Raw genomic sequence first — 90,809 nt, forward strand, 5'->3', positions numbered from 1 at the left:
GAGCTGGATGAAACATCGGCGGCCTTCGGCAAGGTCGGGTTCGTGCCACATCCGCGCGGCCCGAACGGGCGCAACATCTCGCCCATAGGGGGGTTCGTTCTGGGCATACCGGCAAACCTGTCGGAACAGCACGTGAATCGCGCCTGGCGACTGATCAGCTATCTGGCCAGTCCCGAATTGATGAAATGGTATGTGCTGAACGGCAGTCTTGTCAGTCCGCGGTTTTCAACCAGCGCTGATCCAGAGGTGCGTGCAATCAGCCCGGTGATACGCACCGTCGACAAGATGGAAAGACGCGGGCAGCTACAGCTTTGGCCGCGTCCACCGGTGGCTGAATTTCACGCGCTTACCCGGATACTCGGCGAACATGTGTTCGAGATACTCTATGGCGATTGCAGCATCCGCGAGGGGCTTGCGCGCGCGCAGAACGAGATCGATGCAGTGATGCGGGCGGCGGGGCGGTATTGACGCGGCGCATGATCTGCTCAGGGCAGGTCGTATTGTGGACGGACGGCCACGCCTTCCTTGGCCGAGCGTGTGCAGGCCAACGCGATTGCAAGGGCTGCATGGCCGTCCGCCGCCCCAACCGAAGGCGCGCGCCCGGTCGTGACGGCGGCGTGAAACTCGTCCAGCGCATGGGTGAATGAACGGTCATAGCGTTCCAGGAAGAAGTGCTTCAGCGGCGCCTGCGCTTCGGTCGCAGTGCTATTCCAGCGCAGCAACAGATCGTCGCGCTGGTTGCGGGTCTGCAGCATTCCGGCCGTTCCGAAGGCTTCGAGCCGCTGGTCGAAGCCGTAATTGCAGGTCCGCGCATTGTTGATATGCACCAGGGCGCCCGAGGGCATCTTCAGGGTTGTCATGGTCAGGTCAAAATCCCCGTCTGCCCCGATTTCGGGATCAAACATGCAACTGCCAAACGCGACTACTTCGACAGGGCGTTCATTGGCGATCCAGCACAAAAGGTCGATGTCATGAATGGTGGCATCCACGAAATACCCGCCCGACGCGCGCACATACCCGATCGGGGGCGGCGCGGGTTCGCGGCTCCAGCTCATGAGCATGTTGAGCGCGCCGATATCGCCTGCCTGCACTGCGGTGCGCAGGCAGGCATTGTCTGGATCGAAGCGACGGTTGAACCCAAGCATGAAGGGGACCGGATGCTCCCGCAGCACTTGCAATGCGAGAGTAACCTGATCGAGCGTCGTATCGAGTGGCTTTTCGCAATAGATCGCTCTTCCTGCCGCCGCTGCGCGCGCGACATAATCGACATGGGTATCGGTCGGTGTGGCAATAACTACGGCATCGATGCCAGGATCCGCCAGCAAAGCGTCGAGATCGGTCGAAGGCCGGCCGCCATACCGTGCAGCCGCCGCTTCGGCAGCGGCAGGGCGCGGGTTATAGATCGCCTCAAGGCGCATTCCGGGATGTGCGGCAATCCTTGGGCCATAGACCTCGGCCATCCGGCCGGTGCCCATCAGTGCAATGCCGAGCGTGTCCATCATATTGCCCTCTTCAGGTCTTCAAGGATGATTGCCGCTGCCTTTTCCCCGATCATGATTGCAGCGGCATTGGTGTTGCCCGTAACGATACGTGGCATAATCGACGCATCGGCCACTCGCAAACCATCCAGACCATGCACACGCAGCCGCGGATCGACAACGGCATCTGGGCCGACACCCATCTTGCAGGTGCCCACAGGATGCAACAGTGACAGGCCGTTCTGGCGACAATGTTCCAGAAGCGCATCATCCGACTGGGCGTCCGGCCCGGGAGATAATTCTTCGGAGACACAATTTGACATGGGTACCGTCTGCGCGATTTTGCGCGCAAATTTCAGCCCCGCCAACGCTGCCTTACGGTCGGCGTCCGACGCAAGGAAATTGAACCGGATCTCGGGCGCGTCCTCTGGTTTCGGGCTTGTCAGGCGCACATGCCCACGCGAATTGGGGCGCATGTGCTCTGCAAGGATCGTGAAGCCTGGAAACGGTTTCGGCCGGAGCTGCTCATCCGTGCACCACGCCATGAATGTGACCATCATGTCTGGGCGTTCGATTTCGGGCGAGGAATGAATGAAGGTGTTGGAATAATTTCCGTTGTCGGCAAATGGTCCGGTGCGGAACAGCAACCATCGCAGAAGTTGTAACCCGCCCTTGAACTTGTTGTTGTAGAGATCGTTTACCGTCATTGCCACAGTTGAGCGGTATTCGGCCCCTATGCCGAAATGATCCTGAAGGTTTTCGCCCACACCCGGCAGATTGTGGCGTGGCGTCACCCCCATCGCATGCAGCATTTCGCTGTCTCCAATGCCAGATACCTGTAAGAGCTGCGGTGAATTGAATGCCCCTGCCGACAGAATGATTTCACAGCGCGCGCGGGCGGTGTGCGTCCCGGAACGGTCGCGCCATGTCACGCCGACACAGCGCTTCCCTTCCAGTTCGATGCGTTGCACCAGTGCTCTCAGACACAGCCGGATCTTGTCGCGGGCCTTGCCGCGCAGGTAGCCCGTGGCCGTACTCCAGCGCCGGCCGTTGCGGGTGGTGGTCTGGACATAGCCCGTGCCCTTTTGTTGCGCGCCGTTGAAATCGGGATTGCGCGGCACGCCCAGCGCCTCGGATGCGGCGTGAAACGCCTCGCCCAGCACATGTTCGGTTCGAATATCGGACACCGCGACAGGCCCACCTGTACCATGATAGGCGTCTGCGCCGCGCTCCTGATCTTCGCAGGATTTGAAATAGGGCAACACCCCATCCCAGCCCCAGCCCGTACAGCCGGCGGCTTCCCATGCGTCGAAATCCTCGCGTTGACCCCGCATGTAGATCATGCCGTTGATCGCACCCGTGCCGCCCAGAACCTTGCCACGTGGTTGAAACAGACGCCGGTTGTTCAGATGCGGCTCTGGTGCACTGGTATAGCACCAGTTCACCGACGGGTTGGAGTAAAGTAGAGAATATCCAAGCGGAATGTGAATGAAGGGGTTAAGGTCACGCCCGCCTGCTTCAAGCAGCAGCACGGAATGTCCTGCTTCGGCCAAGCGCCCCGCAACAGCACATCCGGCAGAGCCTGCGCCTATCACAATGAAATCATGGACCTCGCTGGTCATCAATCACCCCGGAATTTTCCGGCCCGACGGGCCTTTCGTGTCGCGTTGACAGTGCCATGGCACGCATGTTCGGGGAAACCGCCAAATGTCAGATTTGGATATCGTGCAAATGGCCGCTGGCTGTCAGGTGTGATCCGTTCACGGCAAGGCCGCAATACAGACGCGGCGTCTATGGCCCAAAGCACGAATATCCGATCTGGACGATACGCCGCAGCACGAAGCATAGCATAGCGGCTACAGCACCAGTTGACTGCCGGATTCCCGTATAGAAGAGCATAGCCCGGCGCGATGTGGATGAAGAGGTTGTGGTCGCGCCCATCCGCCTTGAGCACTAGGATCGAGTGACCCGCCTGCGTAAGCCATGCGGCTACGGCACAGCCCGTCGATCCTGCACCCAGGATGATGTCGTCGAATTCCCGCATCTGCGCCTTTCCCTCTTCAGTCTGGGGGCAGACTGCAACAGTCCTCGCGCAAGCCAAACTGCCAATATGTCAGAGATGGACAGAACTGCGGTTGAGCAATCTGTATCAGGGTTCCAAACTGGGCAAGACAAATGAGCCTGGAGGGGTGCAGACATTGGGAAAGCCGCAAATCGGGATAGGGCTGGTCGGATCAGGCTTCATGGGGCGATGTCATGCAAATGCGTTTCGCGCTGTTTCCGGGCTTTTCGATATACCGTTCGAGCCGAAACTGAGAATTCTTGCCGATGCAACGGATGATCTGGCGCGGGACGGGGCGCAGGCGCTTGGGTTCGAAAGGTTCACTGCCGATTGGCAGGAATTGGTGAACGACCCCGAAGTCGGCATCGTTGCCATAACGGCGCCCAATGTGCTGCATGCGCCAATCGCTCTGACTGCCATCGCGGCAGGCAAGACCGTCTATTGCGAAAAACCACTCTCGACGACTGCAGCCCTGGCGCTGGAGATGACAGAAGCTGCAGAGGCCACAGGCGTCACGACGATGGTGGGGTTCAATTTTCTGCGTAACCCGATGATCCGGCTTGCGCGAGAGATCATCACATCGGGCGAGATTGGCGAGATCACGGGGGTTCGCGGGCGACACGCGGAGAATTACATGGCCAGCCCCGAAGCACCGCATTCCTTTCGGACCGATCCGACCGGTGGTGGCGCGCTGGCAGATATCGGCAGCCACATCACATCGATGTTGCGCTACCTTGTCGGGCCAATTGCCGAGGTCCAGGCGGATTGCCGAACCATCTTTCCGACCCGACCCGTTGCGCCAGGCAGCACCGAGCGCGCGCCTGTCAAGGTTGATGACATGACCCACGCGTTGCTGCGATTCGAAAACGGCGCGGGAGGCAGTATCGAAGCCAATTGGGCGGCAACCGCGCGCACGATGGACCTGTCCTGGGAAATAACCGGGACCCTTGGCGCGCTGGCCTTCAGCCAGGAAGCGATGAACGAGCTTCGGCTTTGGTCCGGCATGCCGGGCCGAAACGGCTTCACAAGGGTCGAGGCAGGGCCTGCCCATCCGCCCTATGATGCGTTCTGCCCGGCACCCGGGCACCACCTTGGCTTCAATGATCTCAAGGTTATCGAGGTGGCAGAGTTGTTAACTGCCCATGCGGGTGTCAGAAATCCGGGCCCCGATTTCCGTGAAGCCTATGAGGTGCAGCGATGCATTGAGGCTATGCAGGAAAGCGCTCGCTCTGGATCATGGGTGGCCTTGTGACGACCTGTGCGGTCGCAATCGCCTTTGAGCTGCTGCCGGTTTCGTGGACTGGGGGTTAAGCTAGCATAGCGCGGGCCTCGAACTCTATGGGACTTAGATAGCCCAGTTTCGAATGCCGCCTACGCGGGTTGTAGAAGCGCTCGATGTAGTCGAACACATCCGCACGAGCGTGGTCGCGCGTCCGATAGACCTTGCGGTTGGTTCGCTCGATTTTCAGAGAAGAAAAGAAGCTCTCCATCGCGGAATTGTCCCAGACATTGCCTGCCCGGCTCATCGAGCAGGTAATGCCATTGTCGACCAGGAGGCGCTGGAACTGCTCGCTGGTGTATTGTGATCCTTGGTCCGAATGATGAAGCAGCGCATCTGCTTTTCCGCGGCGCAAGACGGCCATCATCAGCGCATCCATAACAAGTGTGGCGTCACGATCAGCCTTCATCGACCAACCAACAACCCTACGGGAAAACAGGTCTAGGACGACGGCAACATATAGCCAGCCCTGGGCAGTCCAGATATAAGTGAAGTCGGCCAGCCACTTCTGGTTCGGGCGCTCTGCTTCGAAATCCCGGTCCAGGATATTGTCAGCAATCACCGAGCGTTCGCCCTCGTCCTGCGGCTTCCCGCGTCGCTTTGGCCGTGCTCGCAGCGCATTCTGGCGCATCAGCCGCTCGATCCGGTGGAGGCCGCAGATCAGCCCCTCTTCGAGGAGGTCATGCCAGACGCGGCGGGCGCCATAGGTTCGGTCGCTGGCCTTGAAGCTGGCATCGATGGCGGAAACGAGCCTGGCGTCATAGATCGCCCGGTCGCTGAGGGGACGGTTGAGTCAGGCATGGAAGCCCGAACGCGAGACTTCCAACACCTCGCACAACCAGCTGACTGGCCAGATATGGCGGTGCTTCGCGATGAAGGCAAACCTCATGTCGCATCCCTCGCGAAATATGCTGCCGCTTCCTAAGAAACAGCCGCTGTGTCTGGAATGGGCGCCAGTGCAAATCCGAGGGTCCTGGCGCGGCGCTGGAGGTTTGCGAGCACGCGTTGTTGGTGTCGTTCATCATAGGCCGCCGCTCCCTGATCCTGATAGGTCATGCCATGCCGAACAGCGTTGTAAAACAGCACTGCGATCTTACGCGCCGTGGCCGTGACCGCCTTTTGCTTGCCGATACGCGATGAGAGTCGTCGGTAGAATGCGCCCAAGGCCGTGTCACCTCGGCCAGGCGCATTGGAACGGCGTGTCCGGGGTTTGCACAAAGTGTTTTTCCGGCGGTATTCGGCATTGATCGAAGGCCCACAGATCGCCGCCATCTCTCCGGAGACCGGTCACTTCGAGGCATGTGACGCGATACCGGCCTGATCCTCTCTTCCTTGTCAGATTCAGCGCGGGACAGGCTCCTTGCCCCGCTGCAAATTCTCATTTTGGGAGGCTATCATGCCCTGTCAGCTGTCTCTTCCCGGCTTGTCCGCGCCTGCAACCCCGGCCAGCGCATCGCATATGTCGGCCAGTTTGCTGCATTATCCGGATGTCAGTTCTGATGTCCTGTGCCAGAACGCAAAGACCTTGGGCCATGCCGCCGAGCTTTTTGTTGACAGCGTTTTCGCGCGTCTGGGCGTTCCTGCCGCAGACTTCGCGGAACACTCGCCCTTCGATCGCATGATCTGGATCGGGCCCACCTGTCTGCGCGTCCAAGTAAAGGGACGCCACCGGATGACCGATGGTGCCTATCATTTCGACATCAAGCGCGGCTATCAGCGCGGCCCCAATGGCACGCGGGCGGATGACCGGGGTGATTTCGACCTGCTCGCACTCGTCGCGCTGCCGCATGATATCGTGAAGTTCACTGCCGGCTGGTCGAAATCGCATGCGATCCGGGGCCATGAGATATCCGGCCTGCGCAACAGGCCCGGGGCTTCGCTCCAGCAGGCGCTCGATGATCTGGGTCTGTCAGGAACCACCCGCGCACCCTGCGCGATCTGACCGAGCCAACCTTCCTGTCCAAACCAATGACACCTGACCCCACCCTAGGGTCTGGACGCTCCCCTAGTGTTTTCCAGAAAGGCGACCACATGCCCAAGAAGCCCCCTTCGTCGGACTCTCCTCGCAAGCAGAAGATCATGGCGGACGCGACGCATGATCTTCATGCCTCCGCGACCGATACCGCGCCCTCGGCCGCTGACATCAACGAGGACTGGAAGAGTTTCGCCGCTGACATTCTGGATAAATTGCTTGCAGGCGGGCATGAGCGCTGGTCGCACAGGATTGTTCCGGGTGCCGCGCATCTTAAGTGCTCGAACTCAAAGCAACCCGCCCCCCGCAAAAAAATGGGCGGGACGGATCGCAGTGGCTGGCACGGTGCTGACGATATCGACTCGCTTCTTGACGAGATTGCGACCGAAGATTTCGACTCCCCGCTGTCACCAAGTACCAAACGAGAAGACCTCGCCCCGCGCGGGTATCTGCCGCAAGCGGCGGCGGCTATCGTCGCAGTCCAGCTTGCGCGTCAATTCGAGAGCGCGACACGGTTGAGCCGCGCGCTTTGCGCCCGCGGTGCGATTATCCATCTCGCGACAAGTGCGCCCGAACTCGAAGACATCACCCGCAAGACCCTCGATGCGCTGTTTGAACCGGAGGTCTCTTGCGCGGCACTCAGCGCGCCGCGGTTCTTCTGTCTGGGCGATGCCATGGCCTCGGCATCGACATCGAAATCCGAGGTCTTCGGCGCATTTGATGCCGGATTTCGGGACAGTCTGATCGAAAACCGGACGATTGTGGTGCTCGCGCCCAAGCATCAACCCTTGCCGCCTGCCTTGGCGGCGCTGATCACGCAGCGGATCGCGCTGACTGAACTTGATGCCGCGATGCTGTCAGAGGTGCTCGCGCAGCTTTTCCCGGATGCAGCGCCAACCGACATTGATGACGCTGATCCCGCGATTTCGAACGCGACGCCGGAGGCCCTGACGCTCTGCGCGCGGGACGACAGTCCTGAGGCGGCCCTGGCACAACTTCGGGCGCGCAGCGAACGTCCAGTCGCGAATGGTCCCGGGCTCAATGATTTCCCGCTCACCCCGGAGGTGCGCGCGCCCCTCGATCAGTTGATCGCGGATATGCAGGATTGGCGCGCCGGCAAGATCGGCTGGTGCGATGTGCAGCAGGGGATCCTGCTTGCAGGGCCGCCCGGTTGCGGCAAGACGCAAATCCCCCGCCTGATCGCGCAGTCGGTCGACATTCCGGTATTTTCCGGATCGCTCGCGAGTTGGCAGTCTGCGAGCAGCCGGTCCTCTGATATCATCCGGGAGATGCGTGCGGCATTCACCAAAGCGATGGCGTCATCTCCGAGCATTCTCTTTATTGATGAGCTGGATAGTTTCGGCGACCGTATGCGGGCGGAAGACCATAACTCGGCATGGACCGACATGATTGTTGCCGGTCTCCTCGAGGCTCTGGATGGGTATCACGGTCGCGAAGGTGTGGTCGTCATTGCCGCGACGAACCATTTGCACAAGATCGACGCCGCGCTGCGCCGCCCGGGCCGTTTTGACCGGGTTGTGTTCATCGATCACCCCAGCCTGGAGCTGATGCCACAGGCGTTCCGTTGGCACCTCCGGGACGATCTGCAGGGGGTCGATCTGAGCGATGCCGCGATGGCCGCAACTGGGATGACCGGTGCCGAGGTCGCGGCGACAGTCCGCGAGGCGCGCGCCATCGCGCGGCGGCGCAAGGAACCGATGACGTTGGACGATCTGATGGTCGCCATTCGCACCGCCGCCCGCGGGTTGACGATGCCCTCCATTGGCGCATCGCCGTCCAAGAATGCGGTCACGCCATCGCAGGTCATCTGGTCGGGCAGGCCATTCCGAAGCTTCTGACCATCAATGGATCCGGCGGCGATGCAGCGATGCTGCGGCGCCCGTGCGCGGGCACGAAGTCGGATTACGAGAATGACCTGATCCTGCTTCTCGCGGGCCGAGCCGCCGAGCGCCTTATCCTGCAAGAGCCCTCAGGCGGGTGCGGAGGGGATGAACGCTCTGATCTCGCGCAAGCCACCAACGTCGCGACAGCGATTGAAACGAGTTATGGTTTAGGGGCGAGTGGCACAGTCTGGCAGGCATCACCGGAGCACGCTGCCGAGCGGCTGCGGTTCGACCACCCCCACCGGGATCGGGTGCAGGCTCATCTCCTGAAGGCCGAGGCAGAGGCCACCCGCATCCTGCAGGCCAACCTGTCACATCTGGAGGCCATGGCGAAGAGCCTGGCCGCTAACGGTGTTCTGACCGGCCAGTGCCTCCGGGACCACCTCGACCAGCTACCTTCCGGGCCAGCCGTTACCGCCTCATCAGATGAGCCGCCCCAGACCGCTTCCTCCGCCAACGCTCTCGCAGACCACCGTAACATCAACCCCCCGGTTGATGGGATTTAAAGAATACCGCGCCGACGAGGCGCGGGGCGTCCCTCACTGAACCTTCACGCAGTCGGGGGACGCAAAACAGGGTCAGCTCTGAAAATCACTTGACCACCCTTGAAATGGTGTGACGGTGTATCACCGGACTGTATCACCACTGATCCCACCTGGGTAATTTCTGGTTTTACTTCAGTCGCTTACAGGATTCCGATTTCTAGCTCCGTTCCCTACCGCCGGAGCCATTCTACCCCTAACCGTCTGAAAAGACTGACGTCCAGAGCGCAACCCCGGTTGTCTCTCGCACTGATGCCGCCGCAAGGCGCCGCGCCGGAATCCGGCGCTGCACGCAGGGCCACCGGCAATGTCGTACCACCATGCCGGTTTACAAATCTCGCGCGAGACCCCATCTATCCGCCATCCTTGCGTAAGGCCCTCGCGACATGCGCCTCATTGCCCTGATTCTGGGTTTTCTGCTGGTCCTGTCCAGCCTTGATCCGGGGCAGCGCGCCTCCGGCGGGGCGGTCTTGTCGGATCTGCAGCCGGTCGGCGCCCTGTCCACCGGGGCAGAGATCCTCGCGCGCGGCGAATTCCGTTCCGAAGCCGATCCCGCAAGCGGCCCTTACGGCCTTCCGGATCAGGGTTCCGCCGTCGGGCTGGCCGTATTGCGCGCCTTTGCCCTTCACGGAGAAATTGCGCATGCGCTTGGGGACGTCCCGCGCCTCCTCGCCCAGCACCCCGCCCGCGCCCCGCCATTCCTGATCTGACCCCCGCGCATGCACCTGTTCGCAGGTTCACTCCTCATTCTCATTCAGGAGGTCGCAGATGGATACGCTGCGTCTATGGCTCGTGGTGGCATTCTTCGCCGGAACCCTGATCTACACGGTTCTTGTGATGATTCTCCACCCCGTCTGATCCCCGCATGCCGCGGTCGCGCCACAGGGCAGGGGCAGAACCTGTCCCGCAGCGGACCGTCTCAGATTCCGGCTACATGCACCGAAACCCCCCATGCCTTGCAGGCCGCGTCAAGCCCGCTCGGCAAGGGGGCATCCGTGTAGAAACTGTGCATATGCGCCAGCGAGCCGATCCGCGCCGGGGCGCGCCGACGGAATTTCAGATGATCGGCCACCAGAAAGCTGCGCCGCGCCTGTTTCAGGATCGTCTGGCTGACCCCCACTTCCTGAATGTCGAAATCCAGCAGATCGCCATCCTCATCCAGCGCCGAGCAGCTGATCACCGCCAGATCGAACTTGAATTGCTGGATCGCCTGCACTGCGACCGTGCCCACCAGCCCGCCATCCGCGCGGCGCAGCAGCCCGCCGACCACGATGATCTCGCAATTGGGATTATCCACCAGAATATTCGCCACATTCAGATTATTCGTCAGCACCATGATATCGCGATGCCCCAGCAGCGCGCGCGCCACGGCTTCGGTGGTGGTGCCGATATTCAGAAACAGCGAGCAGCCATTGGGAATGTCGCGCATCACCGCCTGCGCGATGGCGGCCTTGCCCGCCTCGTTCAGATCGCGCCGGTCCTGATAGCCGATATTGGCCACTGTCGAGGGCAGGATCGCACCGCCATGAATACGCTGCAATCTGCCCTGTTCGGCCAGTTCCGCCAGATCGCGCCGGATCGTCTGATGGGTCACGTCAAAATGCGCGGCCAGATCCTCGACCGAGACGCGCCCGTCCCGCCGCGCGATGATCTGGATGTCGCGAAGCCGCTCGGATTGTGACATGGCGCTTTCTCCTCGTACCGGCGGAATGATTCGACTCAGGTGGGCCCCCGGTCTCCTCCCGCCGGATCCGCGATGTTCGTTTTCAGCAGCATGGCATATGTGACGAAAAAAACCATAGGAACAAAACTAAAACAAAGCGCTTTGATTTGTTCGTTAAAAATAAATCGAACATAAATGGGCCAATATCGAAAAACCACTTGCGGAAAACGAACACGCTGGACTAGCCTCTTCCCACAGTTGCTGCTACGCTTCGGGAGGGCGTATGTCGCCATTCAATGCATCTTCGACACCGGGCGAGCCGGTCCATGATCTGCTGATCATCGGCGGCGGGATCAATGGCTGCGGCATTGCCCGCGATGCGGCCGGGCGCGGTCTGTCCGTGGTGCTCTGCGAAAAGGGCGATCTTGCAGGCGCGACATCCTCGGCCTCGACCAAGCTCTTTCACGGCGGCTTGCGCTATCTGGAATATTTCGAATTCCGTCTGGTGCGCGAGGCGCTGATCGAGCGCGAAACCCTGCTGCGCGCCATGCCGCATATTTCATGGCCCATGCGTTTCGTGCTGCCCTATCACAAGGATATGCGCTTCGAGAGCGACACGCCGACATCAAAATTGCTGGGGCTGTTCATGCCCTGGATGAAGGGGCGGCGCCCGGCCTGGCTGATCCGGCTTGGCCTGTTCCTTTACGACAATCTCGGTGGGCGCAAGATCCTGCCCGCCACCTCGACCCTGAACCTGAGCGGAACTGCCGAAGGCGCCCCCCTGCAGGAGCGCTTTGCCAAAGCCTATGAATATTCCGATTGCTGGGTCGAGGATTCGCGGCTGGTCGTACTGAATGCCCGTGATGCACAGGCGCGCGGCGCGCGTATCAAGACCCGCAGCGAAGTGGTTTCGGCCAGCGTGGAAAACGGGATCTGGCAGGTTGCTGTTCGATGCGACGGCAAAACGAAAACGATCCGCGCCCGAATGCTGGTCAATGCCGCCGGGCCTTGGGTCGGCGAGGTGATCCATGGCAAGCTGCGCCTCAACAGCCGCGAGAATGTGCGGCTGGTGCGCGGCAGCCATATCGTCACCCCGCGCCTCTATGATCATGACAAATGCTATTTCTTTCAGGGCACCGACGGGCGCATCATCTTCGCCATCCCCTATGAGCAGGATTTCACCCTGATCGGCACCACCGATGCCGAACATGACGACCCCTCCCGCGCCCCGGTCTGCACCGAGCAGGAGCGCGACTATCTGTGCAATTTCGCCAGCCAGTATTTCCAGCGCCCCGTCACGCCCGCCGATGTGGTCTGGACCTATTCCGGCGTGCGCCCGCTCTATGATGACGGGGCAAGTTCGGCCACTGCCGCGACGCGCGACTATACGCTGAAAATCGACCGTTCCAGCGGCGCGCCGGTGCTCAATATCTTTGGCGGCAAGATCACCACCTACCGGCGGCTGGCGGAATCGGCGCTGGAGAAGATCGGCACGGTGCTGCCGCTGACGCAGGGCAAATGGACAGCAGGTGTCGCGCTGCCGGGGGGGGATTTCCCGCATGACGGGGTGGCGGCGCTGATCGCGGATCTCAGGCGCGACTACCCGTTCCTCAGCGATTTCTGGGCCCGCCGTCTGGTGCGCGCCTATGGCACCGAAGCCCGGCGCATTCTGGGACAGGCGCGGGGCGTCGCTGATCTGGGGCAGGATTTCGGCGCCACCCTGACCGAGGCCGAGGTGACATGGCAGATGACCCGCGAATATGCCCGCACGCCCGAGGATGTGCTCTGGCGGCGCTCGAAACTCGGGCTGCGACTGGACAAGACACAGGTGGCCGCGCTGCAGGACTGGATGGCACGCCATCAGGAGCAGGTGCTGCGCGCCGCCGGATGAATCGATTGAGGGAGGAGAACAGATGTCGCTGATATTGGAAGGCGTCTCGAAAAACGTCGAGGGGCAGACCCATATCTACCCGACCGACCTGACGCTGGAGCGCGGCACGATGAATGTGCTGCTTGGCCCCACGCTCTCGGGCAAGACAACGCTCATGCGGATTATGGCGGGGCTCGATGTGCCCGCGAGCGGGCGCATCCTCTGGGAAGGGCGCGACGTCACCGGCATGCGCGTGCAGGATCGCAAAGTGGCGATGGTCTATCAGCAATTCATCAATTACCCCTCGATGAGTGTCTATGACAACATTGCCTCGCCGCTGCGGCTGATGGGCGTGTCCAAGGCCGAGCGCGACCGCAGGGTGCGCGAAGCCGCCGATCTGATGCAATTGACGCCGCTGCTGGATCGCAAGCCGCTGGAGCTGTCGGGCGGCCAGCAACAGCGCTGCGCGCTCGCCCGCGCGCTGGTCAAGGGCGCGGGACTGGTGCTGCTCGATGAACCGCTGGCCAATCTCGATTACAAGCTGCGCGAGGAATTGCGCGCCGAAATCCCCCGCATTTTCGAGGAATCCGGCGCGATCTTCGTTTATGCCACCACCGAACCCGAAGAGGCGCTTTTGCTGGGCGGCAATGTCGCGACCATGTGGCAGGGCGAGGTCACGCAATTCGGCCCCACCCCCGCTGTCTATCGTCAGCCCAAAGACGCGATCACCGCGCGGGTTTTCTCGGATCCGCCGATGAATTTCACCCGCATCATCAAGGCGGGCGACAAGGTGAGCTTCGGCGAAGGCCAGACTGCTGCAGCCAAGGGCGCGCTGGCCAATCTGCCCGATGGAAGCTACCGCGCGGGCTTTCGCCCCGATCACCTGCATCTGCACGGCCAGGACGGGGATGCGTTGCAGTTCAGATGCACCCTGAAAGTGACCGAGATCACCGGCTCGGAAACCTTCGTGCATCTCGACCATGCGGGCGATCCCTGGGTGGGGCTGGTGCATGGCGTGCATGATCTCGAATTCGGGCAACCGATCGATGTCTGGCTCGACGCCGCCCATGTCTATGTCTTTGCCGAATCCGGCGATCTGGTCGCACCTGCCACTTTCGCGACCGCGGCCTGAGGGGGAACAGCATGGCACAGATCACACTCGACAATCTGGCGCATTCCTATCTGCCCAACCCCAGGGGCGAAGAGGATTACGCGCTCAAGCAGCTTGATCACGTCTGGGGCGATGGTGAAGCCTATGCGCTTCTGGGCGCGTCGGGCTGCGGCAAATCCACTTTGCTGAACATCATCTCGGGGCTTTTGGTGCCCTCGCGCGGGCGCATCCTGTTCGGCGACCGCGACGTGACGCGCGAAGATACGGTCGCGCGCAATATCGCGCAGGTTTTCCAGTTCCCCGTCGTCTATGACACGATGAGCGTGGGCGACAATCTGGCCTTTCCGCTGCGCAACCGCGGCATGGATCCGGCCTATATCGCCGCGCGGGTCCAGAAAATCGCCTCCATGATCGGCATGGAGGAGATGCTCAAACGCAAGGCGCGCGGGCTGACGGCGGATGCAAAACAGAAGATCAGCCTCGGGCGCGGCATGGTGCGCGAGGATGTGAACGCGATCCTCTTTGACGAGCCGCTGACCGTGATCGACCCGCATATGAAATGGGAACTGCGCACCCAGCTCAAGGCGCTGCACAATGAATTCGGTCACACCATGATCTATGTGACCCATGACCAGACCGAGGCGCTGACCTTTGCCGATAAGGTCGTGGTCATGCATGACGGGCGCGTGGTCCAGCTTGGCACGCCCGAGGAACTCTTCGACACGCCCGAACATACATTCGTGGGCTATTTCATCGGCTCGCCCGGCATGAATCTGATCGAGGCCGAAGTGTCCGGCAATACCGCCCATTGCGCGGGCCATGCCATACCGCTGGGCGGGAGCTACAAGCCGCTCAAGGGCCGGGTGCAGATCGGCATCCGCCCCGAATTCGTGGCGCTGGCCAGCGGCGACGAGGGGCTGCCCGTCACGATCAGGCGCGTTGAGGATGTGGGCCGCCACCAGATCCTGCGCGCGGAATTCGCGGGCAAGCCCGTCAATGCGATCCTGCCCGAAGGCATGTCCGTGCCCGCCGATAGCAACCGGCTGAAATTCCGGCCCGAGCGGATCAGCGTCTATGTCGATGACTGGCGTGTGACGCCCTTGCACGCTGTCTCCAACCCGCAAAGAGAGGCCGTCTGATGGACAAGATTCAGAACAACAAGGCGTGGTTCCTCGTCCTGCCCGTGCTGGTGCTCGTGGCCTTCTCTGCCGTGATCCCGCTGATGACCGTCGTCAATTATTCGGTGCAGGACACATTCGGCAATAACGTGTTCTTCTGGGAAGGGCTGACCTGGTTTCAGGACGTGCTGACCTCGCGGCAGGTGCATTCCGCGCTGGGCCGCCAGCTCATGTTCTCGGGCATCATCCTTGCGATCCAGATCCCGCTCGGCATCCTGATCGCACTCTGCATGCCGAAAAGGGGCGTCTGGGCCTCGGTCTGTCTGGTGCTGATGGCGCTGCCGCTTCTCATCCCGTGGAATGTGGTCGGCACGATCTGGCAGATCCTCGGCCGCACCGATATCGGCGCTCTGGGCTACACGCTCAACAGCCTCGGCATCAACTGGAACTATTCCCGCAACCCGGTCCATGCCTGGATCATCGTCGTGACCATGGATGTCTGGCACTGGACCTCGCTGGTCGCGCTGCTGGCCTATGCTGGTCTGCAATCCATCCCGCAGGCCTATTATCAGGCCGCCAAGATCGACCAGGCCAGCCGCTGGAAAGTGTTCCGCTATATCGAACTGCCCAAAATGCAGGGCGTGCTGCTGATCGCGATCCTCTTGCGCTTCATGGACAGTTTCATGATCTATACCGAACCTTTCGTCGTCACCGGCGGCGGTCCCGGCACCGCGACCAGCTTCCTGTCCATCGACCTTGTGAAAATGGCGCTCGGACAGTTCGACCTTGGCCCGGCGGCGGCCTTCTCGATCATGTACTTCCTCGTGATCCTGCTGGTGAGTTGGGTGTTCTACACCGTGATGACCAATCTCGACAAAGCGGAGGGCCGGTAAGATGGCTGTAACCACCGACAGTTACGCGGCCTCCGCGCGCAGCTTTGCGCTGCCCAAGATCCGCACCCGCCATGTAATCATGGTGCTCTATCTCGCCTTCATGCTGATCCCGATCTACTGGCTCATCAAGATGAGCCTGCAGACCAATCGCGAGATCATGGGGGGGTTCACCCTCTGGCCGCAGAACCCGACGCTGGACAATTTCCGCACCATCCTGACCGATCGCAGCTGGTATATCGGCTATATCAACTCGATCACCTATGTGGTGATGAACACCGTCCTGTCGCTCGCGGTCGCACTACCCGCCGCCTATGCCTTCTCGCGCTACCGCTTCCTGGGCGACAAGCATCTGTTTTTCTGGCTGCTCACCAACCGCATGGCCCCGCCGGCTGTCTTTGCGCTGCCCTTCTTCCAGCTTTATTCCAGCGTGGGCCTGTTCGACACCCATATCGCCGTGGCGCTAGCACATACGCTCTTCAACGTGCCTCTGGCTGTGTGGATTCTGGAAGGCTTCATGCGCGGCGTGCCCAAGGAAATCGACGAGACCGCCTATATCGACGGCTATTCCTTCCCGCGCTTCTTCGTCAAAATCTTCATGCCGCTGATCGCATCAGGCATCGGCGTCGCCGCCTTCTTCTGCTTCATGTTCTCATGGGTGGAACTGCTGCTCTCGCGCACGCTCACGGCGGTGAACGCGCAGCCCATCGCCTCGATCATGACCCGCACAGTCGGCGCCTCGGGCATCGACTGGGGAGTGCTGGCCGCCGCCGGGGTGCTGACCATCGTTCCGGGTGCGCTGGTGATCTATTTCGTCCGCAACTACATCGCCAAGGGCTTTGCCCTGGGCCGCGTCTGAGGGAGAAAAGACCATGAACCTCAACTGGATGGCATGGACCGGGCCCACGGCAATCTTTTTCATCGTGATCGCCTGCCTGCTCTTGTTCTTCACCTTTCTGGCGATCCGCTACCCCGAAACCCCGCGCCGCGGCATCCTGATGATCGAGACAACACGCGGGGACCGGCTCTTCATCACGCTTCTGGGCTCAGCCTTCATCAATGCGGGCTGGCTGGCCGCAAGCGGTCTGCCGCAATGGTGGGCCTTGGGAATTTGCGCACTTTACGCCGCAGCGGTGTTTCGCTGGGTGTGAGGGCGCGCAAGTGAGCGCGTGCCCGGAGCAACTGGGGGTGAGGCCCGAAAATCGCCCGGACACGCAGGACTGAAAACGACAGGTTCAATCCATGGGAGGATATAGCATGAACCGACTACTAAGGACATCAACCGCGCTCGCCTTGGCGCTCACAGTGATGGGAAACCCGGCCTTCGCCGATATGGACGCCGCCCGCGCGTTTCTTGATCAGCATATCGGCGACCTGTCCGCCCTGACCCGCGAGGAACAGGAAGCCGAGATGGAATGGTTCATCCAGGCCGCCGAACCGCTGCGGGGCATGAGCATCAATGTGGTGTCGGAAACCATCACCACCCATGAATGGGAATCCCGCGTCCTGGCCCCGGCCTTCAGCGCGATCACCGGCATCAATGTCACCCATACGCTGATTTCCGAAGGCGATGTGGTCGAGCGTCTGCAAACCCAGTTGCAGACCGGCGAAAACGTTTTTGACATGTATATCAACGATGCCGACCTGATCGGCACGCATTGGCGCTACCAGCAGACGCGCAACCTGACCGACTGGATGGAAGGCGAGGGCGCGGCCTTCACCAACCCCAATCTGGATCTGGATGACTTCATCGGCATCTCGATGGGCATGGGCCCGGATGGCAAACTGTATCAGTTGCCGGTCCAGCAATTCGCCAATCTCTACTGGTTCCGCCATGACTGGTTCTCGGATCCCGAGATTCAGGCCGAATTCGAAGCGGAATACGGCTATCCGCTGGGCGTTCCGGTCAACTGGTCGGCCTATGAGGATATCGCCGCCTTCTTCACCGGCCGCGAAATCGACGGCGTGACGGTCTATGGCCATATGGATTACGGTCGCCGTGACCCCTCGCTTGGCTGGCGCTTCACCGATGCGTGGCTGTCGATGGCCGGTGCCTCTGATCTGGGCCTGCCCAATGGCGTTCCGGTCGATGAATGGGGCATCCGCGTGGACGAAAACTTCCGCCCGGTCGGCTCGTGCATGTCGCGCGGCGGGGCCACCAACAGCCCGGCAGCTGTCTATTCGATCGAGAAATATGTGGACTGGCTCAACAACTATGCCCCGCCCGCAGCCACCGGCATGAACTTCTCCGAAGCAGGGCCGATCCCGGCACAGGGCAATGTCGCCCAGCAGATCTTCTGGTACACCGCTTTCACCGCCGATATGGTGGCCGATGATCTGCCGGTGATGAACGAGGATGGCACGCCGAAATGGCGCATGGCCCCCAGCCCGCATGGCAGCTACTGGCAAGAGGGCATGAAGGTCGGCTATCAGGATGCGGGCTCGGTCACGCTCCTGGAATCGACCCCAGTGGACCGGTCGCAGGCCGCATGGCTCTATGGCCAGTTCATCGCTTCCAAGACCGTCGATGTCGCGAAGTCCCATTACGGTCTGACCTTCATCCGCGAATCCACCATCCAGCATGACAGCTTCACCGAACGCGCACCGCGGCTGGGTGGCCTCGTCGAATTCTACCGCTCGCCCGAGCGCGAACTCTGGACCGATACCGGCTTCAACGTGCCCGATTACCCGCGTCTGGCGCAGCTGTGGTGGCAGAATATCGGCGATGCCTCCTCAGGGCTGCGCAGCGCGCAGGAAGTGATGGATTCGCTCTGCGATCAGCAGGATGCCATCATGGCCCGGATCGAGCGCTCCGGCGTTCAGGGCGATGTGGGTCCGATGCTCAACGAGATGCGCGACGATGAATACTGGCTGTCGCAACCCGGTGCGCCCTGGCCGAAGCTCGACGATGAAAAAGGCGAGCCGATCACCATCGCCTATGAAGAGCTGATCCGGCGCTGGACCGAGTGACCCTCCGTGTCAGGGCCGCGCACCATTGCGGCCCTGACCGACTTCAGGCGAAGCAGGCTCAGGACTGCTTCGCCCTTTTTATGACTGGACGACGGCCCGACAGAGCCGCATGACTTGCCATAGCAGACCCCGGACAGGGGGCAGAGGACCGGGAGGAGAAAGATGGGCCATATTCTGGCGCTCGATCAGGGCACGACCTCAAGCCGCGGGATTGTCTTTGACGCGAAGATGACGATCAAATCCATCGCGCAAGAGGAATTTCCCCAAGCCTATCCCCAATCGGGCTGGGTCGAGCATGATCCCTCTGACCTCTGGGCCACCACTGCCGCCACCGCCCGCGCCGCGATCGAGAAAGCGGGGCTTTCGGCGCGCGAGATCGCGGCCATCGGCATCACCAACCAGCGCGAAACCACGCTGGTCTGGGACCGCAAGACCGGCAAGCCCATTCATAACGCGATTGTCTGGCAGGACCGCCGCACCGCCGATTTCTGCGCACAACTGCGCGCAGATGGCCAGGAGCCGATGATCACCGCCCGCACCGGGCTGCTGGCGGATCCGTATTTCTCGGCCACCAAGCTGAAATACATCCTCGACACGGTTGACGGTGCCCGCGACCGCGCCAAACGCGGCGAACTGGCCTTTGGAACGGTCGATACCTGGCTGATCTGGAACCTGACCGGCGGCCGGGTGCATGCCACCGACGCCACCAATGCCGCGCGGACCATGCTCTATGACATCCACAAGGGCCGCTGGAGCCAGACCATCTGCGACCTCTTTGATATCCCCCGCGAAATGCTGCCCGAAGTGCGCGATTGCGCTGCAGATTTCGGGCATACCCGCGCCGATCTCTTCGGCCATGAAATCCCCATTCTCGGCGTTGCGGGAGATCAGCAGGCCGCGACCATCGGCCAGGCCTGCTTCACCCCCGGCATGATGAAATCGACCTATGGCACCGGCTGTTTCGCGGTGCTGAACACCGGCGAAACCCCGGTCGCCTCGACCAATAAACTGCTCACGACCATCGCCTACCAGCTTGACGGCCAACCCACCTATGCGCTCGAAGGCTCGATCTTCATCGCCGGTGCCGTGGTGCAATGGCTGCGCGACGGGCTGAAAGTGATCCGCGCCGCCCCAGAGACGCAAGGCTTGGCCGAACAGGCCGACCCAAGCCAGGATCTGATCCTTGTGCCCGCTTTCGTGGGTCTCGGTGCACCCTATTGGAAGCCCGAAGCACGCGGCGCCATCTTCGGGATGACCCGCAATTCCGGCCCCGCCGAATTTGCCCGCGCCGCGCTGGAATCGGTCGGCTACCAGACCCGCGACCTGCTGGAAGCCATGCAGGCCGACTGGACCCGCGCGGGCGCGCAACCCAGCTTGCGCGTCGATGGTGGCATGGCCGCGAATGACTATGCGATGCAATTCCTGTCCGACATCATCGGCGCACCCGTGGACCGCCCGCAAGTGCTGGAAACCACGGCGCTGGGCGCGGCATGGCTTGCGGGCCAGCGCGCGGGCGTCTGGCCGGGAATGCAGGATTTCGCAAAGGGCTGGGCCGTCGAGCGCCAGTTCAACGCCCGGATGGACGATGCCAGCCGCGCCCAGCGCTACGCCCGCTGGAAACGCGCGGTGAATGCCGTGCTGGGCGTCTGAGCATGACCCCTTTCGCCTTCGCCACCGCCAGCACCATCCGCTTCGGGCGCGGCGCCTTCCGCGATCTGCCCGGCCACGCGGCAGGGCAGGGGCAGCGCGTCCTGCTGCTGCGCTCGGCCTCGGCCGCGCGGGCCGTGGATCTGGCGTGCGCGCTGCTGGGCCTGACCGCACGCGGCGACCCCGACCTGCCCGCCAGCCGCAATCAGCGCGACGCCCGCTGGAAACGCGCGGTGAATGCCGTGCCGGGCGTCTGAGCATGACCCCTTTCGCCTTCGCCACTGCCAGCACCATCCGTTTCGGGCGCGGCGCCTTCCGCGATCTGCCCGGCCATGCGGCGGGGCAGGGGAAGCGCGTCCTGCTGCTGCGCTCGGCCTCGGTCGGGCAGGCAGAGGATCTGGCGTGTGCGCTGCGCAAGACCGGCGCGGTTCTGGAGCTGACCGCACGCGGCGAACCCGACCTGCCCGCCATCGAGGCCAATCTGGCGCTGGCCCGCCCCTTCGCGCCCGATCTTGTCATCGCGCTGGGCGGCGGGGCCGTGATCGACCATGGCAAGGCGCTTGCCGCCCTCATCCCCGCCCCGCATGGGGCGCTGCGCTATCTCGAAGTGGTGGGCGAGGGCCAGCCGCTGGATGCACCCCCGCTGCCGCTGATCGCCATTCCCACCACCGCAGGCACCGGGGCCGAGGCCACCCGCAACGCCGTCATTCAGGTGCCGCAGGCGCGGCGCAAGGTCAGCCTGCGCGACCCGCGCCTCTATCCGACCCTCGCGCTGGTCGATCCGGAACTGTGCCTTTCCTGCCCGAAACCGGTCATTCTGGCCTCGGGGCTGGATGCGATCACGCAGGTGATCGAGCCCTTCATCTGCGCCTGCGCCAATCCGCTGACCGATGCGCTCTGCCGCGAGGCGATCCCGCGCGGCCTGTCGGCCCTGCGCAGGCTGATGGATCAGGGCGATACCGGCGCATGGGATGACATGGCCCTGACCAGCCTTTGCGGCGGGATCGCGCTGGCCAATGCGGGCCTCGGCGCAGTGCATGGTTTCGCGGGCGTGATCGGCGGGCAGACCGGCGCGGCGCATGGCGCCATATGCGGCGCCTTGCTCGCGCCCGTGCTCTTGGCCAATCAGCGCGCCACCGCCCCGGACAGTCCCGCACGCGCTCGCATCACCTGGGTTCTGGACCAGATCAGCGCCGAATATGGCAGCCTGACAGAGTTCCGCGACTGGAGCGCCGGTCACGGCCTGCCACGGCTCGCCGCGCTGGGCGTCGCGCCCGAAGATCATGCGGCGCTCGCGCAAGAGGCGCGTCTCTCCTCCTCCTACAAAGCCAATCCGGTCGATCTGCCGCTCTCCGACCTGATCGGCATCCTGCAATCTGCCTGAGCCTGCCGCCGTGCCACGCTCCTGCGACACAGCCCCCGACAGCCCCGCGCATGCGCATCACCTAGGTTCTGGACCAGATCAGCGCCGAATATGGCAGCCTGACAGAGTTCCGCGACTGGAGCACCGGTCACGGCCTGCCACGGCGCGCCGCGCTGGGCGTCGCGCCCGAAGATCATGCGGCGCTCGCGCAAGAAGCGCGTCTGTCCTCCTCCTACAAAGCCAATCCGGTCGATCTGGACCTGTCCGACCTGATCGGCATTCTGCAATCCGCCTGAGCCTGCCGCCGTGCCACGCCCCCGCGACACAGCCCCCGACAGCCCCGCGCATGCGCATCGCCTGGATTCTCGACCAGATTGCAGCCGAACTTGGCGACCTGCAGGCGTTCCGCGACTGGAGCGCCGGTCACGGCCTGCCACGGCGCGCCGCGCTGGGCGTCGCACCCGAAGATCATGCGGTGCTCGCGCAGGAAGCGCGTCTCTCCTCCTCCTGCTGCAAAGTCAATCCGGTCGATCTGCCGCTTTCCGACCTGACCCGCATTCTGCAATCCGCCTGAGCCTGCCGCCGCGCCATGCCGCCGCGGTACAGGCGGCGGTCACAGCACCTTGTCGATCATCGCCTGTGCATTGTCATCCGCGCCTGACCCAAGCCCGCCCAGCGTGGTGTAGACTGTCTGTGCCGCCATGTCCTCGGTTGCGACAGCTTCGTCCGCGTTTTGCGTGACCGCACCGGGTGCTGTCACGCCGTCACTGTCTGCGGGCGCGGGGGTTTCGGGCGCCCCGCGCGTTTCCCGCATATGCTGCAGGACATTCACCTCGAAAGCGGGCGGCGGACCGACCAGCCGCGCGCGTTTGTCCTGCGGGGGCGGAAGCACATGGCGCGCCAGCGCGGGCATGCTTTCTCCCTTACGCATCTGCTGCACGGCCACCGCCGTGACCGGCTTGGTCGCGGCCAGGTCATTCGATACCGGGGGCGGTGCCGTCGCAACCCCGGATTTCTGATAGACCGGGATGCTATGCGGTGATGACATGATCGGGAATCCAGACATGGCGGCCCCCACCTCCTGACAAGATAGCCTGCTCCGGGACCAAGAATGCCCGCGCTCTCCTAAGAAACCTTTAACCGCGCCCCGCGGCGGCCCGGTAGTTGCATTCAATTTGAATGAAAAACGGCCCGCATCCGGGGATGCGGGCCGCAAGAAATCCGAAATCAGCCGTTCAGCGCAGGATCGAGCGCCCGGCGAAAACCGCCGTCTCGCCCAAGCCTTCCTCGATGCGGATCAACTGGTTGTATTTCGCCAGCCGGTCAGACCGCGCCAGCGAGCCGGTCTTGATCTGCCCGCAATTCGTGGCCACCGCCAGATCGGCGATCGTCGCATCCTCGGTCTCGCCGGAGCGGTGCGACATCACGCAGCTCATCCGCGCGCGATGCGCCATATCCACAGCCGCCAGCGTCTCGGTCAGCGTGCCGATCTGGTTGACCTTGACCAGCAGGCTGTTGCCGCAGCCCTGCGCGATCCCGTCGGCCAGACGCGCCGGGTTGGTCACGAACAGATCGTCGCCCACCAACTGGCATTTGTCGCCCATCAGCGTGGTCAGCTTGGCCCAGCCGTCCCAGTCATCCTCGGCCATGCCATCCTCGATGCTGATAATCGGATAATCCTTGACCAGCCCCATCAGATAAGAGGCATTCTCGTCGCGCGTCATCACCGCGCCTTCGCCCGTCATGTGATATTTGCCATCGCGGTAATATTCGGTCGCGGCGCAATCCAGCGCCAGCGCGATATCCTCGCCGGGGCGGTAGCCTGCCTTTTCGATGGATTTCAGGATGAAATCCAGCGCGTCGCGGGTCGAAGACAGGTTCGGCGCAAAGCCGCCCTCATCGCCGATGCCCGTGGACAGCCCCGCCGCGGACAATTCCTTTTTCAGCGTGTGGAAGACCTCTGCGCCCATGCGCACCGCCTCACGGATACTCGTGGCGGCCACCGGCATGATCATGAATTCCTGAATATCAATCGGGTTATCGGCATGCTCGCCGCCGTTGATGATATTCATCATCGGCACCGGCAGGGTGCGCGCCGAAGTGCCGCCGACATAGCGATAAAGCGGCTGGCCGGTATATTCCGCAGCCGCCTTGGCCACAGCCAGCGACACGCCCAGAATCGCATTCGCGCCCAGACGACCCTTGTTCGTGGTGCCATCAAGCTCGATCATCGCGCCGTCAATCGCCACCTGCTCGGTGGCGTCAAAGCCCACCAGCGCCTCGGCCAATTCGCCATTCACGGCAGCGACGGCTTCCAGCACACCCTTGCCCATATAGCGCGCCTTGTCGCCATCGCGTTTTTCGACCGCCTCATGCGCCCCGGTCGAGGCCCCCGAGGGCACAGCCGCGCGCCCCATCGTGCCGTCTTCAAGGATGACATCCACCTCGACCGTCGGGTTGCCCCGGCTGTCCAGAATCTCGCGGCCGATAATATCGATGATGGTGCTCATACGCCTGTCCCTTCGCGTGGTGCAATTACAGGCTCTATAGCGCTCATCCGCCGCAGATTCTAGGCTACTTTGCGCTCGCGCCAGAGCGTGAACAGCCCCGCGCAGATAATTATGCCCGCGCCAGTCAGGGTCAGCCCGTCCGGGCGCTCGCCAAAGACCAGAACCGCGATGATCAGCGCAAACAGCATCCGCGTGTAGCGAAACGGCGTGACGAAGGACAATTCGCCGATCCGCATCGCCGCGACGATCCCGTAATAGGCGAAAACCCCGATGCCCAGCGCCGAACCCAGCTTGACGATCTGCGCCAGATCCAGCCCCACCGGGGCCTCGCCCATCGCCAGCATCAGAAAGACGCCTGCCGGGATCATCATGAAAAATGCCCATGTCGAGAGCTGATAGCTGGAAATGGCACGCGGCACGGCGCGCGTGGCCAGATCGCGCCCGGCCAGCCCCAGCACCCCGATCACCGCGAGGATGCTCGCAGGCTCAAACCCGGCCATGCCGGGGCGCACGATCAGCAGGACGCCGAGGAACCCCGCGAAAATCGCGCTCCAGCGCCGCCAGCCGACCTTCTCGCCGAAAAACACCACCGCGCCCAGTGTCACCATCAGCGGCGTGGCCTGCAGGATGGCAGAGGCCGTGGCAAGGCTTGCCAGCACGAAACCCAGCACGAATCCCACAGTGCCGATCATCTCGGCCAGATTGCGGATCAGGATGGTACGCGACAGCAGCGCAGGCGAGAGCACCGGCTGCCCCTTGCGATGCGCGATGAGGCCGAAGGCGACAGCCCCGCCCAGCCCCAGCAGAACGAGGATCTGCCCGACCGGCACGGTATCAGCCAGAAGCTTGATGAACATGTCTTCCAGCGCAAAACCGGCCATGGCCAGCGATATCAGAATGGCACCGCGCAGATTGTCGGACATGGGGCAGGGGTCTTTCACAGGTTAACTAGCCGCAGGGCTATCCTGAACACCCGACCTTGAAAAGCGAAAAGCGCGCCTTTGCGGGGCGCGCTTTCCAGTCGATCTGCAAGACGGGTCAGTCTTTCTTGGCCGCCGCCTTGACCGGGGCCCAAAGCTGCTTGTTGGTCAGGTACAACAGCGCCGCCAGCACCGACAGGAAGATCACACCGACAAAGCCCGCGCGCTTGCGCTCCATCAGCTTCGGCTCTGCTGTCCACATCAGGAAGGCCGCGACATCCACCGCCATCTGCTCTTTGGTGGCAGATGTCCCATCGGCATAGACCAGCATGTCTTCGAACAGGACCGGGTTCATCGATACCCAGCCATCATAGGCCTTGTTGTAATAGAAGGTCGATCCGGCCTGAATCTCTTCCTCGCCAGTATAGCCCAGCAGGAAAGAGGCGATATATTCCGCCCCGCCCAGACCCCGGAACAACTGGTTCAGACCCAGCCCATAGGGGCCTTCAAAACCGACACGGGCCTTGGCCATCAGGCTCAGATCCGGTGCGCCCTCGAATTGCGATTCGGGGAAATGGTCGGGGCCGGTCGCTGTGCGCCAGTCGCGCAGCTCATTGTCCCAGACCTCGTACATTTCCGCGAAAGCGCGCATCTGGTCTTCGGGCAGTTGCGGGCCGTTGCGATCCGACAGTGTGCGGAAGGGCACGAATTGCAGACCGTGGCAGGCCGCGCAGACCTCGTGATAGACCTGCAAGCCGCGCTGAAGCTGGTTGCGGTCATAGGTGCCGAACGGGCCCTCGAAGGTGAAGCTGAAATCGGTGATTTCGCCCAATCCCCCGGCCGACAGGGCCGGGGTAGCTGCGAGGGTTGCCGCCGTGAGTGCGGAAGCAGCGAGTTTTCTGAACATCATGTCTCTCCTGTTTTCCGTGTTCACTCAGCCGGGATCGGCTCTGCCGAGGGGCCATCATCGCCCGAGGTTTTCTTCTTCAGCCCAGCCTTGAAGTCTTCCTCGATCGTCGCAGGCTGCGGCAGCGGTTTCTCGATCACACCCAGAATGGGCAGGATGACCAGGAAATACGCGAACCAATAGGCCGTGCCGATCAGCGCGATGGTGGTGTAGATACCTTCCGCCGGCATGGCACCTGCCCACATCAGCACGAAGAAATCCACCACCAGCAGCCAGAACCACCATTTGAACATCGGGCGATAGCGGCCAGACCGTACCGAAGACGTGTCCAGCCAGGGCACCAGCGCCATGACGAAGATGGCGGCAAACATGGCCAGCACCCCGAAGAAGGCCGCGTCCACGATCCCGAAGGTCAGCCAGTTGGCCGCGATCACCACCCAGACATCGGCGGTAAAGGCGCGCAGGATCGCGTAGAAGGGCAGGAAGTACCATTCGGGCACGATATGCGAGGGCGTCACCAGCGGGTTGGCCTCGATATAGTTATCGGCATGGCCCAGATAGCCGGGCATGAAACCCACCAGCGCCCAGAACAGCGCAAGGATCACCGCCAGCGCGAACAGATCCTTGATCACGAAATAGGGCCAGAAAGGCAGCGTGTCCTTCTCGGCTTCCTCTTTCGAGCCACGGCGCACATCCACCCCGGTCGGGTTGTTATTGCCCGTGGTGTGGAAGGCCCAGACATGCAGGATCGTCAGACCCAGGATCACAAAGGGCAGCAGGTAATGCAGCGAGAAGAAGCGCGTCAGGGTTGCATTGCCCACCGCAGGCCCGCCCAGCAGCCAGGTCTGCAGCGCCTCACCGATACCGGGGATGGCCCCGAAGAGACCAGTGATCACGGTCGCACCCCAGAAGGACATCTGCCCCCAGGGCAGCACATAGCCCATGAAGGCGGTGGCCATCATCAGCAGATAGATCAGCATGCCGATGATCCAGGTGATCTCGCGCGGCGTCTTGTAGCTGCCGTAATAGAGGCCCCGGAAAATATGGATATAGACAGCGGCGAAGAACAGCATCGCGCCGTTCTGATGCAGATAGCGCAGCATATGCCCGCCATTCACATTGCGCATGATATGCTCGACACTTGCAAAGGCCATGCTGGCATCGGGCGTGTAATGCATCACCAGAACAATGCCGGTGACGATCTGCAGGATCAGACAGAACATCAGCACGATGCCCCAGATCCACATCCAGTTCAGGTTCTTGGGGGTCGGGATCATGATCGTGTCATAGATCAGACCGATAATCGGAAGCCGCCGATGGACCCACTTTTCAGCGTTGGTCTTGGGCTCGTAATGATCGTGAGGAATACCAGACATCTAACGCGCCTCCCTTAGCCGAGCTGAATCGTGGTGTCGTCGACAAAGGCCGCGACCGGAATATGCATGTTCTCGGGCGCGGGACCGCGACGGATACGCCCTGCCGTGTCATAATGCGACCCGTGGCAGGGGCAGAACCAGGCGTTGAAATCGCCCGCGCCATTGCCCAGCGGCACACAGCCCAGATGGGTGCAGACCCCGATCATGACCAGCCACTCACCCTCGTCATCCAGCGTGCGGTTCTCGTCGGATGCGTCCGTCCCCGGCTTGTTGGGATTGCGCGAGTCGCGGTCAATGCTCAACTCCCCCAGGCTGACCGAACGGGCATCCTCGATCTCTTCGGCCGTGCGGCGACGGATGAAGACCGGCTTGCCAAGGAAGTTCACAGTCAACTGGCCGCCCGGTTCCAGCCCGCCGACATCGACAAAGATCGATGACAGCGCCTGAACATCGGCCGAAGGGTTCATCTGATTGACCAGCGGCCAGACAGCGGCGCCAGCCGTGACCACACCGGCGCCGGCTGTGGCATAATAGATGAAATCCCTGCGGGTGGCGTCGTGGTCTTCAGAGTGGGACACGAGCATTCTCCCTTTTCAGTGGGTACGAGGCTGCAATTGGTGATCCGGCCACGGTAAACCGCAGCCTCTCAAAGCGGGTATTTAGCGGGGAAAGCCAAGCCCGTCTAGCCGCGAATCCGGGATATGGTGTCGCAGTTTGCCATAATTTCAGTGGTTTTCCGGCGGCTGCGCCGCATTGCAGCAGCGTCAGCGCAAACAGCGCTTACGCTGCTGGTGGCCGTGTCTGGCGCAGGCTCTCGCGCGCATCCATCTTCGCAAACCATGCCGCAAGGGCCGGGCGCGTGGCCCGCCAGTCGCGTGCCCCATGGCGCAGATCCAGATAGCCCAGCGCACAGGCCAGCGCGATCTGCCCGAGGCACAGCGGCCCGGCCAGATAAGCCATCCAGCGCTCCTCGACCACATCCAGCGCCCGCGCGATCTTGGCCCATTGCCCCTCGACAAAGGGCGCGAAACGCAGCTCTTCAGGGCGCAGCCGCGCCTCATAGACCATCAGCAGCGCAGCATCGAGCATCCCGTCCGCGGTGGCTTCCAGCACCAGCGCATCCCATCTGCGCGCGCCCTCGGGCAGGAAGCCCGACCCGGCCCGCGCATCCAGATACTGACAGATCACCCGGCTGTCATAGAGCGCCGCACCATCGCCGCGTGTCAGCGTGGGCACCTTGCCCAGCGGATTGGCCGCGACCGGCGCGTTTCCTGCATCCAGCGGCGTGCCAGAGGCATTCTCGACAATCGTGATCTGATCCAGAATCCCGGCCTCATGCGCCAGCACCATCACCTTGCGCACATAGGGCGAGCTATGGCTGTGATAGAGCGTCAGCCCGCTCATACGCGGCGCATCCGCAGCCGCCCCAGGGCGCTGGCGTCAATCTCGAAGCCCGGCCCGTTCACGCCCAGACGCACCACCCGACGGAAGCGCAGCGCGCCGTTTACCTGCTCGCGGTCGCGCGGACGATGCGCGCTGATCCCCTCGGCCATCTCGTCAAACGCGTCCTCAATCTTCTGATCCGTGCGTCCGGGCTGGATCTGGCGCGCAACAGCATAGCCTGCCAGCGCAACCGCGCCATATTTCGCCGCCATCACGGCAATCGGTGCCAGGGGAAGGGCCATCTCTCTCTGCCTCGCGCAAGCTTTGCTGTTGCAGGAAAGATAGCAAAGCCCCGGCATTTGTCCATTCACCTTTGCGCAGGCCCCACCCCCTCAAGGGGGCAGCAGCATATTCTCCCCCAGGGGCGCGGCAGGATCGACCACAATGCGCTCCAGCGGCCAGACCACGGTGATCTGCGCGCCCCCCAGCGTGTCATCCCCCCGCGCCTCGGCATTGCTGAACTCCAGCACCGCGCCCGAGCGCTCCAGCAGCGTCTTGGCAATGAACAGCCCCAGCCCCATCCCCTCATAGCCCGGACGCCGACGGGTGCCGGTAGGGTCACGCCGCCGCCGGATGAACGGCTCGCCGATATAGCCGATAAGCTGCGGCGGAAATCCCGGCCCGTCATCGCTGATGCGCAGGCTCAGATGCCGGTCGGTCCAGCGCGCCTGTACCGCGACCTTGGCCTGCGCAAAATCAACCGCATTCTGGATCAGGTTGCGCAGCCCGTGGATGATCTCGGGGCGGCGCAGGATCACCGGCTGTTCCTCGGCGCCGCCGGGGCCCGGCGCGATGCGGAACTGCACCGCCTTGCCCCGCGCCAGATGCGGCTCCGCGGCCTCTTGCAGCACCGCCTCGACCGGCGCGCGGCGCAGATGCAGGTCATCCTTGCCCGCCCGCCCCATCGAGCGCAGGATATCGCGGCAGCGATCCGCCTGCTCGCGCAGGATCCGCGCATCCTCGGCCAGATCGGGCCGGTCCTGTACCTCTTCCGCCAGTTCCGCCGCGATCAGCTTGATCGTCGCCAGCGGCGTGCCCAATTCATGCGCCGCCGCCGCCACCACGCCGCCCAGATCGGTCAGCTTCTGCTCGCGCGACAGCGCCATCTGCGCGGCCAGCAGCGCATTCGCGAGCGACGTGCCCTCGGTGACAATCCGATGCGCGTAAAAGGCCTGAAACAGGATGCCGATGACAATCGCCGCCCAGAAACCAAAGGCAAAAAGCGCGGGCACACTCAGCACCGTACCATCGGCAAAGCGCAGCGGCTGGTAGCTGAAGGCAATCAGCGTCACCAGCGCAATCGCGATCAGCGAGAGGATCAGTGCCGAACGCGGCCGCAGCGCCATGGCCGCGACCGCGACCGGGGCAAGGATCAGCAGGCTGAACGGATTGGTGATCCCGCCGGTCAGATACAAAAGACAGACCAGCAGCGCGATATCGAAGAGAAAGGTCAGAAAGGCCTCGGCCTCCGACAGCCGCTTGGTCTGCGGAAACAGCATCAGCGAGGACAGGACCGACAGCCCCGCAGCCCCCACCACCAGCCCCACCAGCGCCACATCGAAGCGCAGCCCGAAATGAAAATGCGCTACCAGCAGCGCCGCCACCTGCCCGCTCAGCGCCAGCATCCGCACATAGGTCATCGTGCGCAGCCGCACCCAGTCGCCGCGATGGTCCTGCGAGATCTCGCCAAAGGCGGGCGTGGTCATCGGCTTGGCCCTCCGCTTGCCGCAACAGGGACGAGTTGTCACAGTTGCGCTATACGGGATTGTTAGGGCGCGACCCTTGCGGCATCAAGGCCGCATCCGCGCAACCAGAGAGAAGTTCATGATTCGCCTCTATTCAATTCTGGCCCTCGGCTTCATCGCGGCCCTTCTGGGCGGCTTGGGCTATATGGTGTTTCAGGGCCAGCGGAGCGGCGATTTCGCGCAATGCCGGGGCACGTCGATCTCGGGCGGGGCAGGGGCCATCGGCGGGCCGTTCGAACTGGTGGATCACACCGGCCGCAGCGTGACCGAGGCCGATTTCACTGATCGTCCGGTGCTTTTGTATTTCGGCTATACTTTCTGCCCCGATGTCTGCCCGCTGGATACGGCGCGCAATGCGCAAGTCGTCGATCTGCTGGCCGAACGCGGGCTGAAAGTGACGCCCGTCTTCATCTCGGTCGATCACGAGCGCGACACGCAAGAGGCGCTGGCCGAATTCGTCCGCTTCATGCATCCCGAGATGATCGGCCTGACCGGCACCGAAGAGCAGATCCGCAAGGCCGCGCAGGCCTACCGCGTCTATTTCGCGCGGCAGGAAAGCGATGACAGCTTCTTCCTGATCGACCATTCCACCTTCAGCTACTTCCTGCTGCCCGAACATGGCTTCGTCGATGTCATCCGCCGCGACCAGCCCCCCGAAGCCGTGGCCGACACGCTGGCCTGTTTCATCAACAATGCCTGAGGTGAATGCCAAATTGACCTTTTTCGCGCCGCGCTCTACCAATAAATAAGAAAGTGAGAGCGCAGATGGACACAGACCAGCTTCCCGATCTCGGCCCCGACCCCTCGCTTCTGCTGGTGGATGATGACGAGGTGTTCCTCAAACGCCTCGCCCGCGCGATGGAACGGCGCGGCTTCGCAGTCGAGACCGCCGCTTCCGTCCTCGCGGGCAAGGCCGTCGCCAAGGCCCGCCCGCCCGCCTATGCGGTGATCGATCTGCGGCTCGAAGATGGCAACGGGCTCGATGTCGTCGAAACCCTGCGCGCGGCGCGCGAAGATGCCCGCATCGTCGTGCTGACCGGCTATGGCGCCATCGCGACCGCTGTGGCCGCCGTGAAGATCGGCGCGACCGATTATATCTCGAAACCCGCCGATGCCGATGATGTGGTGCGCGCGCTGCTCGCGAGCGATGCCGACCCGCTGCCCGAGCCGCCCGAAAACCCGATGTCCGCCGACCGCGTGCGCTGGGAACATATCCAGCGGGTGTTCGAGCAATGCGACCGCAATGTCTCGGAAACCGCGCGCCGCCTGTCGATGCATCGCCGCACGCTGCAACGCATCCTTGCCAAACGCTCGCCGCGCTGAGCCCCGCCCATGCGCCTGATCGCCCTGCCAGTCCTGCTTGTTCTCGCAGCCTGCGCCAGCCCGCAGCAAAGCTGCATCCGTGCCGCCGGGGCCGAACTGCGCGCGATGGATGCGCAGATCGCCGAAAGCGAAGCGGCGCTGCGCCGGGGCTACCGCGTGACAGAGGCGACCGAGGGGCGCACCACGCTCAATATCTGCGCCTGGCCGCGCGAGCCGGTGCTGTTCTGCACCACCCATACGCCCGGCACCCGCGCGACCCGCACCGAGGTGCTGCCCGCCGCCGAAGAAGCCCGCCTTCTGGAACTGCGCCGCGAACGCGCGCGGCTTGCGGCTGTGACCGCCGAGCGGGTCGCCGCCTGTCCCGCGTAGGGTGCGTGCTCAGCACGCACCCTACCTCACCCTCAATGCGCAGGCACCGCCACCGGGTCCAAGAGCGTGCGCCCGCCATCAATGGTGATGATCTGCCCGGTCATGAAAGCCGCCGCATCCGAGGCCAGAAACTGCACCGCTTCCGCCGCCTCTGACGCCGCCCCGATCCGCCCCATCGGCGTCTGCCGCAGGATCATGTCGCGATAATCATCATGCGCCTGCATCTGGTCTTTCAGATTGGCGCTCATCACCGATCCCAGCGCCACGCCATTGATGCGGATCCGGTGCTTCGCAAAAGCCACCGCCATCGAGCGCGTCATCTGATCCAGCGCCGCCGAAGCGATGGAATAGGCCATCAGCTCCGGCTGCGTGCGCCGCGCCGCAATCGACGAGAGGTTGATGATCGAGCCAATCGCATTGCGCCGCTCCGCCGAGCCTTCGGCCTGCGCAATCATCCGCTTCGCCACCACCTGCGACAGTTTCAGGCTCGACAGAAGGTTCTGCTGCAAGGCCTCATGCACGGCCTCGCTCTGGTCATCCAGCGGATCCGACACGATGCATGACCGCGTCGCATTCACCAGAATATCCACGCTGTCATAGGCATCGACCGTGGCCGAAATCAGATTGGCCACTGTCAGCCGTTCGCGCAGATCACCGGCGAAGAAAATCGCATGCTCATCAGGGCCCGACAGCGTGGCGATCTCGGATTTCAGCTTTGACTCGTCGCGATCCGCCAGCACCACATTGGCGCCCTGACCCACGAAATGCCGCGCAATCGCAAGGCCCACACCATTGGCGGCCCCGGTCACGATGGCGGTCTTGCCTGCGATGGAATAGCTCATCTCACCTGTCCTTCCCTTGCCGGGCCCGGGTCACGCTCTGCGCGGATTTGCGCGGGCCGCTCGCTTGCCAGACGCGGAAAGCGGGGGTCTCTTCCAGCACATCGACCCGCGCGAAATGTCGCGCCAGCGTATCAGCATAGGGCAGATGACGATTGGCCACCATCCAGAGCGTGCCGCGCGTGCCCAGCATCCGCGCCGCATTGGCGATGAAGGCAAGCCCCAGCGCCGGCTGCGGGCTGCGCCCGGTATGGAAGGGCGGGTTCATCACGATCCCGCCCAGCGAGACCGGCAGCGCGCATGTCGTCGCATCCGCCCAGTGAAACTGCGCCCGCGCATCCGCGATATTGACCCGCGCCAGTTCCAGCGCCTGTGCCTCTGCCTCGATCAGATGCATCTCGCCCAGACCCTTGCGCGCCAGACAGGCCGCCGAGAGATAGCCCCAGCCCGCCCCCAGATCGCCCATGCGCTCGGGCAGGGTCTCGGGCAGGGCGCGCGCCAGCAGGGCCGAGCCCGGATCCGCCCCATCGGCGGAAAACACCCCCGGCAGCGTCCGGAATGCGCCCAGATCCGGGTCCGTCACTGTCGCGGGCCGCGCCGCCCAGTCGCTGAAATCCGCATCCCCCGGCGCGAACCAGCAAAGCTTGCCATGCGCTTTCGAGATCGGCTCTGCCACATCCACCCGCGCGCGCAGCGCTTTCAGAACGGCTTCCACCCCGTCGGTTTTCTGCCCGTCCACCAGCACCAGCCGCGCGCCCTGCGCCACAGCTTCCGCGATCAGCGCCAGCCCCTCGGCCTTGGCGCGCGGCAGGCAGATCAGTGCCACCGGGGCCGGAGCCGACACAATGCCCACCTGCCAGCCCATCTGCGCGAAAGCGTCATGATCGGGGCGAAACCCCTGCACCATCCGCACGCGGGCCGCATCGAGCAGCGAGAAATCTTCGCCCGCGCGCGGACGGTAGACCGAAATCGCGCCGTCGGGCAGCACCAGCCCGCCGTCAAGGGCCAGTGCAAGCCGCGCCGCGCGCGGGGCGGGATCATGATAGATCACAGTCATCGGGGTCATGAGAGGCGCGCGCGCCTATTCCTTTTCCAGCGTGCATTGCAGCGGATGTTGATGGCGCCGCGCAAAATCCATCACCTGCGCGACCTTGGTTTCGGCGACCTCATACGAGAAGACGCCGACAACAGCCACCCCTTTCTTGTGCACGGTCAGCATGATGTCAAACGCCATCGCATGCGACATGCCGAAAAACCGCTCCAGCACATGCACGACGAATTCCATCGGCGTATAGTCGTCATTCAGCAGCATCACCTTGTACATTGGCGGGCGCTGCGTCCGCGTCTTGGTCTTGGTGACGACCGCGCCATCATTCTGCGGCCCCTTGGGGTCACGGTCAGACAGGGTAGGGGCGGTCAGGGTGCGTGTCATGGACGATAGGTTTCCGCGACTGGGGTTTCTGCGACTGGAATTGCAAGCTTCCCTGCAATATAGCGTAACCCAGCCGCCTGAAAAGACCTGTCTGCACGGACAATCCCGCGAAAGACCGTCCCCATGACCCGCATCACCACGATCGGCTTCGATGCAGATGACACGCTCTGGCACAATGAGCGCTTCTTCCGCATGACGCAGGATCATTTCGCGACCCTGCTGGCCGATTACACCGACCGCGACACGCTGATGGCGCGGCTTCTCGATGCCGAGCGGCGCAATCTGGGCCAGTATGGCTTTGGTGTGAAGGGATTCGTGCTCTCGATGATCGAAACCGCCATCGAGGTGACGGAAGAGCGCGTGCCCGCCAGCGTGATCGCCGAACTGCTAGCCGCCGGGCAGGAGATGCTGCGCCACCCGATCGAGTTGCTGCCTCATGCGCTCGACGCGATTGCCACCCTCGCCCCCTCGCACCGGCTGGTCCTGATCACCAAGGGCGATCTGCTGGATCAGGAACGCAAGCTCGCGCAATCGGGCTTAGGCGAGATGTTCGATGCGGTCGAGATCGTCTCGGACAAGACCCCGCCCATCTATGCCGGGATCTTCGCGCGTCATGGCGAGGGGCCGGAAGCGGCGCTGATGGTGGGCAATTCCATGCGCTCGGATGTGATCCCGCCGATCATGGCGGGCGGCTGGGGCGTGCATGTGCCGCATGGGCTGGAATGGGAAATCGAACAGGCCGAAGCCCCGGTCCAGCATCCGCGTTTCCGCCAACTGGCCGATCTGGGCGAATTGCCCGATCTGATCGGCTGGATCGATGGCAGCTGACCCCCCGACGCTGCGGCACGCTTTACGGGCTATGCGCCACCGGCTACACCCGGCAGCAGATAGCAAGCGGAGGGCGGCATTTGTCCGGCAGAATGAACTATTTCCACGCCTCACCCATGGCCACCAAGGCCATGATGGATCTGGATGCGGCCACCAAATCCGTATCGCTTCCCGACGCATTGTGCGAACTTGTCAAGCTGCGGGTCTCGCAGATCAATGGCTGTGCCTTCTGCCTGAACCTGCATGCGCCCGCAGCGCGCGAGGCAGGGCTCTCCCAGCAGAAGCTCGATGTTCTGGCCGCATGGCGCGAAAGCCCCGCCTTCGACGCCAAAGAGCGCGCCGCACTCGCCTGGGCCGAGGCCCTGACCCGGCTGGAAGCGACCGGGGCGCCGGATGCGGATTACGCGCTACTGGCAGCGGCCTTTGACGAGCGCGAGCGGGTTGAACTGACCCTTGTCATCACGACGATAAATGCCTGGAACCGCTTCGCCGTGGGCTTCCGCGCCCAGCATCCTGTCGGTTAGGCGCAATTTCAGAAACGCCGGGACACTTCAGCAGGCAGGGCGCTGGCCAAAGCCCCTTGCCGCCATCACGACGAGATGTGATGGTCCCTGTCATGCCGAAACTGACCCTTCATTTCATGAATGCGCGCGGCCAGCTTTCGGGTTTGACCGACTGGCTGACCGAGTGCCTGAACACCGCCTTCGTGGCATCGGCAGCCTTGCTGCCCCTGCGCGACACTGACGTGATCGTCAAAGCAGGCCAGGATGTCATCCCCGAGAAAGGGCATCTGGGCTATGCGCCCGAGCAGGGGCTGATCCATGTCACTGTTGACCCGGATCACCCTTCGCTGCGGGACAACCCGGCCCTGTCGCTCGAAAGGATGCTGGCCCATGAGTTGCATCATTCCGCGCGATGGGACGGGCCGGGATATGGCAGGACGCTGGGCGAGGCGCTGGTCTCGGAAGGTCTTGCAGGGCATTTCGCGCAGGAAGTGTTCAACGGGCCGCCCGAGCCATGGGAAAGCCTGCAGCATTCGGTGCTGCGCCAGCATCTCCCCAAGGCGCTGCGGGACTGGCGCCATACCGGATACAGCCATAGTGCGTGGTTTTTCGGAACAACCGCGCGGCCAAGATGGCTGGGCTACTCTCTGGGCTATCAGATGGTGTCGCATTACCTGACCGCGCATCCCGATGCGCGCGCCTCCACACTGGTTCATGCCGAAGCAGAGATGTTTCTGCCCTCTCTCCAGAGAATCTGACCAGCAGCCCCCACATCAGCCCCTTCCCGCCGATGGTCCACCACCCCCCGAAGCCCTGTCCCGGCCTGCCGCGACCCCATGCGGGCCTATCTGGTAGTCGCCCCGCGCCGCGACGCTAGAACTTGCGCCAAACCGCATGAGGAAATCGCCGAAACGCTCTGAAAATTCATACTTTTCCTGATCTGCCTCTCATGCTACCTTAAGGTTGAGCAGTTGACCCGCACCAAAAAAATCAGCGGGCAAAACACAGAGGCACGGAATGCAGGCGCACCCTATGCGAGCGATTCGCCATGCCTTGGCGATAGTGTCGATCTTCTGCGCGGTGGCCCTCGCAGGGACAGCGCAGGCTGCGCCCTATGCCGCTTTCGTGATGGATGCCCGCAATGGCGAGGTGATCTTCGCGCGCAACCATGACACCCGCCTGCACCCCGCCTCGCTGACCAAGATGATGACGCTCTATGTCGCTTTTGAAGCGATCAAGCATGGCGAGGTCACGCTGGACACGCAGTTCACCGTCAGCCGCCGCGCCACAGGCACCTCCTGCGTCTGTCTCGGGCTGCGCCCCGGCCAGCGCATTTCGCTGCGCTATCTCTTGCGCGCCGCCGCCCTGCGCTCGGCCAATGATGCCAGCGTCGTCATCGCCGAAGGCATTTCCGGTTCGGTCGAGGCTTTCGCCGAACGCATGACCCGCACCGCCCGCGCCATGGGCATGTCGAACACCACTTTCCGCAATCCCCACGGCCTGACCCAATCCGGCCATGTCTCGACCGCGCGCGACATGAGCATTCTCGGCCGCCAGCTCTATTTCGACTATCCGCAATATTACAACATGTTCTCGCGCCGCAGCGATGATGCGGGCGTGGCCCATGTCCCCAATACCAACCGCCGCTTTCTGGACGCCTATCAGGGCGCGGATGGTATCAAGACCGGCTATACCATCGCCGCAGGCTTCAACCTGACCGCCTCGGCCCAGCGCGGCGGCAAGCATATCATCGCGACCATGTTCGGCGGTACCTCGACCGCGCAGCGCAATGCGCATGTGGCGGAACTTCTCGATATCGGCTTCAGCCGCGCGCCCAATCGCGTCGCCACCCGCGCCCCGCGCACACCGCCTTATCAGGGGCGCGGCGCGGTCGCCGTCGCCTCTGCGCCCAGCAGTTCCGGTACTGACGCCGCCGAAAGCGGCGGTTCGGCCAAGACGATCCGCCTGCAAATGGCGGTGCGCAAAAGCCCGCGTCCGACCCCGCGCCCCACCCGCGCCCCGGCAGAGGAATTGCTGCTGGCCGTGCGCGAAAGCGTCGATACCACCGTGGCCGCGCTCGCCACGCCAGAGGCGCAGCACGCCCCCGATGCGCTGCCAGTCACACCACCCCCGCGCGAGACCGCCGCCCTGTCCGTGCCAGAGCCCGCGCCGGAAGACCAGCTTGACCTCGCCATGGCCGCAGGGTTTTCCGTGGTGGCCCCGGAAGAGCTTGCCGCGCTGACCGAAGACGAGACGGCCACGGATGACGCACCTGCCGAGACCACGGCCGGCGCGGTCGCAGAGGCCATTGCCGAAGCCATTGCTGCGACCGAGGCCGCGCCCGAACCCGTCACCGAACAGGCCCGCGTGCCCCCCATGCCGCGCCCCGAGAACCTGTCCCGGCCCGCATCCGCGCTGGCCGAAGCCGCGTCGCCCGCGCCGGAGGAAGCCCCGGCCCCGGAAACCGCGCTGGCGATGGCTTCCGAGGCCACGGATGCGGCCACGGATGCGGCAACCGCCGAAACAGAGATGCTCTGGATCGGCTCTGCCGAAACGATCCTTGGCGACCCGCTGTCTGCGGGTGAGCCGATCGAGCTTGCGACCCCGCTCGAAGACGGCCCCGATCCCGACAGCGCGACCGAAATGGCGCAGGTACTGCCCGCCCGCCTGACCGTCGCTCCCGAGAAACCCGCTGCACCTGCCGCCAATCCCGGTATCATCCTGACCAGCCGCGACATGGATGCGCGGGACTCGGCTGAACGTCAGGCCATCGCCGCTGTGGTCGAAGCCCATGTCGAGCAGAGCGACAGTGCCGGGCGGGTGATCAGCCTCTCCACTTCGGATACCGGACGGCTCTGGGGGGTGTCGCTGGGGCAGTTCAATTCCCGCGCCGCCGCCGAGCGCAGCCTGATCACGGTCAAGATGGCCGAAGCCGCCGCGCTGGGCAATGGCGTCAGCCGCATCCGCCAGACCAGCGGGCGGTTCGAGGCCAGTTTCGCCGGTCTCACCCAATCTGAGGCCGAACGCGCCTGCCTGCGCCTCTCCGCGCGGGCGATGGATTGCGCCGTGGCCCATCCCTGAGGAAAGCCGGACGGGGGGCTTCGCCGCCCAACCCTTCCCCGCCGACTGTCACTTCGGCCTCTGAAACCGATAGCCAGACCGGGGGCAGACGCGCTATCACCGCGCCATGCCTGCGCTCTGCCGTGACTGCCTGACCCGATTTCCCGCCGGGCCGCGTTGCCCCTCCTGCCACTCGCCCCGCGTCGTGGCCGATGCGGAACTGTTCGATCTGACGATTGCGCATATGGATTGCGACGCCTTCTATGCCAGTGTCGAGAAACGCGACAATCCGGCCCTGCGCGACAAGCCGGTGATCGTGGGCGGCGGGCATCGCGGCGTCGTCACCACGGCCTGCTATATCGCGCGCATCCATGGCGTGCGCTCGGCCATGCCCATGTATCGGGCGCTGCAACTCTGCCCCGAAGCCGTGGTGGTGCCGCCCCGGTTCGACGCCTATACCGCCGCCTCGCGCGAGATCCGCGCGATGATGGAGGAGATGACCCCCGCCATCGAGCCGCTGTCGCTCGATGAGGCCTTCCTTGACCTCACCGGCACCGCGCGGCTGCACCATGCGCCGCCTGCGGTGATGCTGGCAAAGCTGCTACAGCGAATGGAACGCGACTTGCGGCTCTCGGGCTCGGTGGGCCTGTCACATAACAAGTTTCTGGCCAAGATCGCCTCGGATCTCGACAAACCACGCGGCTTTTCGGTGATCAATCGCGCGGATACGGCGGAATTTCTGCGCGGCAAACCGGTCAGCCTGATCTGGGGCGTGGGCGCGGCCAGCCGGGCGCAGCTCGAAGCCGCAGGCATCCGTGTGATCGACGATCTGCTGCGCTGGGACCAGTCAGAACTGGTGGCGCGGTTCGGCAGCATGGGCACCCGGCTCTGGCATCTGGCGCGCGGCGAGGATGCGCGGCCGGTCGCCCCCGACCGAGGGGTGAAATCCATCTCCAGGGAAACCACTTTTGACGCGGATCTGCGCGACCCCGATCTGCTGGAGGGGCATCTGTGGCGGCTGGCCGATCAGGTCTCGGGCCGCGCCAAGGCCAAAGGGCTGGCGGGGCGCGTGGTCACGCTGAAACTCAAGCGCGGCGATCACCGCATCCTGACGCGGCGCCGCGCGCTCGATGCGCCCACCGCGCTGGCTGATGTGATCTGGCGCAATGCCGGGCCGCTGCTGGCGCAGACCATGACCGCTGCGCCCTTCCGGCTGATCGGGGTGGGGCTCTCCGATCTCACCCCGGATGCAGGCCCCGGCTTCAGCCCCGATCTGCTCGACCCGCAGGCCGCGCGCCGCGCCGAGGCCGAACAGGCGATGGACCGCCTGCGCGCCCGCTTCGGCCCCGATGCGGTGATCAAGGGGCGGTCGCTGCGCTGATTGGGGGCGTAGGGTGCGTGGCTCCGCACGCACCCTACCTACCCCGAACACATCCCCCCAATAGCAAAAGGCCCCGCGCGATGCGGGGCCTTTCAACACAGTCTCGAAACAGATCAGGTGTTGCCGAATTCGGGATAGGCTTCCATCCCCATCTCGGTCTTGTCCAGACCCGTGACCTGATCCTCGTCGCTGACACGGATCCCCATGACCGCTTTCAGGATCAGCCAGACCACCAGCGAGGCGGCGAACATGAAAGCCCCGATCAGCGCCATGCCGACAAACTGCGTGCCGAAGCTGGCATCGCTATTGGTCAGCGGCACAGCCATCGTGCCCCAGAGCCCGGCAAACAGGTGAACCGGGATCGCACCGACCACATCGTCGATCTTCAGCTTGTCCAGGAGCGGCACGGTAAAGACTACGATCACGCCACCCACAGCCCCGATCAGGGTCGCAGCTCCCAGCGAAGGCGTCAGTGGTTCTGCCGTGATCGAGACCAGACCGGCCAGCGCGCCGTTCAGCACCATGGTCAGGTCAGGCTTCTTGTAGAGCACCGTCGACAGGATCAGCGCCGCAACAGCCCCGCCCGAAGCGGCCGTGTTGGTATTGGCAAAGATCCGGCTCACATCGGCCACATCCGAGATCGTGCCCATGGCAAGCTGCGAGCCGCCATTGAAGCCGAACCAGCCCAGCCACAGGATGAACATGCCCAGCGTGGCCAGCGGCAGGTTCGACCCCGGCATGACCGTGATCTTGCCGTCCTTGCCATATTTGCCATAGCGTGCACCCAGCACCAGCACCCCGGCCAATGCGGCCCAGCCCCCAGCAGCATGCACGATCGACGAGCCAGCAAAGTCAGAGAAGCCCATCTCGTCCAGGAAGCCTTCGCCCCAGCTCCAGGAGGCCTGAATCGGGTAGATGATACCGGTCAGGATCACGACGAAGATCAGGAAGGGCCAGAGCTTGATGCGCTCGGCCACAGCCCCCGACACGATCGAGGCGACCGCCGCACAGAACATCAGCTGGAAGATGAAATCCGAACCGATCGAGGCATATTCGACATCATCGACATCGGCGAGTTCAACGCCCACAGGCTCCAGCACGGTCGGCGAAATGCCCCCCAGCCAGCCCTCGATCACCCAGTCGCCCGGATACATCAGGTTGAAGCCGACAATGAAATAGGCAATCGCGGCCAGCGAGAACAGCGCCACATTCTTGGTGGCCTGCATGGTCGCGTTCTTCGAGCGCACCAGACCCGTTTCCAGCATGCAGAAACCGGCAGCCATGAAGAAGACCAGAAAGCCCCCGATCAGGAACAGGAGCGAATTCATGATGAATACCATCTCGGTATTCAGCGCGGCCACCGTCTCCAGCACATCCGGGGCGGCCTCGGCCACGGCTTCGGCCTCCTGCGCCATCCCCAGCGTGGGCAGCGCCACTGCAAGGGCCGCAAGCGGAAGTATCTTCTTGAGTTGCATCAGCATTTGTCCTTCTTGAGTTTGTCCCGCCAGGGTTTCAGAGCGCGTCATCACCGGTTTCCCCTGTGCGCACGCGCGTCGCCGCTTCCAGATCCAGCACGAAGATCTTGCCGTCCCCGATCTTGTCGGTCCGTGCCGTTTTCTGCAGGGTCTCGACCACCTGATCGACCATGCCATCTGACACACCGATCTCCAGCCGCAGCTTGGGCACGAAGTTCACCGCATATTCCGCACCGCGATAAATTTCAGTATGGCCGGATTGCGCACCGAAACCCTTGATTTCAGTGACCATCATGCCGCGTACCCCGATGGCAGTCAGGGCTTCGCGGACTTCCTCAAGCTTGAACGGTTTAATAGCCGCTATGATGTATTTCACAGGTTGTCCCCTTTCTTCAGAGCGAGAGTCATCTCAGACCGCACGCCGTCATCAGGGGTTTCCTGCGCCCGAGTCTCAATCTTTTGCCGCAGCGCCGCGCCGCCTCGGCGCAAGAAACGAAAAAAATGTGCACAAAATTAAGTCACTGCACAAATAATGTGCAAAATTTGGATCCATTTGGTGAGTCTTCCGCGCTACAACTTCTTGCGAAGTCGGTGGTAATCTCTGGCGCATAATGTCATTTACCCCCAGGAACGCGTTACAATGGTTGCATAGAGCATGCAGGTAATTTTCAGGGCGGCGATATGAGCAGGACAGGTGGGAACGGGCGCAAGCTTGTGGCGGAGCGGCGTGTGGCGCCGAGGGCAAAGGCGAAAGCTGCAGCGCCCAAACCCGCCAGCCGCAAAAGCGGACCCGCGAAACCCCGCAGCAACAATATCGTCGTGCGCCTGATCACCGGTCTCGTGTCGCTGATCTGGCGGATCATCTGGGGCGTGACCTGGCGGCTGGGGGCGACGCTTGCGCTGATCGTGGCGCTGGCCACAGGCTATTTCTACACGACCCTGCCCCCGCTCGATGATCTGCTCGACGCACGCGCGCGCGGCTCGGTGACCATGATGGATGCCGAAGGCAGTGTCTTCGCCTGGCGCGGCGAAACCTTCGGCGGCGCGATCACCACCCAGACCGTCTCGCCGCATCTGCGCAACGCCATCATCGCGGTCGAGGACCGGGGCTTCTATTCGCATCTCGGCGTCAGCCCGCGCGGCATCGCGGGGGCGATCCGCTCGAACCTGCGCGCGGGGCGCAGCGCCCTCTCGGGCGCGGGCGGCTCCACCATCACCCAGCAGGTGGCGAAACTCCTATGCCTTGGCGTGCCCTACGATTCCGCCCAATGGCCGTCGGAAACCGCCTATGAGGAAGATTGCCGCCGCGGCACAGTCTGGCGCAAGATCAAGGAAGTGCCCTATGCTTTCGCGCTGGAAACCAAGTTCAGCAAGGACGAGATCCTCACCATCTACATGAACCGCGCTTTCCTCGGCGCAGGCGCGCGCGGCTTTGAAGCTGCCGCGCAGCGCTATTTCGGGCGCAGCGCCGCCGAGGTCGGCCCTGCCGAAGCCGCGATGCTCGCGGGGCTTCTGCCCGCCCCCTCGCTGCTGGCGCCGACGCGCAATCTGGAACGTGCGCAGGCCCGCGCCAATGTCGTGATCGGGCTGATGGCGGATCAGGGCTATCTCAGCCAGCATGAAGTGGCCGAAGCCCGCTCCTATCCGGCCACGCTCTCGCAACAGGCCGAGGCGCAGCGCGGGATCCATTTCGCCGACTGGCTCATGCAATCCGGCCCCTCTTACCTGACGCGCAACACCACCGAAGACGTGATCATGCGTACCACCTTCAACCCGCGCATCCAGACCGCGATCGAGGATGCCGTGGCCGATGTGTTCAAGACCCGCGTGCGGGACGGCTCGCAGGCCGAGGTTGCCGTGGTCGTCATGTCCGCCGATGGCGCGGTGCGCGGCATGGTGGGCGGGCGCTCGCCTTCGGTGGGTGGGTTCAACCGCGCTACTCAGGCCATGCGCCAGACCGGATCGGCCTTCAAACCCTTCCTCTTCGCCGCCGCTCTGGAGAACGGGTTTGAACCTTTCGATATCGTCGAGGATGCGCCGCTCACGATCAATATTCCCGGTTCCGGCCCATGGTCGCCGCGCAATTACGACAACCGCTTCCACGGCTTCGTCACCCTGACAGAGGCGTTGTCCAGATCGCTCAATACCCCCGCCGTGCGCATTTCCGAAGCCATGGGCCGGGCGCAGGTGCGCGAAGTGGCCAATAAATTCGGCCTGCACAGCGACCTTGCCGAAGGCCCGGCATTGGCGCTGGGCGCCTCCGAGGCCAATCTGCTGGAAATGACCGCCGCCTATGCGGGTATCCTCAACGGCGGCAGCGCCGTACAGCCCTACGGGATCGAGCAACTCACCCTGCTGGGCGATTCGACGCCGCTTTTCGGGGCCTCGACCGGGATCGGCGAGCGTGTGATCTCGGAACGCTCGGCGCAGGTGCTGACATGGATGATGACCCGCGTCGTGGCCGAGGGCACCGGCACCCGCGCCCGCCTGCCGGGCTGGCAGGTCGCGGCCAAGACCGGCACGACCCAGGCCTCGCGCGACGCATGGTTCATCGGCTTCACGGCGGATTATGTCGCCGGTGTCTGGATGGGCTATGACGACAACTCGCCCCTGACCGGCGTCACCGGCGGCGGCCTGCCTGCCGAGATCTGGCGCGAGACGATGGAGCGCGTGCATCGCGGCCTCTCGCCCCGGCCGCTGCCGATGATCGAACCGGAACGCCCGGTGCTGGAACCGCCCCGCTCCGAGGCCCCGGTCCATCCCGTTCCGCAAGCCCCTGCCGCACAGGGCGGCTCGTCGCTCGATGACGCGATCCGCGGGATTCTGGGCTCGATCTTCGGCGGGAATTGAGGGGGAGGGCGCGCGCCCGGCGCGGCGCGCGCTGAAAACGGCCCGCAAGTCAGATGCCCAAAGCGAGAGGCCGATCCAGCCTGTTCGCCGCCAGAGACTCGATGGCGGGATTGACCGCATCGCGGACGCTCGCTTAGAAGCCCAAGCGCGGAATCAAGGCCGCAGGCCGCCGCGCAGCGCCCGACCGCCCCCCGGGCGGGCGCTTCTCGCTGTCGGGCATTTCTAAACCGCCGGAATATGCCGCGCCATAAATTGCCCGCCAAAACCGGAGTGAGCGCCCCCCCGCGGTCGGGCGCTGCGCGGCGGCGCGCTCCACTACCGGTCCTGCGCCCGGAGCGGGCGTCGCGATACCGTTGTCAACAAGACAAGAACCAAGAATCCCAGCACTGCCCAAAGCAGGATCTTGGCGGCTTGCAGAAAAGGATCGCGCGGCCTTGAAGCCTCTTCCCAACTCATGCCTGCCATCTGGCGAAACAAGGCTTCCGCCGTCAGTAAGGCTCGATGCCCCCGATCCGACATTGTGCCGTTTTGCCGCCCTCGCGTCTCATCAAGCGGATCGTAAACCCTGCCATCAGGATAGACGGCGAACCTGCCATCCCTGGCCATCACAGCCGCGAAGCTACCCGGCTCCTGCCGCCGCGCAGAGATGACCCGCCGCATCCCCGCGCCGGTGAAATTGTCCCGACGCAGGATCACCACCTCGCCGGTTTCATCAATCCTTGCCAAGACCAGCCATGGCGGGCCGAGGTTCATTCCCATACCCGCCTCCCGAACTTGAAGGCACAGGAGCCCCCCCCGTCAGGCAACTGCCCCCTACAGCCCCAGCAGCCCCGCGACCGTGCCGCGCAGCCCGTCCACCGCCCCGACATAGCCCTCCGTCACCGGGGCCAGCGCAGGCACCGCGCCGCCGATCATCGGCGCGGCAAGGTAGAGCGCGACAAGGATCAGAGCCACCGCCAGCGGCAGGGTCAGGCCGCGGATGAAACTGCTGCTGCGCTCGGCACTGGTCGGCGGCACGGCCACCGCCTCGGGCGTTCTGCCCCGGCGGGGCCGCCCGTTCCGGATCGGCTCCAGCGAGGCGCTGATATCCTCGATATCGGGAAAGGGCGGTGCCTTGGGCTCCGTGCTCCGCGCGGCCTTGGGGCTCTCGGCAGGCTCCTCCGGCGCGGGGTCGCTGGGCCAGGGCGCGGCGCCTGCCAGCCCCAGATCGGGCTGCGTCTCCAGCCCGCCCGCTTCGCGCGCGCGCTGCTCGGCCTCAAACGCGGCTTCGGCGCGCAGGATTTCCAGCACCTGCTCATCCACGGGTTTCGCGCGCGCCTCACCCGCCGGGGCCTCTGCCTCTTCAGGCGATGGCTCATCCCCGGCGTCACTGGCCGCCTCCGCAGACGCTTCGGGGGGTGCAACCGGGGCGGGGCTGCGCTCAGTCAGGATCAGCGGATGGTCCTGAAACCAGACCGTCCCGCAGGCCGAGCATTGCACCTCGCGCCCATCCTCGGGCAGCAGGCCGTCGTCGATTTCATACTGAGCTTTGCAACTCGGGCAGGTAATACGCATCACGGAACCTTGCTCGCTGCCTCAAACGGGCATTGGCCTTGATTTACAGATGTTGTAGCAAGCACGAACGCAAACGCCAAGGTTATTAGAGTGTCTGTTCAAGGGACCGAAAGAATGCTCAGGCCGACCCGGCACCGCCAGTCCGCGCATAGGGGGCCGCGATGATCGTCTTCGAGGATGTCGCGCATGATTACGGCGGCGGCCCGCTCTTTCGCGATGTGTCGGTGCGGCTGGACAAGGGCAGTTTCCATTTCCTGACCGGCCCCTCGGGTGCGGGCAAGAGCACCTTTCTCAAACTCTGCTACGGCGAATTATTGCCGAGTTCGGGCAAGGTCACGCTCATGAACCGCGCATTGCAGTCCATGACCCGTGATCAACTGGCCGAAACCCGCGAACGGATCGGCGTGGTGCATCAGGATTGCCAGTTCCTCGACCATCTGACGGTCGAGCAGAATGTGGGCCTGCCCCTGACCGCAACCGGCCGCCCGCTGCGGGCCAGCGATGTGAGCGATCTTCTGACCTGGGTGGGGCTTGGCACCCGCGCAGAGGCGCTGCCGCCCACGCTCTCGGGCGGCGAGCGCCAGCGCGCCGCGCTGGCCCGCGCCATCATCGGCGCTCCGAATGTGCTGCTGGCGGATGAACCGACCGGCAATCTCGACTGGGAGATGTCGCAGCGCCTGATGATGCTCCTGATCGAACTCAACCGCATGGGCACGGCTGTCCTGATCGCGACCCATGACCTGAACCTGATCCGCTTCGCCAAAGCGCAGGTACAGGCGCGGGTGATGCGGATCTCGGGGCGCAGGCTGCAACTGGCGGGGTCCGAGCTGTGAGCGCGCGCGCCATCTCCGGCCTTGTCGTGCCCGGTCGCGGCCAGAGCGTCTGGCTGATCACCCTCTCGGCCGCCGCCATGGCCTTCCTCGCGGTCTTTGCCCTCGCGCTCTCGGTCACATCTGCCCGTCTGGCCGCCAACTGGTCCGAGGCGCTGTCGCAGACCGCGACTGTGCGCCTCTCCGCCCCGCCCGAGGAAATGGACAGCCAGACCGCGCTGGTCCTTGACGTGCTGCGCACCACCCCCGGCATTGCCGAGGCCCGCGTCATGGTCCCCGAGGAACAGGCGGCCCTGCTTGAGGCCTGGCTTGGCCCCGATCTGCCGCTCGATGCGCTGCCCCTGCCGCGCCTGATCGAACTGACCGAGACCTCTGAGGGCCCCGACCGGCAGGGGCTGCGCCTGCGGCTGGCCGCCGAGGCCCCGGCGGCGGTCTATGACGATCACAGCCGCTGGCGCCGCCCGCTGGTGCAGGCCGCCACCCGGCTGCAAAGCTTCGCGCTGGTCTCGCTGGTGCTGATCGGCGCCGTCACCGCCGCGATGATCGCGCTCGCCGCCAGTGCCGCGCTCTCCTCGAACGGGCAGGTGATCCGCGTCTTGCGGCTGGTGGGTGCGCGCGACCGTTTCATCGCGCTGGCCTTCGTGCGCAGCATCTCGCGCCGCGCGCTCATCGGCGCCAGCGCCGGGACGGCGGTCGCGATGCTCGCGCTGCTGGCGCTGCCACAGGCGGGCAGCGCGGTGCCGGTGCTGGCCGGGCTTGGCTTTCAGGGCTGGACATGGGCGCTGCCGCTGGCCATTCCGCCCCTGACCGCGCTTCTGGCATGGAGCGCCAGCCTCGCCACCGCCTTCCGCGTTCTCAAAGGAGTCACCTGATGCGATATGCGCTGCAATGGCTGCGCTCGGTGCTGTTCATCGGGCAGATGTATCTGGCGATGCTGGTGCTGGGCGTGGCCTATCTGCCCTATGCGCTGGCCCGCCGCGAGGGCGCGCTGGCCGCCTGCCACGCCTTTTGCCGCTATGTGCGCTGGTCGGCAGGCTGGCTCATCGGGCTGCGCAGCGAGGTGCGCGGCACCGTCCCCGAGGGCGGGGTGCTGATCGCCGCCAAACACCAGTCCTTTCTCGATATCATCATGATCTTCGGTGCCCTGTCGCACCCGCGTTTCATCATGAAGAAACAGCTCTCCTATGCGCCGATTCTGGGCTGGTACGCGCTGCGTCTGGGCTGCGTACCGGTGGATCGCGGTCGCCGCGGGCAGGCGATCAAGGACATGACCGCCCGCGTCAAATCCGGCGCGCTGGAGGCGGGGCAGCTGATCATCTACCCGCAGGGCACCCGCGTCGCGCCGGGGGTGAAGCAACCCTATAAAGTGGGCACCGCCGTGCTCTATCAGGAACTGGCGCAGGATTGCGTGCCGGTCGCCACCAATGTCGGCATGTTCTGGCCGCGCCACAGCCTCTATCGCAAACCGGGGCTGGCGGTGGTCGAATTCCTGCCCCCGATCCCCGCCGGGCGCGAGCCGCGCGCCTTTCTGGCGGAACTGGAGCAAGTGGTGGAAGCGGCGTCCGACAAGCTGATGGCCGAGGCGGCAGAGCAATTGGGGCGGGGGTAAGAGGGGCGAAGCGTCGCATCGCGGACGCTCACTTGGCAGACATGCGCGGAATCAAGGCCGCAGGCCGCCGCGCAGCGCCCGACCGCCCCGTCACGCCGGAGGCGTGCCTACGGCACGACGGCGGGCGCTTTTCACGGTTGCGCACCGCCCGACCGCCGGAATATGCCGCACCATAAACTGCCCAGCCTAACCGGAGTGAGCGCCCACCCGCGGTCGGGCGCTGCGCGGCTCTTCTCGCGCAGTCAACCGTCGGTTTGGTCCCGCATCGCGGATACGCCCGGCTTGGGCCGCTGGGCGTGGCGAGTTTGGGCGGTCAGATCGACGCCAAATGAGGCCAGAGCGGTCGGTCGATCCCCTATTCCTTCTTGCAGAATGCGTTTGAGTGCTCCTAAACTAGTTTGATTCTGCGTTTCCAATCATCAATACGGGTTTTTCTAGGAGTTAGCATGGGCAATGATGGACGGTCTCTAGAAGAGATTTCCGATTTCTTGTCACCAGTCGCCTTGGGTGTGGTGAAGGCAGCCGCTGGGGGAGTGTCCTCGGGTATAAGGGAAAGCTCAACAGATGTTTGGGGCGCGCTTGTGGGCGATCCCCTGAAGATGTGGAGAACACGTAGGCTCATTGACGGGCTTGAAGGCGTCGCTTCACATTTAAAACAGAAAGGGGTAGATTTGAAGAGCGCGAAGGCTCTACCGTTTGGAGAAATGCTAATACTTTTCGATGGCATTTCGAAAGAAGATGATCAGGTTTTATCTGATATGTGGGCGAGACTGATCGCTGATTCCATGATGGAAAATAGAAAGCCCTCAATTTCTGCACGATCAGTCGCGGCCGTTCTTGAGCAAATGAGCCCGGAAACTGCAAAGATATTTGAATTTTTATCCAAGGAAGCAAGGCGTAAATTTATCAACGAAAAACTTGGCAGAATAAGAAACAAAGAATTCTTCCCACTTGATGAGGAAGAAGCTAAGCTTTCTGAAGATGATCTTAGGGAAGAGCTAGAGAAAATCACACCAGAAATAGATGGTGAATGGCAATTTATTCATAAAGGTGGGGCGTTGATTGATGCACAGTTTGAAGTAGCAAAAGGCGAACTGCTGCGCTTAAATCTTATCGATCGAAAAGAAGCTGGTGTACATTTCGATGATCAGCCTTTTAGGCGAGGATATCAAGTTAACCCTGAAGGTCTGGATGCTGTCCTTTCAGAAATGCAAGGGAGGATTAAAGACCTTGTTGATAGTCGGACAAATGTTGCGCGATTACCTTTTCTTGACCGCACACGTGGCATTGTGAAGAGTAATTTCGAATTAAGCATGGCTGGAAAAGAGATTGCGAAAAAGCTGAGCCTTCTGTAATCGAGCAGAAGAGATCATCTGTTTGGCGCCACAAATAATCTATGTCCGCTCCGTCCCGCAAAACCGCCTCCCCCCACCCCCCCCTCACTTCCTCCCGACCCCCGCCACATAGGTCTGCACCACCGCGCGGTCATCGCCCATCACCTGCAGCGTGAACAATTCATCCATCAGCCCGCGCGCCCGCGCCATGCGCAGCGCCATCGCGGGCGTGGCCTCGGCATTCAGCACCACCAGATCGGCCTCGCTCCCGGCCTCCAGCGTGCCGATGCGCCCTTCCAGCCCCAAAGCGACAGCATTGCCGCGCGTGATCCAGTGGAATGCGCGGTAGGGGTGCATGCGCTGGCCCTGCAATTGCAGCACCTTATAGCCCTCGGCCAATGTGGTGAGCATGGAATAGCTGGTCCCGCCGCCGATATCCGTGGCAATCGCATTCACCAGCCCGGCCCCGCGCAGCTTCGCGTCATCAAACAGCCCCGATCCCAGATAGAGGTTCGAGGTCGGGCAAAACACCGGCTTCGCCCCCGCCTCGGCCAGCGCCCCGATTTCGCGGTCGGAAAGATGGATCGCATGGCCCAGCAGGCTGTTTTCGCGCAAGAGCCCGTAGCGCGCATAGATATCGGTGTAATCCACCGCATCCGGGTAGAGCTCGCAGGACAAGGCAATCTCGGCGTGGTTCTCGCTCAGATGGGTCTGGATATGGCAGTCGGGGTGCTCTGCCGCCAAAGCCTGCGCCGCTTCCATCTGCGCGGGCGTCGAGGTGATCGCGAAACGCGGCGTGATCGCATATCCCAGCCGCCCCTTGCCATGCCAGCGCGCGATGAGCCGCTTCGTGTCATCATACCCCGTTTGCGCGGTGTCACGCAGGCCGTCGGGCGCATTGCGGTCCATCATCACCTTGCCGGTGATCAGCCGCATATTGCGGGCCAGTGCCTCGGCAAACAGCGCCTCGGCGGAAGCGGCATGGACCGAGGCATAGGCCACCGCCGTTGTCGTGCCATGCGCCGCCAGCAGGTCCAGAAAGGCCCGCGCCATCACCGCGCAGAATGCGGGGTCGCTGTAGCGGGTTTCCTCGGGGAAAGTGTAATCGTTCAGCCAGTCGAGAAGCTGCGCCGCCCAGCTTGCGATCACCTGCGTCTGCGGGAAATGCAGATGCGTGTCGATGAAGCCCGGCATCACCAGATAGGGGCGGTGGTCGATCACCTCGGCCCCGGCCGCGTCGAGATTGGTAAATTCATCGAACGCCCGGATAATCCCGTCTTCAATCAACAGCCCGCCATCTTCGATATAGCGGAAGCTGTCGCGGTCCTCGGGGCTCAGGGGCTCGCGCAAAAAGCTGAGCAGCCGCGCGCGGATGATTTTTCGTTCCATGAAAAACGCTTTCAGTTTCGGGCGGTCCGGCCCGATGTTGGATTTGTGCAAGATGTTCGATTTGTGCCAGCCGCATCGACGAAGGCCGCATGGATTTCCTGCGCGGTCATCAGTGCGATGATCTCGGGCCGCTTGTCACCCAGACCCGCCGCGCCGATGGGGCAGACCAGTTGCGCGCTGGGCACATCGCCGGTCTCGCGCGCGAAGCGCTCAAACCGCGATTTCTTGGTTTCCGAGCCGATCAGCCCGACATAAGCGGCATCCCCGCGCCGCAGCGCGGCCAGTGTCAGCAGGAAATCCAGCCCGTGATCATGGGTTGTGATCACAAAGGCGCTGGCGGGCGGCGCCTCTGCGATATCGGCTTCCGGTAGCGGCGTCAGCCGGGTCTCGACGCCTTCGGGCGCAAGCGCCAGTTCCTCGGCGCGGGTATCGACCAGCACCACGCGCCAGGGCAGGGTCAGCGCCACCTGCGCAAGCGCCCGCCCGACATGACCCGCGCCAAGGATCAGCAGATGGGGCAGGGCGACATCCTCCAGTCGCTGCAGATGCGCGGCACGCTGGCTTTCGCCAAGGCGCTGAAATTCAACAGTAATCCGACCACCACAGCATTGTCCGATCTCGGGCCCCAGCGCGATCTCGATGCGCCCGCGCATCTCGCCTGCCGCCAGCATCTCGCGGGCGCGCTGGATCGCGTGCCACTCGGCCTGCCCGCCGCCGATCGTGCCGACAAGCGCTTTGGGGGTGACATACATCGCGGCGCCCACCTCGCGCGGGCTGGAGCCCTTGACCTTTGTGATCACAGCATGGATCACCGCCGCGCTGCCGGTCAGGATGTCGCGCGCGCCCCTCATCTGCGCAGCCGCTCGACGGCCATCAGGACGCGCTCAGGCGTGGCGGGGGCTTCCAGTCGCGGGCATTCGCGGTAATCAGCGAGTGAGGCAACGGCCATGCCGATGGCTTCAAACACCGAGATCGGCAGCATGAAGGGCGGCTCGCCCACCGCTTTCGAGCGTTTGATCGTGGGTTTGGTGTTCTCGGACCAGTCGGCCAGCCGAACATTGAAAATGCGCGGCCGGTCAGAGGCCAGCGGGATCTTATAGGTAGACGGCGCATGCGTCTTGAGTATGCCCTTGTTATCCCAGACCAATTCCTCGGATGTGAGCCAGCCCATCCCCTGCACGAAAGCGCCTTCGACCTGACCCAGATCCAGCGCGGGGTTCAGCGAGCGGCCCACATCGTGCAGCACATCGGCCCGGTCAACGCGGGTTTCACCGGTCAGCGTGTCGATGCTGACCTCGGCACAGGCCGCGCCATAAGAGAAGTAATAGAAGGGCTGGCCGCGACCCGTGGCGCGGTCCCAATGAATTTCGGGCGTCTTGTAGAAGCCCGCCGCCGACAATTGCACCCGCGCCATATAGGCGGCGCGGATGAAATCGTTGAAGGGCAGGATCTGCGCCCCGACCGCCACCTGACCGGGCAGGAATTGCACGGTTTCGGGCGCGACATTCCAGTTTTCAGCGGCAAAGGCCACGAGCCGCGCCTTGATCTGTTCGCAGGCATCGAGCGCCGCCATGCCATTGAGATCACTGCCAGAACTGGCCGCGGTGGCAGAGGTGTTGGGCACTTTTTCCGTGGTGGTCTTGGTGATCTTGATGCGCTCGATATCGCATTGAAACGCCTCGGCCACGACCTGCGCGACCTTGGTGTATAGCCCCTGTCCCATCTCGGTGCCGCCATGGTTCAGATGGATCGAGCCGTCATTATAGACATGCACCAAAGCACCGGCCTGATTATACCATGTCGCGGTGAAGCTGATCCCGAACTTGACCGGCGTCAGCGCAATCCCCTTGCGGATGACCCCGCCTTTTGCGTTGAATTCCAGCACCTTGCGACGGCGGGCCTGATAATCGGCGCTCTCCTCCAGCTCATCCACCAACCGGTTCAGGATATTATCCGTCACCTGCTGGTGATAGGGGGTCACGTCGCAGCCCTCGCGGTAGAAATTCGCGCGCCGGATTTCCAGCGGGTCGCGGCCCAGCGCATAGGCCACTTCCTCGATCATCCGTTCGGCAGCGATCACGCCTTGCGGGCCGCCGAAACCGCGAAAGGCGGTGTTCGAGACCGTGTTGGTCTTGAGCGGGCGCGAGCGCAGCCGCACATCGGGGTAGAAATAGGCGTTATCGGCATGAAACAGCGCCCGGTCTGTGACCGGGCCGGAGAGATCCGAGGACCAGCCACAACGCGCGGCAAATAGCCCGTCCACCGCCAGAATCCGGCCCTGATCGTCAAAGCCCAGATCGTAATCGATGCGGAAATCATGCCGTTTTCCGGTGATTTCCATATCCTGATCGCGGTCCGGGCGCAGCTTGACCGCGCGGCCCAGTTTCTTTGCAGCAATCGCGGCCAGCGTGCAGAACAGGTTCATCTGCGTTTCCTTGCCGCCAAAGCCGCCGCCCATCCGCCGGACATTGACCACAACCGCATTGGCAGGCACGCCAAGCGCGTGGGCCACCATATGTTGTGCCTCAGTCGGGTGCTGGGTCGAGGCGAAGAGCGTGACCTCATCATCCTCGCCCGGAATGGCCAGTGCGATATGGCCTTCGAGATACATGTGATCCTGCCCGCCCACACGCAGGCGGCCCTTGATCCGGTGCGGGGCGAGTTCCAGCGCTTTGGGCGCATCGCCGCGGGTCAGCGTCAGGGGGGCGGTCACATCGGGGTAGCCTGCGGCCTCTGCGGCGTCGATATCGGTGGCATGGGGCAGGGCTTCAGTCTCGATGCGCGCGAGCGTGCAGGCGCGCCGCGCCTGATCGCGGGTTTCGGCGACGACGGCGAATATCGGCTGGCCGTGATACTGGATCAGCGCATCGGTCAGGATCGGCTCGTCATGCAGCCCCGTGGGCGAGACATCGTTTTCGCCGGGAATATCCTTCGCGGTCAGAACTGTGATCACACCGGGGGCCTTGGCGACCTCTGACAGGTCCAGCGCGGTGATGCGGCCATGCGCGATGGGGGCCCCGCCGATATAGGCATGCAGCGTGCCTGCCGGTTCGGTGATGTCGTCGGTATATTCGGCGCGGCCGGTGACATGCTTGATCGCGCTGTCATGGATCAGGTCGTCATGGGCTCCACCATGGATGCGGGCATCGTCTTTCATAGTGCGTCCTCCAGCGTGGCGGGCGTGCCCTGGCTCTCATGCCAGAACCGGGTGAGCAGGTTCTGCGCGGCGCTCATGCGATAGGCGGCGCTGGCGCGCATGTCGCTCAGCGGCGTGAAATCCCTGGCCAGCGCTTCGGCGGCGGTTTGCAGGCTGTCCAGCGTGAAGGGCTGGCCGGTCAGGGCAGCTTCCGCATGGGCGGCACGTTTGGGGGTTGCGGCCATGCCGCCAAAGGCAAGCCGGGCTGCGGTGATTGTACCATCCCTGAGCGTGATTGCGAAACCGGCGGCGACGGAAGAGATATCCTCGTCGCGCCGTTTCGAGATCTTGTAGGCGGCGTGCAGCGTGTAGGGCTGCGCTTTGGGCAGAATGATGGTCTCGACAAATTCGCCGGGGCGGCGATCCTGCTTGCCGTAATCGAGGAAGTAGTCCTCCAGTGCGATTTCGCGGCGGCTGGTGCCGTGGCGCAGCACCAGCCGCGCGCCCATGGCGATGAAGGGGGGCGGGGTGTCGCCGATGGGCGAGCCATTGGCGATATTGCCGCCGATCGTGCCCATGGCGCGCACCTGCCAGCCCGCGATACGGTCCCAGTAGCGGGCGAGATGCGGGTATTCTGCGAGAAGGGGCGCGCGGGCATTTTCATAGCTGGCCAAGGCGCCGATCTGCAATGTGTCGCCGTGTTCGGTGACGCTGCGCAACGCGTCCAGATGGCTGATGAACACTGCCAGCGGCAGGTCGCGCAGGAATTTCGTGATCCAGAGGCCGACATCGGTCGCGCCTGCGACGATACGTGCCTCGGGGTGTTCGGTCAGGATCGCGGCCAGATCATCGACCGAGGCCGGAAGGATCGCGCGGCTGCCGCCCTTCGCGACCTCGACCCGCGCGCCGTCCTGCCAGTTGCGCAGCGTGCCCTCGACCGTGGCGCGTTCCTCCAGCAGCGGATCGGTGGTGCCATGATCGCCCATGCTGAGGGCTGCGCGGATGATCGGCGCATAGCCGGTGCAGCGGCAGAGATTGCCTTGCAGCGCGCGCTCGACCTGCGCGCCGGTCGGGTGCGGTGTCTCCATCCAGAGCGCATAGAGCGCCATCACAATGCCGGGCGTGCAGAAGCCGCATTGCGCGCCGTGATGATCCACCATCGCCTGTTGCACCGGGTGCAAACCACCATCGGGGCCGCGCAGATGCTCGACCGTCACGACATGGCAGCTATCGAGTGTGACCAGCGGGCGGATACAGGCATTGACCGGCTCATAGACCAGCCCTTCGGCACTCATGCGCCCCACCAGCACCGTGCAGGCCCCGCAATCGCCTTCGGCGCAGCCCTCTTTGGTGCCGCGCAGGCGCTGGTCCAGTCGCAGGTGATCGAGCAGCATGTCATTCGCCCCCAGATCGGTCAGGGTGACAGGGCGATCATTCAGCAGGAAACGGATCATCCGGCGCGGTGCCATGGGGAACTCCTCGGGATTTGCCTTGGGCTAGTATAGCAAAATCTGACGCAAGCTGATTTTCAATGCCAGAGGAAATAAAGCTAGAGTGTTTCAACAGATCATTGGTAATCTGGCCGTGATCCTGTGCATAATCATGCGGGCGGGGAGGGTCTTGCCATGTCCTATCTGGAATCGCTTCGGGTCTTTGTGCGTGTGTCGGAGCTGGGCTCGATCACCTCGGGCGGGCGCGATCTGCGGCTGACGCCTGCGGTTGCGAGCAAGCGGATCAAGGAACTGGAGGCGCGGCTGGGGGTGCGGTTGTTCAACCGCACCACGCGCAAGCTGACCCAGACCGAGATCGGTCGCGATTTCTACGACCATGCGCGGCGGGTGATCTCGGCGCTGGACGATGCAGAGGCGGCGGTGGCGGGGCTCTCGGGACGGCCGCGCGGCACGATCCGGCTGACCGCGCCGATTGGCATGGGGCGGCGGGTGATCGCGCCGCTGGCGCAGGCTTTTGCGCAGGAATACCCCGAAATCCGGCTCAATCTGCGGCTGTCGGACCGGCGGGTGGATATTCTGGAGGATCAGATCGACATGGCCTTCGTGCTGGGCGATCTGCCCGAATCCTCGCTCAAGCAGCGCAAGATTCTGGATGCGCCGCGCATGCTGGCGGCCAGCCCCGATTATCTGGCGCGGCGCGGGGTGCCCCTGCTGCCCGAAGAGCTGAAGGCGCATGATTGCCTGCTGTTGCGCTATCCGCGCTCGCCCGAATATTCCTGGACGCTGCAGACGACTGACGGGACGCTGCGGCTGGATCTGACCGGGCCGCTGGATTGTGACGAGGCGGGGGTGCTGGTCGACTGGGCGCTGTCGGGGGCGGGGATCGTGAACCGCCCGCGTTTCGAGCTTGCCCCGCATCTGGCGGCAGGCAGGCTGGTCGAGGTGCTGCCGCAGACCCCGCCCTTGCCCGCGATTCTGGCCTGCCTCTATCCGCATCGCCGCCAGCAAGACCCGAAAATCCGGCTGTTCGCGGATTACATGATCCGCCATATGCGGGGACAATTGTCGCGCGAGATGCGGGGGTGAGGGGGGCGCGCTGGCATCCCATTGTATCACCTCGCGATACATTTTCCTTGCAATATGTATCGCGACGTGATACATGACCCTGCATGATCCAGAGCACCAAGGGCAAACTGATCGGGCAGGTGCTGGCGGGGAAGCCCGCAAAGGGATTTCCCGGCGATCTGTTCAGGGTCGCCCTCCGCAAGGTGGCGATGCTGGAAGCGGCAAAGGGTCTGGAGGATCTGCGTGTGCCGCCGTCGAACCATCTTGAGGCCCTGAAGCGTGACCGGATGGGTCAGTATTCGATCCGCATCAACGCCCAGTGGCGGATCTGTTTCATCTGGACCGATGCCGGTCCGGCAGATGTCGAGATCGTGGATTACCATTGAAAGGAGCCGTCATGACCATGCTGCAAGTCCCGGTCCATCCCGGCGAAATCCTGAAGCACGAATTCCTGGAGCCGCTGGGCATCAGCGCAGGGAAGCTGGCACGGCATATTCATGTCCCGCGCACCCGCATCGAGCGGCTGGTGAGTGAAGAAACCGCGATGACGATCGATACGGCCAAGCGGCTGTCCAAGGCGCTTGGCACATCGGTCGAGTTCTGGATGACCCTGCAACTGCATCACGACCTGCTTGTGAGCGGGCCGAATGATACCGACGATATCCTGCCCCTGATTGCGGCTGAGTAACCACTCCGCTGGTTGCGACCACTGCTCACACGATATCGATATAGCCCACCAGAATCTCCAGATCACTCACACCCGCAAGGGTGATCCGGTCGCCGCCGCCGAAATCCAGCACGGTCCTTCCATTGGTCACGCTCCCGAATGCCCCGACCACCTCTTCGGCGCTCAGCCCCCCGCCCCAGAGGGCTTCGTCAAGCTGCAGCCGGTCATTCTCGGCGAAGGTGAAATCCTCGATCAGCAGGCGCTCATGGCCGTGATTGAAGATGAATACATCCGCCCCCGGCCCGCCGCGCAGCGTGTCATCGCCGGGGCCCCCCGAGAGCACATCATCGCCGCGCCCGCCATGGATATAGTCATTGCCCGCCCCGCCGAAGATCGTGTCATTGTCATCCATGCCCCAGATCACGTCACCGCCATCGCCGCCGAAGATCAGGTCATCCCCCATGCCGCCATAGATCGTGTTCCTGCCGCCGCCGCCATAGATGGTGTCATTGCCGCGCCCGCCGCCGATCCGGTCATTGCCCGGCCCGCCGATGATCAGATCATCGCCGCGCATGCCCCAGAGGCTGTTATTCCCGGCATTCCCGTAGATCGTGTCATTGCCGGTGCCGCCATAGATCGTGTCATTGCCGGTGCCCCCCACCAGCAGATCATCCCCCGCCCCGCCGCCGAAGCGGTTATTGCCCGAGATGCCGAAGATCGTGTCATTGCCGTCCTCGCCCCACATCCGGTCATTGCCCGGCCCGCCGACGATCAGGTCATGACCCGCGCCGCCATAGATCGTGTCATGGCCGAAGCCGCCGAAAAGCGTGTCATTCCCGGCCCCGCCCCGGATCAGATCGGGGCCATCGCCGCCATAGATATAGTCATGGCCATTCCCCCCGGTCAGCGTGTCGCGCCCGTCTCTGCCGATGATCCAGTTGCCCGGCACGGTCTCGGGCGCAGGTGGGGGCGGGGGCATGGGCATGAGTGGCGGTGCGGGCCAGAGATAGAGCGGCGAGCCGGGGGGCTGGGCGACAGCGGGGATCTCTTCCAGCACGATCAGCAGCGCATCCGGTCCGGTCAGCCCTTGGGGGAAGATGTCTTCGGCGCTGAGTGACCTGCCATCATGCGCGGTGATGGTGATCGTGACACCCCGATAGCTGAGGATGGCACCGCTCGCGCTGGGGGTGATCTGCAGTTGCGCCAGGCTGCGCAGCATCGGCAGGTCGGTCAGGTCGAGCCGGTCCTGACCGGCGCGGAAATCGGTGATCGTGACTGCGGTGCTGGTGGCGCGGATGACAAATGTATCGGCCCCCGCGCCCCCGGTCATGGTGCTGCGCCCCGGACCGGAGACCAGAATATCATGCCCCCCGCCGCCGGTCAGCGTGTCATTGTCGCTGCCGGCGATCAGGATGTCATGGCCGCTGGTTCCGCTCAGCGCCTCGGGCAGGCTGTCCGAGGCGCGGCGCACCGTGCCCATGGACGCCAGATCGAGTGTGAAATGCGTGACGCCGACGGAGTTCTGCGCGCCGATCATGACGTTCAGCGTGGTGCCCTCGGTGAATGTGGTAACGGTCTGCGGCGTGTGCAGCCCGCCGCCCGCGCCATCGGCCCAGCTCTGCATATGGATCAGATGCCCGTCGGGCAGCAGGCGGAACATGCTGACGCCGTGATCCGTGCCAAGGGCAAAGACAAAGACATGATCGCCATGCTGGGCGACAGCCAGATCCTGCACATTGGCAAAACGCGTGCTGGCCGTGTCGATGAGATGCTGAACCGCCTCCAACCCGCCATCCGGGGTCAGCCGCAGCACGCTGATGGCGGATCCGGCCGATGAGGCCACGAGAATATAGGTCTGGCCCTGAAGCGTGACCATTTCCATCGCGCTGGGAGCGGCGATCCCCAGCCCGTTCTGCGCCCCCAGCGATCCGGTTTCGAGCCAGCTTCCGCTATTGGTCTGACGATAGACGTACACCTGTTCGTCAAGCGCGCCGAGCGCAATCGTGTAGCTCTGCCCCGCCAGCGTGATCTGATAGACGGCGACGGTGTTGTCATGCCAGTTGCCACCCGGCAGATGCCCGGTCGGCAGATCCGACAGTCTGGTCTGGCTGTAGAGCGCGCCCTCGGCACCCGCGAGATGCGCGGCTTCCATATCGGTCATGCTGACATGGCGAATCGGGCCAAGACTGCCGTCGGCATTGAGCCTGACCCCGGTCATGGTATTGGCGGTCGCGCCGAAGAAAATGATGGTCTGGCCGTTGATCTCGGCATGCGCGATATCGAAGCCGGTGCGCAGCTGCAGATTGTCGGGGATCGCGAAACTGCCGGTCAGGGCAAGGGTGCCGCCCGCGCCGATCCGGTAGATAGAAATACCCCCGTAAGTTCCTGTTGTCACAGCCAGAAAACTGCCTTGCGCCGTCGTCACCAGCAGGCTGTCACTGATCCCCAGATCCAGAGCTTCCGTGCCGCTGGAATAGACGCCGCCCAGATTGAGCCACATAGCCGCACCCTGCCATTCACCCTGCAGTGATCATGCCCGCGCTGCGTTGCGATGCGGCGGCGAGACTCTGGCAAAATCTGGGTGTTTGTCTCGAATGCGCGCGATCTGCGAGAGGGTTGATTAACTCTGGGTTAGAGCTTTCATGCTTCACTGGCGGGTATGAACATGCACGCCTCCGCCCGGATATGCCGATATGGCCCGCAGATGCCCGCGACCCTGCCGGTCGCGCCGCCTCCGAACGCCGGGCGGGTCGTTGCCGTGATCACAACCCATAACCGGCTGGCGCAGTTACGCCGCACCATGGGGCGGCTGCTGGCGGAACCGGAGCAGTATCTGGCGGCGGTGGTGGTGGTGGATAACGCATCCGATGACGGGACAGCGGCGTTTCTGGCCAGCATCCCGGATCCGCGGCTGCATGTGCTGCGCCTGCCGCGCAATAGCGGCGGCGCGGGTGGTTTTGCCGCAGGGCTGGAGCATGCGCGCGCATGTTTCGACCCGGACTGGTATCTGATCATGGATGACGATGCCCGACCCATGCCGGATGCGCTGGCGCGGTTTCATGCCAGCGACCTGCGCGGATGGGATGCGGTGGCGGGCGCGGTTTATGATCCCTCGGGGCGGATCTGCGATATCAACCGCCCGACCCATGATCCCTTTGCCTCGCTCGCGAAATTCCTGCGCACGGCGCGCAAGGGGCGCGAAGGGTTCCATCTGGGGCCGGATCACTATGCCGGGGGGGTGCCGGTGGCGATTGACGGGGCGTCTTTCGTCGGGCTGTTCCTGTCGCGGCGCGGGCTGGCGCTGGGCGGGCTGCCGGACGCGCGGCTTTTTGTCTACGGCGATGATGCGCTGCAGACCTTGCGTCTGTCGCGGGCGGGGGGCCGGATCGTCTTTCTGCCGCAGGTGCGCTTCGAACATGACCAGGCTGCCGCAGGCGCCGGGCAGGGGGACAGGCCGGTCTGGAAGGTCTATTATCAGCATCGCAATGCGCTGATCCTCTATCATCATGCGGCTGGCTGGCTGTTCTGGCCGATCTGTCTGGTGGTGATCCCGGTCTGGGCCTTGCGGATGCGCGCTTATCCGGGCCAGCGCCGACGGTTTCTGGCGCTTTTTCTGCGCGGGGTCTGGCATGGGCTGCGCGGCCGGACCGGCACCGCGCATGAGACGGTTCTGAAATGGGCGGGGTCTTTGACCTGATCTGCGGGCAGGGCCTTTGCTGATCACAAAACCCTGTGCAAAACGCTGCTTCGGGACCGGGATGAGGGCAGCGTGGGGGCATTACCTGCCTTGCAGCGCTGCGCCGCACGGTGCGGTCAGAAGCGCCCGCTCACGGCCCGCCCGCCCGCCCCGATGCCATTCGCGGGCGCTGCCCGGCATGGCCGGGCGGGGCGTGTTGCCGTGCTCTGCGCGGCCCTTTTGGCCCCCGCCGCGCGCGCTGGAGGGCTTTTCGACCAGCTTGGGCAGGCTACGCCGCAGGCGCTGTTGACGGGGGACGGGCCTTGCGGCCCGTGGCCTTTGGCGAGAGTATTTCGGGCAAGATGAAGCTGGGCGAGATGACGTCTTGGGGACGTGAAAGCGGGCTGTGGCGCGGGCTGATCGGGAAGGGCGCTATTTCTGCCGCGCCAGCAGGTCGCGGTGATAGAGATGCATCAGCATGATCCCGAGCACCAGAGGCACGAGGCACCACAGTCCGATATAGACCAGCGAGACATAATCGGGCCGGTAGACCGGGTAGAAGGCGGCGCGCATCAACCCGGTGAGATGCAGCAGCGGATTGAACCAGAGCACGCTTTGCGCCGCGCGCGGCATATCCTCGAACAAGAGAATCACGCCCGAGATCAGGAACAGCGGCGCGGTCAGGATCGTCCAGATCTGTTGCCAGATCTCGAAACGGTGAAACAGGTAGCAGTTGAGCATGCCCAGGGACAGGCCGAGCGCCGCGCCCAGGCCCCAGGCGAGCAGCAGGAGCGGCCAGTTGATGAAGCTCTGCACCCCGTCATAGAGGATAATGCCTGCGAGGATCACCACGGCGACCCCTGTCACCACCAGCGTATTGAGCGCGAATCGGGCCAGCACCGCGTCGATCCAGACCACGCGCGGATAAAGCAGCAGGCTGCGCGAATAGCCCAGCGCATGGCCGGTCGAGGCGCCGAGCACGGTGAATTGCCGCACGATGAGGAAGCCGGTGGCCTTGAACAGCAGGAAAGACGTGCCGAGCGCCGGGGTTTTCTGAAGCAGGGCAAAGGCATAGGCCAGCATCACGATCACCCCCAGCGGGTGCAGCAGCGCCCAGAGATAGCCGCCCGGCGTGCGCCCGTAGCGGCTGGCCATTTCGCGCAGCATCAGCGCTGTGACCGACCGCAAGGCCGTCCTGCGCCAGGGGAGGGTCTGGTCTGACATCGGGTGATTTCTCCTGTCATGCTTACCCTGTCTTAACCTGGATTTGCTAGCCAAGGCTTAACGCCACCGGATGCGCCCGCATCCCCCGCGAGAAAGGCCGTCGCATGTCCGCAGTTCTGTCCGAGCGCCCCCAGCGTCAGCTCCCCGCGCGGCCCGCGCCGGAGGGCGGCAAGCCTGCGCGCCTGCGCGACTGGACCGGGCCCACACCGCAGCAGGCGGCAGCCTATATCGCGCCGCCCGTTATTCCCGTTCGTACCAGCCATGGAAACCGCGCGCTGATGTGGTCCTTCCTGCTCGTGGTGCTGCTGCCCTGCCTGCTGGCGGGGGCCTATCTGTTTCTGGTGGCCGAGGATCGCTATGCCTCGCAGGCCGGATTCACCATCCGGCAGGAAGAGGGGGGGGCGGCCTCTGACCTGCTGGGCGGCATGTCCCAGCTTCTGGGCGGCAGCAGTGGTGGCCATGCCGATCTGCTGTTTGAATATCTGCGCAGTCAGGATCTGGTGCTGCGGCTGGATGCGCGTTTCGGGCTGCGCGCGCATTATGCCCTGCATCATGCGCGCGACCCGCTGTTTTCGCTGCCGCCCGAGGGGACGGTCGATCAGTTGACCCGTTATTGGAGCCAGGTGCTGCGCGTCGCCTTTGACCGCAATACCGGACTGCTGCTCTTGGAGATTCGCGCCAATGACCCGGAATTTGCCCGGATGCTGGCGCAGGCCGTGGTCGAGGAAAGCGAGCGCATGATCAACCAGCTGAACGCGCAGGCCCGGCGCGACCGGATGCAGATGGCCAGCGCCGATCTGGGGCTGGCAGAGGCGCGGCTGCGCGCCGCGCGCGAGGCGCTGGCCGTCTTCCGCGCCAGCACGCAGATGGTTGATCCCGATGCCGATATTCAGGGGCGGATGGGGGTGCTGAACAATCTGCAGCAGCAATTGGCGCAAGGTCTGGTCGAGCATGATCTGCTGGCCATGATCACTGATCCCAGTGACCCGCGCCTGCGTCAGGCGCAGCGCCGGATCGAGGTGGTGCGCGCCCGCATCACTGAGGAGCGCCAGACCTTCGCGCAGGAAGATGCCACTGTGGCAGAGACGGATTACCCGCGCCTGATCGCGCGCTATGAAAGCCTGCGCGCCGATCAGGAAATGGCCGAACAGGGCTATGCGGCGGCGATCCGGGCGCATGATATGGCGCGCTCGCAGGCTGAACGCCAGAGCCTGTATCTGGCGCTGTTCATCCCGCCCACGCTCTCGGAGGAACCGGGCCATCCGCGCCGCGCGCTTCTGCTGGGGCTGACGGCGCTGTTTGCGGTGCTGATCTGGGCCTTTGGCGCGCTGGCCTGGCAATCGCTGCGCGACCGGAACTGAGGGGCGGGGCGCGATGCAGGCGATCCTGAGTTTTGACAATCTGGTCAAGGGGTTCTGGGTCGATGGCACCTGGCGCCCGGTGATCCGCGGGCTCACGCTTTCGCTGCCACGGGGCCGGGCGCTGGCGCTTCTGGGGCGCAACGGGGCGGGTAAGACCACGCTGATGGATCTGGTCGCGGGCAATCTGCGCCCCGATCAGGGCCGGATCCTGCGCGGCGGCGAGGTGTCGTTTCCGGTGGGGTTTTCTGCCGGGTTTCACCGCGATCTGAGCGGGGCGCAGAATATCCGGTTTCTGGCGCGGGTCTACGGTGTCGACCCCGACGCGCTGGTCGAGTTCGTTGCGGATTTCGCCGAATTGGGGGCGCAGTTTCATCATCCCTTGCGCACCTATTCGGCGGGAATGCGGGCGCGGCTGGGCTTCGGGGCCTCGATGGGGCTGCCCTTTGATCTTTATCTGATCGACGAGGCGACCTCGGTCGGGGATGCGCGGTTCAAGCAAAAGAGCAAGGCGCTGTTTCGCGCGCGGATGAAACATGCCAGCGGGATCATGGTCAGCCATAATATGCAGGAATTGCGCAGGTTCTGCGATGCGGGGCTGGTGCTGCATGAGGGGCAGCTGTGGTTTTTCGACTGTATCGAGGATGCCATCGCGCTGCATCAGGACCTGACCCATGCCGCCCCGTGAGCCCGGAAAGCCGATGAGATTGCTGCATTATTACTGGGCCGATCCCGAAGACCGGGCGCTGCGCGGTGGCGGGGTGCGGATCTATCTGCGCGCGCTTCTGGCTGCGCAGCGGGCACTTCCCGGCTGGGAGGTGCACAGTCTGGCTGCGGGGCTGGCGCATGACCTGCGCCAAGGGGCGCCGCGCTGGCGCAAGCGGCGTGCGGGGCATTACGAGATCGTCAATTCCGCCTGTCTGGCGCCCGCGCATACCGGTTTCGGCGCGCGCGCAGAGCTGTGCGATGATGCGACAGAGGCGGTGTTTGCGGATTTTCTGCGCCAGTCCGGCCCCTATGATCTGGTGCATTTTCACAGCCTCGAAGGGCTGCCCGCCGGGGTGCTGGCGCAGGCGCGGCGCATGCCCGGCACGCGGGTGGTGCTGAGCCTGCATAATTACCACGCATTCTGCCCGCAGGTGAATCTCTGGCAGGGAGAGGCGCGGCATTGCGTGGATTTCGACGCGGGCCGCGCCTGTGTCACCTGCCTGCCGGTCATTCCGAATGCGCGGCTGCTGCGGCGCATCTACGGGCTGGAAACGCTGCTGGAGGGGCTTGGCATGGGGCCGGGCACGGGGATTTTTCGGCGGATCTGGCAGAAGCTGATGCGGCGTGGCTGGCAGATGGTGAAGCGCCTGCGGCGTCGTCCCGCGATGATTGCGCCCCCTGAGGGGCATACGGCGGTGCGCTTCCGCGCGCGCCGCGAGCGGATGGTCGCGCTGATCAATACCCAATGCGACCGGGTGCTGGCGGTGTCCGCGCGCACGCAGGCGCTGGCGCTGGGCTTTGGCTTGCGCGAGGTCCGGATCTGCCGGATCGGCACGGAACATGCGGCGCATTGGGCCCGAACCCGCCCGCGCCCCCCCGCGCCCGAAGGCCCGCTGCATCTGGCCTATCTGGGCTATATGCGGCGCGACAAAGGGTTCGATTTCCTGCTGGAGGCGCTGGAGCGGCTGCCGCGGGAGCACGCAGCCCGGCTGCATCTGACACTGGCGGCGCGCGCCGGAACGCCTGCGCAGATGGCGCGCATCGCGGCGCTGCGCCCGCATCTGGCGGGGCTGGACTGGCAGGATGGTTATGCGCGCGGCGATCTGGACAGGGTGCTGGCGGGGGTGGATTACGGGATCGTGCCGCCGCTCTGGGAAGATAACCTGCCGCAGGTCGCGCTGGAAATGCATTGCCGGCATATTCCGATCCTGACCTCCGACCGGGGCGGCGCGCGGGAACTGGCGGGCACATCCGATCTGACATTTCCCGCGGGCGACAGGCAGGCTTTTGCGGCGCTGATCGCGCGGCTGCTGCGCGGCGCGGTCGATCTGCGCGCCTATTGGGCGCGCGCGCGGGTGCCGCGCGATATGTCCGCCCATGCCCGCGCGCTCTGCGACATTTATGCCGGGATCACGAGGGATGACCATGAAAGCCTTGATCCATATCGGAATTCCGAAATCCGGCACCTCGTCGATCCAGGCCTTTCTGGGGCTGAACCGCGCGGCGCTGGCGGCGCAGGGGGTGCTTTATGCGCCCTTCAACCCGGAATTCGGCAGCCAGTTCGAATTCGCCGTGACCGCGCTTGAGGTTTGCGGGGCGCGTATCGGGCCGGAACTGGAGCGCCGCCGCCTGGGATTTGCCAGCCCGGCGGATCAGCGCGCCTATGTCGCGGGGTATCGCGCCTATCTGGATCGGGTGCTGGCAGGGTCCGATGCGGCGCATTTCATCGGGTCGAGCGAGCATATCCATGCCTGGCTGGTGACGCCCGAGAGGATCGCGGCGCTGGACCGGTTCTTATGCGCCCGGTTCAGCGAGGTGCGCTATCTTCTCTATCTGCGCCCGCAGGATGAGTTGATCCTGTCGAGCTATTCCGAAGCCGTGCGACGCGGCGCGGGAGAGGATTTCCGGGCCTATCTGGCGCGGCATATGCGCCTGAGCCACTGGTCGCGGCTGAAACTCTGGCATCGGGTGATCGGCCGGGCGCGGCTGCATCTGCGCCTGACCAGCCGCGACGCGCTGGTGGCGGGGGATTTGCTGAGCGATTTCTGCGATGTGGCGGGGATCGACGCGCGCGGGCTGCTGCACCCGCCACGGGTGAATGAAGCGCTGAGCGCGGGTGAAATCGCGCTGCGGCGGCGGCTGAACCGTGTCCTGCCGGTGCTGGGGCGGGACGGGCGGTTGCATCCGGTCTATCAGATCGCGCTGCGGCGACTGCGCCCGCTGATCCGGGGGCAGGGGGGGCGGCTGGGGCTGAGCGCGCAGGAGCGGGCCGAGATTCTGGCGCGCAATCAGGCGGATAACGAGAAGATCCGAAAGCGGTATTTTCCAGAGCGGGAGGGGTTGTTTTAGAGTGCGTTCCGACCCGCTTGGGCAGGCTGTGCCGCAGGCGTTGTTGGCGGGGGGACGGGCCTTGCGGCCCGTGGCCTTTGGCGAGAGTATTTTTCGGCAAGATGAAGTCAGGGGGGGGACGGGCTGATCGGGATGGGCGCTAGAGTCTTTTGCCGCCCAGACAGAAGCGCAGGACCGGCCCGATCTCTGGCCCGCATAGCGGCGCGGGCAGGCGCGCGCGGCGGCGGGCGATTCCGGCGCGCAGGGCGATGGCCAGCCTCTGGGCCTTGCTGGGCGCGCAGGCCATGCGGATCTGTGCGAGTTGCGCGAAAAGGCTGGCGCGTGTGCTTTGTGGTAGCGGGCAGAGCGTGGACTGGGCGAGGCTCTGGGCCAAGGGGGCGAGCGGTTCCTGCTTGCGTGGCGCGAGTGTCAGGGTGGGGTCTGGTCCGGTGCCGGTGCTGGGCAGCAGGGCGGCCAACGTGAGCGCCGCCACCGGATCGGGCAGGTGGCGCAGCGCTTCGGGCAGGGTGGCGAGCGCGGGCCGGTGCAGCACCAGCATTGCGGGATCGGGCGCGGCGGGATGCTCGGGCAGGGGCAGGATGCCCATGTCCAGTGGTTCCGTGCCGCTCTCGTGGCGCGCAGGGGTGATGACGCAGCTTGCCCCCTGCGCCTGCGCCGTTTCCAAAGCGCGCAGCGCCCAGTCCGGGGCCGGGAGGTCGCCCGCGCGCAGCACCGCGAGCCAAGTTCCCGACAGGCTTGGGTGCTGGGTCAGCAACGTGTCGATAGCCCGCCTCGCCGTCACGGTGCGGTGTTCCCAGACCGGCAGCTCTTGCACATCGAGCGCTTGCAGGGTCGGTCCGGGGTCGGTGCCGGGGGGCGCGAGGATCAGAACGCTCAGGCGCATGCGCGGATCAAGCTGCGGGGCGGGGGCCGGGCGGATATCATGGGCGCCCGCGCGATCCCAGACCAGCCCCTCTTCCGCCATCAGTCGGGCGGCTTCGGTCACGAAGCGGGATTTCAGCGCCGGGGGGCCGGGCGGTTCCAGCCGTTCATGGATCAGCCGCGTGGCCAGTTGCGACAGGCCCTGATCCCGGTGGCGCAAGGGGCTGGCGCGAATGATGCGGGTAACCTCGCGCAGGCGGTCGAGTTGCTGGAAGATGGCGTCGTCCGCGCGGTCGGTGATCTGGCCCGCGCGCCCGCGCCGGTAGTGATAGAGCGGCTGCGGCAGGTAGCGGATGCGCCCGGCTTTGCAGGCAAGGGTCCAGAAGAACGGGTGATCCTCGTAAAGCGCGCCGGGGATGAAGCGGGTCGCGCCGATCAATTCACGGCGATAGAGCTTGTTCCAGACGGAAGGGAAGAGGCGCGCGACTGTCCTCGCATCGGTCAGGTCGATCCAGCGCGGGGTGTCATCTTCCGGCGTGCTGCCGTGGATGGCCGGATGATCGTTCCGGCGCCCGTCGGGCCAGGTGAGGGTGAGGGCAGAGGCGGTCCAACCGGCCCTGCTTTGGGTCAGCTCGTGGAAATGTGCGGACAGGAAACCGGGCGCGAAGGCGTCATCGCCATCGAGAAAGCCAATGACGGGGGCGCGCGCGGCCTCCAACCCGGTACTGCGCGCGACCGACAGGCCCTGATGGGCTTGCGTGATCAGGCGAAAGCGCGGGTCGTCCCTCGCGCTGGCCCGGATCGCCGCAAGGCTGTCATCGGTCGAGCCATCCTCGATGACCAGCGCTTCGAAATCGGTGAAATCCTGCGCCTGCAGCGAGGCGATGGCCGCGCCGATATGTGCGCCAAGATTGTGGCAGGGCAGGATGATGCTGATGGCGGGGGGCGCTGTCGTCATCCCCGCGCCCGCGTCTCAGATCTGCTTTTCGGGCATATGCACGACCAGCCCGTCCAGCGCATCCGTGACCTTGATCTGGCAGGTCAGGCGCGAGCGCGTGGCGTCGGGCTGATAGGCGAAATCGAGCATGTCATCTTCCATCGGGTCGCGGGCGGGCAGTTTTTCGACCCAATCCTCGGCGACATAGACATGGCAGGTCGAACAGGCGCAGGCCCCGCCGCAATCGGCCTCGATCCCGGGGATGCCATTGTCGCGCGCGCCTTCCATGACGGTCAGACCGGGGGCGACATCGACGACATGCTCGGTTCCGTTGAATTCGATATAGGTGATCTTGGCCATGAAATCCTCATGCTCGTGCTGCCTGCTTTTGCGGAAATAAGCCAGCATGCCGGGATTGACCAGCCGAAAATCCGCCGGAAACTATCGCGCTTTGGTCATGTGCTGGTCCCTTTTTCGCCGGATTCCCGCGTCAATCCTGTCCCCAGGAGCATATGAAACCCCAAGATGCACAGGCAGGTCGTGGCAGGAATGGATCGCAGCAGGATGCTTCGCAGAGCCCGGTTCGCGCTTGCCGCGATCGTGCTGGCCACAAGCGCGCAGGCGGATACGGATACGGCCAGTCGCGCCCGGATCGAACCGGCGGCTGTCGCCCTTTCCGCCCCCGAGGCGCGCGCCTGCTGGGCGCGCTATTCGGCGGCTTCGGGGCAGGCGCGGGGCGGCGTGATCGAGGAAGTGGCTTTTCGCGTGCCCTGCCCGGAAGCGATGGGGCGGGGTTTCATCAAAACCCTGCAGCGCGCGTTGATGGCGCGGGGCTATCATGAGGGGCCGGTGACGGGGGTGGCGGATGCGCAGACCCGTGCGGCGGTGCAGGCGTTTCAGCGCGCGGGCGGGTTCAACAGCCCGATCCTGACGCTGGAGACCGCGCAACGGCTGGGGCTGGTGCCGATCGAGTTGACGCTGAACTGATCGCGACGGTTTTTGCAGAGTGTAGCGCAAGGGCGGAGCGCAGGCGCCTGCCGGGGGCCTTTATTCGCAGGGTTGCGCGCGCGTGAGAGGTGAGAAGCGCCCGCTCACGGCCCACCCACCCTGCCCATGCCATTCGCGGGCGCTGCCCGGCAGAGCCGGGCGGGAGGTTCTTCCGGGGAATTCCCGGCGAAAATGCAGGCGCGCGCCCGGATGGGGCGCGCGCTTTTGTTCAATGCGGAAGGGGCGCGGATCAGAGGCCAAGGGCCACGAAACGCGGATCCCCGCCCCGGCGCAGCAGGATCAGGAGCGAGCGCCGACCGGCTTCGCGGGCTTCCTCGGCGCGGGCTTCGATATCGGCGACGGTTGCGACCGGTTGCTGATTGGCCTCGGTGATCAGGTCGCCGACTTCGATCCCCTTGCGGGCGGCGTCGCTATCTGCCTCGACCTGGCGCACCACAAGGCCGTTCATGCCGGGTGAGAGGTTCATTTCCGCGCGCAGCGCATCGCTCAGCGGCTGCAATTCCATGCCAAGGAAGGATGAGGGCTCTGGCGGGGTTTCTTCGCTTTGAGGCGGGGCCAGCGATCCTGCGGCTTCGGCCAGTTCGCGCTGCCCGAGCACCACGCTCAGCGTGATCTCTTCGCCGCCACGGAACACGATGACATCGACATCAACCCCCACACCGGCATCGGCCACGCGGCGCACCAGCATGCGCGTGTTGCGCACCGCACCACCGTCAAAGCGCAGGATCACATCGCCCGCCTGCATGCCCGCATCGCGCGAAGGGCCTTCCATGACATCCGTGACCATCGCGCCTTCGGCGCGCTCAAGCCCGATGGCTTCGGCCATTTCCTCGGTCACATCCTGGATGCGCACGCCCAGCCAGCCGCGCCGGGTGGAGCCATAGGTCAGAAGCTGGTCCACGACATTGGTGGCCACATGTGAGGACATGGCAAAGCCGATGCCGATCGAGCCACCGGTGGGCGACAGGATCGCGGTGTTCACGCCGATCACCTCGCCATCCATGTTGAAGAGCGGGCCGCCGGAATTGCCGCGATTGATGGCGGCGTCGGTCTGGATATAATCGTCGAAATTGCCCTGCAGGGCGCGGCCACGGGCCGAGATGATCCCGGCGCTGACCGAGAAGCCCTGCCCGAGCGGGTTGCCGACCGCGAGCACCCAGTCACCGACGCGCGAAGCCTCGGAATCGCCCCAGGGCACATGCGGCAGCGGCGCGTCATGGGTGACTTTCAGCAGCGCGATATCGGTTGCGGGGTCGGTGCCAATCAGTTCGGCCTGCAATTCCAGCCCGGAATAGAATTCGATGCGGATTTCATCGGCGCCGTCGATGACGTGGTTATTGGTCACGATGAAACCGTCATCCGAGATCACGAAACCCGAACCCAGCGCCTGATTGCGGCGCGGGCGATTGGGCGGCTGGCCTTGCGGGCCGTCAAAGAAATCGCGGAAGAAATCCTCGAAGGGCGAGCCCTCGGGCAGGCGCGGCCCCTCGTCCAGCCGAGAGGCGACGGTCGTGCTGGTGGTGATATTCACCACCGCGGGGCTGACACGTTCGGCCAGATCAGCGAAGCTTTCGGGGCGCGCGGATTGCGCCTGCGCCATGCTCACCAGCGCAAAGGCAAAGGCGAGCGCCAGGCCGATCATCCGCAGGAACTGCGTCATCTCGGGGCAGGGGCGCCGCATGGAAATGGCATAAGACATTTCTGTTCTCTCCTGTTCATGGTGGCCCGCCGGGCGGGCACAGCCCTTATGTGCCCAATCTATGCGTGCCTTGGTCAAACGCAATTTGTGAAACACAGTCTCAACCAGACGTGAAACGCTGTCATCGCGGGGGGCAGGGTTCAGGAACTGCCCAGCATGCGCGCGAGCGTGATCAGCACCGCGCCCGCGACAAGTGCCAGAACGCCGATCAGGCGGCGGGCGTCAAAGGGCATCTCTGCCAGCGTCCGCAGGATATCGTCCAGACGCCGAGGGGCCAGTGCAAAGACCAGCCCCTCGAAAATCAGCACCAGCCCGAGGGCCAGGATGATGGTTTGCGCGCTCACCTAGTTGCCGATGATCGCTTCCAGCTCGCGCACCGCATCGGGTTCTGCCGAATCCGGCTCGGGGGCGCGCTGTTGCAGCAATTCGGGGTCTTCGGCCAGACGCCGGGCGGCATCGCGGACCGAGGCCAGCACCTCATCGCCGATCCCGTCCGAGCGCAGGAAGGCGAAGAACTCGCTATCCGGGCGCAGCACCATCGTGGCGTTTTCCCCGCGCAGCGCACGCTCGTAGCTTTGCATCGAGCGGGTGAAGGCGAAGAATTCCGGGTCAAGGTTGAAGGCTTCGGCATAGACCCGGTTGCGCTCGGCATCCGCTTCACCGCGGATGATCTCGGCTTCGCGGCGCGCGGCTGAGACCAGTTCGATCACGGTCCGGTCGGCCAGAGCACGCACGCGCTGCGCGGCCTCGTTCCCGCGAGCACGCTCATCGGCGGCTTCGCGTTCGCGTTCGGCGCGCATCCGGGCAAAGGTCGCTTCCAGGTTCTCGCGCGGCAGGTCGGTGCGGGTCAGCCGCACGTCGATCACCTCGATCCCCAGTGTCAGTGCCTCGCGCCGGGCCAGTTCGCGGATGCGGTTCATCAGCGCGGTCCGGTCCTCGGAGAGCACCGCGGATGAGGGCACTGCACCCAGCACTTCGCGGATGGCGGCATTCATGATGCGGTCCATCCGGCCCTGTGCTGCGCGCACCCCGTCGACGCCCACGGCTTCGCGGAAGCGGCGCACATCGGCCAGACGCCAGCGCAGGAAAGCGTCAACGACCAGACGACGGTCATCGAGCGGCGTGACTTCGAGCGGCTGGGTCTGCAGACCGAGAATCCGCGCGTCATAGCGCACCACTTCCTGAATGAAGGGAATCTTGAAGCCGAGACCCGGTTCGGTGATTTCCTGTTTCACCTGACCGAATTGCAGCACCAGAACATTCTCGCGCTCATCGACGATGAAGAGGGCCGAAAAGGCGGTGACGAGGGCCACCACGAGAACCGGCAGAACAAATCCTGCTTTTTTCATCAGTTTGCCCCCCGCTGGCGTTGCAGTTGATCAAGCGGCAGATAGGGCAGCACACCGCTGCCGCCATTCTCGCCTGTGGCGGTCACATTATCCAGAATGGTCAGGTTCATGTCGCCAAGCACCCGTTCCATGGTTTCCAGATACATCCGTTTGCGGGTGACTTCGGGGGCATTCACATATTCGGAATAGACCGAGACGAAGCGCGCGGCCTCACCCTGCGCGTTGTTGATCACTTCGGCGCGATAGGCTTCGGCTTCTTCCTGAATCTGGGCGGCCTGACCACGGGCCTGAGCCAGCACGCGGTTTGCATAGGCATCGGCTTCGCGCTCCAGACGGTCACGTTCCTGACGCGCGGTCTGCACGTCGCGGAAGGCGTTGATCACGCCTTCGGGCGGGTCGGCCTTGTCGAAATTGACCCGGATCACGTTGATGCCCGATTCGTAGCTGTCGAGCAGTTCCTGCACCGCCTGCCGCAGGTCCGCCGCAATCGCGCCGCGGTCGCGGTTGAGGATCGGGGACAGTTCGGTCCGGGCGATAATGTCGCGCATCGCGGATTCGGACGCGGCGCGCACGGTTTCGCGCGGATCGGCCAGATTGAACAGCAGGCGTGCCGGATCGGTCACGTTCCAGACCACCTGAAACTCGATATCGACCACGGCTTCGTCGCGGGTCAGCATCAGGCCGGTGTCCAGTGCAGAGCGGCCGGTGCCGACTTCGGTGACGCGCTCGGTGGTGGTCTGCACCACCTCATGCGACACGACGGGCCAGGGCGCGAAGTTCAGGCCGGGATTGCCGGTCTTGTAATACTGGCCGAACAGCAGTTCGACCGAGCGTTCCTCGGGGCGCACCGTGTAGAAAGAGGCGAAGGCCCAGAGCACCACCAGCGCCACCAGACCCAGCAGGACACCGCGCTTGGAAAAGCCCGGTCCACCGGTGCCACGGCCATTCCGACCGCCGCCGCCACCGCCCATCAGGACGCGGAGTTGTTCCTGGCCCTTTTTGACGATCTCGTCGATTTCAGGGATCTGGGGTTGTCCGTCCCCGCGATTCCCCCCACCACTGCCCCGGTTGCCACCGCCGCGATTACCGCCGCCGCCGCCGCCCCAGGGTCCGCCATTATTGCCAGACATCCTGTCTCCATCCTTGTTTTCGTCATTTGCTCACAAAATCGGGCCAAGGCCCGTCGAAATCAACCCTTATCCGTCATGGCTGCGCGTCGCTGTCCGCATTGTGACCAGTTCCTCGGCCATGGTGGGGTGTACCGCCAGAGTGCGGTCGAAATCCGCCTTGGTGGCCCCCATCGCAATCGCGACCGCCGCAAGCTGGATCATTTCGCCCGCCTGATCCGCGACGATATGACACCCCAGCACCTTGTTGGATCGCGCGCAGACGATCAGTTTCATCAGCACCCGTTCCGGATGCCCGATAAAGGCCGTGCGCATCGGGCGGAAGGCAGTTGCATAGACATGCACCGGACCTGCCGCGCGCGCCTCTTCCTCGCTTTGCCCCACAGTGCCGAATTCGGGCTGGGTGAAAACGGCGGTCGGGATCAGGCTGTGGTCGAATGTCGTGGCTTTGCCCCCGAAGATCGTATCGGCAAAGGCATGACCCTCGCGGATCGCGACCGGGGTCAGGTTCGCGCGGTCGGTCACATCACCCACGGCAAAGATCGAGGGGATCGCGGTCTGGCTGTAGTCATCGACCGGGATCGCGCCATTGGGTTTCAGGGTCAGTCCCAGCGCCTCCAGCCCCAGCCCTGCGCTATTGGGCCTGCGCCCGGTCGCGAAGAGGATCGCATCATAGCGGCCATTCCGGCCTGTCGTCGAGGTGACGTGGTAGCCACTGTCGTCGCGGGTGATGTCCAGAACATCGGTGCCCAGATGCAGATCCACGCCATTTTCGCACATCTGATCGGCGATATGGCCGCGCGCTTCATCGTCAAAGCCGCGCAGGATCTGTGCGCCGCGATAGAATTGCGTGGTTTTCACACCCAGCCCGTTGAAGATGCAGGCGAATTCCGTTGCGATATAGCCGCCGCCCACGATCAGGATCGAGCCGGGCAATTGCTCCATCTCAAAGACCTCGTTCGAGGTCATCGCACCATGGCCCTGCCATTTCTCGGGCACGACCGGCCAGCCGCCGGTGGCGATCAGGATATGCTTGGCGCTGACGATCCGGCCATCGGCAAGCCGCACCTCATGCGGCCCGGCCACGCTGGCGCGGCAATCATGGATGGTGACGCCTGCGCGTTCCAAGCCACCACGATAGGCCCCTTCCAGCCGGGTGAGTTCCTGATCCAGCCGCGCGCGGAAAGCGGGCCAGTCAAATGCGCCGATCTGCGCGTCCCAGCCATATTCCTGCGCCTCGGCCACGGCAGCGGGGAAGCTGGATGCAAAGACCATCAGTTTCTTGGGCACGCAGCCGCGAATGACACAGGTGCCGCCCATGCGTGATTCCTCGGCCAGAGCGACGCGCGCGCCATATTGGCTGGCCGCGATCCGGGCCGCACGCACACCGCCCGAGCCGCCACCAATCACGAAGAGATCGAAGTCAAATGCCATGCCTGCCCTCAGAGGTCCGAGAAAATATTGCGGGCGTCTTCCAGATCGACCTGTCTCACAGACGATTCCGGTGTGCCCGTGGTCAGATCCCGCAGTTCAACCGTGCCATCGGCGTGACCGATCACCACCTGATCGGCGATATCGACAAACAGCCCGTTCTCGACCACGCCGGGCACCTGATTGAGCACCAGCGAAAGTTGCCGCGCATTGCCGATCCGCCCGAGCGCCAGATCAAGGATGTAATTGCCCTCATCTGTCACATAGGGCTGGGTGCCGTTCATGCGCAGGCTGGACTGGCGGCCCATCACATCCATAGAGGCCAGCACTTCCTCGACCAGCGCCTTGGTGGCGGGCCAGCCGAAGGGGACAACTTCGACCGGCAGCGGGAAGGCGCCCAGCGTCTTCACTTCCTTGGCGGCATCGGTGATCACGATCATCTGATCCGAGGCGGTGGCCACGATCTTTTCGTGCAAAAGCGCGCCGCCGCCGCCCTTGATCAGCGTCAGTTCCGCGTCGAATTCGTCGGCCCCGTCGATGGTCAGATCGAGCCAGCGCGCCTCGTCGAGCGAGACCACATTGATGCCCACTTCGCGGGCAAGCTGCGCGGTGCGCGATGAGGTGGGCACGGCGATGATGCGCAACCCCTCTTGCCGGACCCGCGCGCCCAGACGGCGCACCAGCCATGCGGCGGTCGAACCGGTGCCCAGCCCCACGCGCATCCCGTCCTGCACGAAATCGGCAGCACAATGGGCGCTGGCATATTTGGCGCGGTCGATGGGGGTCAGGTCACTGGTCATCGCGAGGCCCTTTGTCTGGCTCGGGCGTGTTATAGGCGGAGTCTGGTCTTGGACGAAAGGCGAAAATCAGAAGAAACCGGTCTCAGCGCTGGATCGTCTGCAGGTAAGCGTCCAGCGCGACGATCTTTTCCGGCAGGGGGCGGGACAGGCCCGAAGGGGTCTGCACCCGTGACAGCCGCCCGGTCAGCAGATCGCCGAAATTCGGCATTTCGGCCCCGGCATAGGCGGTCTGGCCCTGCGCATAGCCGTCGAGCTTGTCGAGAATACGCATCTGTGGATAGGTGCCGCCCGCGCGCGCCGTGATCTGCGTGAGATCCGGCACCTGCGCGCCGCCGCGCGCATCGGCGCCGTGGCAGGTCGCGCAATTCTGCTCATAGAGCGCGCGCCCGGCCTGCGGGCTGGTCCAGGGGGAACAGCCAGCAAGAGCGGCGACAAGGGGAAGGCCAAGAGCGATGCGCATGGGTCCACAGTGCCGCAGAAATCCGCGCCTGCCAAGGGGCGGCAGGTCTTGTTTGCGTGACAGCATGTCGCAAGACGGATGGTGTTTGCGCCGGGCCGACCTAGATTAGGCGCAGCGAACAGGAAAGGGGCCGCGCATGTTTCTGTCGGTTTTCGAGATATTCAAGGTGGGGATCGGGCCGTCCTCGTCCCATACGATGGGGCCGATGGTGGCGGCGGCGCGGTTTCTGGACCATCTGCGCGGGCTGCCTTTCGCTGTGTCGGGGTTGCGGGCTTCGCTGCATGGCTCGCTGGCCTTTACCGGGGTGGGGCATGCCACCGACCGGGCGGTGATCCTTGGTCTGGCCGGGTTCACGCCCGATGCCTATGATGCCGAGCGCGCCGAGGCGATGCTCGGGCAGATCGAGACTGACGGCAAGGTGGCGGTCGCGGGGCTGGGCGATCTGAGCTTTGCGCCGAAAACCGACCTGATCTTCGATTATGGCCCGGCGCTGCCCGGCCATGCCAATGGCATGCGGCTGATGGGGCTGGACCATCAGGGCGATGTGATCGCGCAGGAAACCTATTATTCCATCGGCGGCGGTTTTGTCGTGACCGAGGATGAGCTGGGCCGCGAACCCGCCCAGACCGGCCCTGCGATTCCCTTTCCGTTCGAGTCGGCGGCGCAGATGCTGGAGATGGCGCGCACGAGCGGCAAGAGCATTGCGCAGATGAAACGCGCCAATGAACTGGCGCGGATGGGGCCGGGGACGCTGGAACAGGGGTTGCAGCGGCTGTGGCAGGTGATGCGCGACTGTATCGACCGGGGGCTTGGCACCGACGGGGTGCTGCCCGGCGGGCTGAAGGTCAGGCGCCGGGCGCAGGCGATCCGCGAGGCGCTGGAGCGCGAGGCGGGGCTGAATCTGACCGCGCCGCATGTGATCAATGACTGGATCAGCACCTATGCCATGGCGGTGAACGAGGAAAACGCGGCTGGCGGGCAGGTGGTGACGGCGCCCACCAATGGCGCGGCGGGGGTGGTGCCTGCGACGATCCGCTACTGGCTGGATCATGTGCCGGGCGCTTCCGAGGCGCGGGTGGGCGAGTTCCTGCTGACAGCGGCGGCAATCGGCGGGCTGGTCAAGCATAATGCCTCGATCTCTGGCGCGGAATGCGGCTGTCAGGCGGAAGTCGGCTCTGCCGCGGCCATGGCGGCGGCGGGGCTGGCGGCGGTGCTGGGCGGCACGCCCGAACAGGTGGAAAATGCCGCTGAAATCGCGCTGGAACATCACCTTGGCATGACCTGCGACCCGGTGAAAGGGCTGGTGCAGGTGCCGTGCATCGAGCGCAACGGGCTGGGGGCGATCAAGGCGGTTTCGGCCGCGTCCCTTGCCCTGCGCGGGGATGGCACCCATTTCATGCCGCTGGATAATTGCATCGAGGCGATGCGCCAGACCGGCGCCGACATGTCCGAGAAATACAAGGAAACCGCGCTGGGCGGGCTGGCGGTGAATGTGCCGAATTGCTGAGACCCGGAACGGTTTGACGCAGGTCATGGTGCGGGGTGCCGCTTTGCGGGCATCCTGACCCGATCAGACCGGAAGGAGCCGCGCATGGAGTGCTTTGAAGTCGAAGTCACCTGTCCCGACAAGGAGAGCGCCCGCGCGATTGCGACGGCCTGCCTCAAGGCCCGGCTGGTCGCCTGCGCCAATCTTCTGCCCAAGGTCGAGAGCCTGTTCTGCTGGCAGGGCCAGATCGATTCCGAAACCGAGACCCTGCTCAGGATGAAAACGCCTGTGCGGAATTTCGATGCGGCCTGCGCGGTGATCCGCGCGCATCATCCCTATACGTTACCCGCCATCGTGGCCCTGCCGGTGCAGGCGATGGGGCCGGGCGTGGCCGGTTGGATCGCGGAAGAGACTCAGGGCGCGAAGATCTGCGACTGATCGGCAAAGCCCTTGATCTCTATCGGATTGCCCGAGGGGTCGCGGAAGAACATGGTCCATTGCTCGCCCGGTTGTCCCTTGAAACGCAGGTTCGGGGGCAGCACGAAATCGACCCCCGCCGCCTGCAACCGCTCTGCCAGCGCCTGAAAGCGCGGCAGATCCAGCACCAGCCCGAAATGCGGCATCGGCACCATGTGATCGCCCACCTTGCCGGTTGGGGCATTGGCGAAGGGGGTGCCCAGATGCAGGCTGATCTGATGGCCGAAGAAATCGAAATCCACCCAAGTGTCGGTGCTGCGCCCCTCGTGGCAGCCCAGCACGCCGCCATAGAAGGCGCGCGCCTCGTCGAGATCGCGGACGTGATAGGCGAAATGAAATGGCATCAGCATGGCGGATCCTCCTGCCATAGGGGTAAGGGTTGGGGCGGGTGATCTCAAGCCCCCTCTGGACGCGCTTTTTCTTCGCTCCTATAAGGCAGGCATGTTCAGGTTCTGCATCATTATCCCGCGAATTAGCGACCCGGCACTCTGATGCGCCCGGAGTGCCGGGATAGCCTTGGCGCTGGCCAATTGCCCCGAAATTCCAGAAGTGATCGCACCATGACCGAGACACCTGACTATAAAGACACTGTTTTCCTGCCTCAGACCGAATTTCCGATGCGTGCGGGCCTGCCTGCCCGAGAGCCCGAATGGCTGGCGCGCTGGGAGCGGCTGGGCATCTATGACCGGCTGCGCGCAAATGCCGAGGGGCGCAAACCCTTCATCCTGCATGACGGCCCGCCCTATGCGAATGGCAATCTGCATATCGGCCATGCGCTGAACAAGGTGCTGAAGGATTTCATCACCCGCAGCCAGCAGATGCTGGGGCGCGATGCGCGCTATGTGCCGGGCTGGGATTGCCACGGTCTGCCGATCGAGTGGAAGATCGAGGAGCAATACCGCGCCAAGGGGCTGGACAAGGATGCGGTCGATATCGTCGATTTCCGTCAGGAATGCCGCCGCTTCGCCGAAGGCTGGATCGATGTGCAGCGCGAGGAATTCAAGCGTCTGGGCGTGACCGGCAAATGGGAGAAGCCTTACCTCACCATGGATTACCACGCCGAGGCGGTGATCGCGGATGAGTTCATGAAGCTGGTGATGAACGGGTCTTTGTATCAAGGCTCCAAGCCTGTGATGTGGTCGCCGGTGGAAAAGACCGCGCTGGCCGAGGCGGAGGTGGAGTATCATGACAAGGAGAGCTTCACCATTTGGGTGAAGTTTGAGGTCAACGAGCTTTTCGAGGAGTCTAGCTGGGAGAATGTTGACGCCAATAGCGGCGCGTCACGCCCGATGCTGCCTGAGCAACTGGCAGAAGGGCGAGAGCAACTTGAATTGCTTCGCGGCGCTAAAGTGGTGATCTGGACAACAACGCCTTGGACCATCCCCTCCAACAAAGCCGTCGTGTATGGTGCCGCTTTCTCGTATGGTCTGTACGAGGTCACGGGGACTCCCGATGAGTGCTGGGCGAGCGTTGGCGAGCGGTTCATCCTCGCCGATAAGCTTGCAGAGCAAGTCATGACCAAAGCGCGGTTGGACGGTTCAATGTATCGCAGGGTATCGGATGTGAACCCTGCGTTTATCAAATCACTTGCCCACCCGCTTGCCGGGGCCGAAGGGGGGCAGGGCGAATGGGACGAGCCGCGCGATTTCCGGGCCGCCGATTTCGTGACCGATGACGAAGGCACCGGCTTTGTGCATTGCGCGCCCTCGCATGGGATGGAGGAATACGAGCTTTATCGCGATCTGGGCATGCTGCAACAGGTCATCACCTATAATGTGATGGATGACGGCAGCTTCCGGGACGATCTGCCGTTCTTTGGCGGCAAGCGCATCCTGCGCGAGAAAGCCAAAAAGGGCGATTGGGAAGGGGATGCCAATGCAGCCGTGATCGCCAAACTGGCCGAGGTCGGGGGGCTACTGGCACGGGGCAAGATCAAGCATTCCTACCCGCATAGCTGGCGCTCGAAAGCGCCGGTGATCTATCGCAACACCGCGCAATGGTTCGCCGCCATCGACAAGCCGCTGGATGACGGTATGGGCGAGCATGGCGACACGATCCGCGCCCGCGCGCTGACCTCTATCGACAAATTGGTGCAATGGACGCCGCAGACCGGGCGCAACCGGCTCTATTCGATGATCGAAGCACGCCCCGACTGGGTGCTGTCGCGGCAGCGCGCCTGGGGGGTGCCGCTGACCTGTTTCGTCAAAAAGGGCGCGAAACCCACTGATCCCGACTTCCTGCTGCGTGATCCGGCGGTGAATGCGCGGATCAGGGCGGCTTTCGAGGCGGAAGGCGCCGATGTCTGGTATGTGCAAGGATTCAAGGAACGCATCCTTGGAAACCTGCATGATCCTGACGCCTATGATCAGGTGTTTGACATTCTGGATGTCTGGTTCGACTCCGGCTCGACCCATGCTTTCGTCCTGCGCGACCGCGAGGATGGCAGCCCCGACGGGATTGCCGATCTCTATCTGGAAGGGACTGACCAGCATCGCGGCTGGTTCCATTCCTCGATGCTGCAAGCCTGCGCGACCAAGGGGCGCGCGCCCTATCGCGGCGTGCTGACCCATGGGTTCACGCTGGACGAGAAGGGCATGAAAATGTCCAAATCTCTGGGCAACACGGTCGCGCCGCAAGAGGTGATCAGCGAATATGGCGCCGATATCCTGCGGCTCTGGGTGGCGCAGTCCGACTACACGGTGGATCTGCGCATCGGCAAGGAAATCCTGAAAGGGGTGGCCGACAGTTACCGCCGCTTGCGCAACACGATGCGCTTCCTTCTGGGCAATCTCGACGGGTTTTCCGAGCAGGAACGCGTGGCCCCCGCCGAGATGCCCGAACTGGAACGTTGGGTGCTGCATCGTCTGGCGGAGCTGGATGCTCAGGTGCGCAAGGGCTATGCGGCCTATGATTTTCAGGGCGTGTTCCGCGATCTCTTCACTTTCGCCACCTCGGATCTGTCGGCCTTCTATTTCGATATCCGCAAGGATGCGCTCTATTGCGATGCCCCGGACAGCCTGCGCCGCCGTGCCGCGCGCACGGTTCTCGATATCCTGTTCCACCGGCTGACCACATGGCTTGCGCCGGTGCTGGTCTTCACGATGGAGGATGTCTGGCTTTCGCGCTTCCCCGGCGATGACGGGTCCGTGCATCTGCAGGATTTCCCCGACACGCCCGCCGATTGGCTGGATCTGCCGCTGGCGCAGAAATGGGCGGGCATCCGGGCGGCGCGGCGGGTGGTGACAGCGGCGCTGGAAATCCAGCGGCGCGACAAGGTGATCGGGGCTTCGCTGGAGGCCGCGCCGGTGGTCCATGTGCGCGATGCTGCCATCATGGAGGGGCTGAAAACGGTTGATTTCGCCGATATCTGCATCACCTCGGATCTGGTTCTGACCGCCGATCCGATCCCGTCCGAGGCGTTCCGCATGCCCGAGGTCGAGGGCGTGGGCGTGGTGTTCGAACGGGCCGAGGGCGAGAAATGCCAGCGCTGTTGGAAGATCACGCCCGATGTGGGCCGCTACGCACATCCGGGCACCTGCAAACGCTGCAACGCGGCATTGGGGTAAGCGCGCCAGACCGGGCTTGCCCTGCGCGCGTTGCTCGCCTATGCCCATAGGCATGACAGCGCCGCGCTATACCGAGCTTGTGAGCAATCTGCCCGCGACAGTCCCTTTCGTCGGGCCAGAGGCGCATATGCGTGCCTCTGGTCGCAGCTTCCGGGCGCGGCTGGGGGCGAATGAAAGCGGTTTCGGCCCCTCGCCGCATGCGATTGCGGCAATCGAGGCGGCAGGGCGCGAAGCCTGGATGTATGGCGACAGCGAGGCGCATGACTTGCGGGCGGCTTTGGCGGCGCATCACGCGATCCCGCCCGAGGCGATTCTGGTGGGCGAGGGGATTGACGGGTTGCTGGGCAATCTGGTGCGGCTTCTGGTCGGGCCGGGGGATGCTGTTGTCACCTCGGACGGGGCCTATCCGACCTTCAACTACCATGTCGCGGGCTTTGGCGGGGTGCTGCATAAAGTCCCCTATCGCGATGATCACGAGGATCCGGCAGCCCTGCTCGCGCGGGCCGAAGAGGTCGGCGCGAAGCTGCTCTATTTCTGCAATCCCGACAATCCGATGGGAAGCTGGCATTCGGCGCGGATCGTGCAGCGCATGATCGACTCGGTACCGGAGGGCACGCTTCTGGTGCTGGACGAGGCCTATATCGATGCGGCCCCCGAGGGGACGGCCCCGGCGCTGGACCCCGAGGATAGGCGCGTGATCCGCATGCGGACCTTCTCGAAACTCTACGGTCTGGCGGGAATGCGCGTGGGCTATGCGATCGCCGCGCCGCCCCTGATCGCGATGTTTGACCGGATCCGCAATCATTTCGGACTGGGGCGCGTCACGCAGGCGGCGGCGCTGGCGGCGCTGCAGGATCAGGACTGGTTGCGCGGGGTGCAGCACCGTGTCGCGCAGGCGCGCGGGGCGCTGAGCGCAATCGCCGCCGAGAACGGGTTGCATGCGCTGCCCTCGGCCACGAATTTCGTGGCGATGGACTGCGGCAGAGACGCGGATTTCGCCCGCGCCGTGTTGCGCGAGCTTATGGGGCGCGATGTCTTTGTGCGCATGCCTTTCGTTGCGCCGATGGACCGGTGCATCCGGGTCTCGACCGGCCCGGAGGCAGAGCTGCAGGTCTTTGCCGAAGTTCTGCCACTGGCCCTGCGCGCGGCCCGGTGACGACGCGGCGCAGGGGACGGTGCTGCCCGCGACAGGTTTTTGGCGGCAGTTTATCCGCGCGGCGAGGGCGGGACTTTCCGCCGCATGGCGGGCAAGCGCGGACAGTCGTGCCGCCGCGACCGGGTTTTGGGCCTGACGGGCGGGGGCAAATGCCGCTGCACCCCGCCCGGAGGATCGCAATATGCGCAACCCGCGCTCAGCGTCGCGCATCTTGCAGGAGCACCAGCGCCGTTGCGGCCCCGCTCAGGCTGATCTGGGTTTCGCGCAGTTCCGCCATCACAAGAAACCTGCGCGTGAGAGCGCTCAGGGCGTCGGGCTGGCTGAGCTGCTGTATATCCGAGGTGCCGAAGCGCTTTTCTGCCGCGCGGCGCATGCGCGTCACCTGCGTGTCGATGTCAAGCTTGCCGAATTCCACCGGCAATCCAAGAGTGGTCTGGACAATCTCGCGCAGGGGCGGGTTTCCCAGCAAGGCGAACCAACGCGCGCTGTCGCTGCTGTAGTTTTCGGCAAGTTGCGGCAATTCTCGCTGCAGCGACATGGCCAGTCGCAGCGTCTGATCCTGAGTGCCGATGGCGATCTCGAATTCGCGTGTGCGATATTGCGAGAGGATCTGATCGACCTGTCTTTCGGGCGGGGTAGCGGAGGGCCGGGTCAGGTATTCGAATGCGCGCGCGAAGGCCAGATAGCGCTTGTCGGCCAGCCGGTTGGCGAGGGCGCCGCGCTCTGTGGTGCCATCTTCCACGATCTTGCGGATGAAAGCGCGGTTGTCGAGATCATCCTGCAGCCCGAAAGCCCCGAGAGCCACCCGCAGCAGGCGGCGATCCTCGACCAGATCCTGCACCGAGCGCAGTTTCGGAAGGGTTGCGCGCAGATGGGCCTCGTCGCGCGCAAGTCTGGGTGTTGCGTTGAAACTGGCTTCCTGCCGCGCCTTTGTCCGATTGAGCAGCGCCCATCCGGCCAAACCAGAAATCGGGATGACAGGTTGAAAGCTCATGGCCTTCGCGCCGCAAACAGCCGGGCCTCGCGCGGCAGGAGCAGGCGCAGGGCCTTGAGCGCGGCATAGTGATCGCCTGCAAGGATCTGGTCCGAGGCGGTGGCGAGGATCCTGCGGCTGTCGGGATCTGTAAAGACCTGGCTGATCTGTTCGATTGCGCGCAGCAAGGGCTTTTCGATCTCGGCGGCGCTGGAATCGCCCGAAAGCACCAGTTGCGCCAGATAGCAGGTGCGCCGGACGGGCGTGTTCGCCTGCTCCGGATGGATGGCATCGCGCAGCCGGAGCACATTGGCATTCGGGGTCTTGATCGACAGGCAGGTGCGGCGATCACCATTCTCGATGACCGCGCCGTTCAGCAGCACGCGTTCATGTGGCGCCAGACGAATGACCAGCCCGCTCATGTCACGTCATCCTTTCCCGACAGGCCCCGCATGATGGCGAGGTTGATATCGATCAGCACATCGGCGCTGGCATCCGAGCGCAGCACGGTTTCGGTGTGCCGGAGGCTGAATTCCGCGAGTTGCAGGAGTTGCAGCTTCAGCGCATCGGGCAGCGCATTTTCGGCAGAGGCCAGGTCGATGGCAAATTCTGTCCAGAGCCTGCGGTTTTCGGTGAGCGCTTCGGCGAGGGCCGCAAATCCCTTGGCGCGATCTGCCTGCGCGCGCTGCAGGCGGGATGTGATCCGGGCGATGACCTGATATTCGGCTGTGCGCGCGGTTTTCTGGGCGTTCAGGGGATTGCCATAGGTCGCGACAGCCAGAGCATGGGCGTTCATTCTGAGTCCCTTCGTTCAGTGAAAGTGATCGGTCAGCAAGATTGCGGGCCCGCTGGCGGGCCCGCATCGCGCCTATCAGCGGAAGAGCGCCAGGATATTCTGCGGCTGCTGGTTCGCGATCGAGAGGGACTGGGTGGCCAGTTGCTGCTGGACCTGAAGTGCTTGCAGCCTTGCGGATGCGGCTTCCATATCCGCGTCGACAAGCGCGCCAATCCCCGATGTCAGCGCATCGGTCAGATTCTTGACGAATTCTGCCTGAGTGTCGATGCGCATCTGTGCGGAACCGAAGACGGCTGCGCTGTCGATGGCCCTGTCAATGGCGGTCTCGATCACGCCGAGGGCGGCGGCGGCGCCGACGCCCGTGCTGACATTGATCGAGTCGAGAATGCCAAGCCCGCCTGCGTCAGCGTTCTGATAGGTTGCCGCAATGGTCAGGGTTTCACCCGCCGCACCATTGGCGAAGGCAAGCTGCGTCGGGTTCGCGGTGGCATAGTTGATCGTAAGATCCGCGAAACCCAAGCTTTCGATTGCCGTACGCAGCCCGAGCGCGACAACCGCACCCGTATCGGTGGCGGCCATATCTGCGGCGCTGACGGTATAGCTGGCAGTATTGCCATTGATCGTCACTGAAAGCGTGGCCCCCGCGGTCAAGGCTGCGCCCGCAATCGCCAGGACGCCGTTGTCGCCGCCTGCCAGCACAAAGGCCGTCGCATCAGACGCGGCTGTAATCCCGGTCGATGCGGTGTGGTAGACGTTTGCAGGCGTATATCCCGAGGTCGAGAGGTTCTGCGCGGCGATGGTGATGTTGCGCGCCGTGACCGCGCCGCCCGCGCGATCAAGCGAGGCAAGAATGCTGGTGGCTCCGCTGGAGCCGTCGACAAGATTGAGACCGTTGAACTGCGCCGCACCAATGACGGCGGTCACCTGTTGGCGGAGTGCGACAATATCCGCCTGGATCTTGTTGCGGTCGACATTCTCTTCCTGTGCGTTGACGATCAGCCCTTTCATCTGGGTGAGCAGGTCCGTCACGGTTTCAGCGGCATTGCGCGCGACCCCGACGGTTGCCGAACCCAGGGCCAGCGTATCCGAGATCGCCTTGAAGCCCTTGACGTCGGATTCCATCGTTTTCGAGATTGCCCAGACTGCGGCATTGTCACGCGCTGTCGCGATTGACTTTCCGGTCGAGATCTCGCTTTGGGTCTGGGCCAGATGCTTGTTGATTCCACGCAGCGTCTGCAATGCGATCATTGCGCTTGAGTTTGTCAGAATGCTTGACATGAGAGGTCCTTTCGGCATGTGCATTTTGCACGGGGTATGCGCGCCGGGCCCCGGCGCATAGGGTTGCATTCTGCAGGCAAAGCGTTGCAAGCAACGTCCGGGTCGCATTCTGCTCGACTGGTGTCAGGCTCTGCGCAATTGCTTTAGAAACCCTGAATCTTGCGGGTGTTTCGCGCGGTGAACCGGCTTTTTCTGCCAAGTTGGTAAATGCGTTTCAGATCTTGCGCTCCAGACCGGTCGGGCCTGCAGCCATCGCGTGCCGGGCGCCCGCCTTGTCGTAAACCTCTGTGACCGGGGCCTTTTCAAGATTGCGCAGGATCGCGCGCGCGTCTTCGATGCCCGCCGTTGCGGCCCTCAGCAAGCGCATATTGCGCTCTGCGCGCTGCGCAATCTGCCGGAGCGTCGCGTCATCGGGTTGCTCTGTCTCCAGCTGCTCTGCGAAGGTGAGTCCGGCCTCGGAAATCTGCGCAAGCCCCGAGTAATCACCTGAAAGAATGGCATTTTCTTCAGTCTCAAGAAGCGAGAGGAGGCGGGAGGCGCTAATGGAGCGGGTCATGCGGGCCCGTCCGTCGCCGACCTGCCCATCATCGCGCGCAGGGCCAGTTCGGCAAGGCCGATCCCGCCCCGTTCGGCGATTCGTTCCGCCTGTGCACGCAGCAGAAAAGAGGCGAACTGCTCTTCCCCCGCCCCGCCGCCGAAGGCCGAAGCGGTCTGTCCTGCGCCGGCGGCCTGCAGCAATTCGGTCAGGATTGCGGCCTCGAATTCCGTGGCGGTCTGTTTCAGCCTGTCGGTTTGCGGCCGCGAGGCGGCTGTGGTGATCGCGATGTCGGGGCGCAATGCGGGGATCGGGAGCGTCATGGGGCATCCTCTGAAAGCCTGAGAGGTGGAGAATCCTGCATCCCGGTAAAGATTTGGTAAGCTGTGGCTGCGATATTTGCCCTGTAGCGGGATGAGAGACCGGGCATGAACATCTGCAGGACCAGCACATCGACCCTATCCGCGGTGTCCCTGCGGGGCGGGGGGCAGCCAGCCGATGCCATGCTGCCTGACCTGGGCTTCCACAGTCTGATTCAAGGCGCGCTGACGGCGTCGCAAAAGCCTGTGCTCGTCACCGGACACTCCCCGCCGGAAATGGTGCGGAGGGCGGAAAGCGATCCCCCGGAGCCGCGTGATGGTTCAGGCGGGATCGGGGAGATGGCCGCGCAGTCGAAGGAGATAGCGACCGGGGCCGTTCCGCAGGCGGGTGAGGGCATAGGCCCGCCGGATACGCCTCTGGCACGCGGGACGATGGCCGCGCAGGGCCGTCTGCTGCCTCATCTGTGGTGGCCGTCACAAGCGCAGGATCTCGCTGCGGCTGGCAGTGCGGCGGGCGGGCAGGATGCGAGCCTCTCTGTCGCGCTTCCGATCGAAGCTTCGGCGGGGGGGGATGTGACAGAGCTTTCCGAGGGCTCGGTGCTTTCGCTCCAGGCTGCGGATCACGGGGCAGTTGCCCCGGCGATGGGTGTAGTGCCGCCGCAACATGGGATAGGGGCGCCAGACGCTCTGCGCGACAGGTTGCGGGTTGCGCCGCGTCGGATCATGACAGACTTGCCGCCGCCGGACGAGATATCCGCAGGCGTCACGGCGAAGGCGCAAGGCCCTGGCTCCGGGTTGCGGATGGAGCGGCAGGCCGCTCTGGCACATCCGGGCATGCCCCGGCCCGGTGAGGCGCCTGATCGACCGGTGGCGGATCTTGCCGCGCCGGGGGACCTGCCCATTCGGGCCGGTCCCGCCATGACGGCGGCCATGGTGCCGCTGACCGAATTGCCGCTTGGTCTGAAGACTCCGCCCGGGGCACCGGGGGGGGCGGAAAGCCCCCCTGCGGACACAATGCCGCCGGGCGAGGACAGGCAGATCATTGCGGTCGGCCGGGACGAGACGAGTCGTCCGCTCTGGGTGGAATTGCCGGGTCGGGTGCAGATCGGGCGGCTGGGTGGCGAATTGCGCGCGCTCGTGATCGAGCATATGCGGCCCGCTGGCCAGAGCCTGTTCCAGATCCGGATGGATCCGGTCGAACTGGGGCAGCTGCGCATCACGCTGCAGATGACGGAGGCCGGGCTGCACATCCAGATCATGGCCGAGCGCCCGGAAACACTTGATCTGATGCGCCGCTTCTCCGCAGATCTGATGCAGGATTTGAGACAGATGGGGTTTTCGGATCTCATGATGAGTTTTTCCGATCAGCAGCATCGTGCGCTGCAACCCGCCCCGGAGCGCCGGGCTTTCCCGGTCGAACCAGAATCGCCGGGCCCGGTGCAAATCCTTGGAGTCGCGCTGGAGCCCAGCCGCGTCGGATCGGGCGGAATGGATTTGCGCCTGTGACGATACGGGCCGCCCATGCCGGGGTGACGGGCTGGCGATAGCCCTCGCCGCCCGGCCTTAAGTTAGGGCGGGTCGCGGAGCATAGGTTTGCGCAGGGCGGGAGCTTCGCCCGCTCCGCGCGCCTGCCCTTGCTGATGCGCCGCCGCGCGGGATGTGGCCGCCAGTGTCAAGCTTCGCCCCGACGCCTGCGCTTGCTGATACCGCCGTCGCGCGCGGCGCAGGGCACAGGGCGAGACGCGTTATCCCCCCGCGCGTGTTGATGCTTCTGGAAAGGGGAGGAATACCACACGCGGCGGGCTTCATCCCCCGCGCGCGTGTTGATGCGATCGAGGCGGTCGCGGCGCGCACCGACACACTGCTTCATCCCGCGCGCGCCCGCGCGCGCCCGCGCGTGTTGATGCGACTCCGTGGCCCTTTCCTTGTCCGGCCCTGGCCTTCATCCCCCGCGCGCCCGCGCGTGTTGATGCCGTTGGCGCGCGCGGCAACGGGCAGGCGGGGTAGGGCAAGGAGCCGTCTTCCCCGCGCGCCTGAGCGTGCTGATGCTCGCCCGTGCCGATGGTGTTCCTGTTGCGCCTACGCTGCCCCCGTCCGACGCGCCTGCAGGCGCTGATGCCCCGGCGGGCGGCGATATGGCAGCGCATCGCGCGCGCTCTGCAAGGGCAGCCGCGCATTCCCTTTGTGGGCATCGGATTGTTCGGACCGGTCAAGACTTTGGTAACGGTTGCGCGCCTATGATCAGATATGTCGCGCGCCCCTGCATGCGGTTGCGGCGGCAAGTGCTGGTCGCCTGTGCAGATCAGCCCCGGCAAAAGGTGCAGGATGTTACAGGATATCGGGCAGGTCACGCAGACGGGCGGCGCGCAGACGGGTCAGGGGCGGGCGGGCCCCTCTGCGATATCCAGCGATTTTCAGACCTTCTTGCGTATGCTGACGGTGCAGATGCAGAATCAGAACCCGCTGGAGCCGATCGAAGCGTCGGATTTTGCCGTGCAACTGGCCACATTTTCCGGCGTCGAGCAGCAGGTGCGCAGCAATGAATTGCTGTCGCGGCTTTCCATGCGGATGGGGCTGTCGGAGCTTGGCAGCTGGGTCGGGCGTATGGCGCTGTCCTCGGCGCCGCTGTTCATTGATGCCACGCCGCAGCGGCTTGTGCCGCCGGAAATTGTCGGGGCGGATCGGGCGGAACTGATTCTTGGCGATGTGCACGGGCGGGAACTGGCCCGTTTTGAGGTCGATCCACGGGCGACGGAGATCACTTTCGACATGCCACCGCTGTCGGAAGGGGGGCTTGCGCCCGGCCATTACCAGATGACCATGGAAAGTTTCCGCGCCGGATCATCGCTGGGCGTGAATCCCGTTCTGGGATATGCGCGCGTCGAGGAGGCGCGGCTGGATGCCGGGCAGATCCTGCTCGTATTGCAAGGAGGGCATATCATAAACAGTGACAGCGTTGTCGGATTGCGGGCCTGATCCGGCCCGCTGCGGGTGGTTTCAGGCCAGCATGCCTACTTCGTCAGGATCAGCTTCCCGGCGCGGGTGATGCGCAGCTGATAGACTTTGCCGTCCAGACAGATGCGCGCCAGATTTCCGCCCTGGGTCAGCATATGGACATCATGTATCGGTGCTGTGGTTTCTTCGGTTGCGCGGCGCGAGGGGAAGGTCATGGCGTTCATCTGATTTTTTCCCGATATGGTTGTTGGCAGGATGCTGGCTGACTCGGCTCGCGAAGGTTAAGTTGACATAAACACTCAGCATTGTCAAATCCGATGAAATAACTCGGAATAGGGCGCCCTGCGCAATGGCGAGAACCTGCTTGCACTTGCCGCGGATATAGTTCCACTTGCGGTCAGCGGTCAGCGGTCAG

86 protein-coding genes and 1 pseudogene (1 of these 87 running past the window's edge) are annotated in these 90,809 nt (G+C 64.1%); 44 read left to right on the top strand and 43 right to left on the bottom strand.

From position 1 onward, the window contains the following. Positions 1 to 468, top strand: partial view of an extracellular solute-binding protein gene (locus BG457_RS13375; protein WP_071797659.1) — the end only. 1,236 nt of this gene lie to the left of the window's left edge; only the last 468 of its 1,704 coding nucleotides appear in the window; the start codon falls outside the window, past its left edge; its stop codon occupies positions 466 to 468. Positions 469 to 485: 17 nt separating this feature from the next. Here BG457_RS13375 and BG457_RS13380 read toward each other — a convergent pair whose 3' ends face one another. Next, positions 486 to 1,502, bottom strand: a complete 1,017-nt coding sequence (locus BG457_RS13380; RefSeq protein WP_071797660.1) for a Gfo/Idh/MocA family oxidoreductase — start codon at positions 1,500 to 1,502, stop codon at positions 486 to 488. After that, the gene (locus tag BG457_RS13385; RefSeq protein WP_071797661.1) at positions 1,499 to 3,100 is read right to left on the bottom strand and encodes a GMC family oxidoreductase; all 1,602 of its coding nucleotides are present in this window, start codon (positions 3,098 to 3,100) and stop codon (positions 1,499 to 1,501) included. The genes BG457_RS13380 and BG457_RS13385 overlap by 4 nt, the downstream gene beginning before the upstream one ends. A gap of 567 nt (positions 3,101 to 3,667) precedes the next feature. Between BG457_RS13385 and BG457_RS13390 the strand changes: the two genes are divergently transcribed. Beyond that, positions 3,668 to 4,792, top strand: coding sequence for a Gfo/Idh/MocA family protein (locus tag BG457_RS13390; protein WP_425434930.1), 1,125 nt, complete (start codon positions 3,668 to 3,670; stop codon positions 4,790 to 4,792). A gap of 55 nt (positions 4,793 to 4,847) precedes the next feature. Here BG457_RS13390 and BG457_RS13395 read toward each other — a convergent pair. After that, positions 4,848 to 5,732: pseudogene (locus tag BG457_RS13395) on the bottom strand (IS3 family transposase); the annotation flags it as partial. 483 nt (positions 5,733 to 6,215) lie between these two features. Here BG457_RS13395 and BG457_RS13405 point away from each other — a divergent pair. The 4 genes from BG457_RS13405 to BG457_RS13420 all read left to right on the top strand — a co-directional run bounded on the left by BG457_RS13405 (position 6,216) and on the right by BG457_RS13420 (position 9,947). Continuing rightward, entirely contained in the window at positions 6,216 to 6,761 is a 546-nt protein-coding gene (locus BG457_RS13405; protein WP_139257744.1) for a hypothetical protein, read from the top strand. A gap of 137 nt (positions 6,762 to 6,898) precedes the next feature. Then, positions 6,899 to 8,650: an ATP-binding protein gene (locus BG457_RS13410; RefSeq protein ID WP_071797663.1), complete on the top strand. Its 1,752-nt coding sequence runs from the start codon at positions 6,899 to 6,901 to the stop codon at positions 8,648 to 8,650. Then, complete coding sequence (locus tag BG457_RS20760) at positions 8,635 to 9,201, top strand: hypothetical protein (RefSeq protein WP_425434931.1); 567 nt, start codon at positions 8,635 to 8,637, stop codon at positions 9,199 to 9,201. Before BG457_RS13410 ends, BG457_RS20760 begins: the two co-directional genes overlap by 16 nt. Positions 9,202 to 9,623: 422 nt before the next feature. After that, positions 9,624 to 9,947 (top strand): hypothetical protein, encoded by a 324-nt coding sequence (locus BG457_RS13420; protein ID WP_071797665.1) that lies wholly within the window; start codon positions 9,624 to 9,626, stop codon positions 9,945 to 9,947. Positions 9,948 to 10,156: 209 nt separating this feature from the next. Here the strand turns inward: BG457_RS13420 and BG457_RS13425 are convergent, their stop codons facing one another. Then, on the bottom strand, positions 10,157 to 10,921 hold the full coding sequence (locus tag BG457_RS13425; RefSeq protein WP_071797666.1) for a DeoR/GlpR family DNA-binding transcription regulator: 765 nt from the start codon (positions 10,919 to 10,921) through the stop codon (positions 10,157 to 10,159). A gap of 262 nt (positions 10,922 to 11,183) precedes the next feature. On the opposite strand from BG457_RS13425, the gene glpD reads away from it, so the two are divergent. From glpD to BG457_RS13480, 11 genes are all read left to right on the top strand, one after another. Then, a complete protein-coding gene (glpD, locus tag BG457_RS13430) occupies positions 11,184 to 12,791 on the top strand; it encodes a glycerol-3-phosphate dehydrogenase (protein WP_071797667.1) in 1,608 nt (535 codons plus the stop codon). A gap of 22 nt (positions 12,792 to 12,813) precedes the next feature. Then, entirely contained in the window at positions 12,814 to 13,902 is a 1,089-nt protein-coding gene (locus BG457_RS13435; protein ID WP_071797668.1) for an ABC transporter ATP-binding protein, read from the top strand. An 11-nt stretch (positions 13,903 to 13,913) separates the two neighbouring features. Then, the gene (locus BG457_RS13440; protein ID WP_071797669.1) at positions 13,914 to 15,020 is read left to right on the top strand and encodes an ABC transporter ATP-binding protein; all 1,107 of its coding nucleotides are present in this window, start codon (positions 13,914 to 13,916) and stop codon (positions 15,018 to 15,020) included. After that, positions 15,020 to 15,892, top strand: coding sequence for a carbohydrate ABC transporter permease (locus BG457_RS13445; protein WP_071797670.1), 873 nt, complete (start codon positions 15,020 to 15,022; stop codon positions 15,890 to 15,892). Before BG457_RS13440 ends, BG457_RS13445 begins: the two co-directional genes overlap by 1 nt. A 1-nt stretch (position 15,893) precedes the next feature. After that, a complete protein-coding gene (locus BG457_RS13450; protein WP_071797671.1) occupies positions 15,894 to 16,748 on the top strand; it encodes a carbohydrate ABC transporter permease in 855 nt (284 codons plus the stop codon). Positions 16,749 to 16,761: 13 nt separating this feature from the next. Further along, a complete protein-coding gene (locus BG457_RS13455; protein WP_071797672.1) occupies positions 16,762 to 17,040 on the top strand; it encodes a DUF2160 domain-containing protein in 279 nt (92 codons plus the stop codon). A 106-nt stretch (positions 17,041 to 17,146) separates the two neighbouring features. Further along, the gene (locus tag BG457_RS13460; protein ID WP_071797673.1) at positions 17,147 to 18,859 is read left to right on the top strand and encodes an ABC transporter substrate-binding protein; all 1,713 of its coding nucleotides are present in this window, start codon (positions 17,147 to 17,149) and stop codon (positions 18,857 to 18,859) included. 162 nt (positions 18,860 to 19,021) lie between these two features. Next, a complete protein-coding gene (gene glpK, locus BG457_RS13465; protein WP_071797674.1) occupies positions 19,022 to 20,509 on the top strand; it encodes a glycerol kinase GlpK in 1,488 nt (495 codons plus the stop codon). A gap of 2 nt (positions 20,510 to 20,511) precedes the next feature. Continuing rightward, positions 20,512 to 20,763 carry a hypothetical protein gene (locus BG457_RS13470; protein WP_071797675.1) on the top strand — a complete coding sequence of 84 codons (252 nt, stop codon included), beginning with the start codon at positions 20,512 to 20,514 and terminating at the stop codon, positions 20,761 to 20,763. A gap of 2 nt (positions 20,764 to 20,765) precedes the next feature. Then, complete coding sequence (locus tag BG457_RS13475; RefSeq protein ID WP_071797676.1) at positions 20,766 to 21,890, top strand: iron-containing alcohol dehydrogenase; 1,125 nt, start codon at positions 20,766 to 20,768, stop codon at positions 21,888 to 21,890. 325 nt (positions 21,891 to 22,215) lie between these two features. After that, complete coding sequence (locus BG457_RS13480) at positions 22,216 to 22,443, top strand: hypothetical protein (RefSeq protein ID WP_071797677.1); 228 nt, start codon at positions 22,216 to 22,218, stop codon at positions 22,441 to 22,443. 39 nt (positions 22,444 to 22,482) lie between these two features. On the opposite strand, the gene BG457_RS13485 is transcribed toward BG457_RS13480, so the two are convergent. The 9 genes from BG457_RS13485 to regB form a co-directional block, all read right to left on the bottom strand. Further along, a complete protein-coding gene (locus BG457_RS13485; RefSeq protein ID WP_139257746.1) occupies positions 22,483 to 22,935 on the bottom strand; it encodes a hypothetical protein in 453 nt (150 codons plus the stop codon). Positions 22,936 to 23,104: 169 nt separating this feature from the next. Next, positions 23,105 to 24,379 (bottom strand): phosphopyruvate hydratase, encoded by a 1,275-nt coding sequence (gene eno, locus BG457_RS13490; RefSeq protein ID WP_071797679.1) that lies wholly within the window; start codon positions 24,377 to 24,379, stop codon positions 23,105 to 23,107. Positions 24,380 to 24,438: 59 nt separating this feature from the next. Continuing rightward, complete coding sequence (locus BG457_RS13495) at positions 24,439 to 25,302, bottom strand: DMT family transporter (protein ID WP_071797680.1); 864 nt, start codon at positions 25,300 to 25,302, stop codon at positions 24,439 to 24,441. Positions 25,303 to 25,417: 115 nt separating this feature from the next. Next, complete coding sequence (locus BG457_RS13500; RefSeq protein ID WP_071797762.1) at positions 25,418 to 26,206, bottom strand: cytochrome c1; 789 nt, start codon at positions 26,204 to 26,206, stop codon at positions 25,418 to 25,420. Positions 26,207 to 26,229: 23 nt separating this feature from the next. Next, positions 26,230 to 27,582 (bottom strand): cytochrome b, encoded by a 1,353-nt coding sequence (locus BG457_RS13505; protein ID WP_071797681.1) that lies wholly within the window; start codon positions 27,580 to 27,582, stop codon positions 26,230 to 26,232. Between the two features lie 14 nt (positions 27,583 to 27,596). Continuing rightward, on the bottom strand, positions 27,597 to 28,160 hold the full coding sequence (gene petA, locus BG457_RS13510; protein WP_071797763.1) for a ubiquinol-cytochrome c reductase iron-sulfur subunit: 564 nt from the start codon (positions 28,158 to 28,160) through the stop codon (positions 27,597 to 27,599). A 202-nt stretch (positions 28,161 to 28,362) separates the two neighbouring features. Further along, positions 28,363 to 28,977 carry a glutathione S-transferase gene (locus tag BG457_RS13515; RefSeq protein ID WP_139257763.1) on the bottom strand — a complete coding sequence of 205 codons (615 nt, stop codon included), beginning with the start codon at positions 28,975 to 28,977 and terminating at the stop codon, positions 28,363 to 28,365. A gap of 5 nt (positions 28,978 to 28,982) precedes the next feature. After that, complete coding sequence (locus BG457_RS13520) at positions 28,983 to 29,267, bottom strand: hypothetical protein (protein WP_071797683.1); 285 nt, start codon at positions 29,265 to 29,267, stop codon at positions 28,983 to 28,985. 90 nt (positions 29,268 to 29,357) lie between these two features. Then, positions 29,358 to 30,731: a sensor histidine kinase RegB gene (gene regB, locus BG457_RS13525; RefSeq protein ID WP_071797684.1), complete on the bottom strand. Its 1,374-nt coding sequence runs from the start codon at positions 30,729 to 30,731 to the stop codon at positions 29,358 to 29,360. Between the two features lie 118 nt (positions 30,732 to 30,849). On the opposite strand from regB, the gene BG457_RS13530 reads away from it, so the two are divergent. From BG457_RS13530 to BG457_RS13540, 3 genes are all read left to right on the top strand, one after another. Beyond that, positions 30,850 to 31,470, top strand: coding sequence for an SCO family protein (locus BG457_RS13530; protein WP_071797764.1), 621 nt, complete (start codon positions 30,850 to 30,852; stop codon positions 31,468 to 31,470). Between the two features lie 65 nt (positions 31,471 to 31,535). Further along, positions 31,536 to 32,093 (top strand): ActR/PrrA/RegA family redox response regulator transcription factor, encoded by a 558-nt coding sequence (locus BG457_RS13535; RefSeq protein WP_071797685.1) that lies wholly within the window; start codon positions 31,536 to 31,538, stop codon positions 32,091 to 32,093. Positions 32,094 to 32,102: 9 nt separating this feature from the next. Further along, complete coding sequence (locus BG457_RS13540) at positions 32,103 to 32,462, top strand: hypothetical protein (RefSeq protein ID WP_071797686.1); 360 nt, start codon at positions 32,103 to 32,105, stop codon at positions 32,460 to 32,462. A gap of 32 nt (positions 32,463 to 32,494) precedes the next feature. Here BG457_RS13540 and BG457_RS13545 read toward each other — a convergent pair whose 3' ends face one another. Genes BG457_RS13545 through clpS form a run of 3 tightly spaced genes read right to left on the bottom strand, consistent with a single transcriptional unit; the run spans position 32,495 to position 34,733 of the window. Then, positions 32,495 to 33,304, bottom strand: coding sequence for an SDR family NAD(P)-dependent oxidoreductase (locus BG457_RS13545; RefSeq protein ID WP_071797687.1), 810 nt, complete (start codon positions 33,302 to 33,304; stop codon positions 32,495 to 32,497). Between the two features lies 1 nt (position 33,305). Beyond that, positions 33,306 to 34,358 carry a class I SAM-dependent methyltransferase gene (locus tag BG457_RS13550; RefSeq protein ID WP_071797765.1) on the bottom strand — a complete coding sequence of 351 codons (1,053 nt, stop codon included), beginning with the start codon at positions 34,356 to 34,358 and terminating at the stop codon, positions 33,306 to 33,308. Positions 34,359 to 34,382: 24 nt separating this feature from the next. Beyond that, the gene (gene clpS / locus BG457_RS13555; protein ID WP_071797688.1) at positions 34,383 to 34,733 is read right to left on the bottom strand and encodes an ATP-dependent Clp protease adapter ClpS; all 351 of its coding nucleotides are present in this window, start codon (positions 34,731 to 34,733) and stop codon (positions 34,383 to 34,385) included. 123 nt (positions 34,734 to 34,856) lie between these two features. Here clpS and BG457_RS13560 point away from each other — a divergent pair, with 123 nt between their 5' ends. The 5 genes from BG457_RS13560 to BG457_RS13580 all read left to right on the top strand — a co-directional run bounded on the left by BG457_RS13560 (position 34,857) and on the right by BG457_RS13580 (position 40,505). Continuing rightward, on the top strand, positions 34,857 to 35,561 hold the full coding sequence (locus BG457_RS13560) for an HAD family hydrolase (protein WP_071797689.1): 705 nt from the start codon (positions 34,857 to 34,859) through the stop codon (positions 35,559 to 35,561). Positions 35,562 to 35,641: 80 nt separating this feature from the next. Beyond that, complete coding sequence (locus BG457_RS13565; protein ID WP_139257748.1) at positions 35,642 to 36,085, top strand: carboxymuconolactone decarboxylase family protein; 444 nt, start codon at positions 35,642 to 35,644, stop codon at positions 36,083 to 36,085. 92 nt (positions 36,086 to 36,177) lie between these two features. Further along, positions 36,178 to 36,822: a DUF2268 domain-containing putative Zn-dependent protease gene (locus BG457_RS13570; protein WP_071797766.1), complete on the top strand. Its 645-nt coding sequence runs from the start codon at positions 36,178 to 36,180 to the stop codon at positions 36,820 to 36,822. 274 nt (positions 36,823 to 37,096) lie between these two features. After that, positions 37,097 to 39,145 (top strand): D-alanyl-D-alanine carboxypeptidase family protein, encoded by a 2,049-nt coding sequence (locus BG457_RS13575; RefSeq protein ID WP_084657636.1) that lies wholly within the window; start codon positions 37,097 to 37,099, stop codon positions 39,143 to 39,145. 106 nt (positions 39,146 to 39,251) lie between these two features. Continuing rightward, positions 39,252 to 40,505 carry a DNA polymerase IV gene (locus BG457_RS13580; protein ID WP_071797692.1) on the top strand — a complete coding sequence of 418 codons (1,254 nt, stop codon included), beginning with the start codon at positions 39,252 to 39,254 and terminating at the stop codon, positions 40,503 to 40,505. Between the two features lie 113 nt (positions 40,506 to 40,618). Here the strand turns inward: BG457_RS13580 and BG457_RS13585 are convergent, their stop codons facing one another. Both BG457_RS13585 and BG457_RS13590 read right to left on the bottom strand, forming a co-directional pair. Beyond that, positions 40,619 to 41,980, bottom strand: coding sequence for an ammonium transporter (locus BG457_RS13585; protein ID WP_071797767.1), 1,362 nt, complete (start codon positions 41,978 to 41,980; stop codon positions 40,619 to 40,621). Between the two features lie 37 nt (positions 41,981 to 42,017). Further along, entirely contained in the window at positions 42,018 to 42,356 is a 339-nt protein-coding gene (locus tag BG457_RS13590) for a P-II family nitrogen regulator (RefSeq protein ID WP_071797693.1), read from the bottom strand. A 305-nt stretch (positions 42,357 to 42,661) separates the two neighbouring features. On the opposite strand from BG457_RS13590, the gene BG457_RS13595 reads away from it, so the two are divergent. After that, on the top strand, positions 42,662 to 44,830 hold the full coding sequence (locus BG457_RS13595; protein ID WP_071797694.1) for a transglycosylase domain-containing protein: 2,169 nt from the start codon (positions 42,662 to 42,664) through the stop codon (positions 44,828 to 44,830). Between the two features lie 315 nt (positions 44,831 to 45,145). On the opposite strand, the gene BG457_RS13605 is transcribed toward BG457_RS13595, so the two are convergent. Then, positions 45,146 to 45,583, bottom strand: coding sequence for a hypothetical protein (locus tag BG457_RS13605; protein WP_139257752.1), 438 nt, complete (start codon positions 45,581 to 45,583; stop codon positions 45,146 to 45,148). Positions 45,584 to 45,643: 60 nt separating this feature from the next. Beyond that, the gene (locus BG457_RS13610; RefSeq protein ID WP_071797697.1) at positions 45,644 to 46,384 is read right to left on the bottom strand and encodes a zinc-ribbon domain-containing protein; all 741 of its coding nucleotides are present in this window, start codon (positions 46,382 to 46,384) and stop codon (positions 45,644 to 45,646) included. Positions 46,385 to 46,545: 161 nt separating this feature from the next. On the opposite strand from BG457_RS13610, the gene BG457_RS13615 reads away from it, so the two are divergent. The 4 genes from BG457_RS13615 (at position 46,546) to BG457_RS20020 (ending at position 50,178) form a co-directional block, all read left to right on the top strand. Then, complete coding sequence (locus BG457_RS13615; protein WP_071797698.1) at positions 46,546 to 47,217, top strand: cell division ATP-binding protein FtsE; 672 nt, start codon at positions 46,546 to 46,548, stop codon at positions 47,215 to 47,217. After that, the gene (locus BG457_RS13620) at positions 47,214 to 48,086 is read left to right on the top strand and encodes a cell division protein FtsX (protein ID WP_071797699.1); all 873 of its coding nucleotides are present in this window, start codon (positions 47,214 to 47,216) and stop codon (positions 48,084 to 48,086) included. Before BG457_RS13615 ends, BG457_RS13620 begins: the two co-directional genes overlap by 4 nt. Next, the gene (locus BG457_RS13625; RefSeq protein WP_071797700.1) at positions 48,086 to 48,823 is read left to right on the top strand and encodes a lysophospholipid acyltransferase family protein; all 738 of its coding nucleotides are present in this window, start codon (positions 48,086 to 48,088) and stop codon (positions 48,821 to 48,823) included. The genes BG457_RS13620 and BG457_RS13625 overlap by 1 nt, the downstream gene beginning before the upstream one ends. Positions 48,824 to 49,269: 446 nt before the next feature. Beyond that, positions 49,270 to 50,178 carry an Abi-alpha family protein gene (locus BG457_RS20020; RefSeq protein ID WP_139257754.1) on the top strand — a complete coding sequence of 303 codons (909 nt, stop codon included), beginning with the start codon at positions 49,270 to 49,272 and terminating at the stop codon, positions 50,176 to 50,178. 84 nt (positions 50,179 to 50,262) lie between these two features. Here BG457_RS20020 and guaD read toward each other — a convergent pair whose 3' ends face one another. Genes guaD through xdhA form a run of 4 tightly spaced genes read right to left on the bottom strand, consistent with a single transcriptional unit; the run spans position 50,263 to position 56,151 of the window. Continuing rightward, positions 50,263 to 51,546, bottom strand: a complete 1,284-nt coding sequence (gene guaD / locus BG457_RS13630; protein ID WP_071797701.1) for a guanine deaminase — start codon at positions 51,544 to 51,546, stop codon at positions 50,263 to 50,265. A gap of 11 nt (positions 51,547 to 51,557) precedes the next feature. After that, positions 51,558 to 52,397: a xanthine dehydrogenase accessory protein XdhC gene (gene xdhC, locus BG457_RS13635; protein ID WP_071797702.1), complete on the bottom strand. Its 840-nt coding sequence runs from the start codon at positions 52,395 to 52,397 to the stop codon at positions 51,558 to 51,560. Next, a complete protein-coding gene (gene xdhB, locus BG457_RS13640; protein WP_071797703.1) occupies positions 52,394 to 54,703 on the bottom strand; it encodes a xanthine dehydrogenase molybdopterin binding subunit in 2,310 nt (769 codons plus the stop codon). The genes xdhC and xdhB overlap by 4 nt, the downstream gene beginning before the upstream one ends. Continuing rightward, positions 54,700 to 56,151: a xanthine dehydrogenase small subunit gene (gene xdhA / locus BG457_RS13645; protein ID WP_071797704.1), complete on the bottom strand. Its 1,452-nt coding sequence runs from the start codon at positions 56,149 to 56,151 to the stop codon at positions 54,700 to 54,702. Before xdhA ends, xdhB begins: the two co-directional genes overlap by 4 nt. Before the next feature lie 156 nt (positions 56,152 to 56,307). On the opposite strand from xdhA, the gene BG457_RS13650 reads away from it, so the two are divergent. The 3 genes from BG457_RS13650 (at position 56,308) to BG457_RS13660 (ending at position 57,886) form a co-directional block, all read left to right on the top strand. Continuing rightward, the gene (locus BG457_RS13650; RefSeq protein ID WP_071797705.1) at positions 56,308 to 57,219 is read left to right on the top strand and encodes a LysR family transcriptional regulator; all 912 of its coding nucleotides are present in this window, start codon (positions 56,308 to 56,310) and stop codon (positions 57,217 to 57,219) included. A gap of 83 nt (positions 57,220 to 57,302) precedes the next feature. After that, a complete protein-coding gene (locus BG457_RS13655; protein ID WP_071797706.1) occupies positions 57,303 to 57,584 on the top strand; it encodes a type II toxin-antitoxin system RelE/ParE family toxin in 282 nt (93 codons plus the stop codon). Between the two features lie 11 nt (positions 57,585 to 57,595). Continuing rightward, a complete protein-coding gene (locus BG457_RS13660) occupies positions 57,596 to 57,886 on the top strand; it encodes a HigA family addiction module antitoxin (protein ID WP_071797707.1) in 291 nt (96 codons plus the stop codon). Between the two features lie 25 nt (positions 57,887 to 57,911). Here BG457_RS13660 and BG457_RS13665 read toward each other — a convergent pair whose 3' ends face one another. Continuing rightward, entirely contained in the window at positions 57,912 to 60,365 is a 2,454-nt protein-coding gene (locus BG457_RS13665; RefSeq protein ID WP_071797708.1) for a calcium-binding protein, read from the bottom strand. Between the two features lie 204 nt (positions 60,366 to 60,569). Here BG457_RS13665 and BG457_RS13670 point away from each other — a divergent pair, with 204 nt between their 5' ends. Next, on the top strand, positions 60,570 to 61,562 hold the full coding sequence (locus BG457_RS13670; protein ID WP_071797709.1) for a glycosyltransferase: 993 nt from the start codon (positions 60,570 to 60,572) through the stop codon (positions 61,560 to 61,562). A gap of 411 nt (positions 61,563 to 61,973) precedes the next feature. On the opposite strand, the gene BG457_RS13675 is transcribed toward BG457_RS13670, so the two are convergent. Further along, positions 61,974 to 62,765 carry an ABC transporter permease gene (locus BG457_RS13675; protein WP_071797710.1) on the bottom strand — a complete coding sequence of 264 codons (792 nt, stop codon included), beginning with the start codon at positions 62,763 to 62,765 and terminating at the stop codon, positions 61,974 to 61,976. Between the two features lie 104 nt (positions 62,766 to 62,869). Here BG457_RS13675 and BG457_RS13680 point away from each other — a divergent pair, with 104 nt between their 5' ends. The 3 genes from BG457_RS13680 to BG457_RS13690 are packed head-to-tail and all read left to right on the top strand — an operon-like array spanning position 62,870 to position 66,417. Then, positions 62,870 to 64,126, top strand: coding sequence for a KpsE/RkpR family capsule polysaccharide export protein (locus tag BG457_RS13680; RefSeq protein WP_084657637.1), 1,257 nt, complete (start codon positions 62,870 to 62,872; stop codon positions 64,124 to 64,126). Between the two features lie 13 nt (positions 64,127 to 64,139). After that, positions 64,140 to 64,811 carry an ABC transporter ATP-binding protein gene (locus BG457_RS13685; RefSeq protein ID WP_342715498.1) on the top strand — a complete coding sequence of 224 codons (672 nt, stop codon included), beginning with the start codon at positions 64,140 to 64,142 and terminating at the stop codon, positions 64,809 to 64,811. Then, positions 64,798 to 66,417 carry a glycosyltransferase gene (locus BG457_RS13690; RefSeq protein ID WP_084657638.1) on the top strand — a complete coding sequence of 540 codons (1,620 nt, stop codon included), beginning with the start codon at positions 64,798 to 64,800 and terminating at the stop codon, positions 66,415 to 66,417. Before BG457_RS13685 ends, BG457_RS13690 begins: the two co-directional genes overlap by 14 nt. 902 nt (positions 66,418 to 67,319) lie before the next feature. Here BG457_RS13690 and BG457_RS13700 read toward each other — a convergent pair. Continuing rightward, the gene (locus BG457_RS13700) at positions 67,320 to 68,999 is read right to left on the bottom strand and encodes a glycosyltransferase (protein ID WP_071797713.1); all 1,680 of its coding nucleotides are present in this window, start codon (positions 68,997 to 68,999) and stop codon (positions 67,320 to 67,322) included. Positions 69,000 to 69,014: 15 nt separating this feature from the next. After that, positions 69,015 to 69,338 carry a 2Fe-2S iron-sulfur cluster-binding protein gene (locus tag BG457_RS13705; protein WP_071797770.1) on the bottom strand — a complete coding sequence of 108 codons (324 nt, stop codon included), beginning with the start codon at positions 69,336 to 69,338 and terminating at the stop codon, positions 69,015 to 69,017. Positions 69,339 to 69,542: 204 nt separating this feature from the next. Here BG457_RS13705 and BG457_RS13710 point away from each other — a divergent pair, with 204 nt between their 5' ends. Continuing rightward, complete coding sequence (locus BG457_RS13710; RefSeq protein ID WP_245771006.1) at positions 69,543 to 69,965, top strand: peptidoglycan-binding domain-containing protein; 423 nt, start codon at positions 69,543 to 69,545, stop codon at positions 69,963 to 69,965. 250 nt (positions 69,966 to 70,215) lie between these two features. On the opposite strand, the gene BG457_RS13715 is transcribed toward BG457_RS13710, so the two are convergent. The 7 genes from BG457_RS13715 to BG457_RS13745 form a co-directional block, all read right to left on the bottom strand. Continuing rightward, positions 70,216 to 71,685, bottom strand: a complete 1,470-nt coding sequence (locus BG457_RS13715; RefSeq protein WP_071797715.1) for a Do family serine endopeptidase — start codon at positions 71,683 to 71,685, stop codon at positions 70,216 to 70,218. Between the two features lie 140 nt (positions 71,686 to 71,825). Next, positions 71,826 to 72,029: a DUF2065 domain-containing protein gene (locus BG457_RS13720; RefSeq protein ID WP_175546800.1), complete on the bottom strand. Its 204-nt coding sequence runs from the start codon at positions 72,027 to 72,029 to the stop codon at positions 71,826 to 71,828. After that, positions 72,030 to 73,034, bottom strand: coding sequence for a protease modulator HflC (gene hflC / locus BG457_RS13725; RefSeq protein ID WP_084657639.1), 1,005 nt, complete (start codon positions 73,032 to 73,034; stop codon positions 72,030 to 72,032). Beyond that, positions 73,034 to 74,164 (bottom strand): FtsH protease activity modulator HflK, encoded by a 1,131-nt coding sequence (gene hflK, locus BG457_RS13730; RefSeq protein ID WP_071797716.1) that lies wholly within the window; start codon positions 74,162 to 74,164, stop codon positions 73,034 to 73,036. Before hflK ends, hflC begins: the two co-directional genes overlap by 1 nt. A gap of 66 nt (positions 74,165 to 74,230) precedes the next feature. Continuing rightward, on the bottom strand, positions 74,231 to 75,595 hold the full coding sequence (gene gorA / locus BG457_RS13735) for a glutathione-disulfide reductase (RefSeq protein WP_071797717.1): 1,365 nt from the start codon (positions 75,593 to 75,595) through the stop codon (positions 74,231 to 74,233). A gap of 8 nt (positions 75,596 to 75,603) precedes the next feature. Next, complete coding sequence (gene rpiA, locus BG457_RS13740; RefSeq protein WP_071797718.1) at positions 75,604 to 76,392, bottom strand: ribose-5-phosphate isomerase RpiA; 789 nt, start codon at positions 76,390 to 76,392, stop codon at positions 75,604 to 75,606. Positions 76,393 to 76,474: 82 nt separating this feature from the next. Further along, positions 76,475 to 76,852: a c-type cytochrome gene (locus BG457_RS13745; protein ID WP_071797719.1), complete on the bottom strand. Its 378-nt coding sequence runs from the start codon at positions 76,850 to 76,852 to the stop codon at positions 76,475 to 76,477. Positions 76,853 to 76,988: 136 nt separating this feature from the next. Here BG457_RS13745 and BG457_RS13750 point away from each other — a divergent pair, with 136 nt between their 5' ends. After that, entirely contained in the window at positions 76,989 to 78,359 is a 1,371-nt protein-coding gene (locus BG457_RS13750; protein ID WP_071797720.1) for an L-serine ammonia-lyase, read from the top strand. A gap of 84 nt (positions 78,360 to 78,443) precedes the next feature. After that, positions 78,444 to 78,776 carry a divalent-cation tolerance protein CutA gene (cutA, locus tag BG457_RS13755; RefSeq protein ID WP_071797721.1) on the top strand — a complete coding sequence of 111 codons (333 nt, stop codon included), beginning with the start codon at positions 78,444 to 78,446 and terminating at the stop codon, positions 78,774 to 78,776. Here cutA and BG457_RS13760 read toward each other — a convergent pair. Then, positions 78,752 to 79,165 (bottom strand): VOC family protein, encoded by a 414-nt coding sequence (locus tag BG457_RS13760; RefSeq protein WP_071797722.1) that lies wholly within the window; start codon positions 79,163 to 79,165, stop codon positions 78,752 to 78,754. The genes cutA and BG457_RS13760 overlap by 25 nt on opposite strands. Before the next feature lie 210 nt (positions 79,166 to 79,375). Between BG457_RS13760 and ileS the strand changes: the two genes are divergently transcribed. After that, entirely contained in the window at positions 79,376 to 82,381 is a 3,006-nt protein-coding gene (gene ileS, locus BG457_RS13765) for an isoleucine--tRNA ligase (RefSeq protein ID WP_071797723.1), read from the top strand. 52 nt (positions 82,382 to 82,433) lie between these two features. Beyond that, positions 82,434 to 83,537, top strand: coding sequence for a pyridoxal phosphate-dependent aminotransferase (locus BG457_RS13770; RefSeq protein WP_071797724.1), 1,104 nt, complete (start codon positions 82,434 to 82,436; stop codon positions 83,535 to 83,537). 196 nt (positions 83,538 to 83,733) lie between these two features. On the opposite strand, the gene BG457_RS13775 is transcribed toward BG457_RS13770, so the two are convergent. From BG457_RS13775 to BG457_RS13800, 6 genes are all read right to left on the bottom strand, one after another. Next, positions 83,734 to 84,531, bottom strand: a complete 798-nt coding sequence (locus BG457_RS13775; RefSeq protein ID WP_071797725.1) for a DUF1217 domain-containing protein — start codon at positions 84,529 to 84,531, stop codon at positions 83,734 to 83,736. Beyond that, positions 84,528 to 84,932: a flagellar biosynthesis repressor FlbT gene (flbT, locus tag BG457_RS13780; RefSeq protein ID WP_071797726.1), complete on the bottom strand. Its 405-nt coding sequence runs from the start codon at positions 84,930 to 84,932 to the stop codon at positions 84,528 to 84,530. The genes BG457_RS13775 and flbT overlap by 4 nt, the downstream gene beginning before the upstream one ends. Next, positions 84,929 to 85,306 carry a flagellar biosynthesis regulator FlaF gene (flaF, locus tag BG457_RS13785; RefSeq protein WP_071797727.1) on the bottom strand — a complete coding sequence of 126 codons (378 nt, stop codon included), beginning with the start codon at positions 85,304 to 85,306 and terminating at the stop codon, positions 84,929 to 84,931. Before flaF ends, flbT begins: the two co-directional genes overlap by 4 nt. Before the next feature lie 75 nt (positions 85,307 to 85,381). Next, entirely contained in the window at positions 85,382 to 86,584 is a 1,203-nt protein-coding gene (locus BG457_RS13790; protein WP_071797728.1) for a flagellin N-terminal helical domain-containing protein, read from the bottom strand. 214 nt (positions 86,585 to 86,798) lie between these two features. Continuing rightward, complete coding sequence (locus tag BG457_RS13795) at positions 86,799 to 87,140, bottom strand: hypothetical protein (protein ID WP_071797729.1); 342 nt, start codon at positions 87,138 to 87,140, stop codon at positions 86,799 to 86,801. Beyond that, positions 87,137 to 87,442 carry a rod-binding protein gene (locus BG457_RS13800; RefSeq protein WP_071797730.1) on the bottom strand — a complete coding sequence of 102 codons (306 nt, stop codon included), beginning with the start codon at positions 87,440 to 87,442 and terminating at the stop codon, positions 87,137 to 87,139. The genes BG457_RS13795 and BG457_RS13800 overlap by 4 nt, the downstream gene beginning before the upstream one ends. A 336-nt stretch (positions 87,443 to 87,778) precedes the next feature. On the opposite strand from BG457_RS13800, the gene fliK reads away from it, so the two are divergent. Further along, positions 87,779 to 88,945, top strand: a complete 1,167-nt coding sequence (gene fliK, locus BG457_RS13805) for a flagellar hook-length control protein FliK (RefSeq protein WP_175546801.1) — start codon at positions 87,779 to 87,781, stop codon at positions 88,943 to 88,945. Between the two features lie 819 nt (positions 88,946 to 89,764). After that, positions 89,765 to 90,415: a flagellar hook capping FlgD N-terminal domain-containing protein gene (locus BG457_RS13815; protein ID WP_175546802.1), complete on the top strand. Its 651-nt coding sequence runs from the start codon at positions 89,765 to 89,767 to the stop codon at positions 90,413 to 90,415. Positions 90,416 to 90,450: 35 nt separating this feature from the next. On the opposite strand, the gene hemP is transcribed toward BG457_RS13815, so the two are convergent. Further along, the gene (gene hemP, locus BG457_RS13820; protein ID WP_071797733.1) at positions 90,451 to 90,618 is read right to left on the bottom strand and encodes a hemin uptake protein HemP; all 168 of its coding nucleotides are present in this window, start codon (positions 90,616 to 90,618) and stop codon (positions 90,451 to 90,453) included. Positions 90,619 to 90,809 lie beyond the last annotated feature (191 nt).

Source organism: Natronohydrobacter thiooxidans (assembly GCF_001884735.1).
In the GTDB taxonomy this organism is placed as follows: Bacteria; Pseudomonadota; Alphaproteobacteria; order Rhodobacterales; family Rhodobacteraceae; genus Roseinatronobacter; species Roseinatronobacter thiooxidans_A.

Coding starts and splice junctions, on each gene's coding strand:
- BG457_RS13380 (WP_071797660.1), bottom strand. CDS start 1,502: ATGATGGACACGCTCGGCATTGCACTGATGGGCACCGGCCGGATGGCC.
- BG457_RS13385 (WP_071797661.1), bottom strand. CDS start 3,100: ATGACCAGCGAGGTCCATGATTTCATTGTGATAGGCGCAGGCTCTGCC.
- BG457_RS13405 (WP_139257744.1), top strand. CDS start 6,216: ATGCCCTGTCAGCTGTCTCTTCCCGGCTTGTCCGCGCCTGCAACCCCG.
- BG457_RS13410 (WP_071797663.1), top strand. CDS start 6,899: ATGGCGGACGCGACGCATGATCTTCATGCCTCCGCGACCGATACCGCG.
- BG457_RS13420 (WP_071797665.1), top strand. CDS start 9,624: ATGCGCCTCATTGCCCTGATTCTGGGTTTTCTGCTGGTCCTGTCCAGC.
- BG457_RS13425 (WP_071797666.1), bottom strand. CDS start 10,921: ATGTCACAATCCGAGCGGCTTCGCGACATCCAGATCATCGCGCGGCGG.
- glpD (WP_071797667.1), top strand. CDS start 11,184: ATGTCGCCATTCAATGCATCTTCGACACCGGGCGAGCCGGTCCATGAT.
- BG457_RS13435 (WP_071797668.1), top strand. CDS start 12,814: ATGTCGCTGATATTGGAAGGCGTCTCGAAAAACGTCGAGGGGCAGACC.
- BG457_RS13440 (WP_071797669.1), top strand. CDS start 13,914: ATGGCACAGATCACACTCGACAATCTGGCGCATTCCTATCTGCCCAAC.
- BG457_RS13445 (WP_071797670.1), top strand. CDS start 15,020: ATGGACAAGATTCAGAACAACAAGGCGTGGTTCCTCGTCCTGCCCGTG.
- BG457_RS13450 (WP_071797671.1), top strand. CDS start 15,894: ATGGCTGTAACCACCGACAGTTACGCGGCCTCCGCGCGCAGCTTTGCG.
- BG457_RS13455 (WP_071797672.1), top strand. CDS start 16,762: ATGAACCTCAACTGGATGGCATGGACCGGGCCCACGGCAATCTTTTTC.
- BG457_RS13460 (WP_071797673.1), top strand. CDS start 17,147: ATGAACCGACTACTAAGGACATCAACCGCGCTCGCCTTGGCGCTCACA.
- glpK (WP_071797674.1), top strand. CDS start 19,022: ATGGGCCATATTCTGGCGCTCGATCAGGGCACGACCTCAAGCCGCGGG.
- BG457_RS13470 (WP_071797675.1), top strand. CDS start 20,512: ATGACCCCTTTCGCCTTCGCCACCGCCAGCACCATCCGCTTCGGGCGC.
- BG457_RS13475 (WP_071797676.1), top strand. CDS start 20,766: ATGACCCCTTTCGCCTTCGCCACTGCCAGCACCATCCGTTTCGGGCGC.
- BG457_RS13480 (WP_071797677.1), top strand. CDS start 22,216: ATGCGCATCGCCTGGATTCTCGACCAGATTGCAGCCGAACTTGGCGAC.
- BG457_RS13485 (WP_139257746.1), bottom strand. CDS start 22,935: ATGTCTGGATTCCCGATCATGTCATCACCGCATAGCATCCCGGTCTAT.
- eno (WP_071797679.1), bottom strand. CDS start 24,379: ATGAGCACCATCATCGATATTATCGGCCGCGAGATTCTGGACAGCCGG.
- BG457_RS13495 (WP_071797680.1), bottom strand. CDS start 25,302: ATGTCCGACAATCTGCGCGGTGCCATTCTGATATCGCTGGCCATGGCC.
- BG457_RS13500 (WP_071797762.1), bottom strand. CDS start 26,206: ATGTTCAGAAAACTCGCTGCTTCCGCACTCACGGCGGCAACCCTCGCA.
- BG457_RS13505 (WP_071797681.1), bottom strand. CDS start 27,582: ATGTCTGGTATTCCTCACGATCATTACGAGCCCAAGACCAACGCTGAA.
- BG457_RS13520 (WP_071797683.1), bottom strand. CDS start 29,267: ATGGCCCTTCCCCTGGCACCGATTGCCGTGATGGCGGCGAAATATGGC.
- regB (WP_071797684.1), bottom strand. CDS start 30,731: ATGACCACGCCCGCCTTTGGCGAGATCTCGCAGGACCATCGCGGCGAC.
- BG457_RS13530 (WP_071797764.1), top strand. CDS start 30,850: ATGATTCGCCTCTATTCAATTCTGGCCCTCGGCTTCATCGCGGCCCTT.
- BG457_RS13535 (WP_071797685.1), top strand. CDS start 31,536: ATGGACACAGACCAGCTTCCCGATCTCGGCCCCGACCCCTCGCTTCTG.
- BG457_RS13540 (WP_071797686.1), top strand. CDS start 32,103: ATGCGCCTGATCGCCCTGCCAGTCCTGCTTGTTCTCGCAGCCTGCGCC.
- BG457_RS13545 (WP_071797687.1), bottom strand. CDS start 33,304: ATGAGCTATTCCATCGCAGGCAAGACCGCCATCGTGACCGGGGCCGCC.
- BG457_RS13550 (WP_071797765.1), bottom strand. CDS start 34,358: ATGACTGTGATCTATCATGATCCCGCCCCGCGCGCGGCGCGGCTTGCA.
- clpS (WP_071797688.1), bottom strand. CDS start 34,733: ATGACACGCACCCTGACCGCCCCTACCCTGTCTGACCGTGACCCCAAG.
- BG457_RS13560 (WP_071797689.1), top strand. CDS start 34,857: ATGACCCGCATCACCACGATCGGCTTCGATGCAGATGACACGCTCTGG.
- BG457_RS13570 (WP_071797766.1), top strand. CDS start 36,178: ATGCCGAAACTGACCCTTCATTTCATGAATGCGCGCGGCCAGCTTTCG.
- BG457_RS13575 (WP_084657636.1), top strand. CDS start 37,097: ATGCGAGCGATTCGCCATGCCTTGGCGATAGTGTCGATCTTCTGCGCG.
- BG457_RS13580 (WP_071797692.1), top strand. CDS start 39,252: ATGCCTGCGCTCTGCCGTGACTGCCTGACCCGATTTCCCGCCGGGCCG.
- BG457_RS13585 (WP_071797767.1), bottom strand. CDS start 41,980: ATGCAACTCAAGAAGATACTTCCGCTTGCGGCCCTTGCAGTGGCGCTG.
- BG457_RS13595 (WP_071797694.1), top strand. CDS start 42,662: ATGAGCAGGACAGGTGGGAACGGGCGCAAGCTTGTGGCGGAGCGGCGT.
- BG457_RS13605 (WP_139257752.1), bottom strand. CDS start 45,583: ATGAACCTCGGCCCGCCATGGCTGGTCTTGGCAAGGATTGATGAAACC.
- BG457_RS13610 (WP_071797697.1), bottom strand. CDS start 46,384: ATGCGTATTACCTGCCCGAGTTGCAAAGCTCAGTATGAAATCGACGAC.
- BG457_RS13615 (WP_071797698.1), top strand. CDS start 46,546: ATGATCGTCTTCGAGGATGTCGCGCATGATTACGGCGGCGGCCCGCTC.
- BG457_RS13625 (WP_071797700.1), top strand. CDS start 48,086: ATGCGATATGCGCTGCAATGGCTGCGCTCGGTGCTGTTCATCGGGCAG.
- BG457_RS20020 (WP_139257754.1), top strand. CDS start 49,270: ATGGGCAATGATGGACGGTCTCTAGAAGAGATTTCCGATTTCTTGTCA.
- guaD (WP_071797701.1), bottom strand. CDS start 51,546: ATGGAACGAAAAATCATCCGCGCGCGGCTGCTCAGCTTTTTGCGCGAG.
- xdhC (WP_071797702.1), bottom strand. CDS start 52,397: ATGAGGGGCGCGCGCGACATCCTGACCGGCAGCGCGGCGGTGATCCAT.
- xdhB (WP_071797703.1), bottom strand. CDS start 54,703: ATGAAAGACGATGCCCGCATCCATGGTGGAGCCCATGACGACCTGATC.
- xdhA (WP_071797704.1), bottom strand. CDS start 56,151: ATGGCACCGCGCCGGATGATCCGTTTCCTGCTGAATGATCGCCCTGTC.
- BG457_RS13650 (WP_071797705.1), top strand. CDS start 56,308: ATGTCCTATCTGGAATCGCTTCGGGTCTTTGTGCGTGTGTCGGAGCTG.
- BG457_RS13655 (WP_071797706.1), top strand. CDS start 57,303: ATGATCCAGAGCACCAAGGGCAAACTGATCGGGCAGGTGCTGGCGGGG.
- BG457_RS13660 (WP_071797707.1), top strand. CDS start 57,596: ATGACCATGCTGCAAGTCCCGGTCCATCCCGGCGAAATCCTGAAGCAC.
- BG457_RS13665 (WP_071797708.1), bottom strand. CDS start 60,365: ATGTGGCTCAATCTGGGCGGCGTCTATTCCAGCGGCACGGAAGCTCTG.
- BG457_RS13670 (WP_071797709.1), top strand. CDS start 60,570: ATGCCCGCGACCCTGCCGGTCGCGCCGCCTCCGAACGCCGGGCGGGTC.
- BG457_RS13675 (WP_071797710.1), bottom strand. CDS start 62,765: ATGTCAGACCAGACCCTCCCCTGGCGCAGGACGGCCTTGCGGTCGGTC.
- BG457_RS13680 (WP_084657637.1), top strand. CDS start 62,870: ATGTCCGCAGTTCTGTCCGAGCGCCCCCAGCGTCAGCTCCCCGCGCGG.
- BG457_RS13685 (WP_342715498.1), top strand. CDS start 64,140: ATGCAGGCGATCCTGAGTTTTGACAATCTGGTCAAGGGGTTCTGGGTC.
- BG457_RS13690 (WP_084657638.1), top strand. CDS start 64,798: ATGCCGCCCCGTGAGCCCGGAAAGCCGATGAGATTGCTGCATTATTAC.
- BG457_RS13700 (WP_071797713.1), bottom strand. CDS start 68,999: ATGACGACAGCGCCCCCCGCCATCAGCATCATCCTGCCCTGCCACAAT.
- BG457_RS13705 (WP_071797770.1), bottom strand. CDS start 69,338: ATGGCCAAGATCACCTATATCGAATTCAACGGAACCGAGCATGTCGTC.
- BG457_RS13710 (WP_245771006.1), top strand. CDS start 69,543: ATGCTTCGCAGAGCCCGGTTCGCGCTTGCCGCGATCGTGCTGGCCACA.
- BG457_RS13715 (WP_071797715.1), bottom strand. CDS start 71,685: ATGTCTTATGCCATTTCCATGCGGCGCCCCTGCCCCGAGATGACGCAG.
- hflC (WP_084657639.1), bottom strand. CDS start 73,034: ATGAAAAAAGCAGGATTTGTTCTGCCGGTTCTCGTGGTGGCCCTCGTC.
- hflK (WP_071797716.1), bottom strand. CDS start 74,164: ATGTCTGGCAATAATGGCGGACCCTGGGGCGGCGGCGGCGGCGGTAAT.
- gorA (WP_071797717.1), bottom strand. CDS start 75,595: ATGGCATTTGACTTCGATCTCTTCGTGATTGGTGGCGGCTCGGGCGGT.
- rpiA (WP_071797718.1), bottom strand. CDS start 76,392: ATGACCAGTGACCTGACCCCCATCGACCGCGCCAAATATGCCAGCGCC.
- BG457_RS13745 (WP_071797719.1), bottom strand. CDS start 76,852: ATGCGCATCGCTCTTGGCCTTCCCCTTGTCGCCGCTCTTGCTGGCTGT.
- BG457_RS13750 (WP_071797720.1), top strand. CDS start 76,989: ATGTTTCTGTCGGTTTTCGAGATATTCAAGGTGGGGATCGGGCCGTCC.
- cutA (WP_071797721.1), top strand. CDS start 78,444: ATGGAGTGCTTTGAAGTCGAAGTCACCTGTCCCGACAAGGAGAGCGCC.
- BG457_RS13760 (WP_071797722.1), bottom strand. CDS start 79,165: ATGCTGATGCCATTTCATTTCGCCTATCACGTCCGCGATCTCGACGAG.
- ileS (WP_071797723.1), top strand. CDS start 79,376: ATGACCGAGACACCTGACTATAAAGACACTGTTTTCCTGCCTCAGACC.
- BG457_RS13770 (WP_071797724.1), top strand. CDS start 82,434: ATGACAGCGCCGCGCTATACCGAGCTTGTGAGCAATCTGCCCGCGACA.
- BG457_RS13775 (WP_071797725.1), bottom strand. CDS start 84,531: ATGAGCTTTCAACCTGTCATCCCGATTTCTGGTTTGGCCGGATGGGCG.
- flbT (WP_071797726.1), bottom strand. CDS start 84,932: ATGAGCGGGCTGGTCATTCGTCTGGCGCCACATGAACGCGTGCTGCTG.
- flaF (WP_071797727.1), bottom strand. CDS start 85,306: ATGAACGCCCATGCTCTGGCTGTCGCGACCTATGGCAATCCCCTGAAC.
- BG457_RS13790 (WP_071797728.1), bottom strand. CDS start 86,584: ATGTCAAGCATTCTGACAAACTCAAGCGCAATGATCGCATTGCAGACG.
- BG457_RS13795 (WP_071797729.1), bottom strand. CDS start 87,140: ATGACCCGCTCCATTAGCGCCTCCCGCCTCCTCTCGCTTCTTGAGACT.
- BG457_RS13800 (WP_071797730.1), bottom strand. CDS start 87,442: ATGACGCTCCCGATCCCCGCATTGCGCCCCGACATCGCGATCACCACA.
- fliK (WP_175546801.1), top strand. CDS start 87,779: ATGGCCGCGCAGTCGAAGGAGATAGCGACCGGGGCCGTTCCGCAGGCG.
- BG457_RS13815 (WP_175546802.1), top strand. CDS start 89,765: ATGTTACAGGATATCGGGCAGGTCACGCAGACGGGCGGCGCGCAGACG.
- hemP (WP_071797733.1), bottom strand. CDS start 90,618: ATGAACGCCATGACCTTCCCCTCGCGCCGCGCAACCGAAGAAACCACA.